Source organism: Rhodococcus sp. JS3073 (genome assembly GCF_026810085.1).
In the GTDB taxonomy this organism is placed as follows: domain Bacteria; phylum Actinomycetota; class Actinomycetes; order Mycobacteriales; family Mycobacteriaceae; genus Rhodococcus_F; species Rhodococcus_F wratislaviensis.
Genome location: NZ_CP113951.1, coordinates 4,498,469 through 4,613,811, shown reverse-complemented (window position 1 = coordinate 4,613,811; position 115,343 = coordinate 4,498,469). Strand labels below are relative to the sequence as shown.

110 protein-coding genes and 3 pseudogenes (2 of these 113 running past the window's edge) are annotated in these 115,343 nt (G+C 66.1%); 53 read left to right on the top strand and 60 right to left on the bottom strand.

The genetic code is table 11. From position 1 onward, the window contains the following. A protein-coding gene (locus OYT95_RS20885) for a mandelate racemase/muconate lactonizing enzyme family protein (protein WP_268788891.1) crosses the window boundary here: on the top strand, positions 1-519 show its end. It extends 585 nt beyond the left edge of the window; only the last 519 of its 1,104 coding nucleotides appear in the window; its start codon lies off the left edge, out of view; its stop codon occupies positions 517-519. A 141-nt stretch (positions 520-660) separates the two neighbouring features. After that, positions 661-2,034, top strand: a complete 1,374-nt coding sequence (locus OYT95_RS20880) for an MFS transporter (RefSeq protein ID WP_268788890.1) — start codon at positions 661-663, stop codon at positions 2,032-2,034. Between the two features lie 69 nt (positions 2,035-2,103). Here OYT95_RS20880 and OYT95_RS20875 read toward each other — a convergent pair whose 3' ends face one another. Then, complete coding sequence (locus OYT95_RS20875) at positions 2,104-2,472, bottom strand: cysteine hydrolase family protein (RefSeq protein ID WP_268788889.1); 369 nt, start codon at positions 2,470-2,472, stop codon at positions 2,104-2,106. Positions 2,473-2,544: 72 nt separating this feature from the next. On the opposite strand from OYT95_RS20875, the gene OYT95_RS20870 reads away from it, so the two are divergent. After that, positions 2,545-2,709 (top strand): hypothetical protein, encoded by a 165-nt coding sequence (locus OYT95_RS20870; RefSeq protein ID WP_268788888.1) that lies wholly within the window; start codon positions 2,545-2,547, stop codon positions 2,707-2,709. Between the two features lie 195 nt (positions 2,710-2,904). Here the strand turns inward: OYT95_RS20870 and OYT95_RS20865 are convergent, their stop codons facing one another. The 5 genes from OYT95_RS20865 to OYT95_RS20845 form a co-directional block, all read right to left on the bottom strand. Then, positions 2,905-3,738 carry an alpha/beta fold hydrolase gene (locus OYT95_RS20865; RefSeq protein WP_268788887.1) on the bottom strand — a complete coding sequence of 278 codons (834 nt, stop codon included), beginning with the start codon at positions 3,736-3,738 and terminating at the stop codon, positions 2,905-2,907. A gap of 75 nt (positions 3,739-3,813) precedes the next feature. After that, positions 3,814-4,728: a catechol 2,3-dioxygenase gene (locus OYT95_RS20860; protein WP_268788886.1), complete on the bottom strand. Its 915-nt coding sequence runs from the start codon at positions 4,726-4,728 to the stop codon at positions 3,814-3,816. 12 nt (positions 4,729-4,740) lie between these two features. After that, positions 4,741-5,157 carry a 2Fe-2S iron-sulfur cluster-binding protein gene (locus OYT95_RS20855; RefSeq protein ID WP_268788885.1) on the bottom strand — a complete coding sequence of 139 codons (417 nt, stop codon included), beginning with the start codon at positions 5,155-5,157 and terminating at the stop codon, positions 4,741-4,743. A gap of 54 nt (positions 5,158-5,211) precedes the next feature. Continuing rightward, the gene (locus OYT95_RS20850; RefSeq protein ID WP_268788884.1) at positions 5,212-6,831 is read right to left on the bottom strand and encodes a 4-hydroxyphenylacetate 3-hydroxylase family protein; all 1,620 of its coding nucleotides are present in this window, start codon (positions 6,829-6,831) and stop codon (positions 5,212-5,214) included. A gap of 48 nt (positions 6,832-6,879) precedes the next feature. Further along, complete coding sequence (locus OYT95_RS20845; protein ID WP_268788883.1) at positions 6,880-7,446, bottom strand: flavin reductase family protein; 567 nt, start codon at positions 7,444-7,446, stop codon at positions 6,880-6,882. A 235-nt stretch (positions 7,447-7,681) separates the two neighbouring features. Between OYT95_RS20845 and OYT95_RS20840 the strand changes: the two genes are divergently transcribed. Further along, a complete protein-coding gene (locus OYT95_RS20840) occupies positions 7,682-8,620 on the top strand; it encodes an AraC family transcriptional regulator (RefSeq protein ID WP_268788882.1) in 939 nt (312 codons plus the stop codon). A gap of 532 nt (positions 8,621-9,152) precedes the next feature. Here the strand turns inward: OYT95_RS20840 and OYT95_RS20835 are convergent. From OYT95_RS20835 to OYT95_RS20825, 3 genes are read right to left on the bottom strand one after another with little or no spacing between them, the layout of a single operon-like run. Continuing rightward, a complete protein-coding gene (locus tag OYT95_RS20835) occupies positions 9,153-9,944 on the bottom strand; it encodes a 2-keto-4-pentenoate hydratase (protein ID WP_268788881.1) in 792 nt (263 codons plus the stop codon). Further along, positions 9,944-10,561, bottom strand: coding sequence for a cysteine hydrolase (locus OYT95_RS20830; protein WP_268788880.1), 618 nt, complete (start codon positions 10,559-10,561; stop codon positions 9,944-9,946). The genes OYT95_RS20835 and OYT95_RS20830 overlap by 1 nt, the downstream gene beginning before the upstream one ends. A gap of 8 nt (positions 10,562-10,569) precedes the next feature. Next, positions 10,570-11,775 carry a luciferase domain-containing protein gene (locus tag OYT95_RS20825; protein ID WP_268788879.1) on the bottom strand — a complete coding sequence of 402 codons (1,206 nt, stop codon included), beginning with the start codon at positions 11,773-11,775 and terminating at the stop codon, positions 10,570-10,572. A gap of 234 nt (positions 11,776-12,009) precedes the next feature. Between OYT95_RS20825 and OYT95_RS20820 the strand changes: the two genes are divergently transcribed. Continuing rightward, positions 12,010-12,522 carry a MarR family winged helix-turn-helix transcriptional regulator gene (locus OYT95_RS20820; RefSeq protein WP_268788878.1) on the top strand — a complete coding sequence of 171 codons (513 nt, stop codon included), beginning with the start codon at positions 12,010-12,012 and terminating at the stop codon, positions 12,520-12,522. Between the two features lie 76 nt (positions 12,523-12,598). Here OYT95_RS20820 and OYT95_RS20815 read toward each other — a convergent pair whose 3' ends face one another. The 6 genes from OYT95_RS20815 to OYT95_RS20790 form a co-directional block, all read right to left on the bottom strand. Further along, the gene (locus OYT95_RS20815) at positions 12,599-13,525 is read right to left on the bottom strand and encodes an MBL fold metallo-hydrolase (protein WP_268788877.1); all 927 of its coding nucleotides are present in this window, start codon (positions 13,523-13,525) and stop codon (positions 12,599-12,601) included. A 360-nt stretch (positions 13,526-13,885) separates the two neighbouring features. Continuing rightward, positions 13,886-15,301 (bottom strand): MBL fold metallo-hydrolase, encoded by a 1,416-nt coding sequence (locus tag OYT95_RS20810; RefSeq protein WP_268788876.1) that lies wholly within the window; start codon positions 15,299-15,301, stop codon positions 13,886-13,888. 13 nt (positions 15,302-15,314) lie between these two features. Continuing rightward, on the bottom strand, positions 15,315-16,760 hold the full coding sequence (locus OYT95_RS20805) for an aldehyde dehydrogenase family protein (protein ID WP_268788875.1): 1,446 nt from the start codon (positions 16,758-16,760) through the stop codon (positions 15,315-15,317). Between the two features lie 56 nt (positions 16,761-16,816). Further along, a complete protein-coding gene (locus tag OYT95_RS20800; protein ID WP_268788874.1) occupies positions 16,817-17,923 on the bottom strand; it encodes an NAD(P)-dependent alcohol dehydrogenase in 1,107 nt (368 codons plus the stop codon). A 35-nt stretch (positions 17,924-17,958) separates the two neighbouring features. Beyond that, a complete protein-coding gene (locus OYT95_RS20795) occupies positions 17,959-18,690 on the bottom strand; it encodes an alpha/beta fold hydrolase (RefSeq protein WP_268788873.1) in 732 nt (243 codons plus the stop codon). A gap of 21 nt (positions 18,691-18,711) precedes the next feature. Continuing rightward, a complete protein-coding gene (locus OYT95_RS20790; RefSeq protein ID WP_268788872.1) occupies positions 18,712-20,064 on the bottom strand; it encodes an MFS transporter in 1,353 nt (450 codons plus the stop codon). Positions 20,065-20,274: 210 nt separating this feature from the next. Here OYT95_RS20790 and OYT95_RS20785 point away from each other — a divergent pair, with 210 nt between their 5' ends. From OYT95_RS20785 to OYT95_RS20755, 7 genes are all read left to right on the top strand, one after another. Further along, positions 20,275-21,072, top strand: a complete 798-nt coding sequence (locus tag OYT95_RS20785; RefSeq protein ID WP_268788871.1) for a PaaX family transcriptional regulator — start codon at positions 20,275-20,277, stop codon at positions 21,070-21,072. Positions 21,073-21,164: 92 nt separating this feature from the next. Beyond that, positions 21,165-22,871, top strand: coding sequence for an FAD-dependent monooxygenase (locus tag OYT95_RS20780; protein ID WP_268788870.1), 1,707 nt, complete (start codon positions 21,165-21,167; stop codon positions 22,869-22,871). After that, positions 22,868-24,973 carry an acetate--CoA ligase family protein gene (locus OYT95_RS20775; RefSeq protein ID WP_268788869.1) on the top strand — a complete coding sequence of 702 codons (2,106 nt, stop codon included), beginning with the start codon at positions 22,868-22,870 and terminating at the stop codon, positions 24,971-24,973. The genes OYT95_RS20780 and OYT95_RS20775 overlap by 4 nt, the downstream gene beginning before the upstream one ends. Next, on the top strand, positions 24,970-26,652 hold the full coding sequence (locus tag OYT95_RS20770) for a (2,3-dihydroxybenzoyl)adenylate synthase (RefSeq protein ID WP_268788868.1): 1,683 nt from the start codon (positions 24,970-24,972) through the stop codon (positions 26,650-26,652). Before OYT95_RS20775 ends, OYT95_RS20770 begins: the two co-directional genes overlap by 4 nt. A 71-nt stretch (positions 26,653-26,723) precedes the next feature. After that, positions 26,724-27,803: a cupin domain-containing protein gene (locus OYT95_RS20765; RefSeq protein WP_268788867.1), complete on the top strand. Its 1,080-nt coding sequence runs from the start codon at positions 26,724-26,726 to the stop codon at positions 27,801-27,803. A 7-nt stretch (positions 27,804-27,810) separates the two neighbouring features. Continuing rightward, a complete protein-coding gene (locus OYT95_RS20760) occupies positions 27,811-28,638 on the top strand; it encodes a fumarylacetoacetate hydrolase family protein (protein WP_268788866.1) in 828 nt (275 codons plus the stop codon). An 11-nt stretch (positions 28,639-28,649) separates the two neighbouring features. After that, positions 28,650-29,369 (top strand): maleylpyruvate isomerase family mycothiol-dependent enzyme, encoded by a 720-nt coding sequence (locus OYT95_RS20755; protein WP_268788865.1) that lies wholly within the window; start codon positions 28,650-28,652, stop codon positions 29,367-29,369. A gap of 98 nt (positions 29,370-29,467) precedes the next feature. On the opposite strand, the gene OYT95_RS20750 is transcribed toward OYT95_RS20755, so the two are convergent. Further along, entirely contained in the window at positions 29,468-30,334 is an 867-nt protein-coding gene (locus OYT95_RS20750; protein WP_268788864.1) for a hypothetical protein, read from the bottom strand. 173 nt (positions 30,335-30,507) lie between these two features. Between OYT95_RS20750 and OYT95_RS20745 the strand changes: the two genes are divergently transcribed. Then, positions 30,508-33,765, top strand: a complete 3,258-nt coding sequence (locus OYT95_RS20745) for a protein kinase domain-containing protein (RefSeq protein ID WP_268788863.1) — start codon at positions 30,508-30,510, stop codon at positions 33,763-33,765. Positions 33,766-33,927: 162 nt separating this feature from the next. Here the strand turns inward: OYT95_RS20745 and OYT95_RS20740 are convergent, their stop codons facing one another. Then, the gene (locus OYT95_RS20740; RefSeq protein WP_268788862.1) at positions 33,928-34,839 is read right to left on the bottom strand and encodes a TauD/TfdA dioxygenase family protein; all 912 of its coding nucleotides are present in this window, start codon (positions 34,837-34,839) and stop codon (positions 33,928-33,930) included. Positions 34,840-34,861: 22 nt separating this feature from the next. Beyond that, a complete protein-coding gene (locus OYT95_RS20735) occupies positions 34,862-36,217 on the bottom strand; it encodes an MFS transporter (protein WP_268788861.1) in 1,356 nt (451 codons plus the stop codon). 527 nt (positions 36,218-36,744) lie between these two features. Between OYT95_RS20735 and OYT95_RS20730 the strand changes: the two genes are divergently transcribed. Together OYT95_RS20730 and OYT95_RS20725 are read left to right on the top strand one after the other, a co-directional pair. Further along, on the top strand, positions 36,745-37,170 hold the full coding sequence (locus OYT95_RS20730) for a transposase (RefSeq protein ID WP_268788860.1): 426 nt from the start codon (positions 36,745-36,747) through the stop codon (positions 37,168-37,170). Between the two features lie 141 nt (positions 37,171-37,311). Then, positions 37,312-38,325, top strand: coding sequence for an Lrp/AsnC family transcriptional regulator (locus OYT95_RS20725; protein WP_037243010.1), 1,014 nt, complete (start codon positions 37,312-37,314; stop codon positions 38,323-38,325). 431 nt (positions 38,326-38,756) lie between these two features. Here OYT95_RS20725 and OYT95_RS20720 read toward each other — a convergent pair whose 3' ends face one another. Continuing rightward, complete coding sequence (locus OYT95_RS20720) at positions 38,757-39,746, bottom strand: XdhC family protein (RefSeq protein WP_268788859.1); 990 nt, start codon at positions 39,744-39,746, stop codon at positions 38,757-38,759. A gap of 184 nt (positions 39,747-39,930) precedes the next feature. Between OYT95_RS20720 and OYT95_RS20715 the strand changes: the two genes are divergently transcribed. From OYT95_RS20715 to OYT95_RS20695, 5 genes are all read left to right on the top strand, one after another. Beyond that, positions 39,931-40,479, top strand: a complete 549-nt coding sequence (locus OYT95_RS20715; protein WP_268788858.1) for a MarR family winged helix-turn-helix transcriptional regulator — start codon at positions 39,931-39,933, stop codon at positions 40,477-40,479. A gap of 299 nt (positions 40,480-40,778) precedes the next feature. Beyond that, entirely contained in the window at positions 40,779-41,207 is a 429-nt protein-coding gene (locus tag OYT95_RS20710; RefSeq protein ID WP_268788857.1) for a hypothetical protein, read from the top strand. Next, positions 41,207-42,076, top strand: a complete 870-nt coding sequence (locus OYT95_RS20705) for an FAD binding domain-containing protein (RefSeq protein ID WP_268788856.1) — start codon at positions 41,207-41,209, stop codon at positions 42,074-42,076. The genes OYT95_RS20710 and OYT95_RS20705 overlap by 1 nt, the downstream gene beginning before the upstream one ends. After that, positions 42,073-42,618, top strand: a complete 546-nt coding sequence (locus OYT95_RS20700; protein ID WP_037243015.1) for a (2Fe-2S)-binding protein — start codon at positions 42,073-42,075, stop codon at positions 42,616-42,618. Before OYT95_RS20705 ends, OYT95_RS20700 begins: the two co-directional genes overlap by 4 nt. Further along, complete coding sequence (locus tag OYT95_RS20695; protein WP_268788855.1) at positions 42,615-45,014, top strand: xanthine dehydrogenase family protein molybdopterin-binding subunit; 2,400 nt, start codon at positions 42,615-42,617, stop codon at positions 45,012-45,014. Before OYT95_RS20700 ends, OYT95_RS20695 begins: the two co-directional genes overlap by 4 nt. Here the strand turns inward: OYT95_RS20695 and OYT95_RS44695 are convergent. Then, positions 44,970-45,332, bottom strand: coding sequence for a transposase (locus tag OYT95_RS44695; protein WP_442972567.1), 363 nt, complete (start codon positions 45,330-45,332; stop codon positions 44,970-44,972). The two genes, OYT95_RS20695 and OYT95_RS44695, sit on opposite strands and share 45 nt — an antisense overlap. 526 nt (positions 45,333-45,858) lie before the next feature. On the opposite strand from OYT95_RS44695, the gene OYT95_RS20690 reads away from it, so the two are divergent. The 3 genes from OYT95_RS20690 to OYT95_RS20680 all read left to right on the top strand — a co-directional run bounded on the left by OYT95_RS20690 (position 45,859) and on the right by OYT95_RS20680 (position 46,839). Continuing rightward, positions 45,859-46,104 (top strand): hypothetical protein, encoded by a 246-nt coding sequence (locus OYT95_RS20690; protein ID WP_268788854.1) that lies wholly within the window; start codon positions 45,859-45,861, stop codon positions 46,102-46,104. Then, complete coding sequence (locus OYT95_RS20685; protein ID WP_268788853.1) at positions 46,101-46,274, top strand: carboxymuconolactone decarboxylase family protein; 174 nt, start codon at positions 46,101-46,103, stop codon at positions 46,272-46,274. The genes OYT95_RS20690 and OYT95_RS20685 overlap by 4 nt, the downstream gene beginning before the upstream one ends. 67 nt (positions 46,275-46,341) lie before the next feature. Further along, complete coding sequence (locus OYT95_RS20680; RefSeq protein WP_268788852.1) at positions 46,342-46,839, top strand: NAD-binding protein; 498 nt, start codon at positions 46,342-46,344, stop codon at positions 46,837-46,839. A 45-nt stretch (positions 46,840-46,884) separates the two neighbouring features. Here the strand turns inward: OYT95_RS20680 and OYT95_RS44690 are convergent. The 3 genes and pseudogenes from OYT95_RS44690 to OYT95_RS20670 all read right to left on the bottom strand — a co-directional run. After that, positions 46,885-47,115, bottom strand: a pseudogene (locus OYT95_RS44690) (CoA transferase); the annotation flags it as partial. Between the two features lie 75 nt (positions 47,116-47,190). Further along, positions 47,191-48,651 (bottom strand): HupE/UreJ family protein, encoded by a 1,461-nt coding sequence (locus OYT95_RS20675; protein ID WP_268788851.1) that lies wholly within the window; start codon positions 48,649-48,651, stop codon positions 47,191-47,193. Further along, entirely contained in the window at positions 48,648-49,769 is a 1,122-nt protein-coding gene (locus OYT95_RS20670; protein ID WP_268788850.1) for a DUF3500 domain-containing protein, read from the bottom strand. Before OYT95_RS20670 ends, OYT95_RS20675 begins: the two co-directional genes overlap by 4 nt. 150 nt (positions 49,770-49,919) lie before the next feature. On the opposite strand from OYT95_RS20670, the gene OYT95_RS20665 reads away from it, so the two are divergent. From OYT95_RS20665 to OYT95_RS20650, 4 genes are read left to right on the top strand one after another with little or no spacing between them, the layout of a single operon-like run. Then, positions 49,920-51,095 carry a cytochrome P450 gene (locus OYT95_RS20665; protein WP_268788849.1) on the top strand — a complete coding sequence of 392 codons (1,176 nt, stop codon included), beginning with the start codon at positions 49,920-49,922 and terminating at the stop codon, positions 51,093-51,095. Beyond that, a complete protein-coding gene (locus OYT95_RS20660; RefSeq protein ID WP_268788848.1) occupies positions 51,092-51,286 on the top strand; it encodes a ferredoxin in 195 nt (64 codons plus the stop codon). The genes OYT95_RS20665 and OYT95_RS20660 overlap by 4 nt, the downstream gene beginning before the upstream one ends. Beyond that, positions 51,283-52,413, top strand: a complete 1,131-nt coding sequence (locus OYT95_RS20655; protein ID WP_268788847.1) for an NAD(P)/FAD-dependent oxidoreductase — start codon at positions 51,283-51,285, stop codon at positions 52,411-52,413. Before OYT95_RS20660 ends, OYT95_RS20655 begins: the two co-directional genes overlap by 4 nt. Before the next feature lie 39 nt (positions 52,414-52,452). After that, positions 52,453-53,466 (top strand): LysR family transcriptional regulator, encoded by a 1,014-nt coding sequence (locus tag OYT95_RS20650; RefSeq protein WP_268788846.1) that lies wholly within the window; start codon positions 52,453-52,455, stop codon positions 53,464-53,466. Here OYT95_RS20650 and OYT95_RS20645 read toward each other — a convergent pair. Beyond that, on the bottom strand, positions 53,376-53,963 hold the full coding sequence (locus OYT95_RS20645; protein WP_268788845.1) for a TetR/AcrR family transcriptional regulator: 588 nt from the start codon (positions 53,961-53,963) through the stop codon (positions 53,376-53,378). The two genes, OYT95_RS20650 and OYT95_RS20645, sit on opposite strands and share 91 nt — an antisense overlap. 147 nt (positions 53,964-54,110) lie before the next feature. On the opposite strand from OYT95_RS20645, the gene OYT95_RS20640 reads away from it, so the two are divergent. The 8 genes from OYT95_RS20640 (at position 54,111) to OYT95_RS20605 (ending at position 61,852) form a co-directional block, all read left to right on the top strand. Next, positions 54,111-55,097, top strand: coding sequence for a phosphotriesterase (locus tag OYT95_RS20640; protein WP_268788844.1), 987 nt, complete (start codon positions 54,111-54,113; stop codon positions 55,095-55,097). Between the two features lie 49 nt (positions 55,098-55,146). Continuing rightward, complete coding sequence (locus tag OYT95_RS20635; RefSeq protein WP_268788843.1) at positions 55,147-56,100, top strand: phosphotriesterase; 954 nt, start codon at positions 55,147-55,149, stop codon at positions 56,098-56,100. Positions 56,101-56,114: 14 nt separating this feature from the next. After that, positions 56,115-57,242: an FAD-dependent monooxygenase gene (locus tag OYT95_RS20630; RefSeq protein WP_268788842.1), complete on the top strand. Its 1,128-nt coding sequence runs from the start codon at positions 56,115-56,117 to the stop codon at positions 57,240-57,242. Between the two features lie 16 nt (positions 57,243-57,258). Continuing rightward, positions 57,259-58,179: an alpha/beta hydrolase gene (locus tag OYT95_RS20625; RefSeq protein ID WP_268788840.1), complete on the top strand. Its 921-nt coding sequence runs from the start codon at positions 57,259-57,261 to the stop codon at positions 58,177-58,179. Position 58,180: 1 nt separating this feature from the next. After that, positions 58,181-59,122, top strand: coding sequence for an MBL fold metallo-hydrolase (locus tag OYT95_RS20620; RefSeq protein WP_268788839.1), 942 nt, complete (start codon positions 58,181-58,183; stop codon positions 59,120-59,122). A 23-nt stretch (positions 59,123-59,145) separates the two neighbouring features. Then, positions 59,146-60,870, top strand: coding sequence for a CocE/NonD family hydrolase (locus tag OYT95_RS20615; protein ID WP_268788838.1), 1,725 nt, complete (start codon positions 59,146-59,148; stop codon positions 60,868-60,870). A 64-nt stretch (positions 60,871-60,934) separates the two neighbouring features. Next, on the top strand, positions 60,935-61,300 hold the full coding sequence (locus OYT95_RS20610) for an HNH endonuclease (RefSeq protein ID WP_128642271.1): 366 nt from the start codon (positions 60,935-60,937) through the stop codon (positions 61,298-61,300). Positions 61,301-61,360: 60 nt separating this feature from the next. Beyond that, positions 61,361-61,852: a hypothetical protein gene (locus OYT95_RS20605; RefSeq protein WP_037243090.1), complete on the top strand. Its 492-nt coding sequence runs from the start codon at positions 61,361-61,363 to the stop codon at positions 61,850-61,852. Between the two features lie 47 nt (positions 61,853-61,899). On the opposite strand, the gene OYT95_RS20600 is transcribed toward OYT95_RS20605, so the two are convergent. Further along, on the bottom strand, positions 61,900-62,583 hold the full coding sequence (locus OYT95_RS20600; RefSeq protein ID WP_112299785.1) for a PAS and ANTAR domain-containing protein: 684 nt from the start codon (positions 62,581-62,583) through the stop codon (positions 61,900-61,902). A 142-nt stretch (positions 62,584-62,725) separates the two neighbouring features. After that, positions 62,726-63,076, bottom strand: a complete 351-nt coding sequence (locus tag OYT95_RS20595) for a YtxH domain-containing protein (protein ID WP_268788837.1) — start codon at positions 63,074-63,076, stop codon at positions 62,726-62,728. 186 nt (positions 63,077-63,262) lie between these two features. Between OYT95_RS20595 and OYT95_RS20590 the strand changes: the two genes are divergently transcribed. Further along, the gene (locus OYT95_RS20590) at positions 63,263-64,471 is read left to right on the top strand and encodes a fatty acid desaturase family protein (protein ID WP_268788836.1); all 1,209 of its coding nucleotides are present in this window, start codon (positions 63,263-63,265) and stop codon (positions 64,469-64,471) included. A 30-nt stretch (positions 64,472-64,501) separates the two neighbouring features. Here the strand turns inward: OYT95_RS20590 and OYT95_RS20585 are convergent, their stop codons facing one another. Continuing rightward, the gene (locus OYT95_RS20585; protein ID WP_037243098.1) at positions 64,502-65,182 is read right to left on the bottom strand and encodes a GAF and ANTAR domain-containing protein; all 681 of its coding nucleotides are present in this window, start codon (positions 65,180-65,182) and stop codon (positions 64,502-64,504) included. Between the two features lie 351 nt (positions 65,183-65,533). Between OYT95_RS20585 and OYT95_RS20580 the strand changes: the two genes are divergently transcribed. Beyond that, complete coding sequence (locus OYT95_RS20580; RefSeq protein ID WP_112299783.1) at positions 65,534-66,034, top strand: hemerythrin domain-containing protein; 501 nt, start codon at positions 65,534-65,536, stop codon at positions 66,032-66,034. A 65-nt stretch (positions 66,035-66,099) separates the two neighbouring features. On the opposite strand, the gene OYT95_RS20575 is transcribed toward OYT95_RS20580, so the two are convergent. The 6 genes from OYT95_RS20575 to OYT95_RS20550 all read right to left on the bottom strand — a co-directional run bounded on the left by OYT95_RS20575 (position 66,100) and on the right by OYT95_RS20550 (position 70,872). After that, a complete protein-coding gene (locus tag OYT95_RS20575) occupies positions 66,100-66,783 on the bottom strand; it encodes an IF2 family translation initiation factor (protein ID WP_268788835.1) in 684 nt (227 codons plus the stop codon). Positions 66,784-66,812: 29 nt separating this feature from the next. Then, the gene (locus OYT95_RS20570; RefSeq protein WP_268788834.1) at positions 66,813-67,370 is read right to left on the bottom strand and encodes a CsbD family protein; all 558 of its coding nucleotides are present in this window, start codon (positions 67,368-67,370) and stop codon (positions 66,813-66,815) included. A gap of 58 nt (positions 67,371-67,428) precedes the next feature. Further along, positions 67,429-67,680, bottom strand: coding sequence for a hypothetical protein (locus OYT95_RS20565; protein ID WP_037243107.1), 252 nt, complete (start codon positions 67,678-67,680; stop codon positions 67,429-67,431). Between the two features lie 14 nt (positions 67,681-67,694). Next, entirely contained in the window at positions 67,695-67,955 is a 261-nt protein-coding gene (locus OYT95_RS20560) for a hypothetical protein (RefSeq protein ID WP_146777766.1), read from the bottom strand. Between the two features lie 94 nt (positions 67,956-68,049). Then, the gene (locus tag OYT95_RS20555; protein WP_128640676.1) at positions 68,050-68,373 is read right to left on the bottom strand and encodes a hypothetical protein; all 324 of its coding nucleotides are present in this window, start codon (positions 68,371-68,373) and stop codon (positions 68,050-68,052) included. A 318-nt stretch (positions 68,374-68,691) separates the two neighbouring features. After that, complete coding sequence (locus OYT95_RS20550) at positions 68,692-70,872, bottom strand: catalase (protein ID WP_268788833.1); 2,181 nt, start codon at positions 70,870-70,872, stop codon at positions 68,692-68,694. Between the two features lie 191 nt (positions 70,873-71,063). Between OYT95_RS20550 and OYT95_RS20545 the strand changes: the two genes are divergently transcribed. After that, positions 71,064-71,513 (top strand): hypothetical protein, encoded by a 450-nt coding sequence (locus OYT95_RS20545; protein ID WP_268788832.1) that lies wholly within the window; start codon positions 71,064-71,066, stop codon positions 71,511-71,513. A 58-nt stretch (positions 71,514-71,571) separates the two neighbouring features. On the opposite strand, the gene OYT95_RS20540 is transcribed toward OYT95_RS20545, so the two are convergent. Together OYT95_RS20540 and OYT95_RS20535 are read right to left on the bottom strand one after the other, a co-directional pair. Continuing rightward, complete coding sequence (locus OYT95_RS20540; RefSeq protein WP_268788831.1) at positions 71,572-72,123, bottom strand: dihydrofolate reductase family protein; 552 nt, start codon at positions 72,121-72,123, stop codon at positions 71,572-71,574. Between the two features lie 131 nt (positions 72,124-72,254). Then, on the bottom strand, positions 72,255-72,956 hold the full coding sequence (locus OYT95_RS20535; RefSeq protein WP_268788830.1) for a transketolase-like TK C-terminal-containing protein: 702 nt from the start codon (positions 72,954-72,956) through the stop codon (positions 72,255-72,257). A 61-nt stretch (positions 72,957-73,017) separates the two neighbouring features. On the opposite strand from OYT95_RS20535, the gene OYT95_RS20530 reads away from it, so the two are divergent. Then, positions 73,018-73,188, top strand: coding sequence for a hypothetical protein (locus tag OYT95_RS20530; protein ID WP_268788829.1), 171 nt, complete (start codon positions 73,018-73,020; stop codon positions 73,186-73,188). A gap of 599 nt (positions 73,189-73,787) precedes the next feature. On the opposite strand, the gene OYT95_RS20525 is transcribed toward OYT95_RS20530, so the two are convergent. Continuing rightward, on the bottom strand, positions 73,788-74,444 hold the full coding sequence (locus OYT95_RS20525; RefSeq protein ID WP_268788828.1) for a GntR family transcriptional regulator: 657 nt from the start codon (positions 74,442-74,444) through the stop codon (positions 73,788-73,790). Between the two features lie 151 nt (positions 74,445-74,595). Then, entirely contained in the window at positions 74,596-75,990 is a 1,395-nt protein-coding gene (locus tag OYT95_RS20520) for a dicarboxylate/amino acid:cation symporter (protein WP_268788827.1), read from the bottom strand. Between the two features lie 117 nt (positions 75,991-76,107). Between OYT95_RS20520 and OYT95_RS20515 the strand changes: the two genes are divergently transcribed. Next, entirely contained in the window at positions 76,108-77,556 is a 1,449-nt protein-coding gene (locus OYT95_RS20515) for an aspartate ammonia-lyase (protein ID WP_268792256.1), read from the top strand. Positions 77,557-77,644: 88 nt separating this feature from the next. Next, complete coding sequence (locus OYT95_RS20510) at positions 77,645-78,484, top strand: HpcH/HpaI aldolase/citrate lyase family protein (protein WP_268788826.1); 840 nt, start codon at positions 77,645-77,647, stop codon at positions 78,482-78,484. Positions 78,485-78,757: 273 nt separating this feature from the next. On the opposite strand, the gene OYT95_RS20505 is transcribed toward OYT95_RS20510, so the two are convergent. Both OYT95_RS20505 and OYT95_RS20500 read right to left on the bottom strand, forming a co-directional pair. Then, positions 78,758-80,074, bottom strand: coding sequence for an HNH endonuclease signature motif containing protein (locus OYT95_RS20505; RefSeq protein ID WP_268788825.1), 1,317 nt, complete (start codon positions 80,072-80,074; stop codon positions 78,758-78,760). Between the two features lie 256 nt (positions 80,075-80,330). Beyond that, on the bottom strand, positions 80,331-80,513 hold the full coding sequence (locus OYT95_RS20500) for a hypothetical protein (protein ID WP_268788824.1): 183 nt from the start codon (positions 80,511-80,513) through the stop codon (positions 80,331-80,333). Between the two features lie 342 nt (positions 80,514-80,855). Between OYT95_RS20500 and OYT95_RS20495 the strand changes: the two are divergent. Then, positions 80,856-81,152: pseudogene (locus OYT95_RS20495) on the top strand (TOBE domain-containing protein); the annotation flags it as partial. Positions 81,153-81,180: 28 nt separating this feature from the next. Here the strand turns inward: OYT95_RS20495 and dnaB are convergent. The 5 genes from dnaB to rpsF all read right to left on the bottom strand — a co-directional run bounded on the left by dnaB (position 81,181) and on the right by rpsF (position 86,025). Continuing rightward, positions 81,181-83,823, bottom strand: coding sequence for a replicative DNA helicase (dnaB, locus tag OYT95_RS20490; protein WP_268788822.1), 2,643 nt, complete (start codon positions 83,821-83,823; stop codon positions 81,181-81,183). A 573-nt stretch (positions 83,824-84,396) separates the two neighbouring features. After that, a complete protein-coding gene (rplI, locus tag OYT95_RS20485) occupies positions 84,397-84,852 on the bottom strand; it encodes a 50S ribosomal protein L9 (RefSeq protein WP_268788821.1) in 456 nt (151 codons plus the stop codon). A 17-nt stretch (positions 84,853-84,869) separates the two neighbouring features. Next, positions 84,870-85,112 (bottom strand): 30S ribosomal protein S18, encoded by a 243-nt coding sequence (rpsR, locus tag OYT95_RS20480; RefSeq protein ID WP_005249686.1) that lies wholly within the window; start codon positions 85,110-85,112, stop codon positions 84,870-84,872. 38 nt (positions 85,113-85,150) lie between these two features. Further along, positions 85,151-85,672 carry a single-stranded DNA-binding protein gene (locus OYT95_RS20475; RefSeq protein ID WP_005249678.1) on the bottom strand — a complete coding sequence of 174 codons (522 nt, stop codon included), beginning with the start codon at positions 85,670-85,672 and terminating at the stop codon, positions 85,151-85,153. Between the two features lie 65 nt (positions 85,673-85,737). Continuing rightward, positions 85,738-86,025 (bottom strand): 30S ribosomal protein S6, encoded by a 288-nt coding sequence (rpsF, locus tag OYT95_RS20470; RefSeq protein WP_005249677.1) that lies wholly within the window; start codon positions 86,023-86,025, stop codon positions 85,738-85,740. A gap of 161 nt (positions 86,026-86,186) precedes the next feature. Here rpsF and OYT95_RS20465 point away from each other — a divergent pair, with 161 nt between their 5' ends. The 3 genes from OYT95_RS20465 to OYT95_RS20455 all read left to right on the top strand — a co-directional run bounded on the left by OYT95_RS20465 (position 86,187) and on the right by OYT95_RS20455 (position 88,412). Beyond that, entirely contained in the window at positions 86,187-86,408 is a 222-nt protein-coding gene (locus tag OYT95_RS20465; RefSeq protein WP_268792255.1) for a DUF2945 domain-containing protein, read from the top strand. A gap of 61 nt (positions 86,409-86,469) precedes the next feature. Continuing rightward, complete coding sequence (locus OYT95_RS20460; protein ID WP_268788820.1) at positions 86,470-87,831, top strand: glycosyltransferase family 87 protein; 1,362 nt, start codon at positions 86,470-86,472, stop codon at positions 87,829-87,831. Then, positions 87,828-88,412: a GNAT family N-acetyltransferase gene (locus OYT95_RS20455; protein WP_268788819.1), complete on the top strand. Its 585-nt coding sequence runs from the start codon at positions 87,828-87,830 to the stop codon at positions 88,410-88,412. Before OYT95_RS20460 ends, OYT95_RS20455 begins: the two co-directional genes overlap by 4 nt. A gap of 15 nt (positions 88,413-88,427) precedes the next feature. On the opposite strand, the gene OYT95_RS20450 is transcribed toward OYT95_RS20455, so the two are convergent. Next, positions 88,428-89,372: an alpha/beta hydrolase gene (locus OYT95_RS20450; RefSeq protein WP_268788818.1), complete on the bottom strand. Its 945-nt coding sequence runs from the start codon at positions 89,370-89,372 to the stop codon at positions 88,428-88,430. A 29-nt stretch (positions 89,373-89,401) separates the two neighbouring features. Then, positions 89,402-91,048 carry a flavin-containing monooxygenase gene (locus OYT95_RS20445; RefSeq protein ID WP_268788817.1) on the bottom strand — a complete coding sequence of 549 codons (1,647 nt, stop codon included), beginning with the start codon at positions 91,046-91,048 and terminating at the stop codon, positions 89,402-89,404. Between the two features lie 219 nt (positions 91,049-91,267). Between OYT95_RS20445 and OYT95_RS20440 the strand changes: the two genes are divergently transcribed. Beyond that, positions 91,268-93,562, top strand: coding sequence for an ATP-binding protein (locus tag OYT95_RS20440; RefSeq protein WP_268788816.1), 2,295 nt, complete (start codon positions 91,268-91,270; stop codon positions 93,560-93,562). Between the two features lie 112 nt (positions 93,563-93,674). After that, a complete protein-coding gene (locus tag OYT95_RS20435) occupies positions 93,675-93,962 on the top strand; it encodes a CD225/dispanin family protein (protein ID WP_268788815.1) in 288 nt (95 codons plus the stop codon). On the opposite strand, the gene OYT95_RS20430 is transcribed toward OYT95_RS20435, so the two are convergent. The 3 genes from OYT95_RS20430 to OYT95_RS20420 form a co-directional block, all read right to left on the bottom strand. After that, on the bottom strand, positions 93,959-95,578 hold the full coding sequence (locus OYT95_RS20430; RefSeq protein ID WP_128640657.1) for a glycosyltransferase family 87 protein: 1,620 nt from the start codon (positions 95,576-95,578) through the stop codon (positions 93,959-93,961). The two genes, OYT95_RS20435 and OYT95_RS20430, sit on opposite strands and share 4 nt — an antisense overlap. Before the next feature lie 22 nt (positions 95,579-95,600). Then, positions 95,601-97,760: a transglycosylase domain-containing protein gene (locus OYT95_RS20425; protein ID WP_081792754.1), complete on the bottom strand. Its 2,160-nt coding sequence runs from the start codon at positions 97,758-97,760 to the stop codon at positions 95,601-95,603. A gap of 516 nt (positions 97,761-98,276) precedes the next feature. Then, entirely contained in the window at positions 98,277-98,687 is a 411-nt protein-coding gene (locus tag OYT95_RS20420) for a DUF5318 domain-containing protein (RefSeq protein WP_005264437.1), read from the bottom strand. 109 nt (positions 98,688-98,796) lie between these two features. Between OYT95_RS20420 and OYT95_RS20415 the strand changes: the two genes are divergently transcribed. The 6 genes from OYT95_RS20415 to OYT95_RS20390 all read left to right on the top strand — a co-directional run bounded on the left by OYT95_RS20415 (position 98,797) and on the right by OYT95_RS20390 (position 104,589). Continuing rightward, positions 98,797-99,651 carry a DUF1707 SHOCT-like domain-containing protein gene (locus OYT95_RS20415; RefSeq protein ID WP_268788814.1) on the top strand — a complete coding sequence of 285 codons (855 nt, stop codon included), beginning with the start codon at positions 98,797-98,799 and terminating at the stop codon, positions 99,649-99,651. A gap of 24 nt (positions 99,652-99,675) precedes the next feature. After that, positions 99,676-100,500, top strand: coding sequence for a DUF1707 SHOCT-like domain-containing protein (locus tag OYT95_RS20410; RefSeq protein WP_268788813.1), 825 nt, complete (start codon positions 99,676-99,678; stop codon positions 100,498-100,500). 7 nt (positions 100,501-100,507) lie between these two features. Further along, positions 100,508-101,299 carry a DUF1707 SHOCT-like domain-containing protein gene (locus tag OYT95_RS20405; RefSeq protein ID WP_268788812.1) on the top strand — a complete coding sequence of 264 codons (792 nt, stop codon included), beginning with the start codon at positions 100,508-100,510 and terminating at the stop codon, positions 101,297-101,299. Between the two features lie 267 nt (positions 101,300-101,566). Beyond that, positions 101,567-102,124, top strand: a complete 558-nt coding sequence (locus OYT95_RS20400) for a PadR family transcriptional regulator (protein WP_037230360.1) — start codon at positions 101,567-101,569, stop codon at positions 102,122-102,124. Then, the gene (locus OYT95_RS20395) at positions 102,117-103,199 is read left to right on the top strand and encodes an inositol-3-phosphate synthase (RefSeq protein ID WP_005264442.1); all 1,083 of its coding nucleotides are present in this window, start codon (positions 102,117-102,119) and stop codon (positions 103,197-103,199) included. Before OYT95_RS20400 ends, OYT95_RS20395 begins: the two co-directional genes overlap by 8 nt. 139 nt (positions 103,200-103,338) lie before the next feature. Then, a complete protein-coding gene (locus tag OYT95_RS20390) occupies positions 103,339-104,589 on the top strand; it encodes a T3SS (YopN, CesT) and YbjN peptide-binding chaperone 1 (RefSeq protein ID WP_268788811.1) in 1,251 nt (416 codons plus the stop codon). On the opposite strand, the gene OYT95_RS20385 is transcribed toward OYT95_RS20390, so the two are convergent. The 11 genes and pseudogenes from OYT95_RS20385 to OYT95_RS20335 all read right to left on the bottom strand — a co-directional run. After that, positions 104,586-106,805: a transglycosylase domain-containing protein gene (locus OYT95_RS20385; protein WP_112302552.1), complete on the bottom strand. Its 2,220-nt coding sequence runs from the start codon at positions 106,803-106,805 to the stop codon at positions 104,586-104,588. The genes OYT95_RS20390 and OYT95_RS20385 overlap by 4 nt on opposite strands. Positions 106,806-106,937: 132 nt before the next feature. Continuing rightward, the gene (locus OYT95_RS20380; protein WP_037230114.1) at positions 106,938-107,129 is read right to left on the bottom strand and encodes a hypothetical protein; all 192 of its coding nucleotides are present in this window, start codon (positions 107,127-107,129) and stop codon (positions 106,938-106,940) included. A gap of 4 nt (positions 107,130-107,133) precedes the next feature. Then, positions 107,134-108,027, bottom strand: coding sequence for a carbohydrate ABC transporter permease (locus OYT95_RS20375; protein ID WP_037230115.1), 894 nt, complete (start codon positions 108,025-108,027; stop codon positions 107,134-107,136). Continuing rightward, a complete protein-coding gene (locus tag OYT95_RS20370; protein ID WP_037230117.1) occupies positions 108,024-109,073 on the bottom strand; it encodes a carbohydrate ABC transporter permease in 1,050 nt (349 codons plus the stop codon). The genes OYT95_RS20375 and OYT95_RS20370 overlap by 4 nt, the downstream gene beginning before the upstream one ends. Positions 109,074-109,088: 15 nt before the next feature. After that, positions 109,089-110,363, bottom strand: a complete 1,275-nt coding sequence (locus OYT95_RS20365) for an ABC transporter substrate-binding protein (RefSeq protein ID WP_005264448.1) — start codon at positions 110,361-110,363, stop codon at positions 109,089-109,091. A 159-nt stretch (positions 110,364-110,522) separates the two neighbouring features. Then, positions 110,523-111,596: an ABC transporter ATP-binding protein gene (locus OYT95_RS20360; RefSeq protein WP_112302444.1), complete on the bottom strand. Its 1,074-nt coding sequence runs from the start codon at positions 111,594-111,596 to the stop codon at positions 110,523-110,525. 99 nt (positions 111,597-111,695) lie between these two features. After that, positions 111,696-112,451, bottom strand: a complete 756-nt coding sequence (locus OYT95_RS20355) for an inositol monophosphatase family protein (protein WP_245973434.1) — start codon at positions 112,449-112,451, stop codon at positions 111,696-111,698. A gap of 75 nt (positions 112,452-112,526) precedes the next feature. Then, positions 112,527-113,165: a PhnE/PtxC family ABC transporter permease gene (locus OYT95_RS20350; RefSeq protein ID WP_268788810.1), complete on the bottom strand. Its 639-nt coding sequence runs from the start codon at positions 113,163-113,165 to the stop codon at positions 112,527-112,529. Between the two features lie 143 nt (positions 113,166-113,308). Next, positions 113,309-113,536: pseudogene (locus tag OYT95_RS20345) on the bottom strand (phosphonate C-P lyase system protein PhnG); the annotation flags it as partial. Continuing rightward, a complete protein-coding gene (locus OYT95_RS20340; protein ID WP_268788809.1) occupies positions 113,533-114,306 on the bottom strand; it encodes a GntR family transcriptional regulator in 774 nt (257 codons plus the stop codon). The pseudogene OYT95_RS20345 and the gene OYT95_RS20340, both read right to left, overlap by 4 nt. Before the next feature lie 123 nt (positions 114,307-114,429). After that, positions 114,430-115,343, bottom strand: partial view of a sucrase ferredoxin gene (locus tag OYT95_RS20335; RefSeq protein WP_268788808.1) — the 3' portion only. Its footprint extends 16 nt past the window's final position; the window shows 914 of its 930 coding nt (coding positions 17-930); the start codon falls outside the window, past its right edge; the stop codon is at positions 114,430-114,432.

Here is a 115,343-nt window from a genome sequence, read left to right as displayed (position 1 = left end):
TGGACCGCCTCCGAATCGGCGGCCGTACTCCGCCAGCTCGAAGACCTCGGTCTGTCCCGGGTCGAGGAACTGTGCCCCGCCGACGACGTCCTCGGCCGCCGCTGGCTGGTACGACAATCCCCGATTCCCTTCGTGGCCGACGAAAGCGTCCCCACCCCAGCTGATGTCACCCGGGAGATACTCGCCGGCGCAGCAACGGCTGTGAGCATCAAGACCGCGCGCACCGGGTTCTCCGACTCGCTGCGCGTCGCACACCTCGCCGAAGGTCTCGGGGTGGAGGTCGTCATCGGCAACCAGATCGACGGCCAGATCGGAACCGCCTGCTCGCTGGTGTTCGGCGCCTCCCAACGCACGACCGCCCGGCACGCGGCCGAGCTGTCGAACTTCCTGGACATGAGCGACGACCTGCTCACCGAGGACCTGTGCATCCGCGACGGAAAGATGAGCGTGCGGCCGGGCCCCGGGCTCGGCATCGAGATCGACCCGGCCAAGCTCGACCACTACCGCACCGATAACTGAAACACACTGTTCTCGTCCCCGACGGGGAACGCGGCTGGACGCATCCGCATCAGCCGCCCGCATCCCTCAAAAATATGCAGTCATCGCGACGACGACCCGGCCCCTCCGCCACGCCGTCGTGACCTCGAGGAAGCCGATCCCATGACCCATTCCGTACCCCCAGCCGACCTCGACGTCGATATGGACATCGAAGTACGCATCTACAAGAAGACGCTGTTGCGCGTCATCCCGATAATCATGCTCGGAATGTTCATTTCATACATCGATCGAGCGAACATCGGCGTCCTGGCCGGGCCGATGTCCAAGGACCTCGGGCTCACCGCGGCAACGTTCGGTCTTGCGGCCGGGCTGTTCTACATCGGCTACTGCTTCTTCGAGATTCCCTCGAACATGGCCCTGTCCAAGTATGGTGCGCGGATCTGGCTCGCCCGCATCATGGTCACCTGGGGTATCGCCACCATGTTCATGGGCCTGGTCCAGAACGAGACATCGCTGTACATCGTGCGCATCATGCTCGGTATCGCCGAAGCCGGATTCTCGCCCGGCGCACTCCTGTTCCTGGCCTTCTGGTGCACACCGCGCATGCTTCCCAAGACATACTCCATGCTGAACCTTGCCGTTCCCATCGCCCTCGCTGTCGGGTCCGTCTTGACCTCGGCGTTGTTGTCCCTGGACGGATTGCTGGGCCTCGCGGGGTGGCGGTGGGCGTTCCTGCTCGAAGGCATCCCGGCGATCCTGCTCGGCATCTACATTGTCTTCCGCCTTCCCAACGGGCCGGCGACTGCCGCGTGGCTCGACGTGTCCGAGAAGGCATACCTCGCCAAGGCCAGTGCTCAGCGACCCGACCATGCCGGTCACGAATTGGGGCAGTTGTGGGCGGTCTTGCGGCGACCGGCAGCGTGGCTGTTCTGTGTGCTGTATTTCTGTATGACGATCGGATATTGGACGATTGCGTACTTCCTGCCCACGATCGTTCGGGACCAGTTTCACCTCGGTGCTGCCGGTGCCGGATTCGTCTCGGCCATTCCGTGGCTGTTCGCCGCGATCGTCATGGTTTTCGTCTCGAAGAACGTCTCGCGCACCGGTGAACGGACCTGGCACATGACGCTGCTGCAAATTGCAGGTGCCGTGGGGCTGGCCATCGCCGCACTGAGCGGCAATCCCTACCTTGCATTGGTGGGCATCAGCCTGGCAGCGGCTGGTTTCTTCGGTTCACTTCCGACGTTCAATTCGATGCCGGCCCAACTGTTCACTGGTGGGCTCGCGGCGGTGGCACTGGCCATGATCAACGGTCTCGCCAGCCTCAGCGGCCTGGCCGGTCCCTACCTCTTCGGGCTGCTGAAGGACAACACCGGCTCGACGACGACCGGTCTGCTCATCATGGCGGGCTTCTTCATTGCCGCCGCCATCCTTGCCTTCACCATGAGCCGATGGACCGACAAGGTCACCGGAGGCCTGCTGCACTCGGAGCCGATCCGGGTTACAGACTCGGCACCCCTGACCACGAACAGTTGAAGGATCGCCGGGTGGCCGAGCAATCCCTCGGCCACCGAGCCCTGTCCGGGATCCCCACGGATCATGTAGTCACCGTGGTTCGCGTCCTGTCGCGGTGATATCGGACGTGGTGACGATATCCGCGATGTTCGTCAGGGCGTAACTGACCGCCGCCGTTTGCCAATCTGCGCTGAGGCTCGAGGTGGCGTCAGCGGCGAGGACTACACGGTACCCGTGGTCCGCGGCGTCGCGGACGGTGTGCTCGACGACCATGTTCGTCCACACTCCCGCAACGATGACGTCAGTGACCTCCAGGTTCCGCAGCAGACCGTCGAGTGGTGTTCCGTTGAAGCAGCTCATCCGGTTTCGGTGCAACACCGGCTCGTCCTCCCGGGCCTGAAGGCCGTCGAGTGACTGTGCGCCCCACGAGCCGAGGCGAAGTGAGTCCGGTCCGATCATCCGGAAGATCGGAGCGTTGTGCCCGCCGAAGGGACGACCAGGAAACGTGGCCTCACCCCATACGTATCCCAAATGCTGGTCCACGCCAGCGGTTCGGCGAGCGTCCCCGGCGTCATCGTGACCGCCGTCGCGCTGGCAGCGCTTCCCGTCCTGTGGTGCATGCCCGAGACTGCTCCCAGACGGGCGTCGCAGACCGGCGACAACTCGCACTGCGACCCACCGCAGCGGCAGTGGTAAACCAAGAACCAACGTCGGTGACACTGCATCCGAGGCGGAGACAGCGCGATGACGCCCATGACCCGCGGGACACGCGTGTGATTCCGTGTCAGAACTCCGACTCAGAGGAAGGATGGCCGCCAAAAGCGCTGCCCGGAACGATGATGCGGCTCCGAGCGCCGAGCATGTTTGACGCAGAGTGGCGCTGGTGGCTGATTATTCCGAGAGGAAGTCTGCCACCAAGCGGCTGAACCGAGCCGAGTGCTCGATCTGGACCCAGTGCCCGCAGCGACCGAACACGTGCAGTTGCGAACTCTCGATCAGTTCGAGCAGTCGAAGGGAGTTCGAGAGTGGGATCACCTGGTCGTCGCGGCCGTGCACGATCAAGGTCTCGTGTGCGAGTGCGGCGATTCGATCTTCGTCGACAGCCATCTCGTCGACACCGTTTTGGCGTGGGGCCGGGAACATCGCGCTGAACGCTTCCTGCACGCCGGGCCGCGTGGCGGCAGCGAGTCTGAGTTCGGCGAGTTCGTCGTTGACCAACGACCGGTCGTACGCGAAGATGTCGAGCAGTGACCGCATCGCGGGCAGCGAGGGTTCGAAGCCCCACACCGCGTCGAGGCCGGCGGTGATGTCGAAGGGCACCCCGACACTTCCCATCAGCACCAGCTTGTCGACGCGATCGGGGTGTTCGGTTGCGATGCGCAGAGCGAGCGAGCCGCCGAAACTGTTACCGACTATCGAGACCTTGTCGAGTCCGAGAGCGTCCAGGAAGCCGACGAGGTGCTCGGTCCACGTGGTGGAGTTGTAAGCCACGCCGTCCGGGCGTTCGGTGTATCCGAACCCGAGAATGTCCGGGGCCAGAACTCGGAAATTCTGTGCGAGAACGGGAATCGTCGTTCGCCAGTTCGCCCAGGCGGTGACACCGGGGCCGGATCCGTGGATGAGGACGACCGGGGCACCCTCGCCCTCGTCGTGATAGTTCGTGGCGATCCCGTTCACGTCGATTGTCTTCGCGATCTCGGGGCTGTGCTGAATCGATGTGGTCATATGCTTTTCTTCTTCCGTGCAACGTTGTGGTCGGGGGCGCCGGGACCACGCACAAACGACGTGGCACCGCAGTGGTCAGGTGACAACCGTGAGGAAGTCCTGGTCGAGTTCACGGTGCGTGAAGTTGATGCCCCTGGCAGCCTGATCCATTGTCCAGGTGATGGTTCGGAAATCCTTTCCGGTGCGGTATCCGCCGGAGAAGACTTCGTTGCGGTTGCCCGCGGGGTCGAAGAAGTAGATGGTTTCGCCGCGTGTGATGCCGTGACGAGCAGGACCGAAATCGATGGGCACGTCGTGCATCGAGAACACATCTCCGGCGTGCAGGAGGGCCGACCAGTCCGCGATGTGGTAGGCGAAGTGGTGGAGTTTGCCGTTCTCGCCCTGGACGAACGCGATGTCGTGAGGCTGTTCACCGCAGAACATCCAGGAGGCGACCAGTTCGGTGTTGTCTTCTCCGCCGACGAGTCGTTCGGCCGGTTGGAAGTCGAGGACCTCGGAGAAGAACCGCTCCAGGAGGGTGGGATCTTCGGTGGTGATCAGGGTGTGATCGAGGCGCGGTACTCCGATACCGCGGGTTCCGGCGCGCGGCCACGGGTCCGGATTCCACAGCCCCGTGGCGGTGCCGACGTACTCGATGTCGCTGTAGAGTTCCAGCGTGTGCTCCGACGGGAGCGTGATCCGTAGTCCGTCCCCGACGGACTGGTTGTCGCCCTTGCTCATTCGTTGGAAGGATGCGCCGAATGCTCGGACGCGGTTCTCGATCTCGGCGAGCGAGGCGTCGTCGGCTACTTTGTAGCCGAGCTTGACCAGTCCGACGCCGCCTTCGGTGAGAACGACCGAGTGGTGGTCTGCTTCGTCCCAGGATTTGAGGTACACGGTGCCGTCGTCTTCGTGGACGGCGTCCATGCCGAGCGTGTTGATGTAGTGGTTCTTCGATTCTTCGAGGTCGGTCACGTTGATGTGCACGTAGCCCAGACGCAGAACGGACATGGGGTATGTCTCCTAGGTGTTGGCGGGGGTGGACGGGGGTGCGCTCGGGGGTGCCGGTCGCGGCGTTCTCGCAATGGGGAAGACGTCGACGACGTGGTCTCGTGGGCCGAGTTCGATGGTGGAGTCACAGGTTGGTGCGGCTCGGCACGGCAGACATTTACCGGTACTGAGGGTCTCGTCGCTGCCCTCGATCACGGGGGCGCTGACGTGGGCGACATAGGTGATCTGCCCGTCGATCAGCGTGGCCCGGCAGGCGCCGCACCCACCGCGCCGGCATTTGTAGCGGGTCCGGTAACCCTGACGGCGTAGTGCGTCGACGATCGTCTCGTTCGTGCGAACCGTGATGCGAATCCGACCCGGAAGGATGGTCACCACGTACTCGCTCTCGGGGTGCGGCGCACCGGTCCCGCAGTCGACGGGGTCCTCCACTTCTCCTCCTCGAGGCGATGGGGTGGCGAGGGCGACAGGAGATCCTCCCGGCGGTTAACGGCGGCCGAAGTAGGACACGTCGTCGTTGCCGATGAGGTCCGGGACGGTCCAGCCGTCGAGGTCGTACTCGCTCATGAACTGCTCTGCTAGTCCCTTCATGCCGGACACCACGCCGGTGGCCTGCGCGCCGAACAGCAACTCCGCCTTGACGTTCTCGTGGTTTCCGGAGTAGTTGCGCTCGTACAGTTCGTGGCGCCCGCCGAACTCGCTGCCGATCGAATCCCACAGTGCCTTCATGACCTTCACGCGGTCTACCGCCGGGATTCCGTCCGAGCCGCGCACGTACTTGTCGAGGTAGGGGCGGATTTCCGTCGACTTGAAGTCGGCCGCCGAGGACGGGAGGTAGATCAGCCCGGAGGCGACGTCCTGTTCGATGATCTCCTTGATCCGGGGATAGCCCTGCATCATGAACATCCGGTAGGTCAGGCCGTATTCGAGCTTGGGAATCACGGTGTCGCCGATCCACTGCTCGGGATCGCGCGCCATCGATTCGGTCAGCGACCAGAACAGGTTCCGCCAACCGATGACCTCGCCGACCCGGGTCTGCACGCCGCGGAAGCCGCCGGCGCCGGTGCAGTCGAGGGCCTTCATCAGCAGCCCGGCGATGAAGTCGAGCTTGACCGCGAGCCGGGTGCAGCCCTGCAGCATCGCGCGCGGGAGGAAGCCAGACTGCGGGAAGAAGGTGTTGATCTTGTCGACGGCCCCGTACATGAAGACGTTCTCCCAGGGCACCAGTACCTTGTCGAAGACGAGGATGGCATCGTTCTCGTCGAACCGGCTCGACAGCGGGTAATCGAACGGGGTACCGGTGATCGCGGCGTTCTGCGCGTAGGAGGCCCGGGAGATCAGCTTCACCCCGGATGCGCCCATGGGCACCGTGCAGATCAGCGAGAATTCCTTCTTCTTGATCGGCAGCCCGTAGTGGGCGATGAAGTTGTAATTGGTGATCGCCGACCCGGTCGCGACGACCTTCGCGCCCGACACGATCAGGCCCGAGTCGGTCTCCTTCTCCACCTTCATGAACACATCGCCCACCTCATCCGGCGGGAGTTGCCGGTCGACCGGGGGGTTGACGATGGCGTGGTTCCAGTACAGGACCTTCTCCTGGGATTCGCGGTACCAGCGTTCGGCGTTGTCCTGGAACGGGGAGTACAGCTCCTTGTTGGCGTGCAGCGTCCCAAGGAACGAGGCCTTGTAATCGGGGGAGCGGCCCATCCAGCCGTAGGTCATCCGCGCCCAGGTGGCGATCGCGTCGCGGTCGGCGAGCACATCTTCGGTGGACGTGGCGGTACGGAAGAAGGGCATCGTCACCCCACCGTTGCCGGTGTCGGTCGGACAGGTGAGGGTGTCGACGTGCTCACCGGTGTGCAGGTTGTCGTACAACCGGGCGATCATGCGAACCGAGTTGCGAAATGCCGGGTGATTGGTGTGGTCCTTGACCCGCTCACCGTGCAACCAGATCTCGCGGTCGTCGGTGATCGACTCGATGTACTCGTTGCCGGTCATCGGCTTCGTGGCATAGATCTGGGGTTGGTTGACGGGTGCGTCCGCGGCTGGATTGACCTGCGTCGGGTCGGTGGAGGCCACGTCGGTGACCGGGGCAGTGGAGGTCATGGTGTTCCCTTCGATATGTCCGAGCTGTGAGGCAGAGAGTTGTGCGGATTACGCCGGTTGCCCCGCCATGAGGTGAAGTGGGGTGAAGGAGGTGGTCGCGTCGAACCAGCCGCTGTGCGGGTCGTCCATCGACCCGTTCCACGCGGAGCCCGACGAGGGGTCACCGAGATTGTGGAATTTGCTGCGGTAGAACAACAGTGGGTCGTCATTGCTGGTGGTCACGTCGACGATCTCACCGATGAAGATGATGTGGTCACCGCCGTCGTACTGGGCCCACGGTGTGCAGGACAAGGTGGTGGCCGCCCCGCAGAGCAAGGGGGCGGTCGGCCCGTCAGCCCACACCGGGCCGGGTACTTGCGGGCGTCCGGCGAAGTGCATCGCGGTGTGCACCTGATCGGCGCCGAGGATATTCACCGCGAACGGCGCGTCACTGAGGAAACCGCACGCCTTCGATTTGCGGGTGAGCGTCACCTGGCACAGCGCGGGTTCGAGCGATACCGAGGTGAACGCGGTCACCGTCGCGCCGTGGGGTTCACCGTCGGCGTTTCTGCAGGTAATGACGGTGACACCGCTGGCGAACTGCCCGAAAATGTCACGTAGGGTGCGTGCGTCCATGCGTGGCCACCTGCTTTCGTTCCGCTTTGCCGAGTCGACTTGACTTCGGGGTACGGACTCAAGGTATGACTGGGGTCACAGGGCTGGCGATCCACTCAGCGAAGGGGCTATCCACTCAACGCAACGAGAAAATCGCGGATCTGATCAGTAGTTTCTGGTGATATAACTCACTAGAAGCGACATTGTCAGGCGCGGCATCATCGAAGGACGCGCTGGAGAGGTTGGTGCGACTCTCGTGGAGAACCCAGGCGAGACCCCCCACTTCGAGGATTGGCACCACGTCCACGAAGCGGTCGCTGATGCGTACTTCCCGCACGTGATGAGGCCGCTGGCCGCCGGGGCCAAACCGCATGCGTCACTGGGAAGTGTCGATCTCGGATCATGTCGCATCACGCACATGGCGCTCGGCGGTGAGGTCACCGTGGTCTCGGAACACCCCGGCGCCTATGGCATCAACATCCCGGTCAGCGGAGAAATGAAGTCGGTGATCGAGCGCACCGAAGTGATCTCCGCGGTCGGGCAGGCCACCGCGTGCCCACCGAACGTCCGCACGGTGATCCCGCACTGGAACGCGGAATGCCGCCTGATCGGATTCAAGATCGACGAGGACTACCTGCGCCGCGAGATGGACCGCATTCTGGGCCGGCCCGGACGACAGCTACCCCTGCAACTCGATCTCCGCAGTGACACCGCACAGAGCTGGTTGAAATTCCTGCGTTCGACCTACGACCAGATCGACTCCAGCGACAACCTGCTGCGAAACGACTTGATGCTCGCCCAATTGGCCGGGGCCGTCACCACAGGGTTCGTCCTCGCCGCGGTACCCGACGAGGAACCCGGGCGGTTCACCGACCGTCCCCGCGTCGTAAAGCGTGTTCTCACAGCGATTCACGATGATCCTGCACGCGCATGGACACCGGGAGACATGGCCGAGATAGCGGGAGTCAGCGTGCGAAGGCTGCAACAGGCATTCCGCGAGTACGTCGGGATGACGCCCTTCGCCTATCTGCACGAGGTCCGGCTCGAATGCGCGCACGCGGACCTCAGGGCTGCGGCACCACCCACAACGGTTTTGGACATCATCTTCCGTTGGGGTATCACCCATTCTGGAAGATTCGCGGCCGAGTACCGCCGTAAGTACGGTGTATCTCCCTCGAAGACACTCACGAGCTGAGTCACATACAGCTGCTGCTGGCTTCGATTACGACAGAGCGCATCTCACGCTCGGTGTCATGCGCAGGTGTACGGGCGAGACAGCCGGGCCAGAGTGTTCGCCGTCCCGGCGGTCGTATCGTGAGCAACCTGATGACCACGCAACTGTCATCCAGAAGCCAACTTCCGCAGGGGCATGCACCCGGTCCACCACCGCATCACCCCCCGACGACGTCAACCGGATGGTGGTCGCGCTCGATGCCGCCGTGTCGACGGCATCGCGGTCGCCCAACCTCACCCATGCCTGTCTGGCCACACACTGCTGCTGCCCGGTATCGGCTCCATCGCGGAACTCGGACAAGCTCTGCGCGACGCCGCCGACGACCTCGTCCTGGCCGGTGCTAGACCGACCGGTCTGCGTCGACCGTCGCACTCTGCTCCTTGGGTCGGCTGCCGCGGCCTCGTCGGCGCGCAGGAAGGTCTCATCGTTGGTACTGCCCGCGATCTCCTTGCAGAAGCTTCGGCGGGCGTAGCGAGCAAAATTGTCGTTTGAGTCAGGCGCCGGTGATGGTGATTGCGCCGAGGTTGGTGAATTCGGCGACGATCTGTTGCCCGGGTTCGACGCAGACGGCGTCGGTCATTCCGCCGGTGAGGACAATCCAGCCCGCTTCGAGGGCGAGGCCGCGTTCGGCGAGAGAGTTCGCCGCGAGGGCGAGAGCGGCCGCGGGATGGCCTTGGACGGCAGCGCCGGTAGCGGTGTCGATGACGGCGCCGTCTACCGACAGAACACAAGTTTCGAGGGCTAGGTCCAGGTCGGCGGGGTGACGTTCGATTCCGCCGAGGACGAATCTCGCTGAGGATGCGTTGTCGGCAACGACGTCCGGCAGGGTGAAACGGAAGTCGGTGTAGCGGCTGTCGATCACCTCCACACCGGCGTACACGGACCGTACAGCCGCCATCGCGGACGCCGCAGTCACACCTGGACCTTCCAGCCTCTCGCCGAGGACGAAGACGATCTCGGGTTCGACACGGGGGTGGATGAGTTCGTCGGTCGGAACCGGCGCCCCCGCTTCGAGAACCATGCCATCGGTGAGCCACGCGGTGAGTGGCGAGCGGATGCCCATCCGCTGTTGCTTCGCGCGGGACGTGAGGCCGAGTTTGACGCCGACACGTTTCTCACCCAGTGCCACCTTTCGGGCGATCAGTCGGTCCTGCACCTGGTAGGCGGTCTCGAGGTCGAGCGCAGTCCAATCGTCGGTGATGGGGTGTCGATCAGTGCGAGTTGCCTCGGCCGCGAGGAGAACATCGGCTGCCGTCTCCACAGTCCAGAGAGAGTCGCGGCTCATCAGGTCTCTTCGCGTTGTTCCGCAATGACATCGGCTGTGGTGACGATCTCCGCGATGTTCGTCAGGGCGTAGCCGACCGCTGCAGCTTGCCAGTCCGCGCTCAGGCTCGACGTGGCGTCGGCAGGGAGGATTGCGCGGTAACCGTGGTCGGCTGCGTCGCGGATGGTGTGCTCGACGGCCATGTTCGTCCACACGCCCGAGACGACGACATCGGTGATGCCGAGGTTTCGCAGCAGACTGTCGAGCGGTGTCCCGTTGAAGCAGCTCATCCGGTTACGCAAAAGTACGGGCTCGTCGTCTCGAGCCTCGAGTCCGTCCAGCGCCTGGGCGCCCCACGAGCCGAGGCGGAGCGAGTCCGGACCGATCATCCGGAAGATGGGGGCGTTGCGGCCGCCGAAGGGTCGACCGGGAAAGGACACGATGTGGTTGTGAACTACGGGTACAGATTTCGTCCGAGCCCAGTCAAGCAACTCGCCGACGTGCGTGAGTAGTTGTTGTTCCTCCGCGTGTGCAGCGGCGCCGAAGGACGCGTACGCGCCGTCCCGGTGAACGTTGTCGTTTTGAAGGTCGATCAGGACGAGTGCGGTGCGGTCCGAGTCAAGCGTGAGGTTGGTCATGAGGCTCTCTATTGGATGCGGCTCGGTAAGGGGAGGTTCTCGGAGGAATGCGAGTCGATGAGCCAACCGGTCGCATAGGCATGGCTTGCCGCGACGACGTCCTGGATTGTTGCGAGCTCGTCTTCGTCGCGGGGTCCATAGACCATCACGAAGCCGGGTGAGAGCCGGGTTCCCGCCCACGGGTGCATCCGCCCCCACCCATGGGCCACGAGGTCGGCCGCCAGATCGGCAGGCAGGGTGAGGTGCAATGAGCCGTCGTACTGCGGATGCAGATGCGCGAACTCTCCTGCCGACGGAACGAGATACGCCTGCTCGTCGGGCCCTCGGTCTTCGAGACTGAAACCGACTGCTCCGGGCACTGAGATGTGTGAGGCACCGACGGTGACGCCGGCCATCTCGCGGACGTGCGCGAGCAAACGTTCCTGCAGATGGACGGGGGCATTGTCGGTCCTCTGCTGCTGGGGGATCGACCACGACACACGCGGGTGGGGGCCACGACGGTCTGGTAGCCGACCGCCCGGGACGGTCGGCCACCGGACAGCGGCTCGCGGGCCGCCGGAAGGCACGTGCTGGTGCTTCACGAAGCGCAGTCGATGCGCAATCCATTCTCCCAGAGCTGACACCACGGTCGCGGACAGCCCGTGTCCGCCGGGGTCGCGGTGCGCTTCTGTGGGTGCACCGGAATCGCTGAGTAGGTAGTTCCAGGTGCGTTCGAGCAGCTCGGCCGGGATGACATGGTCCTGGTCACCTTGGGCGACAAAGACCGGAAGGTGAGCGAGACGGGCAGGCTCCACCGAAAGGCCCGCGTCGAAGGGCAGAGTCCCGTACAGGACAGCAGCGCCGGTGAAGCGGGCAGGGTCGTCGAGGATCAGGCCGCCGGCGAACGCTGCTCCACCGCTGAAACCGACGAGAATCACCGGACGCCCGGTCGGCGCGACGGAGTCGAGCCAGCTCCGGAACCACTTCATGGACAGGGCGATAGAGGCGGCAAGGGGCCTGCCGATCCCGCGATTGGCAAACCAGGCGAACCCAGATCCCTCGGCAAGTGGGGCGCGCACCGCGGTGTAGGCGATGTCTCCCGGTAACTGGGTTGCCAGCGAAAGGATTTCGCGCTCGTTCGACCCGCGTCCGTGGAGGAGCACCACCAGGGGAGCGGTCGGGTCGGCGGAGCCGTACGTGGCGGTGACGGGTTGGCCGAAGGCCACTGCGCTCATGATTGCTCGATGTCGTCGACGGTCACTGGGTGTCCACCTTCCAGTTGGTCGTTCCGGGGCGATACCGGCGAACTGTCGTTACAGGGCGATTTTTCGCACACGGAACAGCTGTTGCCTGGTGACGGCGTTGCAGCCGACGGCGAGAAACTCCTGCCGCACACATCATGGTTGATGCTTCAAGTAAAGCCTAGTTGATTTAGTTGTCGTGTCAAGTAATGGAGGTAGGCTACTGGTGTGGAAACGAGGTGGCTGAACGCGGATGAACGGGCAACGTGGCTCCGATTGGTCGCCGTCGTCGAACTGCTACCCGGCGTCCTGGACTCGCAATTGCGACGGGACGCAGGCGTCACTCACTTCGAGTACTTCGTACCCGCCATGCTGTCCGAGGCAACCGACCACACCCTGCGGATGACTTCGCTGGCCCAACGCACCAGCGCAACTCTGCCCCGACTGTCCCATGTCATCCGGCGTTTGGAGAGGAGAGGATTCGTGGAGCGAAACCCGTGCCCCGAGGATGGCCGGGCGAGCAATGCGCGACTTACGGCGGCAGGGTGGGATGAGGTCGTCGCCGCTGCGCCCGGACACGTCCGTACCGTGCGCCGCAACGTCCTCGACCCGTTGACGCCCGCACAGCTGACCCAACTCCGCCGCATCGGTGAAGCATTGTTGACGCAACTCGATCCAGAAGGGCGGATGACCGGGCTCTACAACCCCGCGGACACCGTGGGCGATGCGCCGGCGAGGTGAAGTGCGATGTGATTCGGGCTGCGCACTCGGAAGTGGAGTCCGACCAGAGTTCGATACCGAAGCTGCGACGCCGGAATCAATTCTTCCGTGCGGCGCCGACACCGAGTTCCATCAAGTCTTCTCCGACGAGTATCTCGCCTGAGAAGTCTCTTCCAGCTTCGAGCCACCGCTCTGGCGGATTGTGCGCTGGTGCCAGATGGGTGAGCACGAGCGTCCGCACACCCGCTCGCTCAGCCACTTTCCCGACATCCTCGATCGGTGTGTGCGAGTTGACGAGGTGATCGATCTTCGCTTGCTGTGCCGGGCTGGGCGGGTCCGGAAAGAGTCCTTCCACCCACGCAATGTCGATCACCTCGTGGACGAGTATGTCCGCGCCCCTGGCAAGCTCGACAAGATTGTCACATGCGTTCGTATCTCCGGACACTACAACCGATCCGTCGGCGGTATCGAAGCGGAAGGCAAAGGCAGGAAACACCGGTGCGTGATCGACCAGCGTGGCCGTGACTCGCACCCGTTCGTCCTCGAACACAGGGAACGGTGACATGCGTGGTGCCACATCGATGTTCGGATCGACGGTGATGCCGACCGGAAGTTCGATATCGTGAACGGCGATCAGCGAGTGCGGGTCGGGCTTGAGGCTGTCTCGCATATTGTCGTTCAGATCGTTCGCGAATGCCTGGTAGAGGTATTCGGTGGTATCGCGCAGTCCCGGAGTCGGATTCGACGCATTCAGAACGGGGGGCTCCGGAGCGGACGAGATGCCGAGCGGCACGAGCGAGGGGCGGGCACCCGGGCCGAAGACCTGAAGGGGCGTTGGACGGCTCGCCAAACCGTCCGATGACCCGAAGGTGAGGATATTCGGGTAGTCGACGATGTGGTCGGAATGAAGATGGGTAACGAAGGCTGCCTCGAGCCGCTCGAGGCCGTGAAATTCCTCCTGTCTCCCCAGTCCTGCTTGTAGGTACCGCCTCGCCCATCCTTCCCCGAAGTCGACCAGGTACACCGAGTCCTCCACCACGACAGCGGTAGATATTCCCTTCCGCTCCGAGCCACCCCACCACGTCCGGCCGGCGGCTGTCCCCAGCAACACGAGGCGTGTCCGAACATCAGCTGCACTGCTCGAGGAACCGACCGGTCCCGCTTCGGCTACGTGACCGTCCTCCGTGCATCCACTGAGAGCGGTGGATGCTACGGCGGCACCGGACATAGACAGTGCCACCTGGACGAACGAGCGCCGAGAGATTCCGGCGAGAGGACGAGCGGTATCGCACATTGAATCAGTTCCAATCGATAAGCGCGTCGGACAGCGCGAATACACGGTTTCCGACAGGATCAGGGAGTACTCGGTTTCCGGCGATGGTCGTCAGCCCCCGCTTCGGGGCGCGCCCACACCGATCACATCCAGGTCCCGGCCGATGATCAGCTTTCCGTCGAAACCGTCCCTGGCCGCCTCGAACCGTTCGTCCGCGCCGTTTCCCGGGACGATGTGGGAAAGTGCCAACGTCTTCACGCTCGCCTCCTGCGCGACCCGCCCCACGTCCTCGACGAGGGTATGAGCGTTGATCAGATGCTGGAATATCGATTCCTGCTTCGCGTCCCGAGGTTCCGGGAAGAGCGATTCCGGCCAGGACTTATCGATCACCTCATGGACGAGGACGTCGGCGTTCCTGGCCAACGGCACCAGGTTGGGATTCTTTCCGGTGTCACCCGAGAAAACGATCGAGCCGTCGGGGGTGTCGAAGCGGTACGCCAGGGCGGGGAAAACCGGCGCATGGTTGACGAGTGTTGCGGACACCTTGACGTGATCATCTTCGAAGAAGACGAAGGGATCCATCTCCGGGCAGGGCTGCCCATTCGGATCGGACAGATACTGCGCGGGGACGGGGACGTCTTTCGCCTCCCACATCTGTTCCGGGCGCGGCTTGGCGTTGTCGAACAGCCTGTCATTGAAATCCGCGGCGAATGCTTGCACCAACAAGTCGGCCATCTCGCGAGTACCGGGCGTGGGATTTTCCGGGTTGACCGGAGCCGGGGGCGTACCACCGCCGAAGAACGGTGGAACCTGGCCGCGGTTTCCTGGCCCCCAGATGGGGATTCTATTCACGAACTGGAGACCGTTGTACATTCCCTCACTGAGAATGTTATTGAGGTCGACGATGTGGTCGGAATGGAGATGAGTAAGGAACACTCCCGCCAGTACATCGAGGGGACCATCGAAATCCGTGTCGTAGTTCCTACCCAGCTTGGCGTTTCGGAGCTGACGCATCACCCCGTGACCGGCGTCGATGAGATAGAACCGATCGTCGACCACAACGGCGGATGCGATACCTTCACGAGTTCCTCCCGGCCAGTACGGTGGCCCGCCCGATGTGCCGAGCAGAATGAGGCGCGTGCGCTGATTGGCATAGGGTTCGGGACCGTAGGGGCGTGCGTCGAGCGCGACGCCGCCACCACCGGTGTCTGCATCGGACGAGCATGCTGCCGCAGTGGCGGTCGCCGCAGCGCCGATCGCCAGGCTGGCGAGAATCCTCCTTCGCGAGACTCCCCTGGATTCGAGGCCTGCAACTATGTCACACAACGAAATCAGCCTTTCCTGTTGTCCATGCGGACGTTCGTGCTCGGTGAGTGGTGCATCGTGGTCCGAGTTGTCATGCCGGTGCCGGTCCCGGCCTTCGGTCCATTCGTCGCCCGTGTGCGGAACAGTGGATCGGCCACGGAATCGGCGGCGGATGCAAGAGTGCGGAGTGTGGCGGTGGCGCGATGACGAACGCACCGCCACACTCTTGCGCCGGCTACTTCACGACGCGGATCGCGTGGTCCTCGACGTACTCGCTCATGCCAGCTTCGCCGAACTCCCGTCCGATACCGCTCTGCTTGACACCGCCGAAAGGCATGCGCAGGTCGAGGGATTCGAACGCGTGCGAGTTGATGAACGTACTGCCGGCCTCGATCTGACGCGCGATCGCAAGCCCGCGATCGATATCGGTCGTCCAGACTGATGAGCCGAGCCCGTATTCGGAATCGTTCGCCCACTCCACGACCTGGGTTTCGTCGTCGTAGGCGATGAGGGGGATGACGGGGCCGAACTGCTCACAACTGCTGATCGGCGCGGAGTGTTCGACGTCACGAACCACATGCGGGAGAACGTAGTAACCGTCGACGGCCGAGTCGAGCTTCTTTCCGAGCTGGACGATGTTCGCGGAGGAGTTCTTCGTCCCCTCGATCAGATTCGTGACGCTGTCGAACTGGGCCTTGTTGTTCAGCGGTCCGAAGCTGGCGTTTTCGTCCAGCCCGTGTCCGACGGCGTACTGGTCGACTCGTTCGCAGAAGGCGTCGGCGAAGGTGCGGTACAGCGAGCGGGGCACGTAGATGCGCTTGACCGCGAAGCAGATCTGCCCGGATCGGGTGAACACACCCTTGAGCATTCGGTCGAGCGCGGCATCGATGTCGACATCGTCGAGGACGACGGCCGGGTCGTTGCCACCGAGTTCGAGGGTCAGATTCTTGATCGTGCCTGCGGCCGAGGCCATGACGTGCCGGGCGGTGGCGGTGCCGCCGGTGAACCCGACCTTGCGCACCAGCGGATGGGAGGTGAGTGCCTGCCCGACGTCCGCGTTTCCGTGAACGACGTTGACCACACCCTCGGGAAGTTGTTGCGCGATGCGTTGCAACGCCAAGGTCAGCGCGGCAGGCGCGAACGGGGACGGCTTGAGCACGATGGTGTTACCTGTGGCGAGCGCGGGCGCCAGCTTCATCATGGTCAGCACCACGGGCATGTTCCACGGCACGACCGCTGCGACGACGCCCCGGGGAACACGCTCGATGCTGATGAAGCTCTGCTCGTCGTCGTACTGGACGGGTGTGAAGAACCCGTCGACGAGACTCGCGGTGTGCTGGAGCACACCGGTGCCGAGGGCGAAGTCGGTCTGCGCTTCCCACAGCACACCGCCGTGCTCGCGGACGAGCAGCGGCGCGAGATCCTCCGCGCAGCCGGCGAGCACGTCTGCGGCGCCGAGCAACAGCTGAGCCCGCTCGGCGGGCGGGACGTTCCTCCACGACGCGAACGCGCGGTGCGCCAGTTCCACCGCCTGGTTCACATCGGCGGGGGTGCCGACTGCGACACGGGCGACGACGTCGTCGAGGCGGCCCGGGTCACGGACCTCGTCGTAGCTGTCGACGTCGGTCAGGGTGTGGCCGATGAGGTGGCCGATCGACAGGACATCGTGGGTGGTGGTCATGAAATTTGCTCCTTGGCTGGTTGCAGAGAAGATGGTTTGCCGGTGCGGAGGTGTACTCAGAACACGACAACTGGCTTGATCGTCGACCCGTCCGCGGAGTCGGCGAACGCAGTGTTGATGTCGGCGAGGGAGTAGGTGCGAATCAGCTTGTCGAACGGGAATCTGCCCTGTTTCCACAGTTCGACCAATCGGGGGATGAACACCTGGGGCACCGAACTGCCCTGGATGATCGTCTTGAACGTCCACCCCTTGACCAGCGACGCGCCGATCTCGAAGTTCACCTCGGTGCCCGGTGCGGCGGCGCCGACGAGGGCCAGTGTTCCTCGAATTCCGAGGGAATCGGCGGCTTGGCGCAGCACCGCCGGTACCGCGGTCGTGTCGATGGCGTAGTCGACGCCGTCCCCGTTCGTGATCTTCTTCAGTTCGTCGACGACATCGACGGTGCCGGCGTTGACGGTGTGCGTGGCGCCGATCTGCTGGGCGAGCTCGAGCCGGGAATCGTGGAGGTCGACGGCGATCACGGTGGTGCATCCGGCGACGCGGGCTGCCATTATCGCGGCCGAGCCGACGGCGCCGGTCCCGAACACCACGAGGGAGGTTCCCGGCTCGGGACGCAGGTCGTTGAGGACGGCGCCGGCACCGGTCTGCAGGCCACAGCCGAGCGGGGCGAGGGTGGCGAGTGGCGCTCCGGGATCGACCTTGACGACGCTGGTCTCGACGACGTTGGCGTGCGTCGCGAACGAGGACTGCCCGAAGAAGTGGGAGGAGATCGGCGCGCCGTCCACCGACAGTGCCGTCGTGCCGTCGTGTCGGCGGCCGCCGAAGTCTTCTTCGAAGAGGTTCTCGCAGTATGCCATTCGACCGGACCGGCACTGCCTGCAGTGCCCGCAGTAGGCGGCGGACAGGACGACGTGATCACCCACATCGACGGTGGTGATTTCCTCTCCGATCGCCTCGACGACGCCGGCACCCTCGTGGCCGAGGACGGCGGGGAGAGGGGTGGGGTAGATGCCGTCGCGCACGATGGCGTCGGTGTGGCAGATGCCGGTGGCGACCATCCGCACCCGCACCTCGTTCGAACGCAGCCCGTCGAGCTGCAGCTGCTCGATGGTGAGTGGTTCGCCGGTGTTGCGGGCGACGGCGGCGGTGACGGTCGTGGTCATGAACTCTCTTCTCTCGGAATGAAACGGCTATCCGGTCAGCTCGCTGCGGCCTCGACAAGGGCGGCGGCGAGCGGCTCCGGCTGGGTGAGCTGGGATTCGTGGCTGCCAGGGGTGTAGATCACGGGTGCGCCTGGAAGCCGTTCGGTGAAGCGAGGGGCCCAACCGAATTCCCCGGGCGGCAGGGCGAGGTCATCCTTGGACAGCACGTAGGTAGAGGGCAGTTGGAGTCGTTCCCACTCGTCGAGGTCCAGGGACTCGTTCATGGTGTGGAACGGTTGGCTTTCGAGCAGTGGATAGACGATGCGTTGGGTCTCGGGGGTTGCGTCCTGCATGAAGGCGGCGCAGAACACTTCGAACGGGAACGTCACCGAGTTGTCGGTGGAGGCTGCCGCGGAGGCGCGGAACATGTCGCCGTAGGCGGGCGGGCACAGATCGATCAACGACTCACCGCTGTGCGGAACGAACGCACTCCAGTAAACCAACCGGGAGATGCGTGTCGCGAGCCGTGCGGAGGCGCCGGAGACGGGGAAGCCGCCCCAGCTGTGACCGACGAGGACGATGTCCGTGAGATCTCGCTTCTCCACGTAGTCGACCAGGTATTCGATCGTATCGGCGAGGTGTATGCCGGCTTTCGTGTCTTCGGTGCCGAGTCCGGGCAGGGTCGGCATGTACACGCGATGTCCCTGAGCGCGCAGATAGCCGGCCACGGGCCGCCAGGACCAGCCGGCGTGACAAGCGCCGTGGACGAGCACGAAGGTTGTGGACATGGTGTCTCCTATCGAGGGGTGTCAGCGTCGTTCCGACGATGCCGAGGCAGTGGGCTGCGAGGTAGCGGGAACGGTGCTCGACGGGTGAGGTGTGCTTGCAGCCGATCGGCTGACCAGCGCGACCGCGAGGCAGCCGAGCGCGGCGAAGGCCGCGAACGCGTAGAAGTTCCACTCGACGCCGAGCGCGGAGGAGGCGATCCAGCCGCCGAGGATCGGCCCGACGATGGCGCCGACCCGGCCGAGTCCGAGTGAGAGGCCCAGAGCGGCGGCGCGCTCGTTCTCACCGAAATACGTGGCGACGTAGCCATTGACGAGAATCTGGGTGCCGACGGTGCCGAGCCCGGCGACGGCGACCACGGCCATGGCTGCGGACACCGGCAGTCCTGTTCCCAGGGCGAGGATGGCTACGACGGCGAGCAGGAAGGACGTGACGGTCACCGGTTTGCTGCCGAATCGGTCAGCGGCTCTCGAGGCAGCGAGTGCGCCGACGATGGCTCCGAGGTTGAGCACCAGAAGGAAACGCAGTGAGCTACCCAGCGAGTAGCCCGACTGGCGCATGATGTTCGGCAACCAGGTGTTGACCCCGTAGACCAGGAGCAGGCCGCAGAACGAGGCGACGACGAGAAGGAGCAGGGGGATCCGGCGGGGCCCGGTCACCAGCGATGCCATGCTTCCGTTCGACGTGGTGGCCGACGGTGCGGGGAGGTCGATCCCGAACTTGTCGGCGAGCGCCCGCGCTTCGATGATTCGGCCCTTGCCGGCCAGGAACGCCGCGGATTCGGGGAGGTACCGCCAGGCCAGGGGCACGATGGTGACCAGCGGCAACAGACCGAGGGCGTACATGATTCGGAAACTGTTCTCCGGGAGCAGAGCCAGCGCTGCGAGGGCGGAGAGCATGCCCCCGACGGAGTAGCCGCTGTACATGAGTGCGTTGTTGAACTGCCGGCGCGACGGCGGTGAGTACTCGACGGTCAGTGCGATGACGGTGGGGACGACACCACCGAGACCGAGACCTCCGAGGAATCGCAGCAGGCCGAACACCTCGGGGTTGGGGGCGAGCGCGGTGAGGCCCATGATCACCGAGAAGGAGATCAGCGAGCCGAGCACGATGGCGCGGGCGCCGACCCGCGAGGCCAGCCAACCCGACAACAGCGCCCCGAGCAGCATTCCGACGAGCGCGTAGCTGCCGACCGCACCGATCTGGCCCGCGGTGAGCTGCCAGGGTTCGTAGGCGAGGAGCGACGGAACGGTGGCGCCGTAGACGACCAAGTCGTATCCGTCGTAGACGATGATGACGAAGCAGAGGGCGACGATCGAGGCACTGGAACGCCGGGTGCCGGGGCCGTCCAGTGTGGATGCGGTCAGGGGGTTCAACTGTTTCCTCCGGGAGTGTGGGTATCTGGAGGTAATGCCGGGGAGTTCGTTCGCACCCGTGGGTGCGGGACCGGTGGGTGCCGGTCGGCGGTGAGCCGCGAGAATGATGTGTGAGCACTGTCACTATGTGACATGATTCGATAGTATGTCAATACTGATGACACATTTTGTTGGTCGATGGTTTCGATCACGGGCGAAGGGATGGCACTCATGCGACCACGGGCACTCGTGTTCGATCTGTACGGCGAATACTTCCGCTATACCGGCGGGGCGGCCAAGCTCGGGGCCCTGACCGAACTGATGGGAGTCTTCGGCGTCGAGCCGGCCACGGTGCGGGTGGTGATGACACGCCTACGCAAGGAAGGGTGGTTCGACTCGGCGAAGAATGGGCGCGAGGTGTCGTACCTGCTCAACGACAAGAGTTGGCACCTGCTCGACGACGGCCGCACCCGCATCTTCGAGCGACACTTCGACGAGTGGGACCGCACCTGGACGCAGGCGCTCGTCGACGACTCAGGCCTCGATCGGGAACGGCGCAAACGGATCGAAACCGCACTGACCTGGTGGGGATTCGGGCAGTACGGCGGTTCCGCGTGGTTCTCGCCGCACGATCGCGAGAAGCAGCTGCGCGAAATGCTCTCGGGTGACGACGAGCTTCATATTCAGTTCCTGCGCAGCCAGACGGCGGGCCTGCCGAGCGACCGGCTCATCGCGGAGCGTTGCTGGGATCTGCGTGAACTCGGCGCCGACTACCAGGGGTTCATCGAAGAGTTCCAGCCCAGGCTCGCGCGCTACCGCCGAGGCCTGGGCGGCCAGGCGGCCCTCGTCGAACGGATGCAGCTGATCCAGGAGTACCGGAAGTACCCCTTCCGTGACCCCGACCTGCCCGAATCGCTCCTGCCTCCGGGATGGCGCGGCCGGGTCGCGCACGAGGTCTTCACCGAGTGCCACGACACGCTGCGCGCAGATTCCGAGGAGTTCGTCGCCGAGATCGCCGCAAACATGTAACAAACCTCTTGACCTTTCGATAATTTATGTCACATAATTGGAGGAGAGTCAGCCCGAGATCCGGGCCACAGTCACATGAGGGGCCGACATTGATGTCCATCCCAGATCAGAATTCGTCGCCTGGCGCAGCACCACTGCGCGTCGCCTGCATCGGCGGTGGACCGGGCGGATTGTTCTCCGCCATCGCGTTGGCACAGACCGTGCCGGGCTCGACGATCGACGTCTTCGAACGCAACAACGAATCCGACGTCTTCGGCTTCGGGGTCGTGTTCTCCGACGCGACGCTCGACAACGTCGACCGGATCGATCCCGTACTGCGGGACGCTCTGGCCGAGCACGGCAGGCACTGGGACACCATCGAGGTGCGCAGCAAGGGTGTGACCACATCCGCCGGCGGCAACGGAATGTCCGCCGTGCACCGACGGGTGCTGCTCGGAGCACTGCAGGACCGAACGACCGAACTGGGCGCGCGCCTTCATTTTTCGACCACCGTGGATGTCGACGCGCTCGACGCCGGCGGTGAGTACGACCTGATTATCGCCGCCGACGGCGCGAACTCTGCGTCGCGGGAACGCTTCGTGGACGAGCTCGGGCATTCGGTAGACGAGGCCGCGGTCAAGTTCATCTGGTTCGGCACCACGTTCCAGTTCGACGGACTGACCTTCCTGCACAAGCAGTCCGAGCACGGCAATTTCGCCGTGCACGCATACCCGATCGGCTCCGACCTGAGCACGTTCATCGTCGAAACCGACGAGGGCACCTGGCGCCGCGCGGGCCTGGACGGCTTCGACATGTCCACCCCGCCCGGGCAGTCGGACCTGGTGTCCCAGCGCTACCTCGAGGAACTGTTCGCCGATCAGATCGACGGACACCCGTTGGTGGCGAACAACTCTCGGTGGGCGAACTTCCGCACCCGCCGCACCCGCCGCTGGCACGTCCGCGCCGCGCAGGGCACCCCCGTGGTCGTCCTCGGCGACGCCGTGCACACCGCCCACTTCTCGGTCGGCTCCGGCACCAAGATGGCCATGGAAGATGCTGCCGTCCTCGCCCAGACCGTCGCCGATCATCGCGGCGACCTCGATGCCGCCCTGGCCGCGTTCGAGGACATCCGTCGCCCGCAGGTCGCGAAGATCCAGGACTCGGCGATGCCGAGCCTGTCCTGGTGGGACCACTTCGGGGAGTACTACCGCGCACTCGAACCGTGGCAGTTCGGATTCCATTTCTTCAGCCGCGCCATCTCGGCCGAGAAGATGCGCGTGCGCGACCCCCGGTTCGTCTCCGACGCCGAGCGCGCCTGGAACACCCAGCACGGTGCCACGCCCCTGGATACCCCGCTGGCCATCGGCGCCGTCACGCTCGGGTCCCGGCTGCTACAGATCACCGAATTCTCCAACGATTCCCTGCATTTCAGCGACGGAACGACTTCGGTGGTCGCCGAAACATCCACCGGCGAACCGGACGTGGCGGCGATCTTCACCGCACCGGACGCAGACCGGACCTCGCTCGACGTCGTCACCCGCACCGAACTCGATGAGCTGTGTGCGCAGAAGCCGGTTGCTGTCGCGGTCCGCGGAGGCACTGCCCTCTCCCGCGTGCTGTGCGCCGAACACATCCGCTTCACCCATCGCATCCCGGTGATCGTCGTCGACCAGCCCACATCTCTGCGCGCCCGGCGCGCTGTCGACGAACAGGACTGCGCCGCAACATTGATCCTGTCCGGTCGCGCCGACGCCGTCGCCTTCGAACCCACCGCCGACGCGCATCCGCGTGTCCTCACCTCCGCCGAGGTCGCGAAATGACACTGACACACACTCCCGCGCCGACGAACACACGACTGAACCGACTGTTCGCCCCGACGTCGATCGCCGTCGTCGGAGCATCCGCCTCCCCCGGGAAACTGGGGTCGGTGATGCTCGACGCGATCAACCGTGGCAGCGACGGCACCGTGACCGCCTACGGGATCAACCCCAAGGGCGCGGGCGACGGATTCCACGTGTCGCTGGCCGCCGCCACCGAATCGCACGGCGCGCCGATCGACCTGGCCGTGCTCTGCATTCCGGCCGCGGCCACCCCAGCCGCGCTGCGTGAAGCCGCGGACCGCGGCGTCGGCGCCGCACTGATCTGCTCGGGCGGATTCGCCGAGGCCGGCCCCGACGGTATCGCGCTGCAGAATCAGCTCGCCGACATCACTGCCGAGACCGGGATCCGGTTGCTCGGCCCCAACACCTCCGGCTTCTTCCGCCCGGGAAACACCACCGTGAGCTTCGTGCCGACGGTCGAACACATCAGCCGCGGCACCGTCGCGGTCGTCGCGGCCAGCGGCGGCATGAATCACGCCCTGTCGTTCCTGCTCTCCGAGCAGGGGGTCGGCGTCGGACTCGGGGTCGGGCTGGGCAACAGTGTCGACGTGACCAGCGTCGACGTACTCGAATACCTGCGCGAGGACCCGGCCGTCACCGCCATCGCGCTCCACGTCGAATCCGTCGACGACGGCCAGGCCCTCCTCGCCGCGGTGCGTACGGTCACTGCCGAGAAGCCGATCGTGGCGATCGTCGTCGGGCGCAGCGACGTCTCCGCCTTCTCCGAATCGCACACCGGCGCCCTCGCGACGTCCTGGAAGACCACCCGGGCGCTGCTGGCCGAGGCAGGCGCCGTGGTCGTCGACTCCGAGCGGCAACTCGTCGATGCGCTCGCCGTGCTCAGCCGCACCCGGTTGCCCGCCGCCCCGACCCCCGGCATCGGCCTCGTCACCGCCCAGGCCGGCCCCGGTCTGATGATCCTCGACGAATTGCTCGCCCAGGACGTGCAGGTGCCCACCCTCACCGGATCGACCCAAGCGCGGTTGTCGGAACTGCTGCCGCCGTTGACGTTCCAGGCCAATCCCGTCGACACCGGTCGGCCCGGCGCCACCTTCGGCAACGTATTGGCGACCGCAGCGGCCGACCCCGGGATCGACGCCCTCGCGGTCTACGCCCTCGCCGAACCCGACGCCATCGATCTCGCCGCCGCCGTCCGCGAATCCGGAGTACACACCGACGTGCCCGTCGTACTCGGCATCGGCGGGCCCGGAGACGCCGTCGGCAAGACCTCCGCGTCGGCCGCAGAGATCGGTGTCCCGGTACTGCCGAGCCCGACCGCCCTCGCCACCGGCATCAGTGCGCTGGTACACGACGCACGAAGTCGCTACCTGCGCGCCGCCGACCCCCGGCCGACCGCTACCGCCACGGCCCCGGCACTCTCGCTACCCGCCGACGAGGCCACCGCCAAGGACCTCCTCGACGCCCTCGGAATCGCCACACCCCAGAGGCGCGTCTGCGCCGACCGCACCGCCGCACACCAGGCCCTCGCCGAACTCACGCTTCCGGTCGCGGTGAAGATCCTCGACGCCACGGTCGTGCACAAGACGGAGATCGGTGGAGTCCACCTGGGGATCCGCACCGCGGAGGACCTCGACACCGCACTCGACGCACTCGACGCCATCAACGCACCTGCGTATCTGGTCGAGAGCATGGCCACCTCCGGGGTGGACGTGTTCCTCGGCGCCCGCCGCGATCCGGTGTTCGGGCCCATCGTCGTCGCCGGTCTCGGCGGCACGGCGGCAGAAGCCATCGGCGATGTCACCATCCGCAGCCACCACCTCACCCACGCCGCGGCCGCCGCCATGCTCGACGACCTCCAGTGTGCGCCGTTGCTCGACGGCTGGCGCGGCGGCCCCGTCCTGAACCGGGACGAGTTCGCCCACCTCGCCGTCACCGTCGCCGGCTACCTGGCCACTCATCCCGAGATCAGCGACATCGAGATCAATCCACTGCGGCTGACCCCGACCGGACTGACGGCCCTCGACGCGGTCATCCTTCCGGCACCGAATCGGCCCACCGCACTCGAAGGAGAGCTGCAATGAGCACCCGCACCCCGCTGTCCATCGAGGGTGTCGTGCCCTGGCCCGACGAGGTCGTCGAACAGTACCGCAAGGCCGGGTACTGGCAGGGCACGTCGATCGGCTCCCACATCGCCGAACAGGTCGACCGCCGACCCGACGACGAAGCCCTCGTCGACGGCTCCACCCGCCTGACCTACCGGCAACTATGGGACAAGGCCGCCTCCTGTGCCCAGTACCTGCTCGACCTGTCGATCGCTGCCGGTGACCGGATCGTGCTGCAACTGCCCAACAGCTGGGAGTTCGTCGCTCTCACCCTGGCGTGCTTCCGGACCGGCGTCGTCCCCGTGATGGCGCTGCCCGCGCACCGGCGGCACGAACTCACTCACCTGGCATCGCTGTCCGAGGCCACCGCGATCGTCGTCGCCGACACCGACCGCGACACCGACCTGCGCCAGATCGCCCAGCACGTCGCCGCCGAGGTCCCCAGCATCCGGACCGTGCTCGTCCACGGAGAACTCTCGAACGACGCGACGCCGCACGCACCCGAGCGCGCATTGGCCGCCGGCATGGACACCCCCGTTCGGTTCACCGACGCCGAATACGAACCCACCGGCGCCGACGTGGCCTGCCTGCTGCTCTCCGGCGGCACCACCGGACTGCCCAAACTGATCGTCCGCACCCACGACGACTACGTCTACAACGTCCTCCGGTGCAACGATGTCACCGAATTCGACTCCGACACCGTCTATCTCGGGACCTTGCCGAGCAGTCACAACTTCCCACTGGCGTGTCCGGGCATTCTCGGTGCGCTGTTCGCCGGCGGCCGCACCGTCATGCTGCCCTCGCCGGCCCCCGAGCGAGCCCTGCGCACCATCGACGCCGAAGGCGTCACCGTCGCCACCGTCGTTCCCGCCGTCGCCCAGACCTGGATCGAGCACCAACGCGAGCACCACACCATGACCGGCCGCACGCTGCGGGTGCTCCAGGTGGGCGGATCCCGCATGCCGGACGAACTCGCCGCCCGCGTCGAACCCGTCCTCGGCGCCCGCCTGCAGCAGGTATTCGGGATGGCCGAGGGTCTGATCAACATGACGCGTCTCGACGACGACCCGGAGATCATCACCAACACCCAGGGCCGACCGGTCAGTGAGGCGGACGAGATCGCCGTCGTCGACGAGATCGGCGAACCGGTACCCGACGGCACCCCTGGCGCCCTGCTCACCCGCGGCCCCTACACACCGCGCGGCTACTTCCGGGCACCCGAGCACAACGCGAAAGCGTTCACTCCCGACGGGTGGTACGCCAGCGGCGACATCGTCGTCCGCCGCCCCGACGGAAACCTGGTGGTCGCCGGCCGCGACAAGGACATGATCAACCGCGGCGGGGAGAAGATTTCCGCCGAGGAAGTCGAGAACTTCGCGTACCAGATCGACGGCGTCGAGATGGCCGCCGCGGTCGCCATGCCCGACCCCAAACTCGGTGAAAAGCTGTGCCTGTACCTGTCGCTGACCGAAGGCCACGACATCACCCTCGACGACGTCGTCGCTATCATGAACGAGGCCGGCGTCGCCCGATTCAAACTCCCCGAGCGGCTCGTCATCGTCGATCAGATGCCCACCACCAAGGTCGGAAAGATCGACAAGAAGGCCATGCGCGAAGACATTCGCCAACGCCTCGCGCAGGAACACGCCGCGTCGTAAGACTTCCGAGGATCGGCGACGTGTATGGCGCCGTCGCCGATCCTCGGTCTCCAAATCTGAAGGAGCCCTTCATGCATACCCCCGACCCCTCGCTCGACGACGCTCCGGAGCTGAAGCAGCTCTATACCGATTTCGAGGCCGAGCACCTGAATCCGTTGTGGACCCAGCTCGGTGATCTGATGCCGATGACGCCGACGTCGCGGGCGGTGCCGTTCGTGTGGAAGTGGTCGACGTTGTATCCGTTGGCGCAGCGGGCCGGGGATCTGGTGCCGGTCGGCCGGGGCGGGGAGCGGCGGGCGATCGCCCTGGCGAACCCCGGGTTGGGTGGGGTGCCGTATGTGACGCCGACGTTGTGGGCGGCGATCCAGTATCTGGGCCCGAAGGAGGTGGCGCCCGAGCACCGGCACGCGCAGAACGCGTTCCGGTTCGTCGTCGAGGGGCAGGGGGTGTGGACGGTCGTCAACGGGGACCCGGTCGCGATGCGGCGCGGCGACTTCCTGCTGACCCCGGGCTGGCATTTCCACGGCCACCACAACGAAACCGATCAGCCGATGGCCTGGATCGACGGCCTCGACATCCCGTTCGTGCACTACACCGACACCGGGTTCTTCGAATTCGGGTCCGAGAACGTCACCGACGATTCCACCCCGGACGTGTCCCGGTCGGAACGGTTGTGGGCGCATCCGGGTCTGCGACCGCTGGTCGGGCTGGACGCGAAAACGTCCTCGCCGATCGCGGCGTACCGGTGGGAGCACACCGACGCCGCACTGCGCGAGCAACTGGCACTCGAGGACGAGGGGTTTGCGGCGACCACCGAACCCGGTCACGCCGCGGTCCGCTACACCAACCCGACCACCGGCGGCGACGTGATGCCCACGATCCGCGCCGAGTTCCACCGCCTCCGGGCGGGCGCGCGCACCCGGCCCCGCCGCGACGTCGGGTCGACCGTCTACCAGGTGTTCGACGGGACGGGGCGGTTCGTCCTCGGCGGCGAGGCCCGCACCGTGTCCACGGGGGACATGATCGTCGTCCCGTCCTGGACGGAGTGGTCGATCGAGGCCGACACCGAGTTCGACCTGTTCGCGTTCTCCGACGCCCCGATCGTCGAGCGCCTGCACTTTGACCGCACATTCATTTCCGAAGGAGCCTGACAATCTCATGAAGCTTGCCACCCTGCGCCGCGGCGGTAGTACTGTCGCCGTCCGCGTCGATTCCGACACCACCGCCACGATCATCGACGGGTATCCGGACCTGTCCGCCCTGCTGACCGACCCGGACTGGAGGTCGATCGCGGACAACGCGTCCGGTGCCACCGTCGACCTCGACGGCGCCGACTACGCCCCGGTGGTCCCGCACCCGGGCAAGATCATCTGCGTCGGCCTGAACTACGCCAACCACATCCAGGAGATGGGCCGGGAGCTGCCGCAGTATCCGACCCTGTTCGCGAAGTTCAAGGAAGCGTTGACCGGCCCGTACGACGACGTGATCGTCCCGGCGTATGCCGCCGCCCAGCTGGACTGGGAGGGGGAGTTGGCGTTCGTCGTCGGCAGGCAGGCGTACCAGGTGCCGGAGGCGGACGCCGAGTCCTACATTGCCGGGTATTCGGTGATGAACGATTACACGATGCGCGACTACCAGTACCGGACGCTGCAGTGGGATCAGGGCAAGACGTTCGAGAAGACCAGCGGTTTCGGGCCGTTCCTGACGACCACCGACTCCTACACGTTCGGCGGCACCCTGGTCACCACCCTGGAGGGGCAGGTGGTGCAGACCACCACCACCGACGATCTGGTGTTCACCCCGGCCAGGCTGGTGGAGTACATCTCGCACATCGTGACGTTGCAGCCCGGTGACGTGGTGATCACCGGCACCCCCGGCGGGGTCGGGCACGCCCGCAAGCCCGGGCTCTACATTCAGGACGGGCAGACCGTGGAGGTCACCATCGAGGGCCTGGGCACCGTCCGCAACACGACGATCGTCAAGTAGGGGTGCACCCGGTGGGTTTCCACGATCTCGATGTGTCCGAGCGGTTGCTGATCGCCCGCCGCGGCACCGCCTACTTCGCGCAGCGCCTCGCCGAGGTGTCCGATTCCGACCTCGACGGGGAGACCCTTCTGTCGGGGTGGTCGCGTCGACATCTGGTGGCGCACGTCGGGTACAACGCGGCCGCGTTGTGCCGGTTGCTGGACTGGGCGGCGTCGGGGGTGCAGACCCCGATGTATGCGTCGGCGGAGCAGCGGGGCCGGGAGATCGCCGAGGGTGCCACCCTGTCGGCGGCGGCGCTGCGGAACCTGTTCGATCACACCGTCGCCCGGCTGGACGAGAAGTGGCGAACCCTGCCCGCCTCGGCGTGGGATGCGCAGGTGCGGACCGCGCAGGGCCGGACGGTGCCGGCGTCGGAGACGGCGTGGATGCGCACCCGGGAGGTGTGGATCCATGCGGTCGACCTCGGCAACGGCGGCCGGTTCGGCGACTTCCCCGACATCGTCCTGGAGTCGTTGCTCACCGACATCGTCGGAATGTGGCAAAAGAAGGACCTCGGCGCCGGCCTGATCCTCACCGTCGACGGGGGTGAACCGGTTGCGGTGCAGACGGATTCACCACCCACCGAGAAGGTGTCCGGCCACCTCGCCGCCGTCGTGCGGTGGGCCGCCGGGCGCGGCACCGTCGGCGTAGGAATCGAAGGGGATCTGCAAGAGCCACCGCACTGGCTGTAAGCGGGCGGCCGATCCTGCGCGAGGTTGAGCGGCCAGAGTCCGGCCTGACGCATGAAGGCCGTGCGTCGCGGCACTCGTGGAAGGCCGTCCTCCTCGTTCTAGGACGGGCACGTCTGAGCAATGAAGGACGCTGGGATGGACGGCCACTCGGGCTGCCAGCGGCCGTGGCGTTGATCGTCGGCGATTTCGGTGAGAAGTCCGGTGACGGGTTCGCCGCCGTCGGCCACCAGGCGGGGCAGTCCGTATTCGGCGCAGTCGACGGCAACGGGAATGAGGACCTGTTTCGCGTCCGCGACTCTTCCCGAGGCGGCCAGGCACCGGGCGTGCAGAATCCTGGCCTCGAGGAGGGCCCGCGGTCGCCGCGCTGTGTCGAGTGTCCGTACTACCGCTTCTACACGGGCACAGGCATGGTCGTAGGCGTGGGCGGCCAGGAGCAGCCGGATCTGGGAATCTTCGTCGATTTCGGTTGTTCGTGTGCCGATCGCGGCTCGCTGGTGTTCTGACGTTGATTTCTCTGTCCGAGTGCGGAATTCGATGCCTGATTCCACTCCGCAGCGAATCCGTTCGTTGTCGATCCGCGCGGCGAGCCGCGGCAATGACAACTTCCGGGCGGTGTCGGCGCCCTCGTCCAATCGCTGCACGGCCGCGGGCATGTCCCCGCGCAAGACTTTGATCCGGGCTCCGGTGCCGTAACTGGCGAGCATGAAATCGACGACTCCGCCCTCGGCGCCGAGGCGGTAACTGGCATCCAGCAAGCGCTCGGCCTCATCGATCGTGCCCTCCTGGTACAGCAGGTCACCGAGCAGGGCACCGGACAGCTGTGCCGCGTACGAGTGGACACCGACCGAGGCAACGGCGAGGTTCCAGGCGGCGCGGAAGTGGCCCTCGGCGGCGGTGATGTCGAGGAGTTCATTGGCGGCGATGCCGGCAAAACACGCGATGGCGGAGGCGTTCAGGACTGACACGAGATCGACTAGGACGAACTCGTCAGTGTGGGTGGCAAGGTATCTGCGGATTCGCACACCGTTGCGGTCCAATTTCGCGTGTTCGGAGCGATATCCTGGTGGGACGTTTTCGTGAGGTGAGCGCCGTGCTGCATCGTCAAGGGTGTCGCGGATCGGGTGAATCGGCGTAGCCGATGGTTGAAGCCGATCCGTACCGGACGCAGCGCGAGGTTGGCGCTTCGGTCACAGCGGAGCTAGCAGCCGCCGGGTTCGAGGACGCCCAGGAAATCGGCCGCGGTGGCTTCGGCGTTGTCTACCGGTGTATCCAGACTGAGCTGGACCGAACGGTCGCGGTGAAGGTCCTCACCGCCGACATGGAAGCGGAGAACCGGGCACGGTTCTTCCGGGAACAGCAGGCGATGGGCAGGTTGACCGGTCACCCGAACATCGTCCCTGTCCTGCAAGTCGGTGCCACCGCCACCGGCCGCCCCTACATCGTCATGCCCTTTCACCCGCAGGACTCCTTGCAGGTGCGGATCCGAGACCACGGTCCCCTGCCATTGGGCGACGCGCTGCGGCTCGGAGTAAAGCTGGCTGGCGCGGTGGAGACGGCGCACCGGCTCGGCATCCTGCACCGCGACGTGAAACCGGCGAACATCCTGCTCACCGACTACGGCGAACCCGCGCTGACCGACTTCGGTATCGCGCACATCTCCGGAGGATTCGAGACGGCCACCGGCACCGTGACCGGCTCGCCGGCATTTACCGCGCCCGAAGTGATCGCGGGCGATCCGCCGACCTCCAGTTCGGATATTTACGGTCTCGGGGCGACGCTGTTCTGCGCGCTCACCGGCCACGCCGCGTTCGAACGGCGCAGCGGTGAACAGCTGGTTGCCCAGTTCCTGAGGATCACAACACAGCCGGTACCGAATTTACGTGAGCGGGGAATCTCCGCCGACGTGGCGGAAGTGATCGAGCGGGCGATGTCGGCGAATCCGCACAAGCGCCCGTCCGCCGTCCAATTCGGCGACGAACTCCGCGAGATCCAGCTCCACCGGGGATCTGCGGTCGACGCGATGGCCCTGCGAGGCGAAACGGGGTCCGCGCCCCGGAAACTGCCGGACTCTGTCGTGCAGCGCCTGACGATGGCGCGCACCGTCGGGGACGTCAAGACGAACATTCGCCTGGAACTCACCAGTTTCGTCGGCCGACGGAACGAGGTGACAGAACTCAAGAACCTGTTGTCGGTGTCCCGTTTGGTGACGCTCACCGGGATCGGTGGTGTGGGGAAGACGCGTCTGGCGTTGCAGGTCGCGACCATCACGCACCGCGATTACGCCGACGGAGTGTGGCTCGTGGAGCTGGGCGAGCTGCGTGACGAGTCGTTGCTCGTCGACATGGTCGCCGCAACTCTCGGATTGGGTGATCACTCGGCCAGGCCGTTGATCGAGGTGCTGGTGGAGTTTCTGGTGCCGCGCGAGCTGCTGCTGGTCTTCGACAACTGCGAGCACATCCTCGGCGGGGTCGCGGGGTTGGTCGAGACGCTGCTGCGGACGTGTCCGGGATTGCGAATCCTCGCCACCAGCCGCGAGCCCCTCGGTATCGGCGGGGAATCACTTCTCCGGGTGCCCCCGCTCACTGTCCCCGACCCCGACCGACCGCCCTCCCTGCAGGGCCTGCCCAGCTACGATGCGGTGACCTTGTTCGCCGATCGCGCAGCCGCAGCTGTGCCCGGATTCGAGCTCACCGAGGACAACGGTGTCGCGGTGGCCGGGATCTGCCATCGACTGGACGGATTGCCGCTGCCGATCGAACTGGCGGCGACGCGGTTGCGGGCGATGTCGCCCGAGCAGATCCTTCAGCGGCTGACCGACCGTTACACGCTGCTGACCCGCGGCAGCCGAGGCGCACCCTCTCGTCAGCAGACCCTTCGGCTGTGTATCGATTGGAGCTACGATCTGTGCACCCCGCAGGAGCAACAGTTGTGGTCTCGGCTGTCCGTGTTCGCCGGTAGCTTCGAACTCGATGCGGTGGAACAGGTCTGCGGTATGGGCCTGGCATCGTCGGATCCACTTGACGTCGTGGCCTCCCTGGTGGACAAATCGATCGCGATCCGGGTGGAATCCGGCTCGGCCGTGTGCTTTCGTCTGCTCGAGACCCTGCGAGAGTACGGGCATGAGAAGCTCCAGGCCACCGAGGAGTATGTCGAACTGCGTCGACGGCACCGGGACTGGTATGAGCAACTGACCGCCCAGGCTGAGGCCGAGTGGATCAGCTCCCGGCAACTGGACTGGATCGCACGATTCGAGCGAGAACAAGCGAATCTACGGGAGGCGATGGAGTTCTGCCTGTCCGACAGCCCCAATATCGGACTTCGCATCGCCGCGAACTTGCTCCCCTTCTGGCTCTCCCGGAGCTTGCTCAGCGAGGGGCGATACTGGCTGGGCCGCGTCCTTGCACACCTGCCAGCGGAGCCGACCCTGGAGCGGATCAAAGCGGTGTATGCCGGCAGCGTCCTGGCCGAATTGCAGGGCGACCTCCCTGCGGGGGCGGCACTGGTGAAGGAGGGCCGCGGGTTGGCCGAGCAGACTACCGACGCGGTGAGCCACGCATACATCGAGTACGCGGACGGACTTCTCTCCCTTTTCAGGGGTGATCCGACTCGCGCATGTGCGCTACTGGAAAGCGCCGGCACCGTTTTCGGCACGCGGGAGGACGCTTCACACGTCGGGGTCCTGCACCGGCTGGGGATGGCCTACGAACAACTCGGCGAATCACAACGGGCGAGTGACTGTTACGAACAGATCGTCGCGATCACTCAGGCGCACGGTGAATCGATGTACCAGTCGTTCGCCCTCTGGGCGATGGGTGACGCGGTGTGGCGCCACGGTGATACCGATCGGGCAGTTCGGCTACTCGAACAGTCACTGCAGTTGACCCGGCGGGTGAACACCCCGCGCACCGCGGTCGCGTGCCTCGAGACACTGGGCTCGATCGCCGCCGAAGCGCACGACGCGCGACGCGCGGTCGTCCTGATGGCGGCCGCCGAGGAGCTCGGGCGCACGGTGGGTAGCCCCACGGTGGGGTTCCCCAATCTGCTTGTTTCCCGTGAGGAGTCCGAGCAGAGGGCGTATGGGACGCTCGGCAAGAGCTCCGTGGAGGCGGCGCGCCGAGAGGGGCGGCGCTTGGGCTTTGACGCCGCCATTGCCTATGCCCTCGGCGAACGGCTTCCGGACGCGTCGCCTGATTCGTCGGTGAAACTGACCAAACGTGAACGGCAGGTCGCCGAACTGATCGCCGCCGAGGGCCTGACCAACAGGGCGATCGCCGCACGATTGGTGATATCGCCTCGCACTGCGCAAGGTCACGTGGAGCACCTACTCACCAAACTCGGTTTCACGTCCCGTGCGCAGATCGCAGCGTGGGTCGTCGAGCAGGACCGGCAACCATGACACAAGGAAATGGCGAATGACGTCGGGGACGGTGAATTCCCCGATTTCCCTGCCCCGGTAGATATTCTGCCAGCAGTGGATCCGTCTATTCGCGCCAAAATGAGTAGGGGTGAAGTGCTGCTGGGCGACCGGTGATCGGGTCGCCCAGCAGGCGATCAGGTGTCAGGCCGGGCGGTCACCGCTGAGGGTGACTCGGTGCATGCGCCTGTAGTGCGGGTGGTAGTCGCCGACCGCGTAGTGTTGCGTCGACCGGTTGTCCCAGATCACGAGGGAGTTAGGCTCCCAACGGAATCGGACCTGATACTCCGGGGTCTTGGCGAGGCCCGTGAGCATGTTTCGTAGCGAGTCACTCAGCTGCGGAGGAACCCCCGAGATGCGCGAGGTGAACAACTCGTTGACGTAGACAAGTCTGCGACCGGTTTCTGGATGCTTGCGCACGACGGGGTGGGTCATCGGAGGATACTTTCGGCGTGTTTCCTCGTACCGTGCTTCCCCGTCATCTCCCTGGCGGACAACGCCGGTCAGTTCCTTTTCCCAATCGTGCACGGCTTCGAGCCCGTCGATGAGATTCTTCATCGTCTCCGGTAGCGCGTCATATGCGGCAGTCATGCTCGACCACAGTGTGTCACCGCCGCAGGGTGGGATCTCCTGGGCATGGAGGCAGGTCGCGGAATTGGGAGTCGCCTGCCAGGTCAGATCGGAGTGCCAGACGTCGGTTCCGGCTGCGCGACCGCGAGATTCGAGCACCTCGATGAACGGGTTTCCCGGAAGGGAGGGAAAGAATGCACTTACTTCCTGGGGGTCGCCGAACACCTTCGCGAATCGGAGCTGATCTTCTGGCTCGAGGTGCTGATCGCGGATAAACAGGACCTCGTGTTGCAGGAAGGCTGTGCGGAGTTCAGTCTGGCACTGCGGTGTGATCTCGTCGCGAAGATCCAGGCCGTGGATAAACGCCCCGATGGTCGGTGTTGCGCGTTCGAGGGTGAATGTTTCGTAGCGGCATTCGTTGCTGCTCACAGTTCGTCCTTCCTTCAGCGTGTTATCTGTTGTTAGCGTGGGCGCATTCTGCGCCATGGGGGCACCTACATGCGGGGTATCACTCCGAGTAGGTGGGAGTGCGGAGCCCGCTCGCGTTATCGGTGCCGATTCCACTATCGGCTTGCTTGGCTTTTTTCCGGTTCGTCCGTCCGAGCACCAGCACGCAGACGAACGACATTGCTGCGGAGACGAAGACATACAGGGAAATGGAGATGGACGCATGAGTTGCGCTGAGTAGTGTGCCGGCAATGAGAGGCGCGATAGCGCTGCCCAAGAGGTTGCCGAGGGTGGTGGCCAACGACAGCCCGCTGTAGCGGACTCGCGCGTCGAACGCCTCGGAGAAGTATGCCGGCTGCAGCGCCCACGGGATGTATACGGCGATGGTCGCGGCGACGTAGCAGACAGCGATGAAGCCGTACGAGCCCGAGTCGAGCGCCCAGTAGAGCGGGAAGGCGAGAGAACCGATGAGGGCAAGGCCCAGCAGGAAGAGCCGTTGCCGGCCGAACCTGTCGGAGAGCGCACCTGCGATCGGGGTGACCACGAATCCGACCGCGGAGGTGACGATCACCAGAATCAGCATGGAGCTTTGGCTCAGGCCGCCCGCCTCTTGCGTGTAGACGAAGTTGTACACGGTCAGGAGGTAGAAGAAGATGCCCGGCGACAGGCTGGCGCCGGCGACCAGGAGCACCTGCTTCGGATGTGTGCGAAGAACTTCGATGATCGGCAGGCGCACGACCGCGTGCACATCCTTGACCCGGTCGAACTCCGGACTCTCGGCGACCTGTACCCGGATGATCAGTCCGGTGATAACCAGTACCGCACTGAGCAGGAACGGAACACGCCACCCCCACGCCATGAAGTGATCATCGGCCATTGCATCGAGGGGTAGGTACACGGTCATCGCCAGGATCAGTCCGACCGCCACCCCCGCCTGCGGCCAGCTGCCGAAGAAACCACGTCGGCTGTTGGGGGAATGCTCCGTGGCCATGAGCGCAGCGCCACCCCATTCGCCGCCGAGCGCGAAGCCTTGCGTCAGTCGCAGCAGCACCAGCAGCACCGGAGCGAAGGCGCCGATGGTGGCATAGGTCGGCAGCAGGCCGATCAGCACGGTGGCGACGCCCATGATCAAGATGGTGACGACCATCATCGATTTTCGGCCCACCCTGTCCCCGAAGTGACCGAAGACGATGGCTCCGATCGGACGGGCGACGAAGCCGGCGGCGAAGGTCGAGAAGGCCAGCAGCGTTCCGATGGCCGGGTCGAAGCTGGGGAAGAAGTGATGGTTGAAAACGAGCACCGCTGCGGTGCTGTAGATGAAGAAGTCGTACCACTCGATGGTTGTGCCGATCAGGCTCGCTAGCGCGACCTTCTTCGGCGAGCCTGCGCCCGCTGGTCGTGCGACTGCACCACCCATATTGTGCCTCCCGGCTATTTGACGAACATGCGATCACGCGGCGCGTGAACCGCGTGGCGAATCAGAGCGTTCTAGAGAGCCTCTGTTTCTGAATAACGAGCACAGTTGCAAATCTGCAAATTACTTAAGTGGTCAATATCTTAATGCTGAGGCTAGTTGTGCGCAAGCTCTCATTTTTACAGTTTGAGCCCTCAACCTGCTGTTATGCCGAACCGCGGGACCGCAAGATTCAGGCACTGAGTGACATATGAAATAAAGCGGAAAATGGATTCCCCGGCCCGAAACGCCGCTACAGACCTCGGCGGAATCAGCCACGCATGGCTCGCAGGAAGAAATAGACCGTGTGCACAGTTAACGATTTCCACTCGTGGGCGGAAAGTAAGAGAAGTCCACGCGGGATCAACTTGCGAAACATGGCCAGCGGCACGCTGGCACACCACGAACAGAAATGTCCGGAGAGATGGGGATCCTGACGGGGTTGCCCGGCACTCACCCAAGCCGCGGGTGCGATCGTGTGGGACGTCAGCGTGGATTCGACCATCGCGCAGGCTCACCAGCATGCGGCGGGCGTGCGCCGGGCTCCCGAGGCACAGTCCGTGCCGCCCGGCGAGGTCGAGATCGAGCCCGCCGACCACGCGTTGCAGCGCTCCCGAGATGGGTGGACCACCAGGACGCATCTGGCCTACCTGGCCGCAGCGGCACCTGATCACCTCGGCCGCGGCGTCAGCGTAGTCGTCCAGGTGCAACCGACGTCCGAAATCCCCGCTGCGCCCGGAACCGGGGGCGTCCCACGCGAGCAGCCTCAGGGAACTGTTGAGCTCACCGAATTGTGGTGCGAACCTGTCGGCACTACCCCCGATTCCGCGCAGCAGGAGAGCGCGACCGGTGCCAGCCCCAACTACGTCCGCCACAACGCCCGCCCGCTGGACGGCACCTTCCTCACCCCTGACTGATTGTGTCCACATGCATCGACCTCGACTTCGTGGGCCGGGAGTCCCGGTTGCGCAACTCGCGCTCAACCACTCTGAGTGGCGCACCTCACGAGACCTGGGTTTTGGCCGATATCCATAATTTTTAGGGCGATAATGTCCAATATGACGTCTCAGGCTGCAGCTGAACTGGACCTTGCAATTATCGGCGCGCTGCAGCTCAACCCACGCGCTGACTGGGCGGACTTGGCGGAGGCACTTCAGTACTCGCCGAAGACACTCGCCCGAAGATGGAAGCTGTTGTCCGAGAGCGGCTCGGCATGGATCGCGGTGGCTCCGGGCCCGACCTTCCTGCAATTCGGATGTGCCGCATGGCTTGCGATAACCTGCAGACCCCAGAGCAAGCATGACGTTGTAGAAGCCCTGATTGCCGAGCCAGCAGTCGACACGGTATCGAGCACATCCGGGACGTCGGACTTCCATGTGATCGTGTTCGTGTCCAGCATTGGCGACCTCACCCGTCTGCTCACCGACCGCATCGAGGTGATCGAAGGAATCAGATCGGTGGCAACGACGGTCGTGCTCACCAACTACACAGAAGGCGCGCGGTGGCGCGTCCAGGCGTTAGACCTGGAACAGGCCCATCTTCTCCAATTGCCCCAGGCAGCGCCCACACGCAGGAAAACGATTCCATTCCTGGACGATCTCGATCGTTCTCTGCTCGGAGCTCTGGCGAAAGATGGGCGTCAAGCATGGACCACACTCGGCGAGCAATGCGATGTGACCGGACCGACCGCGCGACGCCGCGTCGAAAGGCTGATCGACGGGGGCCGCGTGGCCCTGCGCTGCGAGGGAGCGAACACACTTGTCGGACCAGTCGTTGAGACGACTTTCATGATCACGACCGCACCGAGCGAGTTGAACACGGTCGGCAACCTATTGAGCCGAATTCCAAAATGCCGAATTGCGAACGCCACTACCGGAACCTCGACAATCGTCGCCACGATGTGGTTTCAGACGATTAGCGAGATCGCGCCATTCGCGGCTGCACTCACGCGAGAACTTCCGTCCATCACCATTTCGGACCGGTTCATCAGCCTCCACACATTCAAGAGGGCAGGACATGTCCTGGATCAGGATGGACGAACCACCGGATTGATCCCACGGGCCATCTTCTAGCGGGAACCGAGTAACCCGTAACGAGCCGACACCCGGAGCTCTTGGGGTGACCGGTCATCGATCCGCTTCCGGAAGAGCAGGTCATTGACATCGACAACCTTGTTGGCGCCCTCCTGCTCGGCGCCAACGACGCCAGCCCAAACGCCACCGCCAGCACCAGCCAGTCGCTGAAGATCTCGGGTCGGCGGCGACCCGGCTCTCCAAATTGGCAGGCATGACAGGCCGCGACGACCTGCGAGATGCGGGCGTCGCAATGACAAGGTTGGATAATCGGACAGTCCCTGTCGAGACGCCGAGAGCTACATCGCTGCCGGTGAGGGCTGGGTGGGACGGGGACGACTGAAAGAGCATCGTGACGGCATGCTCGATGCTGCCTCTCCTGCGGCCCGTGAGTTGATGCTCACGCTGCTCGGTGGTCCGCCCAGCGGGATCTATGTCGAGGGCCGCGACGATCGGCCCTGGTTGGACCCGATGATGATTTCGGCCGCAATGGAGATTGCGGTCTCGGCTGGTCCACGGTTGCCGATATCGAGGCCGATCGGGCTCGATAGGGCGGTGAGGTGTTCGGGGCGGAGACCGGCTGCGGTGAGTGCTTGTCGTCGGTTGGCGTCGGCGGTGAGTGACCCCATGGCACCGATATAGGCGAGGGGGTGTGCCCATTTGGCCTCGTCGAGGCATTCGAGGAGGACCGGGATATCGATCTTGGGGTCGTGGGTGAGGACGACAACGACTGTGCGGGAATCGAATCGGCCTTCGTTGCGTTCGCGTGCAATCCAGTCCGACGGCCATTGGCATACGACTTCGTCGACGTCGGGAAACCGCTGCGGTGTCGTGAACACGGGGCGGGCATCGCAGATGGTGACGCGGTAGCCCATTCTGGTGCCGAGTAGCCCGGTCTCGGCGGCGAAGTCGGTGGAACCAACGATCACCATCCGCGGCCGCGGTTCGAAGCGTCGTATCAGTGTTCCGGAGGGGGTCAGTCCGGTTGCAGTGTCGAGTTCGTGTGCGATGCGGTGGGTACCTGCTTCCGGTCCGGTGAGGACCGTCTCGAGGATGACGGTTTCGTCGCGCAGTGTCCGTTCCATGAGGTCGGCGAGTTGCGGCATGGTCTCGCGGTCTACGCGTTCCACGAGCACGGTCAGCGATCCGCCGCAGGTCAGTCCGGGTGCGAGGATGTCGCCGGTGGGGCCGTAGTGCTCGATTCGGGCGTGGCCGGTGGTGAAGACGTCGAGGGCGGTCTCGTAGAGGGCGCCTTCGACGCAGCCGCCGGAGATGCTGCCGACCACGGTTCCGTCCTGATGGACTGCGAGCATGGCGCCGGGGTCTCGCGGGGATGACCCGTGGGTGGCGATGACGGTGGCGACCGCGACAGCGCGGTGTGCTTCCCATTCGGTGTGGATGTCGCGCAGGACGGTGTTCACGGGTGCCTCGCAGTTCTGTTGGCATCACGGTTCCGGCGACCGGGGCTGGGGAGCCGTCGCGGGTGGTGGCGAGGATCGTACAATAGTTTTGCGCAAAGATAAGTCCTGAAATTGTCGTTGAGTCGGTCGCCGGTAGGCGAGACTGATTCGCGGCACCGTGCCCGTATCGAATCTGGAGTGTGAAGTGGCCGAATCGGATCGGGTAGATGGGGTCGGTGAGATCATCCGGCAATGGGCCCGGACGCGTCCCGAGCTGGACGTGTCGGCGCTCGAGATTTTCGGACGGCTGCATCGCAGCTTCTTGCTGTACCGGTCTCAGATCAACGAGCTGTTCGAAAGCTTCGGTACGAACGAGGCCGGGTTCGATGTTCTGGCGTGCCTTCGGCGTGCGGAACCGACGTTTCGGCGCACCGCGGGGGAACTGGCGAAGCAGACATTGATCACCACCGGTGGCCTGACGATGCGGGTGAACCGGCTCGAGGATGCAGGCCTGGTGCTGCGTGAGCGCGATGACATCGACTCACGCGTGGTGTATGTGACGCTGACAGAGGCGGGCCGAGAACTTGTCGATGCTGTCTCGGATGCGCACTTCGCGGAGTTGGCGCGGATGCAGGGTGGACTGGGTGGTGGTCAGCGCGAGCAGCTCGCCGATCTCCTGATGGTTCTCGAGGGATCCTTGCGGGCTGCCGCATCGGAGAATTCTGCAAAGTCACTCGGCGCGGAGTCTGCGTAGGGGCTCGAATCCCAGAAGAGCGACCTCGGCAGCGTGTTTCCGCGCAGACCTGCCGTGTGCCCGGGGTAGCGCCATCATGCTCGCAGATGGCGCATCGGTGGCAACGCTGGCTGTGACCTGCTCCTCTTCGGGGAGCGTGGTGATCGGGTTCGGTAAGCCCCGAAAGTATCGGTCCGGCGACTTTGGCCGAGCTATTGACCTCGGGGAAGCGAGAACGTAGAACTATCTTATAGCAAAGATACTTTGTGCTGAGTGTTCTTGCGCCGGCATCCGTAGTCCTTTCGAATGGAAAGATCCACATGAAAAAGAGCGGCTGTGCCCATGTGGCGGCGGAGGGCGGCGGCACCGTGACTGCCGTACCCGTGCGCGGTGATGCGACCCCCGAGCAGGACGCCGCAGACAGCAGGCGCGCGTCGTGTGACGGCGTGGCCACCGTCCTGTTCCTGACCGACTGGTCGGGCGCCTACGACCACGTTGATGACGGGGATCCGATCGTCGTCCGTGACCATCTTCGGGGCCGGACTCGGCGTAGGTTCGACTACACCGGATTCTGTTCGGTAGCCGTCCGCACCGCACTCGATGTCGTCTCCGTGGCCGTCGAGCGGCGCGCCCTGCCCTCGCGACGAGGGGTGAACCAGCAGATGCCCAGAACCACACGCCGCAGCACGACACCCGCGCTCGGTGGCCACGTCAGACCGCGTCTCGCACTCGTGCGGGGAGCCCGCTGATGCGCACCCAGGCCCTCGGCGCCGGGTTGGTGGCTCAGACCCAATTCGCGATGGCCCCTTTCCGGCTCCATCGCCCCACCACCATCGAGGACGCCCTGGCGATCGTGTCCGAACATCCGGATGCCGTCATCGCCGCCGGCTGCTCGGATCTGGTCGCCCAGATCCGTGAGGGCTGTGCCCCAAACACGTTGGTGTCGCTGCAGAAGGTCGATGCGCTACGCGCAATCAGACACGAGGCCGGCGTACTTCATATCGGCCCGATGGTGACCCACCACATGGGTGCGACGGACGAGATCGTCGGCACCGCGATCCCGAACCTCGCGGCGGCATGGGCATCGATCGCCACGGTCCGGATCCGCTACACCGCGACCGTCGGCGGAAACCTGATGGCGCGGCGGTACCGCTACGAGATGCCGCTGCTTCTCGGGGCGCTCGACGCGGACCTGATCTACGACGCCGGCGCGCTCTCCCGCCCGGTCGCGTCGTTGTGGGCGGACAGCGGAACCGCTCAGCGCAGCGTGTTGACCGACATAACCGTACGAACGGACGACCTCGTCTGGTTCGGATATGAGCGTTCGATGCGTCCGACGGCGACAGTGGCGCTTGCGGTGCGGCGCAGCCCCGACGGCACCCTGCAGGTGCGCGCGCAATCGGGCTCCGAGTACCGCCACGGATTCGCTCTGACGGCCGACACCGGCGCCAGCGAACTCGATCCGCTCGAGGTGAGTGCGCAGCTTGCTCAGCAGCTACCGGACGAGTGTGCCGATTACACCGGCTCGGCGGAGTACCGCCGGCACCTGGTGCGTGTGTTGACGCGCCGCCTGCTCACCGCGGCGTGTGCTCAGCTGAAGGGAAAGACAACGAGATGACCGAGTACCCCGATCGCGAGACCGATCGATCGGCTGCCGCGGACGGAGAACTCGACACCTGCATCGAGTTCGCCCTGAACGGCGTCAAGCAGACCGTGCGCGTCGCCGCCAACGCCATCCTGCTCGACGTCCTGCGCAACAACCACGGCTGCAACGGCGTTCGCGGTTCCTGTGAGCGCGGGGTCTGTGGAGCGTGCACCGTGCTCGTGGACGATCTGCCCGTCGCCTCCTGTTCGACGTTCGCGTTCAGCGTCGACGGCGCCTCGGTCGAGACAGTGGAAGGGTTGGCCGCGCCCGACGGCGCGCTGTCCCCGCAGCAACGTGCATTCTCCGAGTGCGGGGGTTTCCAGTGCGGCTTCTGCACGTCCGGGATGTTGATGCTCACCACCGGGCTGCTGCGTCAGGACCCACAACCCGATCGCGGCACCATCCGCGAATGGATCAGTTCCAACACCTGTCGCTGTACCGGATACGAGATGATCCTCGAATCGGTCGAGCGCGCTGCCGAACTGACCGGTGAGACGAACGGGGAATCCGCGTGAGAGCGACACCCGAGTCCTTCACTCACGACGTCCACTCCGACGCCGCGAGCGCCGGATACACCGTGTATTCGCTGCCGACCGCCTCTCCGGACAAGCGAGTCACCGGACGCGATCTGCCGCGCGCGGACGCCGCGGTCAAGGTGACCGGCAAAGCGGTCTACAACACCGACATCGTGCGACCGGGCATGCTGCACGCGAAGGTGCTGCGTAGTCCGCACGCGCACGCTCGAATCGTGTCCATCGACGCGAGCGCCGCCCAGGCACTGGACGGCGTCACCGCGGTGCTCACGCGCAACGAAACCGACGGCCTGGCGTGTTACGGCACCATGGTCAAGGACCAACCGGTCGTCGCGACGGACGCCGTCCGTTATGTCGGCGATATCGTCGCCGCCGTCGCTGCGGTCGATGAGCGCACGGCCCTGGCTGCACTGGACCTCATTCAGGTCGACTACGAGATCCTGCCCGCGATATTCGACGTCGACGAGGCCCTCGATCCGTCGTCGCCGACAATCCATCCGCTCGAGCCGCGCGGCGGTCTGCCCCCGTACCGGAACGGCGCGTCGGCGTCGCTGCGCAGCGACCACAACGTCAGCTACGAATTCCGATACAGCACTGGATCACCCGAGGTGTGGGAGGAGTGCGACCACATCTTCGAGGACACCTTCCTCTTCTCCCGGATGAACCACATGCATCTCGAACCGTTCGTCACGGTCGCGGAGGCAACCGACGAACAGATCGAGGTCTGGACGGCGACACAGAGCCCGTTCAACCTCCGCCAGGAACTCGGGCACGTATTCAACCTCCCCGAAAACCGGATCCGGGTGCACGTCGCCCTGCTCGGTGGAGCGTTCGGCGCGAAGAACGGCCCGAAGGCCGACCCGGTCGCCATCCGCCTGTCCCAGCTCAGCGGCGGGCGGCCGGTGCGGTTCTGCATGAGCACCGAAGAGGGCTTCCTCACCGTGTCGCAGCACGCGGCGAAGCTGATCGTCAAGGCCGGCGTCAAGGCGGACGGCACCTTCATCGCCCGCCAATCCACGGTGCTCCTCGACAGCGGAGCGTACGCCGAACACAGTCCGGCGGTGGCCGAGAAGGCCGGCTACCGGATGCCGGGCGCGTACCGCTGGCAGCACATCGACACCGTCTGCAAGGCCGTCACCACGAACACTGTGCCCGCCGGCGCCATGCGCGGCTTCGGGGCCACCCAGACCACGTGGGCCGGCGAACGTCAGATCGACCTCATCGCGCAGCGACTCGGCATCGATCCCTACGCACTGCGGTTGAAAAACCTCAAAAAGCTCGGCGAAGAATTCGTCCCCGGGGATGCGGGGATCGACTCCGACCTCGCCGAGGGAATGCGTCTGGTCGCGGACGCTATCGGCTACCACTCCAGGGATCGCAGCGGAAACCGAGGCATGGGGGTATGCGTCGGGCTCAAGGACAGCGGCGGCGGCAACAAGCCCGCGATGGCGCGGGTCAAGGTGACCGCCAACGGCGACGTCTTCCTCAATTGCGCGCTCACCGAAATGGGCCAGGGCGGGCACTCCGCGATGTCCCAGATCGTCGCCGACGTCCTGCGCACCAGCCGCGACCGCGTCGCGTACACGGGCATCGACACCGACCACACCCCCTTCGATCAGGGCACCAACGCCTCGTCCGGAGTGGTGGTGATGGGACAGGCCGTCCGCAACGCCGCGGAGAACCTGCGTAGCCAAGTGCTCGCGTGGGCCGGTGAACAATTCACCCTCGACCCGGCCACCGCTGTGCTCGACAACTGGACAGTGCGCACCCCCACGGGCGAGGTATATCCGCTGTTCGAACGGATCATGGAGTTCTTCGGCCACACCGGGTTCGAATTTTCTGCCGACGGCTACTACAAGGTCCGCAACGACGCCGACGCGCCCTTGGCCGCCCGATGTGTCTTTTACGAGATCGGGTGGGCGGCCGCCGAGGTCGAAGTCGACCCGGAGACCGGAAAGGTCACGGTCCTACAGCTCGCGGTCAGCGGTGACGCGGGCAAGGTGATCAACAAGATCGGCTGCCGCGGACAGGACGAAGGCGCCGCCGTGCTGGGACTCGCGCAAGCACTGTTCGAGGAAATGCGCTACGAGAACGGTGAACTCCTCAACGCAGAGGCACTGCTGTACCGCGTCCCACTCGCGGAGGACCTCCCCGAGCGGTTCGTCTCGATCACCCAGGAGCAGGGACACGGCGCCGGCCCCTTCGGCGCCAAAGGCATGGGGGAGGGCGGCATGCTCCCCATCGCCCCGGCAATTGCCCAGGCCATCGCCGACGCGGTCGGTGCCCAGCTTACCGAGTTGCCGATGACACCAGAGCGCGTCTTTCGTGCACTCTCAACCGGCGGCGTGCCCGGTCTCCCGCCGTTGTCGCACACCTGAATGCAACCGGACCTCAGACCACCGGTCGTCGGCACAGACGCCGACGACCGGAACGTCGACAGGAGCAGGACCCGACGGCGGCATCCTCACGTGCAACGTCGCTGTTCCTGCGTCGCAGCGACACTTCGGCGCCGCACCCACACCCCCGCCCGCCGCCAACACCGGAACAACCCGCACACCGTGCCACGGCTCGTACCGGGCCGGCACATCCCGCCACGTCGTACCCGCCCGAATCCGCCACCGGATCCCGTCGATGAGCTGCCGTTTCGTCCACTTCGGCGAACGGCCCGCCTTCCTACCCAGAGGCAGCAGCGGCACCAACCGCGCCCATTGCACGTCGGCAACATCCGCCCGCCCCTGCACCGCGACGCTGGGCACGAGGTCTCCGATATTCAGGCTTTTGCTTGGTCGCTGAACCCAGATACCGGAGACCTCACTCACTCAACGGCAGCGACACACCCACTTGACCGAAAACTCACAGCCGAACCACCTTTGAAACACGACCTGAGCCTCGGGGTCCAGCCAAGGCCGATCGTCGCGGCCCTCGACATAGGTCCCGCCGGGCGGACCGTCGAGCAGCCCCAGCAGCAACTCACGCGCCGCCCGAGCGGCACCGGCGAGTTCAGTCCGGGTGAAAACAGGTCCATCCCGATGACGAACCACGCCGCCAGCGCGGCGATCGGCGCAAACAAAGATGTTGGTACGAAACCCGCAGGGACAGAGATAGTTACACCCCATCGCCCACCGTCCTTCCGGCCCCGCACCACGCCTCGGTGAACCAACCAGGCGTGGTGCACGGCGGCTTGCGAAACGTCGCTTCCGACAAGCTGACGAGGAATACCCCATGACCACAGATCGCTATCAGGGCGGCCTCGACCGCATGCTGGAGCTCGTCTCCCCCGAGCACACCAACACCTTCGACCACGTCAAGCTCGTGGAGTCCTACCAGAGTCTGGACGCGGATCTGTCCGACTACATCGTCTCCTTCGCCTTCGGAGACATCTACTCCCGGACCGGCCTGACCCAGCAGGAGCAGACGATGGTGACCATCTCCACACACTGGTCGCCCTGGGCACCGAGCCCTAGTTGAAGTTGCACATCAACACCGGCTTCAACGTGGGCCTGACCAAGGAGAAGATCGTCGGTGCTCTGATCCACTGCATCCCCTATGTCGGGTTCCCACGCGTGCTCAACGGCCTGACCCTCGTCAAGCAGGTCATGGCAGAGCGGGGTCTCGTCCCGGAGTCCCCCACGGTCTGAGCCGAATTGCCATGCCGGTCCGGCATTCTCTTCCACACCTGCTCGCTCACACACTCGAGGAACGCTCATGCACTTGGTAATTGGACTCGGACCCATCGGCGGAAACATCGGCGCACATCTCGCCCAGCTGGGGCAGGAGGTGTACGGCTACGACTTCAACGCGGAACGCGTCCGCGAGTGGTCGGACGAGACCCAGTCACCGGCCGGAAGCGACCTCGCGGCACTCGACTGGCCGTCCATTGACAGCGTCCACGTCGCGGTGCGGCTGGCCGACCAGGTGAAGCTCCTCAACAATGCGCTGGCCACCTACAATCTGGCCGCCACCGCGCGGATGCTCACTCTCGCCGAGCATCTCGGCACGCCCGCCAAGGGCCTTTTCGACGTGATCGCCGTGTCGACCGGACAAAGCTGGATGAGTGACAACCTCGTCGACGTCCAGTACGACCTGCTGCTCGAGGACGTCGGACTGCTCCGCAGCGAAATCGGTGCACTGCCCGCCGGAGGCCTCGACGACGACGTCGAGCAGGCAATCCTTCAGGCGCGTGCGCTGCTGGGTATCGACTAGGTTGCGCACCCCGGGAAGAGATTCTTCACCGTCGCCCACCGCCACGACAGGTTCCAGCCCGACGCGCTCCGCGAATTCGATTCCGCCGCGGACATCGGTGATCGGGGCACACGGCAACCGTGCCTCGGTGAAGATGTCGAACCATTCGGACGCGGGCTGTGCGGCCAGCAGTTCCTGCAGGATGGGGCGCAGTATCGCACGGTTGTGGCTGCGGTCCGGCGGTGTCGCAAACCGGGGGTCCGTCGCCAGCTCAGGTGTATCGAGGACTTCGCACAGCGTCCGGAACTGCCGGTCGTTTCCGATGGCCAGGACCCCGTGGGCGCCGAAGCCGGATGCTCTCTGACGGTGTCGTCAGTCGCGCAGAACGTGACCGCCCCGCATGTGCGCTTCCTGCGAGTGCTCGACGAGACGCTGCCGATCCACCTGCGCATGGCGTGGCGACCGGCCTCCGACAACCCGGCCCTGCCTCCGGTCCTCGCCCTTGCGGAACGCGTCTGGCCCGGCCGTCCCGACGACGCAGCCCCGCACGAGTAGAGCAGCCACGGCGACCCCGGTAATCCACAGAGCGGCAACGATATCCGGCGTCACGTCGGCCAGGCGGTCCGCAATGTCGGCGACGATGTTGGGAAACCCAACTCGATCGAATACCCATCCGACTGCTGCTGCCGTGGCGAGTACGGCTGCGGTTACCCGGACGGGATGGTAGATGCGGGTTCGCGCGAGCACGATGAGCGGCGGCAGCACGACAGCGATGACGGCGAGTTGCATCAGCTCGATGCCGATATTGAAACCCAGCAGGCTGACTGCGAGTTGCCCACCGATGAGATCGAGTTCGGTGAGCGTCGCCGAGAACGCGAGACCGTGGACGAGACCGAACATCCCCGCTATCAACGCTTCACGACCGACGAAGATCGGCACGATTGCGTGAACGGCAGCGACGAGAATGCTGATCGCAATGAGAACCTCGACGGGCTGCTGCGGAACCGGAAAGCCGATCGTGCCCAACGCGAGGGTGACCGAGTGGCCGACGGTGAACGCCAGCGTGATCGCAGCTATCTTGCGCACCGCCACTACAGGCCGCGCTGGACCACCCCATCGCCGGGCGGCGACGAGCAACGGAGCGGGTAGCAACAACGTGAGCAGAAACAGCTGGTGATCCGTTCCCTCCCGGATATGCGTGATACCGAGCGCGACCATACTGACGAATCCCTGCCAGGCGCTTCCGTCGTCGAGGCGCACTGTCAGTGGCGTGATGTCTCCGGTGACGGAGTCCACTCCGACAGTGCCGATCTCTCGCCCGGAATCTATTGTTCCCGTGGACCAGTCGGATCGTACGGTGACCATGACGACATGGGTGACCACGCGATGGATCACCGCGTCGTAGCCGAGATCGAACGAGCGTTCATCGGCGCCGGCAGGTGGAACAAGATGCGCCGTCGTCGTGACCGTGTCATAGATTCCGGTACCGAGGTCCTCCGACGAGCCCACGGTGAGTTCGTCGAACGTGACCGCCCACGGCCGGCCATCCAGCGCAGTCGGCGCGAAATGGTCCTCCAGATAGTCCAGCAGTTCGCTCGAGTGCGCGTCGACGTCGCTCTGGCCGCCGGATCCGAGGTCGATCCCGCTTGCGGCCTCCAGGTCGCTCAGTGGAATCGTCAGTGCGGCAGCGATTTCCCCGGAACCGACGCCGAGTTCGATGGTGGTGGTCGGAAGAACGTGAGCCTGTGCGGTACCACCGATCAGCCACACTCCGATCGACGAGAGCACCACCATCAACCCCGCAACCGACTTGTGTAGCCGAGGGATGATCACTCCTGCGTTCCGCCGTAGTCCGTCGTCCGATCACGCCACACCGAGTGCGGGTGGTTCCCGGACAGCACGATGCCGTGCTGCATCGAGAACTCGATCCAGACCGACGGTCCGTCGATCCGCACGTAGTCGTTCTGCTCGGTCACGCCGGTGCTACCCGAGTACGAGACATGGGTCTGGTCCAGCTCGCGTTCATACTTCGCCAAGATGGTGGTCGCGTCCGCGTCGTCGATGTCGTCGACGTAAGTGGCGATCGCGGCCATGACGAGTTGCTTCTGTTCCGGAGTGAACGTCGAGACCTGCACGCCTTCCTTGGTCGTCGGGAATGCCCAGTCGTTACCCGGCTTGAGCACCAGGTCGCTGTACACGGAATCGAGTTTCGCTGTGGCCAACTCCTCGGTGGACAGTCCTGCGAGCAGCGCCGCAAACGAAGACTGCTCGTTGGCGAGAGGGGAATTGGACGTGCCGTTCTGCTCGAACGTGCCGAACGGTTCGACCCCGCGGAACGACGGGGTGGCACCGACGAGTGCGCCGTCGACGTAGGTGTTCGCGAACGCCAAATGGTGGCCTCCGAACTGCAATTCCCACGTCCCGGAATCGGACGGGGTGCCGAGGAAGGCGATGTAATAGTTACCACGGCCGTAGTCGGTTCCGCCGCCGCTGGCCGCGAGGTAGTCGTCCGCGTTGAGCAGCTGTTGGATCTCGTCGTACCCGTCGCCCGCCGCGGAGCCGGTGACCGCCTGCAACAGGGTGTCGAGCGCGGCGATCTGAGTGTCGTCGAGCTCGCTCAGTTGCAGGCCGATCCGCCCCTGACCGCCCCGGAGCAGTGCCTGCGGCAGATTCGACCACTTCTGCGCATTCTCGAGCGAATACTCCTGTTGCAGTGACGCTTTCTGAGCGTCGGTCAGAGTAGCCGCGAATGCCTCGGCGCCGGCGACGACGCTGCCCGCGTCGGCGGTGGCCATAGTCGCTGCGACAGAACCCGAAGCGGAGGTGGGTGCCGGGGTGGTGGTGTCGCTGTCGGTCCCGCACGCAACGAGTGAGAGTCCGAGAAGCATCGTCATCGAGGACGCGACGATCAACTTCTTCGGCGAGGTGACACGGGAGTTCTGAGTTCGCATGGAAGGAGCGTAAGTAGACAGAATCCGGTCGACCCGTGAAGTCGCTGGCACTTTCCTGTGAACCGCCGGACGTTCACATCAACTGCATGCATGTTCCTATATGAACAATATGAGTTGGATTTATGTGAGTGGAGTCACTTCACTGGGTGCATGACCAGCACACCCGCGAGTTCCGATATCGACCTCTTCGCCGACGAGATCCTGATCGACCCCTATCCGACGTACGCCGAACTCCGCGATCTCGGCGCGGTGGTGCATCTGCCCGCCAACGGCGTCTACGCTCTGACCCGGTACGACGCCATCCGCGACGCTCTGGCCGACCCACGCACGTTCTCGTCCCGGACGATCGGCTTCAACTCCATGGTCAACGAGGCACTGCAAGGCACGTCCCTGGCCTCCGACCCGCCGATCCACACCGACTTGCGCGCGACGCTCACCGAGAACCTCTCCCCACGGGCGCTGCGGGGAATCAGGGACCAGATCCAGACCAAGGCCGATGCGCTGGTCGCGGACCTGGTCGACAGGGGATCGTTCGAGGCCATCGATGCGCTGGCCCGCGCCCTTCCGCTCGAGGTTGTCGCGGACCTGATCGGATTCACCGGCGAGGTGCGCGACAACATGCTGCGCTGGGGACAGGCCGCGATGGAGGTCATCGGCCCGATGAACCAGCGGACTGCGGAGAATTTCCCGATCGCCGGCGAACTCTACGGTTGGTGCACCGGGGTCCGGGCGGAGGATCTGGCGCCGGGGTCGGTCGGTCGCGGCATCTTCGATGCCGAGAACCGGGGCGCCATTCCTCCCGGCACCGCCGGCCACATCATCCACCAGTACCTGGGCGCGGGAGTGGACACCACGATCGCCGCGCTCGGCAACATCGTCGCGCTCTTCTCGGCCTTCCCCGACCAATTCGACCTGGTCCGAAGGGATTCCGCCCTGGTGCCGGCAGCCTTCAACGAGATACTCCGATATTGGGCGCCGGTGCATGCCTGGGGGCGCCTCGTCACCCGGGACGTCATCATCGACGGCACCGTGGTGCCGGCCGGATCCCAGGTGGCGATCCTCTTCGGTGCGGGCAACCGCGACCCACGGCACTACGAGAACCCGGACGACTTTCTGGTCGAACGGAACCCGGTCGACCATCTCTCCTTCGGCTACGGCCCGCACGGCTGCGCAGGCCAGGGCCTGGCCCGCTTGGAAGCCCACGCCGTCATCGGGGCACTCGCCGTCCACGCACAGCGTCTGGTGGCCGCCGAGCCGGTTCGGTTGCCCAGCAACATCACCCGCTCCATCGACACACTCGAGATCCTGAAGGTGGTCCCGGCATGAGAATCGTGATCGACCGGCCTCGGTGTGAGGGCCACGGACTGTGCGAAGAGATCGCCCCCGACCTGATGCATCTCGACGACGAGGGCGAACTGATCCTCGACGTCGAAGAACTCCCCGAGGGGAGCCCTGAACTTGCTGACGCCGGCGCCGCTGTCCGGGTTTGCCCCGTGGCCGCCCTCAGACTCGCATGAAACTCACCGAAGCTCCCCGGCGAATTCTGGTCGTCGGCAACGGGATCGCCGGCCAGACCGCGTGTGACAGCCTCCGTGCCGCAGGTTTCGACGGCGACCTGACCATCGTGGGCGACGAACCCCGGGCGGCGTACTCGCGGCCTGCGCTTTCCAAGGCCCTTCTGGTCGACGGTGGTTCGCACGAACTGGCGCCGCCCACGCACGAGGCCACCGAAGTGCTCGGGGTGGCGGCAGTAGGGCTCGACGTCGGGGCCCGCCGCGTGTGTCTCGACGACGGTTCGGACCTGCCCTACGACGGACTGGTGATCGCCACCGGTTCCAGGGCCCGGCGTCTGGGTGGCGGCGACAGCGTTGAGCTGACCCTGCGCACCCTGGACAATGCCCTGGTTCTCCGGGAACGGCTGGCAGCCCGGCCGTCGGTGGTGGTCGTCGGAGCCGGTCCACTGGGCATGGAGATCGCATCCGCTGCGCTGTCGGCGGGATGCGAGGTCACGCTGGTGGCCGACGGCCGGCCGATGCTGTCGCATCTGGGGCCCTGCCTGTCCGACGCGTTCACCGCGGCCGCGGTCGCCCGGGGACTCACCATCGTCGTCGGCGCGGCCGCCGGGATCGACACTGCGCGTGGGCTGGTTCTGCGGGACGGATCACGGGTCGCGGCCGACCTGCTCGTCAGCGCGATCGGCGACATCCCCAACACGGAGTGGCTGGCCACCAGTGGACTGATGACCGGCGGCCGCCTCGAAGCGGACTCGCGGGGACGAATCGGGCCCGGCATCGTCGCGGCCGGGGACGTCGCGGCCGTCCCGACGCGGACGGGAGTACGCCGGATTCCGCTGTGGAGCAGCGCCATCGAACAGGCCAAGGTCGCTGCCCTCGCACTACTGACCGGCGACGAGGCGCCGGAACTCGACTTCGATCCGTACTTCTGGACCGAGCAGTTCGGGTTGAACCTCAAGGCCACCGGCCACCTGCCGGCCGCCGGTGAACCCGAGTTCCTCCTCGGGGACAGCCCGCACGGTCCGTCGGTGATGCGCTGGACTCACGACGACGGTCACGGTGTCGCGGTCGCCGTCAACCACCGGATCCCGATCCCGAGACTGCGCCGTATGGCCTCGGCCGAGGCATGACGCCGACGGTTCGGGAGGAGGACGCGTAACTTCGTGTGGATGAACCAACCCGGGGATCATTCGAGTGATCTCGGCCTGGAGCGGCTCGCCTCGGTCAACCTCAATCTGCTGGTGCCGCTGCTGGCGCTCCTCGAGGAGGGATCGGTCACCCGCGCCGCGGCCCGGGTGGGCATGTCCCAACCCGCGATGAGTCATGCCCTGGGACGGATGCGCCGAATGATCGGTGACGACCTGGTGACCCGGCAGGGCAGCGGGCTGGTGCTCACCCCGCGCGCCCTGGAACTCATCGCGCCACTGCGTGAAGTACTGCGGCAGACCGCCCAGGTGGTGAACTTTCCGGGCTTCGACCCGGCCCACGACAGCCGTACCATCACGGTGGCGATGACCACCAGCACCGCATTCGTCGTCGGGCCCGCTTTGGCGCGACTGATCGCGGAGCGGGCACCGAATGCGACCCTCCGGGTGCGCAACTTCGTCGAGCCTCAGGCAAGCGACTTCACCGACGACGGGGTGGACGTCGTACTCCTGTCCGAGGCGTTCGCGTCGCCGCACCCGCGCGAGCGGCTGTACGAGAACCGCTGGGTGGTGATCGCCCATCCGGACAGCGATCCCGAGGCGTCTGCACTGGACCTGCTCACCTCGGTGCCCCACGTCACCTACGACTCCCGGCACCGGGTGGCGCCGTATGCAGCGTTGGACGCGCACGGCGTGCAGTACCGGATCGGGCAACTCGTCGCCGACCACCTGCTCATCCCGCATCTGGTGGCGACGGCCGGTGGGGTGGCGGTGCACACCCTGCGGGTCGCTGTCGCGATGCGCGAACGGGTGGACCTCCGGATCGAGGAGTTCCCGCTGCCGATCTCGCCGTTGAGGGTCGACATGGTGTGGAACCCGCGTCTGGCAGATGCGGCGTTCATCGGCTGGTTGCGGGAGATCCTCGTCGAAGCGACGACTTTCGAGGCTCAGTTGTCCGACGCGAGCAGGTGGCACCAGGAGTCGGTGAGTTCGTCGAGGCAGACCTCGCGGGGAATCCGCCAGCCGACCGAGAAGTAGCGGCGCGAGAGGTACTCGAGCTGGCCGAAGGCGAGCACGCACCGGACCTGGCGACGGTCCGGCGGGAAGCGCTTCGCCCGGTCCAGTCCCTCGGTCATCTGACCGACCGCGTCCTCGAACCACTGCTCGGTCTTGGCTGCGACGTCCGGCTCGTGTGCGGCCTGGAAGGACGCGGTGAGGTAGGGCTTGATCTCGTCCCATTGCGAGAACTTGCGGTCCAGCCACTCCCGGATCAGGTCGCGCGAGCCGGACGCGACCACCGCGGTCAGCGTCGGGTCGTCGGCCGTGGTGAGTATCGCGTCGACCTTCGTCAGGAGCGCGCTCATCACCTCGGCCTTCGACGAGAAGTGCAGGTAGAAGGTGGTCCGGGTCGAGCCTGCGGCGGTGGCGATGTCGTCGATCGTGGTCGCGGAGTAGCCCTTCCCGCCGAACAGCTCGAGCGCCTTCGCGAGGAAGAGCTCGTAGGTCATCTGCTTCTGAGCGGCACGGAGCGACATGGCCCGGATTCTATCCGCAGTACAGCCACGAATCCCCCCGACAAGTCACCTGTCTACCAATTCACTCACTTGACAGTCTGTAATGTTAATCCCTACCGTGATGCGCAGCACGTCATGCAGACATGACGCTCACGAAAGGAAGTGCCGATGACTGGCACCCAGACCGCCGAGAACAACACCGTCAACACCGTCCTCGGCCCCGTATCCGCCGGCGATCTGGGGATCGTCTCGGTTCACGAGGCACTGCTTTCCGTGGTTCCCGGCGCGGAGCATGCGTTCGACATCGCCATGGACCGCGCCGAGATCTTCGAGATCCTGGCGGCGAAGGTGACGGATTTCCGGGACCACGGCGGACGGACGATCGTCGACAGCACCGGCATGTTCCACGGTCGCGACGTGAGGATGTACGAGGCGCTCTCCCGCTCGACCGGCGTGCACATCGTCGCGTCGACGGGCATGGGCCCCGAAGAGATGCTCGGTGGCTATTTCCTTACGCCGCAGACCAACCCGCCTACACCGTGGCCCGCAGAGAAGTTCGCCGACCTCTTCACCAAGGAGATCACCGAGGGCATGGTGATCCCGCGTGTCGAGCGACGGGGTGCCGCGGGTCTGGTGACCACCACCGCGACCCGCGAAGGCATGACACCCACCGACGAGAGCCTGTTCCGTGGCGCTGCCCGGGCCGCACTGCAGACCGGAGTCGCAGTCTCCCTCCGCTACGGGAAGGACGCGGCGGCTGACCTCGAGATCGTCGTGGACGAAAAGCTGCCGGCCCATCGCGTCGTCGTCGGCGGGCTCGACCGCAAGGATGCGGTCGCCGACGCCGCACCGCTCGAGATCGCCCGCCGCGGCGCGTACGTCGCCCTGGACCACGTGGGATCGGAAGGCGACGCCCACATCACCGACGACGAGCGCGCCGCCGTGGTGCGCGAACTGGTCGAGGCCGGCCACGGAAACCGAATCCTGCTCTCGAGCAATGCGATCGGAGTGGCCAAGGGTCAGCCCGATTGCGCCGTGCCGTTCAGCTACATCCTGTCGACGTTCGTGCCCCTCCTCACCGCGCAGGGGCTCGGCGACGCGGACGTCCAGCGCATCCTCGTGGACAACCCCCGCGAACTGCTGTCGGTGCGCTGACCGCGCGAAATCCACCATCGAAGTGTCGTCTTTCCCGAAGGGGAGTGTTGTGTCGAGAGTCAATACAGTCCTGGGGCCGATCCCGACCGAAGAGTTGGGCATCGTCGCCATCCACGAGCACATCGGGTACGGCATGCCCGGCTCCGAGCTGGACACGAGGTGGTGGAAAACCCCCGAGGAGCGGTACGCGGAGACCGTCCCGAAGCTGCGCACGTTCCACGAGTACGGGGGCGGGACCTTCGTCGACGTCACCGGAATCTGCAACGGTCGTGACGTCGACTACTACAAGTCGCTGTCCGCGAAGACCGGCGTCCACATCGTCGCCTGCACCGGATTCGTCGGCGGCGACACCGCCCTGCCGTTCTTCGAGCGGGCGAGCGTGGACTACCTGACCCGGCAGTTCGTTCACGAGATCACCGTCGGCATCGGGAACACCGGCAGCCGCGCCGGCGTCATCAAGGTCGGGGTGAGCCGCGGTGGCCGAATGACGAAGCTGGACAAGCGAATCTACCGCGCCGCGGCTCGCGCCGCCCTGAGCACCGGTGTGCCGATCCTGACCCATCTGGCGATCGACGCCGAGAACGCCATCGCCATCTTCCACGACGAGGGCCTCCCGCTGGACCGCGTGCTGTTCGGACATGTCGACGACGGCGTGAACGCCGAGAAGACGCGCGACACCTGGATCGCCGAGCAGGGCGGTCGCGTCGGCTTCGACACGTTCGGGTACGAGACCGAACTCGAGGATCCGCCGTTCTGGGCCCGCCCCCGCAAGGAGCGCCTGGACCACTTCCTCCGGTTCCTCGGCGCCGGCCACCTGGACAGGGCGCTCGCCGGCGTCGATGCCAACTGCAGTCCGCTCGGGTGGCCGGGGGTCAAGGGCCACACCGTGAACTACCTCTTCGAGGACCTCATCCCCGACCTGCGGGAGGCCGGGATCGACGAGGCCACGATCACCCAGCTGTTCGTCGAGAACCCCGCCGACTTCTTGACCATCCAGAACTGACAAGGACGAGAACCATGCAACCAACAGAGCTGAAGAACCTGAACATCGCCATCGTCGGCGCAGGGTATGCCGGCGCTGCGGCGGCCAAGGCCCTGAGCCTGCTCGGCGCCGACGCCACCGTGTACGAGCAGGCCACCGCGGTTCGGGAGGTCGGCGCCGGCATCGGTCTACGTCCGTCCACCATGGACCGCTTCCGCCGGTGGGGGATCTTCGACGCGATCGCGAACGTCAGCTCGCCGAGTGACTACTTCGAGATCCTCACCGCCACTGATGATCCGATCATGAAGGAGACGTGGCCGGGCATCGACGACTTCGCCGAGGAGACCAAGACCCACCTGATCCACCGCGGGGACTTCATCGACGCTCTCCTGGGCGTGCTCCCCGAGGGCATGGTGCACCTCGGTCACAAACTCGAGTCCGTCGAGGACCGGGGCGACCGCTCCGTCCTCACGTTCGCCAACGCCGAGACCGTCGAAGCCGATCTGGTCATCGGCGCCGACGGCATCAAATCGGTGGTGCGGCACGAGCTTTTCAGCGACAAGGGCCCGGTGTTCTCCGGGGAGCACGCCTACCGCGCGGTGATCTCCGTCGACGACGCCCACGGCATGATCGTCGACGACAACCTCCGGATGTACATCGGCAGGGGCACGAAGGTGTACCTGCTGCCGTTGCGCCACCGGGGCCAGGTGTCCTTCGACATCACCGCGCTGTGCCCGGACGGTACCTGGGCGCCGCAGATCACGAAGGACGACATCGTGGCAACCGTCGAGGGCTTCGACGAGCGGATCGTAAACATCGCCCGCGGCCTCGACCTGGACACCGTCAGCATTCGAGCGGTCTACGACATCGACCCGGTCGAGCGGTGGCACTCCGACTCGGTCGTCCTCGTCGGCGACGCAGCGCACTCGATGCTGCACCACCAGGGGCAGGGTGCGAACTCGGCGATCCTGGACGCCGGCGCGCTCGCCGACGCCCTGCAGGAGGCCGACTCCGTCAAGGAAGCTCTGGCGTCGTACCAGGCGACCCGCAAGCCGGTGACGGACGAGCTGCAGCGCATCTCGCGTCAGGGGTGGACCGAGGACGAGGTCGACGACGTCTTCCCCGGTCAGAAGCCCGCCGCTCAGCAGCCCGCCACAAAGTAGAAACCAGGTCACCGACATGCCGTTGCACCCCCAGATCGCCCAGGTGATCGCCAACCTGCCCGCCCCACCCGCGGGCCCACTCGACCCGGCGGCCATGCGCGCCGGCGAGGAAGCGCAGGTCGCGCCCGTGGAGGAGCGCCTGCCGCTCCACGCGGTCGAGGACACCACCACAGGGGACGTGCCGGTCCGGATCTACACGCCGGTCGACGCCGACTCGTACGGACTGCTGGTGTACTTCCACGGCGGGGCGTTCTTCCTCGGAAGCCTCGACACCCACGACCATGTCGCGCGGTCCCTGGCGAAGGAGACCGGGCTGAAGGTCGTCTCCGTCGGGTACCGCCGGGCGCCCGAGGCTGCGTTCCCGGCCGGCCTCCAGGATTGCCTCGGGGTGGTGCGGTGGGTCGCGGAGAACGGCGGGGCCCTGAAGTGGGACGGCTCGACGCTCGCGCTGGCCGGCGACAGTTCGGGCGGCACCTTCGTCGCCGCCGTCGCCGCGGTGGCACACGACGAGGGTTTCGATCGCATCACCCACCAGGTCCTGTTCTACCCGTCGCTGGACCTGGACTTCGACGTCGACCGCTACGCCTCGCTGCGGGAGAACGCCGAAGGGTACGGCGTGGAGACCGCGGGACTGAAGCCCTTCAATGCCTTCTATGTCGACAGCGGCGCGGATCCGGCAGACCCGCTGGTCTCCCCGATCAAGCGCGAGGATCTGACCGGACTGCCCCCGGCGCTGATCGTCACCGCCGAGTTCGACCCCATGCGCGACGAGGGCGAACTCTACGGCGCGCGGCTGAACGAGGCCGGAGTGCACGCGAAGGTCAGTCGCCATGCCGGAGCCAACCACGGGTTCGTCCAGAACTTCTCCTGGATTCCGGAGTACCAGAAAGTGTTCGAGGAGACGGCCGAGTTCCTTCATTCCGCTCCGGGGAAGTGACATGACGCAGGACGTGAAGATTCACCCACTCGTTTCGCCCTGGGGCCGATTCGGTCTCTACAGCTTCTTCATCGACGCCCCCGAGCCGGCGATCGTCGATACCGGAATCGCATCGTCGCCCGCCGTGGGAATGGCCCCCGCGCTCGAGACTCTCGGGCGCCGCATCGAGGAAGTCCGCTGGATCCTGTTGACCCACGGCCACATCGACCACCTCGGCGGGGCGCACGCCCTGTGGGAATTGACCGGAAGGCGTGCCCAGGTGGTGATCCACGAGGCCGACGCACACCTGTTGCGATCGCGGCAGGCGCACGTGGACGAATACGTGACGGTGCGTGGGCAGTATCTGAACGACCCGCAGGGCGCCGCGAAGCAGACGGCGACGGCGCAGACGGTCATCTCCGGGGAGATGGAGCCGTCCATCGTGGTCCGGGGCGGCGAGACCTTCTCCCTCGGTGGCGATGTCACCGTCGCGGTGCATTCCATCCCGGGCCACACCGCCGGATCGGTGGCCTATGTGGTGAACGGCCAGAACTCCGTGTTCGTCGGCGACGCCGTGCAGGTCCACGGCGCCGCGAACGGCTTTCCCGGTTACGAGGATCCGGTCGCCTACCGGTCGAGCGTGCAGTACCTGCGCGACGAGATCCGTCCGCAGCACCTGTATCTGGGGCATCCGTACCGCCGGGCGGACGGGGTGGCCTACGGGGTCGAACTCGACAGCGAGCAGGCTCGGCAGGCCCTCCAGGAGAGCTTGGACATCCAGTCACGGGTCAGCGACGCGGCCCATCGGTATCTGCAGGACGGCTTGCAGGAAACGGACTCGGCGTATTCGCCGTTCGCCCGGGTGGCGGAGGAACTCGGCTACGAGGGGGACCCGGCACTCGAACCGTCCCCGTTCTTCACGACGCTGCACGGCTACCGCACGCAGTTCAACCAGAAGCTCTGACAGAGAAAGAGAGTCGCGCACTCATGACGGATTTTCGAACTCTTGACGCGGGTGGGCAGAAGATCGCCGTCCGCAAGGACCTCCGGGTGCCGATGCGGGACGGTGTCACGCTCGTCGCCGACTCGTACTCCGGTGTGGAGGACAAACCCCGGCCCGCGCTGGTCGCCCTGAGCCCGTACGGCAAGGAGTTGCAGGCCCTCGCCCTCACCACGCCGCCGCAGCGGCGCCCCAGCCCGATCTGGGACGGCTGCATCGAGGCGGGCGACATCGCACGCGTCGTCGAAGAGGACTACGTCCACGTGATCGGCGACCTCCGCGGTTCCGGCGCCTCCGAGGGCGAGCACATCGGCAACTACAACGCCGGCGGTGTCTCATTGGGCCAGGACGCGTACGACTTCATCGAATGGGTTGCCGAGCAGCCGTGGTGCGACGGCAACGTCGGGATGATCGGCATCTCCTACTTCGGGTCGATGCAGGTGCTCGCCGCCGCGGAGCGCCCGCCGCATCTGAAGGCGATCTTCGTCAGCGGCGGGCACTACGACTTCTACGAGACCACCTACCACGGCGGCATCATGTGGTTCATGCCCCGTGCCGCCCGCGAGGGCCGCGGCGGCGACTCCGGCTGGGCTTTCACCGACAACGTCAAGTCCCGCATGCTCGAGACGTACTCCCCGGAGGAGATCACGAAGCGCGTCGCCGAGCGCCTCGCGGATCCGGATGTCGCCGCCTGGCCGAACCTGGTCCACGTGCTGAACTACCCGAAGCATCACGAGGCCTGGTTTGACATCGTGACGAACGACCTGGACGGGGACTGGTACGAGGAGCGCAACCCCGTCACGCTGGCTCCGAACATCGACATTCCCGTCTATCTGCAGATCGACCAGGGCCGCGGCTGGACGGTCGACGGCACGATCGAACTCTTCGACCGGCTGAGCGGCCCGAAGAAGCTGGACATCGGCCCGTACCCGCCCATGCAGTCGCGCCCCTTCATCGAGGAGCACGACAAGATGTTCCGGTGGTACGACTACTGGATCAAGGGCATCGACAACGGGATCATGGACGAGCCCGCGGTGAACGTCTTCGTCGAGGGCTCGCGTGAGCGGGTGACCGGCAGCCAGTGGCCACCGAAGGACGTGGAGTACCGGTCGCTGTACCTGCGCCCGCGCGGCACGCTGTCCACGGAGCCCGAGCGGATGGGTGCGGAATACGCCGCACCGGACGGTTTCTACCAGGCCCCGCTCACGGTCACCGACACGGTGTCGATGCTGCGCTGGAGCACCGAGCCGTTCGAGGAGCCCACGGAACTGATCGGCACCGGCGCCGCGCACATCTTCGCGGAGATCGACCAGGACGACACGAACTTCATTCTGCGTCTGTGGGATTCCGGCCCCGACGGCAGGCGCCAGCTGATCACGTCCGGGTACCTCAAGGCCTCGCACCGCGAGCTCGACGAGCGCACCACCGAGGGCAACCCGTACCACCCGCATACCCGCGCGGTGCCGGTCGAGCCCGGGACGATCGACGAGTATGTGCTGCGCCTCTACCCGTTTGCCGCGACGTTCCGGCCGGGACACCGTCTGACGGTGGAGCTCTCGAACGACGAACCGCTGGCCGACGCGCACAACGCACTGCTGCCGCCCGATGCCTTCCACCTGCCGGTCGGCCGCCCGGTCACCCACAAGATCTACCGGGACGCCGCGCACCGGTCCCGCCTCGTGCTGCCGTTCACGACCCACAAGGCGACGTAAACGTTTCGGTGGCGGCGCGGGGGTGGCACTGGCGGTCCGCCTGCGGATCGGTCACGATCGACGGGTGGACCGCACCGCCAGACTCGCCCTCGCCGTCGACCGGCAGGGCGGACGATGCCTGTGGTGCGGTCGTCGTTTCGGACCGTTGATTCCGCCGACCACCGAACACCTCGTGCCACGACTCAAGGGCGGTCCCAGCATCGCGGCCAACGAGGCCGCCGCATGCCCGCGGTGCAACGCGGACCGCGGCCACACCGGTCCGGTCGACTGGCTCGCGCAGTGCCGGAGCCGACACGGTTGGGCTCCGCAGGCGAGCCTGCTCGCGACGCTCCTGAACGCGTTGGAGGTCGAACTCGACAATGTGGGTGGACATCGCCGCGCCAAGCGGTACCTGTCCGGCCAACTGCGGCGGTGCCGGAGCGGTCACTGATCACCGTAGGAGCGTGATGGCGGCCTGTGTGGCCCCGACCGGGGCCGGGCACTCTCCAGTATGGGATCGAACGCAGGCCGCCCCACCAGCTCGACGGCCGCAGCTCTCGGCGGCCGGCTGATGCAAATGGTCGGTGACCGCGACGCCGCCCGGTTCTCGTTCGAGATATCCCGAGTGTGCGCCGAGCCGCACCCCGCCGGACAGCGGCCGGCATACGGCGATGTGCTCGCCTGGGTTGTCGATGCCATCGTCGGCGTGGTCATCGCGCGCCTCGGCGCCGCAGGCCCAGGGGAGAGGTTCATCCTCGACCTCCGCTTCACGGACGGCGGATACGTCGACGTCGACACCTTGCCCGCATCGGCGCGCTGGGTGCTGCGGACGGTGTCGGCCGTCCTCGCCGAGGATCACGCGGAAGTGGAGCGGTCGCTCACCGCCGCCGAGCGCGAGTTCGACGTGACCATGCGCGCGGAAACACTGGCCGACGCGCTCATCTGGCTCGACTTCGTTCTCGGAGTCGACCTTCCCGACCCGCCCGACGTCACCACCGAATAGCGAAATCTCGGGTCGGGGGAGGCGGTTCCCGCGGGGTCGCCCGTGAGTCAGTCCTGTGCCCCTGCCGGGGTGCCGGGCAGCTCGTGTGCGGTCAGGAGCAAGTGGTCGAACCGGGCGCGAAACGACTCGGGCAGGGTCGCCTCGGCGGCGAGGGCGGCGACGAAGCGCTCGGCGAGGGTGTGAAGTTTGGTGTTGGTCTCCTGGGAGCGCCAGGTGAGGATGCCGAAGGCGCGTTCCGAGGAGATGCCGTAGACGAGCATGAGCGCACCCTTGGCCTGCTCGATCACCGCCCGCGATTGTTCGAGTGCGGCGACGGCCTCGGTGATCGCCGCGTTGAACTCGCGGAGGTCGGTTTCCAACGTTTCGGTGACGTCGATGTAATACCCGGATGTGCCGATGACCTGGCCGTCCTCGTCGAGCATTCGATCGCCGACCACGATGACGTGGTGGATGCGGCGTTCCGTGTCGATGATGCGGTGCTTGCTGCTGAACGGCTCGGCGGCGTGGATCATCCTGTCGAAGAGCGCAGCGACCTGCGCGTGGTCGTCCGGATGCTTGTGGGAGAGTAAAAGTTCGGTGGTTGGGGTGATCTCGCCTGGTTGGTAGCCGTGCATCCGGGCGACAGGGTCGGACCATTCCCAGCGCTGGCCGTCGAGGTAGAAGCGGAAACTTCCGCCCTGTGGGGGTGCGTTCGAGCCGAGTAGCTCTTCACTGTCCACAACGACACCCACGGCCCTGCGTGCTCAACCATCCGCGCCTTGCAACCACTGCCACAGTATGCCGCGCACTCACATCGGAGTGCGCGGAAATCACGTTCATGGCATGACGGGCCACGCAGTCCGGGGCCGACGACCCCGCACTGCCTCTTTCCGGTCAGTTCGGACCTTGGCTGTGCTTGCCCTCCGTCGCCGTAGTAACGGCCGCCGGTTCCGTCGTCGTCGGAGTGCGGCCCGCAGCTTCCTCCAGTGACACTCCGTTCGTCGGGGCACTCGTGTCGGTGCTGCGGTGGGTAGCCTTCTTCGCCAGTTCCCCGACCTTGTGCTGTATCTGCGGCGCCTTGTCCTTCACGGTCTCCGTCGCCTCGCTCACCTTCTCCTGCACGGTGGGGTTGTGCCAGAGTTCGAGGGACTGATGCCTCATCTTCTCGTAGGTCTGTCGGCCCGACCGAGTGCCCAGGACGAACCCCGCGGCCGCGCCCGCTGCGAAGATCAACACTTTCTGCATGACATCTCCTGATTGTTGTGTGGCACGAGCGGCCGGCCGAATCGTCGTCCGAACGCCCTCCCTGCACAGCTTGCCCTCAGCTGCCGAGCCCAAACCACCGGTCCGGGTCGTCTGTCCCGCCCATTACTAACTCAGACCTCATCTGCACGTAACCTACGGTTGCGTAACTTGCCCTACCGTAAGGTTATGGCGATTTCGGATGTCAAGATGTACACCCACCTCACCGAGGCGGATGTCGAAGCTCTCGGGATCGAGTTCGACACGATCCGACGCGACATCGAAGCCTCTCGCGGGGAGAGCGATGCCCGGTACATCAGAAACGCGATCCGGCTGCAGCGGTCACTCGAAATCGGCGGGCGTGCACTCTTGTTCGCGAGTTTGTTCCCGCCGGCATGGCTTGCGGGCACCTCGATGCTCGGCACCGCCAAGATCATCGAGAACATGGAACTGGGCCACAACGTGTTGCATGGTCAATGGGATTGGATGAACGATCCGGAGATCCACTCGTCGTACTGGGAGTGGGACATCGCCGGCCTGTCCGAGCATTGGAAGCAGACCCACAACTACGTTCACCACAAGTACACGAATGTGCTGGGGATGGATGACGACGTGGGCTACGGCATGCTGCGGGTCACTCGCGATCAGCGGTGGACACCGTTGAGCGTCGGCAACCCTGTCTACAACCTGTTGCTGCAACTGTTCTTCGAGTACGGCGTCGCCCTCCAGCACCTCGAGCTCGGCAAGGTGGTTGCGGGCGGTGTCGATCGTGGGGAGTTCGAGCGCAGGTGCCGCGAGGTGCTCGAGAAGGTCGGCCGCCAGGTGCGCAAGGACTACGTCATCTACCCGGTGCTCACCGGTCCGGCGTTCCTGACGACCTTCACCGCGAACCTGACGGCGAACATGATCCGCAACGTGTGGACGAACGCCGTGATCTTCTGCGGTCATTTCCCCGACGGTGCCGAGAAGTTCACATCGAAGGACCTCGAAACCGAGACACGAGGCCAGTGGTACCTGCGGCAGATGCTGGGTAGCGCGAATTTCGAGGCCGGCCCGGTCATGGAGTTCATGAGTGGCAACCTCTGCTACCAGATCGAGCATCACCTGTTCCCGGACCTGCCGAGCAACCGCCTGCGCGAGATCTCCGTGCGGGTGCAGGCGCTGGCCCAGAAGTACGACCTCCCCTACACCACGGGTTCGATGCCGGTGCAGTACTTCGAGTCGTGGCGGACCATCGCCAAGCTGGCGCTGCCGAACAAGTTTCTCAGGGCAACCGCTGACGACGCGCCCGAGACGGCGTCGGAGCGCAAGTTCACCGACCCGCGGCCGCAGATCGATCCGGTAACGGGCAAGCGCCGTGGACTGCTGACAGCGCTACGCGCACGGGCGGGAATCTGATATCGCCGGAGGTGGGGCAGGTGCCGGGTCTCATCTGCGTTCGGTGATCCGCTGCGCGATCACACTCAACCGGGTGTTGGTTTCCTGAGAGAGTCGGGTGAGCAGGTCGAACGCACGGATCGCGTCGATGTCGAATCGCTCCATCAGCATTCCCTTCGCCTGCCCGATGACGTCGCGTGAGGCGACCGCTGATCGCAGCTGCTCTTCGGTGCGTGCAGCGGTGAGGGCCAACGCGGCGTGGGCGGCGAGTACCTCACCCGCCACTTCCTCGTTGGGACCGAACGCGTGCGGAGAGAACGCAAACAGGTTGAGTGCGCCCATCTTTCCTTCGGAGGTATACAGCTGAAAGGACATCGAACTGAGAAGTCCCACGTCGACAGCGGCCGCAGCGAACTGCGGCCATCGCGGTTCCGAGCGAAGGTCCTCGCTTCGCACCAGGAGATGGTTGAGCGCCGCAGCCACACACGGTCCCTGCCCGAGTTGTTGCTGAGCGTGGTCGAGCTTTCTGAGCAGCTCGGATGTCGGCGCGACGGTCTCGAATTTCTTGCCACCGGAGATGAGCAGAATGCCCGCGCACGTTTCGTGCGGCATCAGTTCGACAACTGCGGCGGTGACAGCGCGCAGACGTTCGTCGAGGGTGCGTGGGCCGGAGAGACTGCGGGCAAGTTCGGCCATGGTGCGACTGAGGTCCCCGGCGCCGGAATCGCTCATTACCGCTCCTCGGTTCGATCGAAAGGATGGCTGTAGGAGAGTGCCCAGTCGGCACCCGTCCACCTACCCCACCATAGGCACCCCGACTCCGGCTCTGAACCGAAAATGCAGGTTCTCTCCGCCGGCAGGGACGCACTGTCCCGGCGAAGGTAGTGACTGTCAGCACGGGGAACTACGCGCCCACCGCAGTGCCGGTCCACACCGCCACCTATCCGTGGGCGGTTCACGCGGGCCACCCTCGACACGGGCCGTGTTAGCGAACGGCGCGGTGGGGTACAGCGTAGGGACGACACTGCGCCCGCCGATCAGCGATGGGCGACGTGCACGTCCCGACCCAACTGTGAGGTATCCATGTCGACCGATGCGATCGTGCTGTTGAAGAACGACCACAAGGAGATCCGGAAGCTGTTCCGCGACTTCCGCGGTGCCGGGCCGAACGCCCGCGTGGAAAAGGGTCGCATCGTCGACGAGATCATCGAAGCCCTCACGGTGCACACCTACATCGAGAACGAGGGCATGTACCCGGAGGTGCGTGACCTCGCCCCCGACCTCGAGGACGACATCCTCGAATCCTACGAAGAGCACCACGTCGCGGACGTGCTGGTCGTCGAACTGGCAGCGATGAAACCCGACGACGAGCGGTTCGACGCGAAGACCACCGTGCTGATCGAGAGCGTCGAGCACCACATCGAAGAAGAAGAGCAGGAGTGGTTCCCCAAGGTCCGAGAAGAGCTGGGGCGCAAACAACTCCGGGAGATGGGTGCGCGGATGCTGGAACTGAGGGACAAGGCACCCAGATCCCCCGCCCAGCCGTCGGCCCTGAAGAAAACGGTCGACGCGGTGATCAAATAGCGACGACCGCGTCGAGGCCGCGGATCATCGGCGACCGCGGCCCCGCCCTGTAGTCGGCGATCAGATCAGCGTTGCCCGTTGGCTGCCGTCTCGTTGCGACGCTTCGCCTTTTCCGCTTCGGCCAATTTCTCCACCCGGTCGGCGCGAGCGCGTTTGCCGGCTGCCTCGTCCTGTTTGTTCGCGGCGTCCTTCAGTTGGGCCTTGGCCGGCGCTGCCGCCGCCTTCTCCGCTTCCCGGAGTCTGGTCTGCTCGGCACGGTGCTCGGCCTCCGCAGCCTGAGTGCGCTGGGCGGCAAGCTGGTCGGCGTTCTTCTTCGCGACCTGTTTGCGTTGCAGGGCGTCCCGTTCGGCGGCGTGTTTGCGCTCGTCCTCACGCCGGCGTGCCTGTTCGACGTCGCGCTGCTTCGCCTCGCGCGCTGCCGCCTGCTCGTCGTGGACCTGCTTGCGCTTGGCTTCCAGTGCGGTGTCGGCCTCGGCCTCCGTGCGTGCCGCCTCCTCTTCGAGTTGCGCCGCCCGGGCCAATGCGTCGCTGCGCTCGGTGAGTGCGTTGCCGCGTCTCTCGGTGTCACGGTCGCCGAGGGCACTACCGACGGCGCCGTCGAGCACGCCGAGGGTGCGCTCGTACATCAGCCGGGCCGGGGATTCGGTGGCCAGCCGGGACATCAGCTGGTCTTCGACGAGTTGCAGGGGAATACGCAGGATCGTGTACTGCAACCGCAAGAGCGTGATGGGGACGGTGAGGATGTTCATGGAATCTCCGATGATTCGTGGGGAGTGGATCAGGACAGGCCGGCGTCGCCAGTGAGGCCCTCGGCGGCGCGCCGCACTCGTTCTGCCTCGTCGCGGGCGGCGGTCGCGTCACGGACCGCCCGCCGGTGTTCGTCGGTGGCGTCGACGGCTTCTTCGGCGGCGGCGGCCGTCTTCGCTCGCTCGAGGGTCTCGGCCCGGGCCGCTACGTCGCGGGCGTCGGCCGCCGCGCGGGACTGCTCCTGCGCGACCTGTCGGTGCTGTTGTTGCTCCGCGGCCCGGTGCTCTGCGTCCTGACGGTTCCGGGCAGCTTCTTCGGCGGCCGCGGTTTCGGCACCGATCGCAGCACGCTCCTCGGCACTCTCGCGACGCACCTGGCCGAGTTCCGCTGCGGCCTGCGAGGTTTCCGCCCGCGCCACGGCCTCGGCATTGTTCGCCTCTTTACGTTGCTGCGCCTGCGCCTGTTGCAACTGTCCTTCGGTGGCCAGCGAGTCGTTGCCGGTCACGGCTCCGGCCACTTCCTTCACCTTGCCCTTGACCGAGTCGAGGAGACCCTTGCGCGCTTGTCCGGACGTGTTCTGATCGTTCATGAGAATGTTCTCCTGGTATTCGGGCGGGCGACGGTACCGCCACCCGCATGTTCGGTGGCTAGATGATGCCGACTACTTCCTGCGCGATGGCGGTGCGGTGTGCGCCGGCCGGACGCCTGGTGGCGTCATCGACGCCGGCCCTGCGGCGGGCGAACCGTGAGATTCCGAGCAGCCCGCGCGATGTGGTGGTCGGTTTGCCGGCGCGGCGTTCGAGGTGGTTACCGAGTCGGGACAGTACGGTGGCCACGAGGGGAAGAGCGAGAACGATCATCTTCCATCGCCGCAGCAGACGGCTGACGAGAATCAACATGGGAAGAACCTTTCTTATCGAGCAGTCAGGCTGCGACGCAGCGCAACCCGGGCACCGACCACGGTGAGCAGCCCGAGGGTCGCAACCGAGAGTGATGTCGTCGCGGCCACGGCACCCGACAACATGGTGAGCGCCGCGAGGTCGAGGACACGTCGGACGCCGGGCAGTTCGACCAGGGAGGGGTGCGCCCCGGCCGGGACGGAAGGACGGGTATCGACGCTGCTCGACAGTAGACTCGAGTGGTCAATATGGTTGAGGGAGAATGTGTCTGACAAGATTTGGCCCAACTATCGGCGACACCGACCCCGCTGATTTGGTGCGGAGGCGTGTCGCAGATTCGATCGACAAACGAACGTAACGCGGCGAGAGTTAGACGCCGGTATGCCGATCGGTGTCCGTGTAGTGCTCGCGGCTGCCGGACTTCGCAATGCCCCGGCTGACGATGTAGGCGATCGTCAGAATGACGATGTAGAACCAGGCGCGGTCCGCCCGGAAATAGTCCTCGTGCCCATCGGTCGTCTGCACCAGATACGAGGCGATGAGGACTCCGATGACTGCGGCGATGTAGACGAAGAACTCGGTGGTCTTGAACGCGGCCTTCGTCTCGGTGCTGCGGCGCGGATCGAGCTGAGCGCGCGGGCCGGAAGTGACGGCTCCGGGGGTGGTGTGGGCGGCAGGATTAGTGGAGGTCATGGATGACTCCTTCAATGGGGTGCCCGGCTTTGCAGATTCGGGTCACCACGTACGTCTCCTCGAATGAGGTGGACGTTGGTGAGCGCGACCCTCTGCTGGAGCGAACCCATACGCCGCAAGTATACCCATTAGTAACTACAGCGCAATTCTACAGCGTAGGTGCAGAGGGCCACTTTCCCCGGTTACGCTGCCTCGCTTCCGAACTCGACGATCATGACGGTGCGCAGGCGTTCCGACGAGGGCCTCGACATCACCGTCGGCGGTGTCGAGGCCCTCGTCCAGACCGTTTACTTCACAACCGGGTCACCCACGGTGACGTCACACCTGGCGCTCCCAAACCCGGTGGGACTTCATCAGTGCTGTGATGCCGTCGAACAGTGCGGACGCGTCGTCGGCGATCAGAATGCCCGGGGCCTCGGCCGGGATTCCGGCCGCTTCGAGGAGACCACGGCCGGCGGCCCATCCCCCGATCGCCTTGCAGTGCCGGAACGCTTCCGCCAGCAGTACGTGCACCCGAGGGTCCGACGCCGGCGCTGCGACGAGAATGGCGTCGAACTCCACCGACCGCATCGTGAGGAACGTCCGGGACACCGGCACGGCGCCCTTGCCCGACCCCAATTCACCGCCGTGCGGTCCGATGACGAGCGGCACCATGCCGTTCTTGCCGATCATCTCGACCGCGTCCGCCACCTCGGACAGATCCGAGTCGTCGTCGGCGACGATGCCGATGATCCGGCCGTCCAGCGGCCACTCGGCACCGACCTGCGACAGCGCGGGACTGGGTGTGGGCGCCGCGTCGTAGGCGACGGTCGGCGCGGGCGCCGGGAGGCCGAGACCCGCGGCCACCTGCTCGCACAGACCGGGGTCGATGTTCGCGACGACCTCGAGTGCGCGCTCCTTGATCACCTGCTCGTAGCACTTGCCCAGCTCGAACGTGTAGGCCTCTGCGACGTGCGCCTGCTCGACCGGGCTGAGGCTGGCGTAGAACAGTCGTGCCTGTGAGAAGTGGTCGTCGAAGCTGGCGGGGGCGGCGCGCAGTTTCGTCGACTCCGGCATCGGCACCGGCACCTCGACGAACGCCGTGTCCGCACCGGCCAGGAACGGGCAGCCGGCGTCGAGGGAATTGGGACGGTACGGCGCGACACCCGGGTGGACTCCCGTCTGGTGCATGCCGTCGCGCAGCATGTCGTTGACCTCGGCGTGGGGCCGATTGATCGGTATCTGCCCGAAGTTGGGCCCACCGAGCCGGCTGATCTGGGTGTCGAGGTAGGAGAACAACCGCGCCTGTAGAAGCGGGTCGTCGGTGACGTCGATTCCGGGAACGAGGTGCCCGGGATGGAACGCCACCTGCTCGGTCTCGGCGAAGAAGTTCGTCGGATTCGCGTCGAGCGTCATCAGCCCGATCGGCTGGACGGGGGCTAATTCCTCGGGCACCATCTTGGTCGGGTCGAGCAGGTCGATGCCCTCGAACGTCTGGTCCGGGGTGTCCGGGAACGCCTGGATGCCCAGTTCCCATTCCGGGTACGCACCGGACTCGATCGCGTCGGCGAGATCGCGGCGGTGGTAGTCGGGGTCCATGCCGTTGACGATCTGGGCTTCTTCCCACACCAGTGAGTGCACACCGAGTTTCGGCTTCCAGTGAAATTTCACAAGCGAGCTCTCGCCCGCAGCGTTCACCATTCGAAATGTGTTGACGCCGAAGCCTTCCATCATCCGGTACGAACGGGGGATGCCACGATCGGACATGTTCCACAGCGTATGTGCGGTGGCTTCGGTGTGCAGAGACACGAAGTCCCAGAACGTGTCGTGCGCGCTCTGCGCCTGCGGAATCTCGCGATCCGGGTGCGGCTTGGCGGCGTGAATGACGTCGGGAAACTTGATGCCGTCCTGGATGAAGAAGACCGGAATGTTGTTTCCCACCAGGTCGAAAGTGCCTTCGCCGGTGTAGAACTTGGTCGCGAACCCGCGGGTGTCGCGGACGGCGTCGGCCGACCCTCGGGAGCCGAGCACGGTGGAGAACCGGACGAAGACCGGTGTCTCGACATCCTTGCCGAGGAACGCCGCCTTGCTGATCGGTTCGGCGGAACCGTATCCGCGGAAGACGCCGTGGGCGGCCGCACCGCGCGCGTGCACCACCCGCTCCGGGATCCGCTCGTGATCGAAGTGCGTGATCTTCTCACGGAGATGGTGATCCTGGAGCAGTGTCGGACCCCGGGTTCCCGCCTTCAGCGAGTGATCGGTGTCGTACAGCCGCGCGCCCTGCGCCGTGGTGAGGTGCTCACCCTGCTGGCCACGGGCCGTGTCCGGACCGTCGACGGGTTGCCCGGTTGCGGTCCCCAGCGCGGGAGCCCGCTGATCGGGCTTGGGGGGCAACGGCTCGGTGGGTTCCGTGGGCTCGGAGAGCGTCGGGGTACCGGAACCGGGAGTTCCGGGAATGGGCGGGTTCTTCTTGGGCACGGCGTAGCTCCTCGCTGAAAATCCGTGGGATCGGCGCCGCATCGTTGCTGTACGGTCCGCTCTTCTCGGAGTGCCCAAACGGTCGCACAACGAATCAGGGTGGGCGCAGCACCAAAACAATGCCCCGATCGAGAGACGCGGTTTCGCATTCGCGTCCCAGGGCATAGCTACAACAGATGTCAAACACACACGAGTAGGAATCCGGCGTTCTGCTGCGTCGGGAAGGAGTGATCATGGGTATCGAGCCAGGCACGCAGTTGCATGAGGAACCACAGTCCGAGCGTGGCCCCCAGGGCTCACGAGACGCGGGCCCGGACCAGGCCGGAGCAGGCCAGACGGACCGCAAGCCGGGGTCTCTGGATGAGGAAGAAGTCACCTCCTCCGGGGAACCGGGCACGAACCCTGCGCCCGCCGGCGGCTCGCTGCCTCCCGGCGACGCGGAGCCGGCGATACCGCCATACGACGGCCGGACCACCAGCACGAAGGAAGGACGCCCGGAGCACGACGCCCACGTGGACTCCGGCGGAATGCAGTCGCCGAAACCCGGGGAGACCCCACGTGGCGCGGTGGCCTCGCCGGCCGAGGAGAAGCCCGCCGCACACGCCGCCGAGACCGAGGGAAGCGACTCCGGAGTGGGACCCGCGCATCAAGGAGGCGTCGGCAAGGCCGAAGACAAGAAGTGATTGCCGCCGGACGCAGCGACACCTCTTCTTGGTCTCTCGCGCAGGCGAACTGGTGTTCCTAGGACCTTTTCGGCTCGTACCGCATCGCCACCGCACCCGAGCTGAACTCCAACCGGCTCACGAGCTTCAAGTCGACATGCTTCGACAGCCCCGCGAACAACGTCGGCCCGTGGCCCGCGAGCCTGGGCTGCACCACGAACTCGTACTCGTCGATCAATCCCAGCTCCGTCAACGCCAGCGGGAGCTTCACACCGCCCACGAACAGTCCCTTGCCGGACTTCCGCTTGAGCTCCCGGACGGCCGTGTCCAGATCCCCGCGCACGAGTTCGGCGTTCCAATCGACCCGCTCCAGGGTGCTCGACACGACGTACTTCTTTGCCGCGTTGATCGTCTGGGCGAAGGGTTCCATCCAATCGGGTCTCGCTCCCGGCGGCGCCGGCGGCCGCCACGCCTCTTCCATCATTTCGTAAGTCACCCTGCCGAAGAGAAGCGCATCGGCCTGGGTGAGGTTCCCGACGTGGTGACGATGCAGGTCTTCGTCCGCGGGGATTGCACGATGATCGCAGCACCCGTCCAATGTGACGTTGATGGAGTACCGAAGGGGTCGCATTTGGCAAGAGTACGAGGTACACGGGTGAGGTGTCGCTCGAATAGCGGGTGACGGGACGCGACGCGGTGGTTCGGCTCCTTACCCCGGGGAGGGGGACGACACGGGGTAAGGAGCCGCGCTTCGGGGTTATCTCACAGTGAGGTGGTCACCGGTGCGCGCCTGGCCGTGGTTGTGCGGGCGAGTGTTGTTCGCGCAGCATGCACTAGGCGGTCCACTGTGAAGCCGAACCGCTCGAAGAGCTCGGGTCCGGATGCGCTTGCCCCGAAGTGTTCGAGGCTGACGATTTCGCCTGCATCGCCGACGAATTCCCGCCACGGGGTGGCGATGATGATGTGGTCGGGTTCGCCGTTCTCACCCTCGGCAAGTATGTAACCGCCACGTGCGGTGCATTCTGCGGAGCCGTGAACGGTGCGGTCCCAGGTCGGTACGTTCTGCCGGGTCAGGGCGAGGCCGGCGGGGCGATCGCTGTTCGTGAGGAGCGTTCGCCACGCGACGGCAGTTCGTTGGCGTCGGCGGGCCGGACGACGTCGAGAGGAACGACGGCTCACCGGCAGGTTGGTGTTGTTCGACTCGGCGAGATCAGCTGAGCCGAGCCATAGTTCAGGAAGTTCGGGGGCGAGCACCGAAAGCACAGTCCCGGATGCCTTGCGGGTCGCCATGCCGGTCGCATCGGCGGGGAAGGAGGGCGGTGCGTCGTCCCAGCCGGCCGGCAGCGTACGGGTGCTCAGGCGGCCGAGAAGGGCAGCCGGTGCGGCGGGCAGAGCGGCAACATTCTCTCGGTCGCTGCCGATGTTCGTGTCGTCCTCGATGGAAATATGGTTGTCGTTCCACATCCATCAGCATCGCGAGACGGTCCAGGTCAAAAGGGCGATGTTCGATGCCGCTCAGAAGCGAGTGCTGTACGCCGACCACACCAAGTTCGATCAATGCGCATTCCACGCGATGGCACCGTTGCCCGATTTCGACACGGTCATCGTCGTCGCGGCAACAAATCAAAAACACATCGATCGACTTCGTGATGCCGGCAACGACGTCGTCGTCGCGAAACCGCCTCGCCGCCACTAGCGGCCTTCACCGTCTCGCGCTGAATCGCCCTCGGCCCCGGCGACGTTGGGTGCAGGTGCCGCCCAACCAGCAGCTCGGGCGACACCTGCACTCCACCCCTCGCGTGAATCGACTCGTGTGCCCGAGACGTCCGCGTCGTCATGTGACCACCATGACGGAGCAGACGTTACCAGAAAACGGGCCAATTGGTTTGTTTAGTGTCCAAGGGCAGAAGTGCGCTGATCGATGGATCACTGGGGCACGAGATGGCACCGGACGGCGTGCACGCTGTCCTGGGCGTGTCCTGGGAACCGGACACCGGCGTGAACGACCGCCGCGGGATCGCCGAGCCACGAGCGCCGCCGCCGTCGGGCACGCGGACCAGCCCGCGACCCGATCGACAAGGACAAGCCGTTCGAGCGCAGCGGCGGGAGCGGGGGAAGGCAGGGCGAGTCATCGAAACGCCGTCATGTGGTCTTGCGCTCGCGAAGAAGGCGGTCAACCACGACCAGGCCGAAGCCCGTCGGCATGGGGCGAAGACACGTACTCAGGGGGTAAGCGACGTGTATCGCTGCGGCGCCGGCCGACGCCGGACACCGCAGCGATATCGTCGTGACTTGTTACGGCAACGTTGTGGCGCTGGTGGACTCGTCGATGTCGAAGAGTTCGCCGATCAGACCGCCGAGGAACCGCCGGTGTTGCGACGATATTTCGGCCGCCGCTGCTTCGTCCCGGGCCGCGCACAGTGTGATCAGGTTGTCGTGGTGTTCGATGGCGTCCTGCCAGCCGCGGAGGCTGGAGAACTTGCGGTAGTAGATCCGGTGGATCTGCGGGTGCACCTGGTGCATGAGCCGCTTGAGCAGCGGGTTACCGGCGGCGTCGACGATGACGCCGTGGAACGTGTCGTCCGTGGCGAGGGCGGCTCCGATGTTGTCGGTCTTGATCGCCTGCGCGAGGTCGTCGTTGGCGGTGCGCATCACGTCGATCATGTCGTCGGTGAGGTTGGGCACCCCCGTTTTCACGGCCAGTTGGTCCAAGACCTCCATCACGGCCAGCGTTGCCTCGACATCGGCCCGGTTCAGCGGGGTGATCCGGGTGAAGGCGGCGGGTTTGGCCTCGACGAGTCCGGTGTCGATCAGCCGGGTCAGAGCCTCGCGCACCGGGGTGCGGCTCAGACCGAGATGTTCGGCCAGCTCGCTGTCCTTGACCTTGGATCCGGGCGCGAGCTCACCGGTGACGATCGCGTCGCAGATCCGCTCGAACGCGACGTCGCTCATGCGGGGGCGCTCCACCGGATTATCACGCAACATACTGGATACTGTACTCTGCACGCCGCACGCTCCCGGGGTCCGCGTGTGCGAGTGCCAGGCGCCTTGTCGCGAGGATACCGAGAGCGCCTTCGTCGACCGTCCATCGTCCGGGCCTCGACTACCCATCCGCGCTGCGTCGCCCGGCGAGGACCTTGCCGCCGAGTTCGTCGCCAGGCTCGCCCCCGGCCGCAGCAGGTACGGAGCTGGGCGTTGCGGCGGATCGACCGGCCTTCGCCTCGGCTTTCTCTTCGGACTTGTCGATCACCGACGCGGCCAGGGAGTTTCCGACGACGTTGACCGCGGTGCGGGCCATGTCGGCGATGAAGTCCACCCCCAGCAGGAGTGCGACAGCTTCGGCAGGGAGGCCGATGGTGTTACCTGCGGCGATGAGCACCACGATCGAGGCGGAGGCAACGCCTGCCATGCCCTTGGACAAGATGACCAGCACGCCGACCATCAGCAGCAGGGTCGGGATCGAAGTGTCGACGCCGTAGGCGTTGGCGAGGAAGACCAGGGCCACAGCCTGGTAGAGGACGGAGCCGTCGGTGTTGAACGAGTAGCCGAGCGGCACGACGAACGAGGTCGTCGAGCGGCTGACGCCGAGCCCCTCGAGCTTGAGTAGAAGCGGTGCGAGCACTGCCTCGGAGCTGCGCGTGACGAAGGCCAGTCCGACGAGATTTCCGATTGCTTTGAGCATGGTGACGTACTCGACGCGGAAGATCGCGGCAATGATCGGAAAGATGATGCCGAGGATGATCGCCATACCGACGTAGACGACGGCGAGGAAGCCGAGCAGGCTCGACAGGTTCCCGAATCCGTAGTGCGCGACGTCGTAGCTGATGAAGCCCAGGACGCCGAGGGGGGCGAGGCGGATGACGTATCCGACCACCTTGAACATCGCGTTGGCGAGCGAGTCGAGCACGGACGTCATCGGCTTGGACTGCTCACCGATCGCGGCGAGTGCGACGCCGACGAACCCGGCGAACACGATCACTGCCAGCAGGTTCCCCTCTGCGAACGCGGCGAAGACGTTCTTCGGAACAGCATGCAGGAGCAGTTCGTGGAAGTCGATGCCCTGCTCGAGGGTCTCGACTGAGGCTCCGTCGGCGCCCGCGACGGGGGCGCCGGCACCGATGTCGAGCAACTTCGCCAGCGCGACCGCCATCAGCAGGATGATCGTGGTGACGACCTCGAAGTACAGGATCGCCTTGGCGGCCATGCGGCCGACCTTCTTCGCCGAATCCATGCGCGCGATTCCGAGCACGATGAGCGGGAAGACCAGTGGGACGACGATCATCTGAACCAGATTGAGGAACACGTCGCCGGCCAGTTTCAGTTGCTCGCCGACGGCGGGGGCGAACGTGCCGATGAGTGCGCCGACGCCGACGGCGATCAGTGATTGCACTCCGATCGGAAGCTTCCAGAATTTCCACCACTTGCGTGGTGTGCGAGACGCATCGGCGTCTTCGGGTGCTGTCGCGTCGTCGGCAGGGATGGCGGGGGATGTCGTCATTCAACAGCTCCGATATATTGGATGTGGTGTACTGTTCGACAACAGTGATCGACGTCATAGTCCCTGTCAAGTAGAACGGCGAAATAGGTGTTGGTGGAAAAGTTGAGCGGCAGCGATGTGCGGATCGAGCACGACTCGATCGGAGATCTGGCGGTACCGGCGCGGGCCTACTACGGCGTTCACACCGCCCGGGCGATCGAGAATTTCGCGATCACCGGGTCCACCATCGGTCAGTACCCGGCATTGGTCGCGGCGTTGGCGACGGTCAAACAGGCTGCCTGCCTGGCCAACCGGGACCTAGGCCTCCTCGATACGCGGCGGGCCGATGCGATTGTGGCCGCGTGCACGGAGATTCGCGCCGGGGCGCTGCTCGACCAGTTTCCGATCGATCCGATCCAGGGCGGGGCGGGCACCTCGTCGAACATGAACGCCAACGAGGTCATCGCGAACCGCGCACTCGAAATCCTGGGGTACGGGCGCGGCACCTACACCGAGCTCGACCCCCTCACCCACGTGAACCTGGGGCAATCCACCAACGATGTGTACCCGACCGCAATCAAGCTCGCGCTGGTCGAACATCTCCGACTGTTGATCGCGTCGCTCGGTCGGCTCGCGGAGTCGTTCGAGCGCAAGTCGATCGAATTCGACGACATCATCAAGATGGGTCGCACCCAGCTGCAGGACGCGGTACCGATGACACTCGGTCAGGAGTTCGCCGCCTACTCGATCATGCTCAACGAGGACTGCGCCCGGCTCTCCGAGGGAGCGCTTCTGCTGCTGGAATCCAACCTCGGCGGCACCGCCATCGGCACCGGGATCAACGGCCATCCCGAGTACTCCGCGCTCGCCTGCAACTACCTGCGCGAGCTGACCGGTGAACCGGTCGTCCCGGCCGGCAATCTGATCGAGGCAACCCAGGACTGCGGGGCATTCGTGCAGGTCTCCGGCATCCTCAAACGTGTCGCCGTGAAATTGTCCAAGACATGCAACGATCTGCGGCTCACCTCCTCCGGCCCTACCGCCGGGCTCGGTGAGATCAATCTTCCTCCGGCCCAAGCTGGTTCGTCGATCATGCCCGGCAAGGTCAACCCGGTCATCCCCGAAATGGTCAACCAGGTCGCGTTCGAGGTGATCGGCAACGATCTGACCGTCACGATGGCCGCCGAGGGCGGACAGCTCCAGCTCAACGCCTTCGAACCCGTTATCGTCTACAGTCTGCTGCGCTCGACGACACACCTCGCCGCGGCCTCGGACACCCTGGCTGTGAAGTGCATCGACGGGATCACCGCCAACCGTGACCACCTCGAGCAGGGTGTTCGGCGCTCGATCGGCATCGTCACCGCGCTCTCGCCGTTCATCGGATATACCGCCAGCGCGGATATCGCCAAGAGGGCCCTCGCAACCGGCACCTACGTCGGCGACCTCGCCGTCGAGGACGGTCTGCTCACCCGCGCGCAGGTCGACGACATCCTGTCCCCCCGTAGACTTGCCGGCCTGCTCACCGCCCCGATCGTGGACCGCGAATTCTCCGCACTCGACCATTCCACCGGTGTCGCCGCGCACTGATCGACCGCATCACATCCCGCACCTCGGATACAGGACGCCGCAGTCTTCGCCCGAAGAGAAGTACCCATCGAGAGGAAACGAGAATCGGATGACGCTCACATCGACGGCACACTCCGTCGCAGTCCCTGCGACACATGCGCGCTCCTGGCTTCTGGTCGCGGGCTCACGTCCGGACGAGTTCGCCGCCGCCACGAACTCGGCGGCAGACGCGGTGATCTTCGATCTCGAGGACGGTGTTGTTCCGTCCTCGAAAACGCAAGCCCGCGAGGACGTCGCACGTTTCCTCGCCGGTGGTGGCACCGGGTGGGTGCGCATCAACAGCGTCACCACCGCGGACTGGTCCGCTGACCTCGACGCGATTCGGGGGCTGCCGGGATTGAGTGGCGTCATGCTCGCCAAGACCGAATCCGCGGACCAGGTCGATCGCACCGCTGCCGAGCTGCCGCACACCCCGATTCTCGCCTTGGTCGAATCGGCGCGTGGCGTCGAATTCGCATTCGACATCGCCTCGGCCGACGCCACTACCCGGATCGCATTCGGCACCGGCGACTTCCGACGGGATACCGATGCGGGCGCCGAGCCCGACGCCCTGGCCTACGCACGTGGACGACTCGTGGTCGCGAGCCGAGCCGCCGGCATCCCCGGACCTGTCGACGGCCCCTGCTTGACAGGCGAACCCGAACTGTCCGAGGCCTTGGCCGTCACCAGGTCGATGGGCATGACCGGCAAGCTGTGCATGCACAGTGGTCACACAGGAATCGTCAATCGTGAACTGTCCCCGCTACACAGCGACGTGACATGGGCTGCCGAAGTCATCGCACAACTCGGCGCCAACGGCGAGAACATCGCCGACGGCAGTGATCGCCCCAAACTCGCCCGCGCCCTGCGAATCACCCACCTAGCCGACATCTTCTCGAGTTCCGCCTGATCACACAACCAACCGAATCCGTCGTTCGGACAACGGTCGGTGAGCGCACGGACAGCGACGGCGCACAAAGACTCGATTCCCACCGCTACAGACGCACCCCGGGGTCAAAATTCAGATGCCGCTGGCGGTTACACACGACGTCAGCGGCGTGGCACCAGCCCCCACCAAACAGATTCTCACTGACACCCGACGGGACTCCGGGCACGACGGCATGCCGGCTCGGCAACAGGAATCGTCCTGTTGCAGAGTCGGCATGGTGTGCGTTGCCCCGGGTCAGGATGCTCGGGGCCGGGCCCGGTTGTGCGCCGGTATCGGTTTCCGTTCCCAGTCGACCTGCCGGGGTGGGATGAACGTGGGGTGCCGGTCGGCTCCCATTTCTATTTCCCAGTCACTGTGGTGGAGCAATCGGTGATGAAATCCGCAGAGCAGCACCAGGTTGCCCATGTCGGATGGCCCACCTGCGGACCAGTGAACGATGTGGTGGCCTTCGCACCAGGACGGCGGCGCACCACACCCGGGGAACGCGCACACTCGATCTCTCGCCACCAACGCTTTTCGCTGCCGCTTGGTGACCGTTCGGGTCGATACGCCGAGGTCGAGTGGTGCACCCTTGTCGTCGAGCACGATCGGCGTGTAGATCGAGTCGCAGCTGAGGAGCCGGGCTGCTGTGAGGCTCAGCGGCCCCATCCACTCGGTCCACGCGACTCCGTCGACGGCGAAAAGCGACTCGCCAGCGGCGGAGGCATCGCGCTGTTGTCGCGCGCTGCAGTCAGTGTGGTCGGCGAGATCCTTGACGTTCACGTGGAGTGAGACGTGTGGCCGTTCGCCGCCTTCTTCGCCGGCTATCCCGGAGTCGAGGTAGCGGCGAAGGAGTTCGGTCAACCCGTCGGCCCGTCGCTGTCCGGGCGTGCGGCCGTCCTTGGTCCCGTCCTGCGCGGGTCGCGGCTTGGACAGTCCGGAGAGCGCCGAGAGCAGCATTTCGCCGGTGACGGCGTCCAGGTCGCCTTTGACGGCGACGCGTCCGTTGAGTGTCTTGGAGGCGTGGAACTCGTTGAGGTCGGTGTCTTCGCTGGGCGGCGGATCGTCGGATTCGAAGGCGCGTTCCAGTCTGGCGATGACGGCGCGCACCGCGTCCGTGTTCGCGGTGGGACCGGTTGCGGCGAACAGCAACGTATTTCGGCAGTCATCCATCGCTTCGAGCGGCATGCCCTTGGGTGGCCTCTCGCAGAACTTCATGATGAGTGCCGCATGCTCCGCCGAAATGTTGGTGTCGAAGTACTCTTCCGCGATCTCCGGCTGCTGACGCAAACCTCTGCCCAACACCACGATTCGCCCCGCCGCACCCACCTCGAGCAATGTCTTGGAGGCCAACCACATTTTCGCGTTCGGAAACCCCAGCACATCGACCTTGCAGCGATGATCGACGGCACCGACGAGCCTGACACGCAACGCCTCGAGTCGCTGAATCTCCTCTGAGATACGAACGACCGAGTCGAGCAACTCGGCCTCGGCCAGACGCCACGCATCACCTACCGCGGTCGCCAGAATCTCGTCCGACAACGCCCCCTGGATATCCTCCCCGATCCCCATACACAGATCTTAATTCGCACGCATGTTCGAGTCAATGGTCGATTCGAACCACCGTCATCGGGTTGCCGACCAGGAGGGAAGCGCAGACCGCAACATCGCAGCCAACGACCGAGTGTGCCTGCGCCACAGACTCGCCGGGGCATGGTCCATCGCGCCACGTAGGTCCACCCGGTCCCAGATCGCGCGAGCCGCACGAATTCGCAAGAGGGCGGGAAACGGTCGTCGCCTCCGCAAGGAGGCGGCGCTCCGGTTGTAGCTAGCTGCCGAACCCGCTGAAGAGGCTGAGCAGATCCTCCAGACCGAGGTTGGCGCTTCCGCCGCCGCCCGGAGCCGGAGTCCCGGTCAGGGTCACCTGCGCGAGAGGACCGAGCTTGACATACGGGTTGGTGCTCGCACCCTCCTTGCACTGCGTGATCACCGCATAGGTGCCCGCCGGCAACTCGATCGAGGTATCCGTGGCCTCACCGCCGGTGAACCGGCGTACTTGATCGCGTCGACACGGTTGGTCTTGTCGAAGACCGGCGCGCCGAAGGGGAAGATCTGCGCCTCACGATGATTGAGCGCCTCGGTGGTCGCGATTCTCAGCGGGCTCGGCACGCGGTATCCCGTATTCAGTATGCGGGTTGCGATCCGTTCGGTGGAGTCATCTGTGGCCTCTATGCTCGCGGTCATCACCAGTCGCGTCGCCGCCGCCGTATCCGATTCATCAACGAGTTGGTGGAAGTACCGGTGCTCCTGCGTTCCCGACCAAACGCCGAGGCCGTGCTACCCCTCACCGATGCGTGCCCGTTGCGCGCTCGGCGAGGTAGCCCTCGTCGGCAGCGACGTACAGGGCGCCGCCCGGATCATGCTGCGCCCGGAACAGATCGAGGCGAGCACCGACGGTGTCGGCGTCTCCGGGACGGTCGTCGACGTCGAGTATCTCGGCGCAGAGATGCTCGTGGGTATCCGCCTCGGCACCGAGGGCGGCGTAGTTCCCGAGCGAGTCACCGTACGCCGCTTCGGTGCTGGAAACCTCACACCCGGTGACCGGGTCGGCATCCGGGTCCTCGGTAGAGCAGTGGCATACGAACCATGACGTAACGCGGCACCGGCCGCAGCAGCGGCTATCCCCGCGCCATGTCGACGAACTTGGACAGGTGAAGCTGGTGCGCCACAGTGATTGTCGCGGTCGGACCGTTACGGTGCTTGCCGAGGATGAGGTCGGCCTCGCCGCCGCGGGGGTCGTCGCGTTCGGTCGCGTCGGGGCGATAGAGAAGGATCACCATGTCGGCGTCCTGCTCCAGCGATCCCGACTCGCGAAGGTCGGCGACCTGGGGGCGCTTGTCCTGCCGCTGTTCGGGACCACGGTTCAGCTGGCAGATCGCGACCACGGGAACCTCGAGTTCCTTCGCCAAAAGCTTGAGGCTACGGGAGAACTCGGAGACTTCCTGCTGACGTGACTCGACCTTCTTACCGGAGCTCATCAGCTGCAGGTAGTCGATCACGATGAGCTTGATGTCGTGTTTCTGCTTGAGCCGCCGGGCTTTTGCCCGGATCTCCATCATCGTGAGGTTGGGGGAGTCGTCGATGAACAGCGGCGCCTCACTGATCTCACTCATACGTCGAGCGAGCTTCGTCCAGTCGTCGTCGGTCATCTTGCCGGAGCGCATGTCGCCGAGCTTGATCTTCGCCTCCGCCGACAGCAGACGCATGACGATCTCGGTCTTGCTCATCTCGAGCGAGAACATGACGCTGGCCATACCGTGCTTCACGGAGCAGGAGCGCAAAAAATCCATGCCGAGGGTGGAGTTGTGGGTCGGCACCATAGAATGGCCCGCGAGGTACAAATGGTCGGCGTTGTCGACTTCGACGCACCGCACGGGGACACTCTCGACCTTGCGTACGTCGGTGATGAAACGAGAACCCGAACGAACGGTAGCGCTGCTCGCGCGACGTTCCTTGTGGAGCAGAGCCTTCCGCGGAAGTCCGAAAACCTCGTCATCGGTTGCGAACGTAAGGGTGTAGGCAGTCGACGACGCCTCCGTACGACCGTGCACCTTCTTGGTGCTCATCTGGCAGCGGTGGCCGAGGCTGACGATCAGCTCCTGCGCGTCGCGCACCAAACGCTCACTCGTAACGGAGAACTGCACGGAGCCACCAGCCGTCACAGTGCCGTCCGTGTCCAGCAAACCGGCGAGCACCCAGCGGCGCTGCAGCTCAGATCCACGCAGGTACTGGATGGGAATGTGCTTGTTACCCAACACCCCGAGGGTCCGCAGTCGCGCCTGGAGAGTGCCCACCTCGTTTCGGCACCTCTGGCAGAGCCTCATGCCGATCGAAGGCCCGCCGCAATGTGCACAGGTTGGAGCCGGCACTGGATCCGACATGAAACGCGCCTTGCCACCGCAAGACTGCCCACAGGTACGCACCTGGCTCGTGAACGGCACGAAGGATTCGCCGCACACCACGCAGCCGCGGGCAGCGATCGGAGCTTCAGGCGCCAACTGCAAGCTGTATCGCAATTTCGCAGTCGTCGACGGAACCGCAACCAAACCTTCCGCCTCGATCAGCATGATGATCTCGGGGTCGGCGCACGTGATATGAGCAGCCGCCGAAGTGCCGTCACCGAGCCACGCTCCGAGCGTGTACGGAGGCACGAGCAGGTCCTGTGCAGGCAACTCGAGCGGTTTCGCATTGGTGACCGAATGATTCACGCGCGAATCCGCGGTAGCGCAGCGAAGTGTGGCGGCGATTTCGGCTGTCGTACGCACCTCAGCGAACGTGCCCTGGTTCTTGTATCGGTTGTAGCCGGTGGCGGCCTGCTGCGCCGACCGCCGAGATGCCCGCGTCTCCGTCAACCACTGATGCTGCTCGTCGGCGACGAGGACGGTGCCGTCCGAGAATTCCACCTCGTAGCAGGGCCTGCCGACCATGACGTCGGTGGTGGCGACGATGCGGGTGGGTTTGCCGTCGGCGTCGATGAGGTGATCGCCGACCTGGACGTCACCCATAGTGGTCCAGCCGGTGGGCGTGGCGAGGGGAGTGTCGAGGGCGAGCGCCTTGCCCACACCGGGTCGGGCCGCGACGATGATCATCTGGCCCGGGTGGAGGCCATTGGTGATCTCGTCGAGTTCGACGAAGCCGGTGGGCACACCGAGGGAGATGCCGCCGCGGCTGGCGATGGAGTCGATCTCGTCCATCGTGGGCTGCAGGAGCTCTTCGAGGGGGACGAAGTCTTCGGTGGTGCGGCGTTCGGTGACCTCGAAGATCTCGGCCTGCGCACGATCGACGACCTCGGCGACGTCCTGACCGTCGGCGCCGGTGTAGCCGTACTGGACGATGCGGGTGCCGGCGTCGACGAGGCGACGCAGGATGGCCTTCTCCGCCACGATCTCGGCGTAGTAGCCGGCGTTGGCGGCGGTGGGCACGGTCTGGGTGAGCGTCACCAGATACGGCGCTCCGCCGATGCGACGGAGCTCGCCGCGACGATCCAGCTCCGCAGACACCGTCACCGGGTCGGCGGGCTCACCGCGGCTGTAGAGGTCCAGGATCACGTCGTACACCGACTGATGCGCGGGACGGTAGAAGTCGCCGGGACGGAGCACCTCGAGCACGTCCGCGATGGCGTCCTTGCTGAGGAGCATGCCGCCGAGGACCGACTGCTCCGCCGCCATGTCCTGAGGTGGCTGCCGGCCGAACTCTTCGCCGGGCTCCGCGTCAGGCGGACCCGGGTATTCGGAACGGCCCCGATCGTCTACTACAGCCACTCGACCGACCTTCCCCATCACTGTTGCGCCACCCCGGAAAATGCTTCCCGGTGTTGGTGCCCCGAACTCTTTGTACTCGCCCCTACCGACAACCTTCGCAGGCTCTTCGCGGCAGCCGGCGTCGTGATCGCGAGACACGCCGGGACGACGTTAGGGATTAGCTACCCGGTGTTCAAACCAGCCTGTGTACACAGTTGGGGACGAATTGTGGAAACTGCTGGGTACGTTTGTTAACCCCATGGGGATAACCTGAGGATAAGTGCATATCACAATCCCAAAGACCCAGATCAGAGCCGTTTTTTGGTTTCTCACCACTGTGGATGAAAACCCGTTCGGCGTGTCTTTCGCGTTGACGACTCGGGCGTGTTGAGTTGGTCGCCCCTGCGTGGCAATATGATTCACCTCACAGATCGTCGGCGGGGCGGCTAACTTCCAGACACAGCTGGAAGCCGCTCCTCCGCGTGCTTCAGACCGCTGAAAACGGGCTCGAGAGGGCGGCTGCGGGCCGGAATCGACAAGCACAGACCCCCCACACGCCGAGGCGTCCGGGGGGCCTGTGAGTAAACGAGTCGACTAGGCGCCGACGACGTTCAGGTGGAACTTCGCAACCACGTCGGGGTGCAGGTTCACGACGATGGCGTGCTTGCCGGTCGCCTTGATGTGAGCCTTCGGCAGCTCCAGGCTGCGCTTGTCGACGACGGGTCCACCGGCGGCCTTGATGGCAGCGGCGACGTCGGCGGCGGTAACCGAACCGAAGAGCTTGCCCGAGTCACCGGCGGTCTTGACCGACAGCGAGACGCTCTCGAGACCCTCGATGGCGTCCTTGAGCTCCTTGGCGTGGTCGAGTCCGCGCACGGCGCGGGCTTCCTGCGCACGACGGATGCCCTCGACCTGCTTCTCGGCGCCACGGGTGGCGACGATGGCCAGGCCGCGGGGCAGCAGGTAGTTGCGGCCGTAGCCGTCCTTGACCTCGACGGTGTCGCCAGGCGCACCGAGGTTGTCCACGTCAGCGGTGAGGATGAGCTTCATGTCTTTCCTCCCTTTCCTTAGCGAGCCACGGTGGCGTAAGGCAGCAACGCCACCTCACGTGAGTTCTTGACGGCAATGGCAACGTCGCGCTGGTGCTGGACGCAGTTGCCGGTGACACGGCGCGCGCGGATCTTGCCGCGGTCGCTGACGTACTTACGCAGAAGCGTCGTGTCCTTGTAGTTGATCTGCGTGTTCTTCTCTTTGCAGAAGATGCAGATCTTCTTCTTCATTACCTTGTCGCGCAAGGGCGGCTTCGGCATTAGTTTGCTCTTTTCTGGATGTTCCGATCAGGTACGGATCAGAACGGGGGTTCGTCGCTCCCGCCACCAGAGCCTCCGAAGGAGCCGGACGCCTGCGGCGCACTGCCCCACGGATCATCTCCGCCGGTGTTGGATTGCGGACGTCCGCCGCCCGATCCGCCGGAGGAACCGAAGCCACCGCCGCTGCCGCCACCACGGTTGGCCTTGTTGACCTTGGCCGTGGCGTACCTCAGCGAGGGGCCGATCTCGTCGACCTCGAGCTCGACGACAGTGCGCTTTTCACCTTCACGAGTTTCGTAGGAGCGCTGCTTGAGCCGGCCACTCACGATCACTCGCGAGCCACGGGTCAAGCTCTCCGCGACGTTCTCGGCTGCCTCGCGCCAGATGTTGCAACGCAGAAACAGTGCTTCGCCGTCTTTCCATTCATTGGTCTGACGGTCGAAGGTGCGGGGCGTGGACGCGACAGTGAAGTTCGCGACCGCGGCACCCGCGGGGGTGAATCGGAGCTCCGGATCAGCCGTCAAGTTTCCGATGACGGTGATGACGGTGTCGCCTGCCATATGGTTCCTCCTGCAGAATGTGGAGTTCGGTTGGGCACGAGCCTAGGGCTGGTGACCGACAGAAATCACTTGTTGTGGCGCAGAACCTTCGTACGCAGCACCGACTCGTTCAGACCGAGCTGACGGTCGAGCTCTGCGACGGTGGCGGGAGTAGCGCTGATGTCGATCACCGCGTAGATGCCTTCGCTGTGCTTCAGGATCTCGTAGGCGAGACGACGCTTACCCCAGACATCGACCTTGTCGATCTTGCCGCCGTCCTGGCGAACAACATTGAGGAACGTATCCAGCGAAGGAGCAACAGTGCGCTCGTCCAGGCTGGGGTCAAGGATGACCATCAATTCGTAATGACGCATAAGACCTCATCACCTCCTATGGACTAGTGAAAACGGCCACGGACTGTCCGTGGCAGGAGGGTCGTTGCGTCAGCAACCTTTGCAGGTTACACGACGAGCCCCTGACCAGCGAAATCAGGACAGCCGGTGTGATCCCGGGAACCGCGGGGTACGCCGACACGATGGCAGAAGAGAAGAAATTCCGACAGGGCGACGAGGTGGAGTGGAAGACCCACGGCACCACCACGTCGGGGACGGTCGAGGAGAAGATCACCGAGGACACCGAGGCGGCGGGCCGTACGGTGCGGGCCACAGAGGACGACCCGCAGTACCGCGTCGTCAGCGACAAGAGTGGGCGGGATGCCGTGCACAAACAAGACGCCCTGCGCCGGGCGAGCGACTGACCTCCGCACCCGCGGCGTTTCCGCTTCGCACGCGGAGGCCCGCGCACCCTAATGTGGATTCATGCATATCGGAGCTCGGCAGCGGTCGCCGATCACGGCGCTCGTCGTCGGGTTGGCGGGTCTCTCCATGCTCGCCGGCTACCTGCAGAAGGCGCGGTGCGCCGGGGCTCCGTTCGACGGCTCCGGGCGAAGCCTGATCTTCGACCGCATCAAGGACACGCAGGTCTGCTACTCCGACATCCAATTCCTGTGGCTCGGACGCGACGTCAACCTGCACGTCTTCCCGTACGTCACCGGGGGGATCAACGCCGACGGCATCCTCACCGGCGGCACCGTGGAGTACCCGGTGCTGAGCGGTGTGCTGATGTGGCTCGGCGGCATCGGTTCACACACCGACGCCGACTTCCTGCTGCACTCGGCGCTGATCCTCGCCCCGTTCGGACTGCTCACGGCGTGGATGCTGGGACGCCTGGCCGGCTGGTGGGCGCTGCTGTGGTCGGCCACTCCGCCGCTGGTGCTCTACGCCTTCCACAACTGGGAACTGCCGGTGGTCGCGACGTCGGTGGCCGCGATCTTCGTCATGACGCTCGAACGCATCCCCCTCCGCGCCCGGGCCGTCCTCGCTGCGGTGCTCCTCGCCGTCGGCTTCTGCCTGAAGGTGTATCCGGGAGCGTTCGTGTTGCCGCTGATCGCCTACGTCCTCACGCAGAACGGCACCGCGGGGCGGCGCTACGACGTGCGCGGCGCGGTGATGGTCGCGGTGGCCGCGATCACCACCGTCGTGGCGGTGAACCTGCCGTTCGCCCTCATCTCCTACAGCGGATGGCGGGCGTCGTTCACGTTCCAGGAGAACCGTCAGGCCGATCTCACCACCAACTCCATCTGGTACTGGGGCCTGCGACCGCTGTTCGGGCCGGTCGCCGACGACGTCCCGCTGCCCGCGTACGACCAGACGGTGAGCCTGCTGTCGCCGCTCCTCGTGTGCGCCGCGTTCGCGATCGCCCTGCGGCTCGGCTGGTCGCGGCTCCAACGCGACGGCGTCTACCCGTGGATCGCCGTCAGTGCCGCGATGCTCTGCGGATTCCTGCTGCTGCACAAGGTGCATTCGCCGCAGTACACGTTGTGGCTCATCCCGTTCTTCGTCCTGCTGCGCGTCCCGTGGGGGCTCGTCGCCGCGTACCTCGTGGCCGACCTGTCGATGGGGATCGGCGTCTTCAAATACTTCGGTGCGCTCGCCGCCCAGACGGACGCGTCGACGTTCGAGGTTCTGGTGAAGTTCGGGGTGTGGGGCCGCGCGGGTCTGCTGGTGGTGCTGTTCTTCGTGTTCCTGCGCGCCGCCCAACGGCATCCGCCCGTCCGCGGGCGTACCGGTCCCGAGTCCGGCAGGCGGCCGGTGTTGAAGTCTCCCGAGCCGGTGCGATGAGCGAATCCTGGTTCGCGCACCCCACGCTGACCGGGCGGCACGTACGACTCGAACCGATGGGCGAGGACCACGTCGACGGCCTGGTGGACGCCGTCGACGACCCCCGCATCTTCCATTGGACGTCCGCCGCGATCGCCGACCGCGACGACGCGGTGGCGTTCGTCCGCAGCGCCGACGAGGATCCGGCCCGCCTCGCGTACGCGCAGATCGACGTCACCACCGAGAGGATCGTCGGCTCGACGTCGCTGTATCTGATCGATCCGAAGAACCGCAGCCTCGCGATCGGGCACACCTGGTTGTCCCGTTCCGCGCAGGGCACGCTCATCAATCCGGAGGCGAAACTGCTGTTGCTGCGGCGGGCGTTCGAAGACCTCGGCGCGGTCCGCGTCGAATGGCACACCGACGAACGCAACGCCCACTCCCGCGGCGCCATCGCGAAGCTGGGGGCCGAGTTCGAGGGAATCCTGCGCAAGCACCGACGTCGCCGCGACGGGACCTGGCGCAACACCGCTCTGTTCTCGATGATCGACGAGGAGTGGCCGCGCATCTGCCCTCGACTCGAGGCGCGAGTCGAGGGCTGACACGGTCGGGTCACTTCACGCGACGGGAGCGGTGGCCGTCACTCTGTTCACGAACTCGATGACCGCCGAGCGCATTTCGGCGCTGCGCGGAACCGCCCCGGACATCCAGAACGCGCCGTGGATCAGACCGTCGAAGCGGATCGCCTCGGTGTCGACCCCGGCCTGCCGCAGCGACTCGGCGTACGCCTCCGCCTCGTCGCGGGCCACCTCGTTCTCGGTGGTGAGCACGAGGGCCGGCGGCAGCCCCTCGAGTGAGGCCGCGCGGCTCGGTACCGCGTGCGGGTGTTCCGCGTCCTCGGGGGAGGACAGGTAGTTGGCCCAGAACCAGTCGAGGTCCCCGGCGCCGATCACGTACCCCTCGGCGAACTCCTGCCGGGACGGGAAGTCGGCGTTCGGGTCGATCACCGGGTAGATCAGTACCTGCCCCCGCAGGCGCGGTCCGCCCTCGTCCCGGGCGCGCAGCGCGGTGACGGTGGCCAGGTTGCCGCCGGCGCTGTCGCCCATGACGACGACGTTGCCGGGGTCACCGCCGTAGCTTCCGACGTTGTCGGCCACCCACTGCAGGGCGGCGGACGTGTCGTCGGCGGCGGCCGGGAACCGGTGTTCCGGTGCGCGACGGTAGGTCGCGGCGACGACGATCGCGCCGGCGCCGTTCGCGACCGCCCGCGCGGGTTCGTCGATGACGTCGAGGTCACCGGCGACGAACCCGCCGCCGTGGAAGTACAGGACGACGGGGTGCGGCGCCCGGCCCTCCGGCACGTAGACCCGCAGCGCGATCTGTGCTCCGCCGCTCTCGTAGTGAGTCTCTTCCACCCGGGCGACGGGTTCGGGCGGCGCCTGCAGTCCGGTGAACGTCGCCACGACCGCCCGCACCTCCTCCACGGTGCTGTGTTCGAAAGCCTTCAGCCCCTGCGCCTGTAGTCCGGCGATCAGTTCTGCTGCGTGTGCGTCGAGTGCCATGTCGGTCTCCTTTGTCGCGGGGTTCGGGGTCAGGACACGGTGGAGGCCACGCGGGCATCTGCCCGGGTGAGCGCGAAACCGGAGTAGCCGCCGGCCACCACCTCGTCGCACGTCGCCCGGTAGGTGGGCGCTCCGCCGAGGTAGACCATGCAGGCGCGGGGCTTGCCGGGAATGTTCGCGCCCATGTACCACGAGTTCGTCTCCGGCAGCAGGGTCTGATTGGCGATGTCGTTGGTCAAAGCACCCCAATCGCTTTCGGCCTGCGCGGTGGGCTCGATGACGTCGAGGTCGCGGCGGTCCAGGTAGTCGATCGCGTCGGTTGCGAAGTCGACGTGGTCCTCGATGGCGAGGGGCATGTTGTAGAGCACCGACGGCGACTGCGGTCCGGTGATGAGGAACAGGTTCGGGAACTCGTTGACCATGATGCCGAGGTAGGTCTTGGGTCCGTGCTCCCACTTCTCGGCCAACGGCAGCCCACCCCGACCGCGGATGTCCATGGCCATGAGCGGACCGGTCATGGCGTCGAATCCGGTTGCGAGCACGATGGTGTCGACCTCGTAGACGCGGTCGCCGACCCGGACTCCGCTTGGCGTGATCTCGTCGATCGGCGTGGTCTTCACGTCGACGACGCTCACCGAGTCACGGTTGAACGCCTCGTAGTAGTTGGTCTCGAGCGGGGGACGCTTGGTGCCGTACGCGTAGCCCGTCGGCGCCAGCGTCGCGGCCTTCTCGGGGTCCTGCACACGCTCGTGGATCCGGTCGCGGATGTAGTCGGCGATCGTGTCGTTGGCCGCCTTGTCGAACAGGATGTCCTGGTAGGAGTCGATGAACAACCGGAACCCGCCGGCGTTCCAGCGCTCGTCGAACGTGCGGCGGCGCTCCTCGGCGTCGACGGCGAGCGCGGACGGCTGCACCTGGTCGAACGGGACGCCGAGGAAGTGGTTGCGGGCCGCGGTCCGCACGTCCGCGTAGTTGCTCTTGATGTCCGCCACTTCGTTCGGGTCGATCGGACCGTTGCCGAGGGGGGTCGCGAAGTTGGGGGTGCGCTGGAAGACCACCAGTTCGGCGGCGTCCTCGGCGATGAACGGGATGGCCTGGATGCCGCTGGCCCCGGTCCCGATCACGGCCACCCGCTTGCCGGTGAAGTCGGCGCCCTCACGCGGCCAGTTGCCGGTGAGCAGCACCTCCCCGCGGAAGTTGTCGATTCCGCCGAACTCCGGCGTCTTCGGCACGGACAGGTTGCCTGCCCCCGAGATGAAGTACCGGCTGCGCACGACGGCGCCGTCGTCGGTGCGGACCACCCACACCGAGTCCTCGTCGTCCCAGTGCACGCCGACCACCCGGGTGTCGAACGTGATGTCCTTACGCAGGTCGAAGCGGTCGGCGACATGTTCGAGGTAGCGCAGGATCTCCGGCTGTCCGGCGAACCTCTCACTCCACCGCCATTCCTGCTGCAGGTCCTCGTCGAACGAGTACGAATAGTGGACGCTCTCGATGTCGCAGCGGGCTCCCGGATAGCGATTCCAGAACCAGGTGCCGCCCACGTCCGAGCCGGCCTCGAACACCCGCGTCGACAGCTTCATCGTGTCGCGCAACTTGCGCAGCGCGTAGAGGCCGGCGAATCCGGCACCCACGACGACGACATCGACGTCGGCGGAAGAAATGGTCTTTGACATGGCGTTGAGCTCCTCGGGACGATGGGTTCCGGCTGGAGTCGAGCGGGCAACCGGGGTATGCCAATGACAATGACCCACGTCACATCACCCCCACACCGGGTAAATCACCCCCTTGGTTACCTGTGTTGTCCGTCACAACCAGTGGGGGTAGGTTCGTGCCACCTGGCCAACCGGAACGGGAGAGATCCACTGACTCGCTCGAGAGAACTCACGAGGTCGATGACCAGCTTCGTCGGCCGCCGCCGCGAGATCGAGGAAGCCCGCGCACGACTGCAACAGTCCCGGCTCGTGTCGCTGCTCGGTGCCGGCGGCGTCGGCAAGACGCGGCTGGCCGAGGAACTCGCGGTCCGCTCCGCGCGCGCCTTCCGCGACTCCGTCCGGTGGATCGACCTCGCGCCCGTCCGCGATCCCGACGCTCTGCCCTCCGCGGCCGCGGCCGCCCTCGGCGTCACCGACCAGTCGAGCCGCGCCGTGATGGACAAGGTGATCGACCACCTGCAGTCCCGGCACCTGCTGATCGTCCTCGACAACTGCGAGCACCTACTGTCCGCCGCAAGCGAATTCGTGAACACCGTCCTCGCCTCCGCGCCGGAGGTCCGGATCCTCACCACGAGTCGCGAACCGCTCGGGATCGCAGGCGAATTCACGTACCTCCTCCCGCCGCTGAGCACTCCGGGTGACATCGAGGACTGCCGCGCCGCGGACATCGCCCCGTTCGAATCGGTGTCGTTGCTCGTGGAGCGTGCGCAGGGCGTCGTCGCCGACTTCCGGCTCACCGACGCGAACGCCCCCGCCGTCGCCCAGTTGTGCAATCAGCTCGACGGGATCCCGCTCGCCATCGAACTGGCCGCGGCCCGGCTGCGGTCGCTGTCCGCGTCGCAGCTCGTCGAACGCCTCGACCAGCGTTTCGCACTCCTCACCGGCGGCGACCGGGCGGCGATGCCCCGCCAGCAGACGCTGCGCGCCCTCATCGACTGGAGTTACGAACTGTGCTCGGACACCGAGCGGCTGCTGTGGTCCCGGCTCGCCGTGTTCCCCGGAAGCTTCGATCTCGAAGCCGCGGAGGCGATCAGTGGATTCGGTGCGCTGTCGGACTCGCCGGTCGTCGACGTCCTCGATCGGCTGGTCGGAAAATGTCTTGTCACCGTGGACCGTTCGACCGAGCGACTCCGCTACTCGCAGCTGATGACGGTGCGTGAGTACGGGCACGAGCTCCTCGAGCGCAGCGGGGAGCACGACGAGCTGTACCGTCGACATCTCGAACACTATTCGGAGCGCGCCCGCCGGTCGTCGCTCGACTGGTGCGGGCCAGGACAATCCGAGATCCTCGCGGGACTGCGGATCGACCACCCCAACCTCGTTGCCGCCCTGGACTGGGCGTTGCACGACGACTCACAGCGGGCCGCGGCCGCGGAACTGGCCGTCGCCTTGCGATACCACTGGATCGCAGGCGGCAACCTGTCCGACGGACGGATCCGGCTCGAGCGGATACTGCTGCGGCTTACCGAACCCACCCGGGAGCGGGGCGACGTGCTGTGGGTGACCGCCTGGACCGCGCTGATCCAGGGCGACCGCGACGCCGCACGCGAACACCTCGACGAGTGCACGACGATCGCGACCGCGCTCGGTGACGAACGTCTGCGGGCGCACGCCGATCACTGGGCGGCGATCCACGCCGTGTTCTCCGGCCACCCCGACGACGCCATCCGGCTGTTCCGTGATGCCATCGCCGTCCACCGCGCTGTCGGCGACACGGCCTCGGTGCTGACCGCGTCGTTCGAGATGGGCATGGCGCAGACCTACGACGGCCGACTCGACGACGCCCTCGAGACGTGCCGCGACGTGATCGCGGTGGCGGACGTGCACGGCGAGAAATGGAACAAGGCCTACGCCCTGTGGGTTTCGAGCGTCGCGTACTTCCATCTGGGCCGGGGCGACGACGCCGTCGACGCCGCCCAGCAGGCGCTGCGGATCCAGCGTGACTTCAAGGACAAGATCTGCACGGCCCTGTCGATCGAGGTGCTGTCGTGGGTGGCCACGTCGAGCGGAGACGCCAACGCGGCGGCGAGACTGTGCGGCGCCGCGAAGGGCGTGTGGCATCGGCTCGGCACGTCCGTCGCGGCGTTCGGCCCGCACATCACCGACGACTCCCTGTCGTCCGAGCGCGACGCCGCCCGCATGGTCGGAGCCGACGAGTTCGCCCAGCTCGCAGCGCCCGCGGTCCGGCTCACCATCGAGGAGGCCGTCGACCTCGCACTGGGAACCCCCACCGAGCACCGGGCACCACCCCGCGCCGAGGCGTCGCCGCTCACCAAACGGGAACAGGAGATCGCCGACCTGCTCGCCCAGGGACTCAGCAATCGGCAGATAGCCGAGGCGTTGGTGATCTCGCGGCGCACCGTCGACGGACACGTCGAGCACATCTTCGACAAGCTTGCCGTCAGCTCCCGCACCCAGGTGGCGGCGTGGGTCGCAGCCCGGGCGCATCCACCCGTCGTGGAGACCGGCCGATAGCCGGACCGTAACCGCCGGCCGCGCGAAACGCACTGCACAGTCGGGAATCTCGACGGTCTATACTCCACCTCGTCGCCCACGGTCGTGGGCTCCACCAGCGGGGAGGCAACGCATGACGTCGCAGCAGCAGGACACCTCGGCGGACTACTGCGGGCCGCTGGCACCGCCGCCCGCGAGCAGTCTGCCGCTCGCCATTCTTGCGATTATCGCGTTCCTGCCGTTCGGCATCGTCGCGCTGCTGCGCTCGCTCACCGTCCACCGACTGTGGGAGCGGGGCGAGTACGACCTTTCGGTGCGCGCCGCCGCCGACGCCCGCCAGTGGTCGATCCGCGCCATCGCCCTCGGCCTGTCGATCGCGGTGTTCGCGGTCGGGGCGACGCTGGTGCTGTCGAAGAACTAACCGGTCGACGGCGAAACGCTGTGAGCGGGAGCCGCTTCTACCGGCGGCCGCGGCCGTAGCCAGGCGGGCAGCCACCGCGGCTGCGCATCGGGCGCCTGATCGAGCACGCCGCCCGCCGGATCGTCGATGAAGCCGTACCGCACCAGGTCCTCGCCGGGCCGGTAGATCTGGCGGATGATCAGCGCGCAGATGACCACGACCGCGACGTCGCGGACCACCACCGCGCCGGTGAACCACTGCTCGGGGAGCCCCTTGTTGGACACGCCGAGGTAGTAGAACATCCGCGGCACCCACACCAGCGCGTCGATCGTCATCCAGGCCAGCAGGATCCGCCGGTGCGGGAACGCGAGCACGGCCAGAGGCACCAGCCACAGCGAATACTGCGGGCTCCACACCTTGTTGGTGAGGAGGAAACCCGCGACCAGCAGGAAACACAGTTGGGTCAGCCGCGGGCGTCTCGGCGCCGTCAGCGCGATGTACCCGATCCCGACGCACACGAGGGCGAACAGCAGGAACGACACCGCGTTGAGCACGGTGGGTGCCTCACCGGCCGACAGGATGCCGTCGAATCCGGTCCAGCCGGTGAACGACGAGATGACGTTGTAGACGGAGTCCGGGTCGGCGCCGCGTTCGGAGTTGAGCCGGAAGAATTCGGCCCAGCCCCGTGGGAACAGCAGGGCGATCGGCAGATTGACCGCCAGCCACGCGCCGATACCGGTCAGCGCCGTCACCGACCACTCACGAACCCTGCCCGTGCGCAGGCACAGCACCAGCAGAGGTCCGAGGAGCAGCAGCGGATACAGCTTGGCGGCACCACCGAGGCCGAGCAGGATTCCAGCGAGCACCGGCCGTTTCCGCGACCACGCCAGCAGCCCACCCGCAGCGAAAGCCGTTGCGAGGGGATCGAAATTCGTGAACGCGTGGACGATCACCAGCGGGGACCCGGCGATCAGTGCTGCGTCCCAGACGCGGCGTCCGGCCAGAAGCGCACTCGCCCAGACGGTGACCAGCCACGCCAGCGCCAGACCGAGCGCGACGACGTTGAAATAGATCGCGACCTGCAGCGCACCGGGCAGCCAGTGCACCGCGTCCCAGGACTTCGCGATCGTCATCGCGCCGTACTGGTAGAGCCCGGAGATCACCGGGTACTCCATGTAGCGGCGCTGGAGCCGGCCGTTGCCGGCGTCCTCCTCCCACCACTTCTTGTAGGGGAACGCGCCCTCGTTCAACCGTTCCGCCCCGTACAGGGGCACTGTGTCCGAGTAGCACATGGCGACGTACTGCCGGCTGCCACTCCAGTCGAGCCCGAGCGCGCCGTTCTCGCCGACCGGCGCCTGCTGGATGCACGGCGCCTTCGCGAACCAGCCGAGCGCGAGAAACACGATCGCCAGCAACAGAATGGCGCGCATCGGCGTGAAGAACCGGCTGCGCCCGACGACGGCGTGCCGACCGACCGGACCGCCGATCACCCCGGAGAGGTCGGCGGTCAGCGGGTCGGTGCGCCCCGGAAGGTCCCGCCAGTCCGCGGAACGCCGATCCTTCGCCAGAGGCGCGGGCGAGACGAATCCCGTCTCGCCCGCGTCTCGGACGGCGTGCGCGTCAGGGTTGTCGGCCACTCCGCGAGGCTACCGTTCGCCGTTAACGGGCCGGAACCTGCTGCTGGCCGTTGCCGTTACCGGCGTTCGGCGGCGTCGTCGTCTCCGGTTCCGCCGGAACCGCCGGGGCCGCCGTCGTGGGCCTCGGTGCCAGACCCGGAATCGGAATGGTGATGCCGGGCAGGATCTCCACCGGCGACGGCGTCACGACCACCGGCGGCACGAGCTCCGTCGGCAGCTGGAACGTGCTCGTCGGAGGCGCCGACGTCTTGGTCGGGGCCGGCGCCGAATAGGCCGGGATACCCGACTGGCCACCGATCGCACCCGGCTTCGGGAACTTCTCGACGTCGGTGCCCTCGAGGGCACCGTCCATCGTGTCCTTCCAGATGTCGGACGGCAGACCGGAACCGTAGATCATGGCGCCGCTGCTGTTCTCCAGCGCCTGACCGTCCGTGGTGCCCACCCAGACCGCCGTGGACAGCGACGGGGTGTACCCGACCATCCACGCGTCCTTGTTCTTGCCGGTGTCACCGAGCTGCGCGGTACCGGTCTTGGCCGCCGACGGGCGTCCGCCCGCCAGGTTGTGGCCCCGCGAGTACCCGGCGATGGGTTCCATCGCCGACGTCACGTTGTCGGCGACGTCCTTGTCGATGCGGTCCTCACCGGTGTCACCGCCGCGGTCGAGGAGCACCGTTCCGTCCGCGCTGACGACCTTCTGCACGAAGTGCGGGGCGTGGTACGTACCCGAGGCGGCCAGCGTCGCGTACGACGACGCCATGTCGAGGACCCGCGACTGGTACTGGCCGAGCACGATGCCGTTGTTCGGACCACTACCGTCCGGCTCGGTCAGCGACGGTCCGACGCCGGGGATCTCCTTCGGGATGCCCGCCTTGTGGGCCATTTCGGCGATCGCCTGCGGTCCACCGTCGAGTTCGAGTTCCTGACGGTAGAAGCTGGTGTTCAGCGAACGCTTCAGCGCCTCGGCGATGGTGCAGGTGCCGCAGCCCTCGCCCTCGACGTTGCTGATGGTGATGCCGTTGACCGTGAGCTCCGAGCTGTCGTACATCTGCGACAGCGGGATGCCCTGGTCGAGGGCCGCGGCGAGCCCGAACACCTTGAACGACGAACCGGTCTGCAGTCCGGCGTTCGCGAAGTCGTAACCGCCACCGTCCTCGCCGCCGTAGTACGCCCGCACCGCGCCGGTCTTCGGATCGACCGACACGACACCGGTGCGCAGGTTCTCCGGCTCACCCTCCATGTTCGAGCGGGCCGAATCCACCGCCGCCGCCTGGGCGACCGGGTCGATCGTCGTGGTGATCTCGAGGCCCTCGGTGTTGAGCAGCTGCTCGCTGATTCCCGCCTCCCCCAGCTCCCGCAGAACCTGGTTCTTGATCAGGCCCTCCGGTCCGGAGTCCTGGTTGCCGTTGTCGACCTGCGCGATCGGCACGTACGGCGGGTACTGCATCACCGACCGGGCCGACTGCTCGAGCGTTCCCGCCGACACCATGCCGTCGAGCACGTAGTTCCAGCGCGCCTGCGCACCCTCCGGGTTGGTCTCCGGATCGAGCAGCGACGGCAGCTGGATCGACGACGCCAGCACCGCACTCTCCTCGACCGTCAACTGGTCGACGGGCTTGTTGAAATACGCCTTCGACGCGGCCGCGATGCCGTACGCACCACGCCCGAAGTAGATGGTGTTCAGGTACGCGGCGAGGATGTCGTCCTTGGACCACTCGCGGGCCATCTTCGACGAGATGACGAGTTCCTTCATCTTTCGCGTCAGCGAACGTTCGGAACCGACCATCGTCTTCTTCACGTACTGCTGCGTGATGGTCGAGCCACCGCCGGCGCTGTCCTTGCCCAGGACGTTGTCGCGGGCGGCGCGCGCGAATCCACCGATCGAGAAGCCGGGGTTCGAGTAGAAGTCCCGGTCCTCGGCAGCGAGCACCGCGTCACGGGTGTGCTTCGGGATCTGGTCGAGCGTCACCTCGGTGCGGTTGCCCTCCGGCGGCACGACCTTGCTGAGCACCGACGTTCCGTCGGACGCGTAGATCGTGGCCACCTGGTTGGTCTTGAGGTCGCCGGGGCGCGGGACGTCCTGGACGACGTATGCCGCCATGAACAGCAGGATCGGGATGATCATGCCCAGCGCGACGCACGCGTACGCCGTCCGGCGCACGATCTTCCACCGCGACTTCTTCACAGCCGTCTTCTTTCCACCCTTCGGCGGTTCGCCACCGCGGCCGCCGCCGGTCTTGCGACCGTTCGACGGCGGAGGTCCCGGCGGGCGCCCACCGGGACCCGACTGGTTACGCGCAACCGGGGGCGCGCCCGCGGGACGGCCGGGCGGCGGGCCCGGACGACGCGGCGGGGGACCCGGCGGACGGCCACCACCCTGCGGCGGCGGACCGGGACGACGAGGCGGCGGGCCCGGGGGACGGCCACCGCCCTGCGGGGGCGGAGGCGGCATCCGACGCGGCGGCGAGCCGCCCGATCGGCCCGGCGGGGGCCCACCCGCAGGCTGTCCGCCGCGGGGTGGTGGACCTCCGGGGCGTCCCTGTGGCGGGGGGCCACTCGGTCGTCTCGGTCCGTTCGGTCGATCACCCGGGGCGTTGCTGCGGGGGGAACTCACGTACAAATCTCCAGTGGTTGTGGACCGGCTTCAGTCCTGCGTTACGTCTGTGGGCACTCTTCTGCCCGCGTCCGTGTTCGGGCGTGTCTACTCGCTCGCGGTACGACGGCTCGGAGGCCGCGGCCGTGGCGACGAACGCCTGGGCCGTTTCGGTTCGGGCACGGTACCGAGAACATAGGACTGGACCAAATGGTTCCAGCTGCATGTCCGGCACACCTCGACCACGTGAACCGAGAATTCCTCCTGAGTGGACGCGAGACGCACCAACTCCTCGGCCGTACGAGCCGAACCCGACACCGGGCCCAACTTGTCACCGAAGACCCAGGAGACCAGAGTCAACTGCTCCTTACGGCAGATCGGGCACACCACATCACTGCCCTTGCCGTGGAACTTTGCGGCACGAAGCAGGTAGGGGCTGGCGTCACACACCTCCGTGACACCCGTCCTGCCCGAGTAGACCTCGGCCAGGAGTGACCGGCGCTGAAGCGCATAGTCCACCACCTGCCGCTGTATCCGCACGGAGACCAGAGTACGTGCGTCGCGTCCGGAGAGAAGGGGTCGGTCGAGTGACGCTGGTCAAACACGGTCGCCGCACTACGATGCCGGTGTGGCCTCAGGACCGTCCTCGCAGACTCGCGCACGCGACCTCGATCGGGTCAACGCATGCAGCCAGCTCGACGCCGCCTACGCCGACGGGCAGCTCGGCGCCGACGAGTACCACGACAGGACGGCCCAGGCCATGTCGGCGAAGACCCTCGCCGAACTGAACCTGCTGATCAGCGATCTGCAACTGCCGTCGTCGATCACCACACAGGCACCTGTCCGGACAGCGGGATCACCCCGCCGGGCGCTGCGGATCGCGGTCGCGTGCGGGACGGTGATCGCGGTCGGCGCGATCGGTCTGGCACTCACCGAGCAGGACGGCCCGGACCCCGTCACCCCACCGGTCCCGGTGCAGGTCGAGAAGCCACTGGCCCGGCCGGAGGTCGAGGTGCCCGCGGTCGAGCCGATCATCGTGGGGCAGGCGCAGCCCCTCACCCAGGATGGGATCCACGCCCTCTTCGAGCAGTACCGGCAGAAGTTCGGCGACCTCACCGTCCACGAACTGGGGTTGTACGACGAGTACGCGATCCTGTCGCGGACGTCCCCGGACGCGCCCGACAAGGTCGACCGGTACGACTTCCGCGGCGGGTTCAAGACGTCGGGCACCCGCACGCAGCGTCTCCCCGGAACCGGGGAGGTCGACCTCGCGCAGGTAAACGTGCCCGCACTGGTCGCGCTCATCGCCGACGCACCCCGGCTGGTCGGAGTCCCGGACGGCACGATCGGGCACGTTCTCCTCGCCGACGGCGGCAAGGGACCGACGATCAACGTGTACGTCTACGACAAGGAACAGACCGGCGGGGGATACCTGCGGGCGACGCTCGGCGGGGACGTGTGGCAGGTGAACCCCGCGAGGTAGGCGTCCGGGCTCTAAGATCCTCCCGTGGCCAGCCGATACCCACCGAACACGCGGGCACGCGACGTCGATCGAGCCAACACGTCCGCACTGCTCGACGCCGCGTTCGGCGACGGCCAGATCAACGAGGCGGAACATCGCGCGATGTCCGACCTCGCCGCGGAGGCTCGCACCCTCGCCGACCTCGAGGTCCTGGTCAGTGACCTGCAACGACCCGCCGACGCACCACCGGACGCACGTCCGCCGCGCGACACCGCCAAGCACTGGTTCCCGGCCGCCGTCGCCGTCGCCGCAGTGATGGCAGCCGTCGGCGCCTTCATGCTCGTCGACAGCGACGACGTTCAGGCCACCGTGACCCCCGTCGCGCAGCAGGTCGATTTCGATTCCGTCCAACCGCTGGTCGTCCCCACACCGAATCCCGTCACACCCGAGGGCATGAAGGTGTTCCTCGATCGGTACCGCGCCAAGTTCGGCGATCTGATCGTCGACGACCTCACCCTCTACGAGGGCGGCCACGCCAGCCTCGAACGCGCGCTGCCCCTCGAACCGAACCGGATGGTGAGCTACGACTACCGCGGCGGATTCACGCCGGCGAGAACCCCGACCACCCGGAAAGTCGACACACCCGTGTTCGACCTGTCGACGCTGAACCTCGACAAGATCGGCGGAACAGTCGTGGGTGCCCCGGTGAGCCTCAATGTCCCCGACGGAGAAGTCAGCCACATCTCGTTCGAGGCCGACGACGACGGCCCCACGGTGTCGATCTACGTCACCAACGAGTTCAGCGAGAGCGGACACATGGAACTCGACCCGTCCGGTGCACCACTGAGCGTCTACCCCTTCGGCCGATAGGACGCAGATGCCCAGGACCACACTCGCGGGTATCCGCGCCCGCGACTCCGACCGCGCCGACGCCTGCGGGATGCTCGACGCCGCGCTCGCCGACGGGCAACTGTCCGCGGAGGAACACACCTCCCGCACCTCCACGGCGATGCGGGCGAAGACGTTCGACGAACTCGACCGCCTCATCGGGGACCTCCAGATCCCCAGCCGGCTCTCCGCCAGCCCCGTCGTGTCCCCGCGACGCCGCCGATCGTCGCGGCGGTGGGTGTACGCCGCGGTCCTCGTCGTCGCCGCGGCCGCGGTGGGCGGTATCGCCGGAGCCGTCGCGAACAGCGACCTCGGCCCGTCGAAGTCGGTGCCGAACCTGACCACCGGCGCCGGCCTGCACTTCTTCCTCGACGAGTACCGCGCCGAGTACGGCGACACCGTCGCCGACGAACTCGGCCTCTACCCGGCCCACGCCGTCTTCGACCGGCCGTCCGCCGGCAACGCGCTGCAGGCCGACTCCTACCTCTACGACGGCGAATTCGACGACTGGGGCAGCTCGTCCACCCGCTCCGACGACGAGAAGTCCTTCGACCTCGGCACCGTCGACCAGGTCGCGATCGCGGGACTGCTCGCCGGGGCACCCGAAACCCTGCGCGTCCCCGACGGCGCGGTGGAGATCGTGTCCTTCCGGTACGAACCCGGGTCCGACGACGGACCGCCGACCATCTCCATCCACGTGAAGAACGCCGCCGGCCACACCGGACACATGGTCGTCGGATTCGACGGCGAACCGTTCGACATCTACCCCTACGAGGGCTGAAGGTCCGGGGTCGTTGCCCTGCTGGGGCCGGTAGCCGCCGTTGGGTGCCGTCGGGTGCCGTCGGCCGCCGGTTGGTCGCCCAATGTGACATTCGTTCAGTCAGACGGCACCGGTGTGACATTCGGCGACGAGGCCAGACGCCCGGCCTCGGTTAACAACCTGTGACGGCTTGTCCCATGTATCGAGCGGGCGTATCGTCCTATATATCGGTGCGATATAGTTTTGAATCGCATCACACGGTTAGGTCGGGCGACTCAGGGGGTGGACGTGCTCGAATTGGCAATTCTCGGGCTGCTCCACGAGTCACCCATGCACGGATACGAGCTCCGCAAACGGTTGACGGGACTGCTGGGTGCATTTCGCGCCTTTTCGTACGGTTCCCTCTACCCGACGCTTCGACGCATGCAGGCAGACGGTTTGATCGCCGAGGACGCAGGTCCTCCGGGGACCGTCAAGCGTCGTGCCCGCCGCGTCTATCAGCTCACGCCGATCGGCAAGGAGCGGTTCAAGGAACTGGTCGCCGACACGGGTCCGCAGAACTACACCGATGACGGATTCGGCGTTCATCTCGCCTTCTTCAGCCGCACTCCTGCCGAGGCGCGGATGCGGATTCTCGAAGGCAGACGACGCCAGGTCGAGGAGCGCCGCGAGGCGCTTCGCGACGCGATCGGAAGAGCGAGCGGCACGCTGGATCGCTACACCAAGCAACTCCACCAGCTCGGACTCGAATCCAGTGAGCGTGAAGTGCGCTGGCTCAACGAGCTGATCGCCGCCGAGCAATCGACAGCAACACCTAAGAAAAAAGGAGAACCCGACCATGGGTGAGAACAGCACCGCGGTGCGCGTGGCCATTGTGGGCGTGGGGAACTGTGCCTCGTCCTTGGTTCAGGGCGTGCAGTACTACAAGGACGCCGACGAGACGGCGACCGTTCCCGGCCTCATGCACGTCAAGTTCGGCAAGTACCACGTGCGCGACGTCCAGTTCGTCGCCGCGTTCGACGTCGACGCCAAGAAGGTCGGATTCGACCTGTCCGAGGCCATCTTCGCCAGCGAGAACAACACCATCAAGATCGCCGACGTCCCGCCGGCCGACGTTCCGGTGTTGCGCGGCCCCACCCTCGACGGCATCGGCAAGTACTACGCCGAGACCATCGAGATCTCCGAGGCCGAGCCCGTCGACGTCGTCAAGGCTCTGAAGGACGCCAAGGTCGACGTGCTGGTCTCGTACCTGCCCGTGGGTTCCGAGGACGCCGACAAGTTCTACGCCCAGTGCGCCATCGACGCGGGTGTCGCATTCGTCAACGCCCTGCCCGTGTTCATCGCTTCCGACCCGGAGTGGGCCGCGAAGTTCAAGGACGCCGGCGTCCCGATCGTCGGTGACGACATCAAGTCGCAGGTCGGCGCCACCATCACCCACCGCGTGATGGCGAAGCTCTTCGAGGACCGCGGCGTGCAGCTCGACCGCACCATGCAGCTCAACGTCGGCGGCAACATGGACTTCAAGAACATGCTCGAGCGTGATCGCCTGGAATCGAAGAAGATCTCCAAGACGCAGGCCGTGACGTCGAACCTGACCCGCGACCTCGGTCCGGGCAACGTGCACATCGGCCCGTCGGATCACGTCGGCTGGCTCGACGACCGCAAGTGGGCGTACGTCCGCCTGGAGGGTCGCGCCTTCGGTGACGTTCCGCTGAACCTCGAGTACAAGCTCGAGGTCTGGGACTCCCCGAACTCGGCCGGCATCATCATCGACGCCGTCCGCGCAGCCAAGATCGCCAAGGACCGCGGCATCGGCGGACCCGTCTACCCGGCGTCCGCGTACCTGATGAAGTCCCCGCCGGTCCAGATGGCGGACGACAAGGCTCGCACCGAGCTCGAGGCGTTCATCATCGACGCATAGTTCACCGCGCAGAAGTAGTACGGGGCGAATGCACCTTTCGTCGTCTTCACGGCGACGAAAGGTGCATTCGCCTTTGTGTTCGATTTCTTGTCAGACCCTCCCTCTACGGTGACACCCAGGATTCATCGAGGGAGGCGTGATGTCCGACAACACTTTCGATCGAGAGATCGACGACGCCTGGACCGAACTCCAGGACCGTCTGACCGGGTACGTGCACGCTATGGAGGACGACGACGAACTGGTGCTGCAGTCGCAGTACGACAGCGTCGACGACGGCCTCGTCGAGACCGCCGCGTGCGTGCGGTTCTTCGCCTGGGCCGGCGACAAGGTGCGGTGCGAGGTGCCGTCCAACCGCTTCCTGCACCCGGCGCGGGCGCTCACCGCCGAGGAGCACGAGAGGCTGATCGAGCTCGGCTGGAACCGGCCCGACCTGTGCGAGCACGTCGACGAGGGAAACGGTTCCGCGTCGTACTACCTCGACGCCGACCGAGAGGACGCCCACCTGCTGGCGTCGATGACGGTCACCGTGTTCCGGGAGATCTGGGACCTTCTACATCCCTCGTTCCTGAAGGCGATCACCGGTGGCCGGGCTGAGACCCCGGAGTTCGGTACTGCTGAAGTCCCAGCCCAGCTGCGTGACGGCGCCGGGTTGCGCGACCGTGTCGATGCCGCGGTCGAATCCATGCTCGAGCAGGCACCGGGCAAGGACGCGGACGGCGACATCCTCGTGTGGGTCGGCGACCTCCCCACGTACGTGCGGGTGATCGAGGAGGATGCCCGCGTCGAGGTGTTCGCCCGCGTGGTCCACACGATCAGCGATCGCACGCGCACCGCAGAGGCGCTCGCCGACCTCAATCGGCAGTGGCCCGACATCAAGTTCCTGCTCATCGTCGACAACGTGGTCGCCGTCATGCGCGTCGACGGGTCACCGTTCGTCGCCGATCACCTGGTGTCGGTGTTCCGGATGTTCGAGCATTTCGTGGATACCGTCGACGACGCGTTCGCCGAAAAGCTCGGCGGCAAACTCAATTCCACACCCGGTGCCACGTCCTCGTACGCCGAGCACGAATGCGAGGACGAGTTCCCCGCCGCCCTCGTGACCCTGATCCACCTCGACTCCGAGAGCGGGCTCGACCCGGACGACGTCGCGGAGATCTGCGGACGCGACCGCGACACCATCCTCGAGTTCCTCCGACTCTGCTCCGAGCAGGAGATCGAGTGGCGCCACAACGCGGAACTCGCCCGCGAGGAGGAGCCCGAAGAGGCCGACATGTGCGAGGACGAGGCGAGAGCCTGGGCCAAGACGACGGAAAGCCTCCGCGCCGCGCTGCGGGTTGTGGTGCTGCCGAACCGGACTCCGCCGCGCGGCGGGTTTCAGAACCTCGGCTAACCCGGCAGCGGGATGATGACGCCCGGGAGGATTTCGATCTGGGTCGGCGCCGGGACGGGTGCGGGCACCGGCGGGACGGGCGGGACCGGGACGGCCGGTGGCGGAACCTCGACGGGTGCGGGAGTGGGGGCACCGGGCGGCGGGACAACCCCGCTGGTGCCGGTTCCCGCTCCGTCGCCGCTGGTTTGACCGGTCCACGTGGGCACACCGGCTTGGCCGCCGATCGGGTCGGGCCACGGGAAGTCTTCCCAATCGGTGTCTTCGAGCGCGCCGTCCATCGTGTCTTTCCAGATGTCGGACGGCAGACCCGAACCGTAGATCAGGCCGCCCCAGCTGTTGTTGATGGCGGTGGCGTCGGCCTTGCCGATCCACACCGCCGTCGCCAGCGACGGCGTGTACCCGACCATCCAGGCGTCCTTGTTCTCACCGGTGTCGCCGAGCTGCGCCGTGCCGGTCTTCGCCGCGGACGGGCGTCCACCCGCCAGCGCATGGCCCCGCGAGTAGGAGGCGATCGGCATCAGTGCCTGACTGATGTTGTCGGCCACCGCGGCATCGAGCCGGCGCTCACCCGGGCTGGGCGCACGGTCCAGGAGCACGACGCCGTCGGCGGTCACGACCCGCTGCACGAAATACGGCTGGTGGTAGATGCCCGACGCCGCGAGCGTCGCGTACGCGGATGCCATGTCGATCGGCCGCGACAGGTACTGGCCGAGGACGATGCCACCCTCGGGTTCGCCGCCGTTCTCGCTGAGCGTCTTACCCTGCACCCCGGGAATGAACTCCGGGATCCCCGCCTTGTGGGCGGCGTCGGCGATGGCCTGCGGACCGTTGTCCAGCGACATCATCAGCCGGTAGAAGCTCGTGTTCAGCGACCGCTTCGTCGCCTCGGCGATGGTGCACGTGCCGCAGGACTCGCCCTCGACGTTGCCGATCTGCACGCTGCCGACGGTCAGCGGTGCACTGCTGAAGCGGGCGGAGAGCGGGATGCCCTGCTCCAGCGCCGCCGCCAGACCGAACACCTTGAACGACGACCCCGTCTGCAACGGCGCCTGCGCGTAGTCGAAGCCGGCGCCGTCCTCGCCGCCGTAATACGCGCGTACACCTCCGGTGCGGGGGTCGATGGACACGACCGCGGTCCGCAACCCGGGATCCTCACCTTCGAGGTTGTCGTGGACTGCCTCGATCGCGGACTCCTGCGCCCGCGGGTCGATCGTGGTGGTGATCTGCAGCCCCTCGGTGTTGAGGGTCTGCTCGGAGATCCCCGCATCCGACAACTCGCGCAGCACCTGGTTGCGGATGAGGCCGTCCGGGCCGGGCGCGGAGTTGGCGTCGGTGGGCCGGTTGGACGGCGCCGTGACCGGGAACTCCGCCGCACTGCGGTCCTGCTGACTGAGCACACCCATCGCGACCATGCCGTCGAGAACGTAGTTCCAGCGCGCCTGCAACTGGTCGAGGTTGGCCTCGGGGTCGAGATAGGACGGGCTCTGGATCACGGACGCGAGCACGGCGCCCTCGGCCACCGACAGGTCGCCGACCGGCTTGTCGAAGTAGGCGCGCGACGCCGCCTCGATGCCGTACGCGCCGCGGCCGAAGTAGATGGTGTTCAGGTAGGCGGCGAGGATCTCGTCCTTGGACCACTCGCGGGCCATCTTGGTGGAGATCACGAGTTCCCGCATCTTGCGGTACACGTTGCGGTCCGCGCCGACCAGCACGTTCTTGACGTACTGCTGCGTGATCGTCGACCCGCCGCCCGCGCTTTCCTTGCCGAGGACGTTGTCGCGGGCGGCACGCATGAACCCGGTGACGGAGAAGCCGGGGTTGGAGTAGAAGTTGCGGTCCTCCGCCGACAGGACGGCGTCGCGGACGTGCTGGGGGATGGCGTCGAGCGCGATCTCGGTGCGGTTGCCCTCCGGCGGGATGACCTTGGTCAGTTCGGTGGTGCCGTCGGCGGCGAAGACGGTGGCCACCTGGTTGGTCTTCATGTCCGACGGGCGCGGGACCTCGGCGCGGACGTAACTGACCAGGAACACGACGAGCGGGATGACCAGCAGCAATGCGATCACGACCAGGCTCACCCGGCGGACCGTGCGCCACCGTGTGCGCTTGTTCTTCTCGTCCGGTGATGGAGTGGGTGTGTCAGCCGAACCGTCGTCTACGGGCGGTGTGCCCCCCGATTCGGAGGCATGATTGCCCGTCGCGTCGTTGCCAGAACTCACTTCCACACTCCCGGTCAGTTATCCGGTCACGGAGGATCATCGCACCCACCCGTACGTATGTTATGTGAATGGCCTCGAGTGTGACGCGCGCCGCGCTAACGCTCAGCAAATTTCCATACCGACCGTACTGTTTCAGCGCACCCGATTCCGGGCGGCAATCGCCAGCCCCGACAGCACCAGGCAGCCGAGCAACACCAGCGCGGGAGTGACGCCGGGGTCGCCGCGGACGACCTCGACGACCGCGGCGACGAACGCCATCACCGTGAAGAACCCGAGCACGCCGATCAGTACCTCGAGCCGCTGCCGCTTCGCCACCGGATGCATGGTGCTAACTCTTCACGCCGCCGGCCGTCAGGCCCGACACGATGCGACGCTGGAACAGCAGCACCATGATCACCAGCGGAATGGTGACGATCGTGCCCGCCGCCATGATCGCCGCGTACGGCACGACGTGCGGGTCGTTGCCGGAGAACCGGGCGATCGCGACCGTGACCGGTTCGGTGGCGTCGCTGGAGAGCTGGCTGGCGAGCAGGTACTCGTTGACGGTCGCGATGAACGCGAGGATGGCGGTGGTGAACAGGGCGGGCGCCGCCAGCGGCAACATCACCAGACGGAACGCCTGACCGCGGCTGGCGCCGTCGATCCGGGCCGCCTCCTCGAGCTCCCAGGGGAGTTCCTTGAAGAACGACGTCAGCGTGTAGATGGTGAGCGGCAGCACGAACGAGATGTTCGGGATGATCATCGCCTGGTAGGTGCCGATCCAGCCGATGTTCGTGAACAGCTGGAACAGCGGGGTGACGAGGGCGACGACGGGGAACATCGACGCGCCGAGCACGATGCCGACCACCACGTACTTGAACCGGAACTCGATGCGGGCCAGCGCGTAGGCGGTGAAGATGCCCACGGCGAGGGCGACGACGGTGGTGATTCCGCCGATGATCATGCTGTTGACGACAGCCCGGGTGAAATTGTTGCCGCTGCTCGTCGACAGCGCGTTCTGGAAGTTCTCGAGTGTGAGATGCGTGGGCCAGGGTGTGGTGTCGAACGTGTAGTCGGGGTCGCGGAACGCCGTCACCATCATCCAGTAGAACGGTGCGAGCCCCCAGACGAGGATGATCGCGACACCGATGTAGATGCGGGAGTTCTTGAATGCGAACCGCTTCGGACGGTTGCGGGGAACGGGCCTGCTCGGGAGTTCGAGCTCCGGGGCGCGATGGGTCACGGCTTCGGCCCCTTTCGCTGGGCTTCCTGAGTCTCGACGGCGTTGGCGCCGAGGAATTTCACGAGGACGAATGCCACCGCGAAGATCAGCAGGAACGTGATGGTGGAGAGTGCGGACGCACTGTTGAACCCTTGCCGCACCTGGTCGACGACGAGAATCGACACCGTCGTGGTGGCCGGGTTGCCGCCGGTCAGGATGGCGGGCAGGTCGTACATGCGCAGGGCGTCCATCGTGCGGAACAGGATCGCGACCATCAGCGCCGGCTTCACCAGCGGGAGCGTGATCTGCCGGAACCGCTGCCAGGCGGAGGCGCCGTCTACCCGCGCCGCCTCGTACACGTCCTGCGGAATCATCTGCAGTCCGGCGAGGATGAGCAGGGCCATGAAGGGGGTGGTCTTCCAGACGTCCGAGATGATCACCGCGAATCGCGCGGGCCACGCGTCCGATGTCCACAGGATCTCGGTGCCGAGGAGGCGGTTGGCGATGCCGTCGTAGGCGAAGATGAAGTACCAGAGCTTGGCGGTGACCGCGGTCGGGATGGCCCACGGGATCAGGACCGCCGCACGCAGCAGGGCGCGGCCCTTGAACGTCTTGCCCATGATGATCGCCATCCACAGGCCGATCGCGACCTCGAGGCCCACCGTGACGACGGTGAAGAATGCGGTGTTCCCGACGGCCGACCAGAACTGGGAGCCGAGCGTGCCGGGCGGGCACGCCACGGCCACCCCGCTCGGGGAGGTGCACTGCTGCAGAATCCAGTGCGTGTAGTTGGTGAACCCGGCCCAGCCGCCCTCGACGAACATGCCGGTCGTCGGATCGAGTCCGGCGTCCTTCTGGAACGACATCACCACTGCCCGGATCACCGGGTAGCCGATGACGACTGCCAGCACGGCGAGCGTCGGCACGACGAACAGCCACGCGCGGCGACTGCTCAGCCCAAAGCGTCGCCCGTTCTCGCTCTTCTCACGCGAACCGCGGCCGGGGTCGGAATCCCCGGCCGCGGGACGGGCCGGCGCCCCACTGGTGGTCCCAGTCGGAACGGCCATGTTCACTCCTGTGCTCTACGAGCCTGCGGACTGGATGCCGGACTGCATGTCCGTGATCGCCTGATCCACCGACTTCTCACCCTTGATGGCAGCGTAGGCGTTGTCCTGCACGGCCTTCGACACAGCGGGGTAGAACGGCGTGACCGGACGGGGAACGGCGTTCTCGATCGACACCTTCAGCGTCGGCATGAACGGGTAGGCCGCGATGATCTCCGGGTCGTCGTACAGTGCGGCGCGGACCGGCGGCAGCGAGCCCATCGCGATGATCCGCTGCGCCTGCTCACCCTGCAGGAAGGTGAGGAAGTCGCGGGCCGTCGCCTTGTTTTCGGAGTACGCGCTGATGGCGGCGTTGTAGCCACCGAGCGTCGAGGCGCCGATGCCGTCCTTGCCGGGCAGCGGGGCGACCGCGAATTTGCCCTTGACCGCGGACGAATCCTTGTCTGCCGTGCCGTACACGTACGGCCAGTTGCGCAGGAACAGCGCCTTGCCGTCCTCGAACGCCTTCTGGCTCTCGGGCTCCTTGAACGTGGTGTCCTGGGCCGGGATGTCGCCGTTCTTGAAGTTGTCGACCAGCACCTGCAGGCCGGCGCGGGCCTCGGGGCTGTCGACGGTCGGCGTCTTGCCGTCCTCGCCGACGAACGAGCCGCCGTACGCGTTGATGACCTCGGCGGTGTTCACCGTCAGGCCCTCGTACGGTGCGAACTGACCGGCGTAGCAGTCGATGTTGTTGGTCTTCGCGACCTCGCACGCGGCGGCCAGCTCGGCCCACGTCTTCGGTGCGGCGGGCAGCAGGTCGCTGCGGTAGTACAGCAGGCCGCCGTTGGTGTTCTTCGGCGCCGCGTACTGGGTGCCGTTGTAGGTGGCGCTGTCGACCGTGGCGGGGAGAATTCCGGTGTTGTCCACCGCGAACTCGCCGGTCAGCGGCTGCAGCCAGCCCTTGGCCGCGAACTCCGCGGTCCAGGGGACGTCGAGTGCGACGACGTCGTAGTCGGACTGCTTGGCCTGCAGGTGCTGGACCAGGTCGTCGTGCGCCTGATCGGCGTCGTTCGACTGCTCCTTGAACGTCACCTGCTCGTCCGGGTGCTCGGCGTTCCACGCGTCGATGATCTGGCGGACGACCCCGGTCTCGGTGGTGTCCTTGCCCTCGACGTACGTGATGGGTCCGCGACCGTCGAGGTTCTCCGACGTGGAGTCGCTGCCGCTGTCGCTCGAGCAAGCGGTGAGCGTGACCAGCGAGGCAGCGGTGGCAAACACCGCGGCGCGCCGGACCGCTCTCGAAATCTGAACCATGGAGTCTCCCCGTAGGTAGATGTGGATGAACCCGTTACCGGCACGACGGAACTCGCGGCACCGGCGCGGTGTCGGAACATACTGTGGCATGGAACACCGCAGAAGTCCGGCATTACCCCCGACCTGAATCGGTCAGGAACCGCCCCGGCCGCCGCCGGGTCAGCTCAGCCGGTAGCCCTCGGACGCCGAGAACAGGTGCACCTGGGACGGGTCGACGTGCAGTTTCACCAGGTCACCCTTGCGGGGCGGGTTCCGCCAGTCGGCGCGGGCCACCAACTGCTGTGTCTCCCCGTTGACGGTGCTGCGGCCGTAGATGTAGGCGTCGGATCCGAGTTCCTCCACCACCGCGACCTCCATCGGGATGCCGGTCGTCGACAGTTCCAGGTGTTCGGGGCGGATCCCGACGACGACCTGACGCTCGTCGCTGTCCGCGCGCAGCTGCCGGGGCAGCGGAATGGTCGCGTCGCCGAGGACGACACCGTCGGCGGTGATCGGCAGCGTGAAGAGGTTCATCGACGGCGACCCCATGAAGCCGGCGACGAACACGTTGGCGGGCCTGTTGTAGAGGTCGCGCGGCGACGCGCACTGCTGCAGCACCCCGTCCTTCAGCACCGCCACCCGGTCGCCCATGGTCATGGCCTCGACCTGGTCGTGTGTCACGTACACCATCGTCGTCTCGAGGCGGCGCTGCAGCTGCGCGATCTGGGTGCGCGTCTGCACGCGGAGCTTGGCGTCGAGGTTGGACAGCGGCTCGTCCATCAGGAACACCTGCGGCTGCCGGACGATGGCACGACCCATCGCGACGCGCTGCCGCTGACCGCCGGACAGCGCCTTCGGCTTGCGGTCCAGATACGGCTCGAGGTCGAGGAGTTTCGCCGTCTCCTCGACGCGCGTGCGGATGTCGTCCTTCGCGGCGCCGGCGAGCTTGAGCGCGAACCCCATGTTCTCGGCCACCGACATGTGCGGGTACAGCGCATAGTTCTGGAACACCATCGCGATGTCGCGTTCCTTGGGTTCCTGGGTGGTGACGTCGCGGTCACCGATGAGGATCCGGCCGCTGTGGACGTCCTCCAGCCCGGCCAGCATCCGCAGCGACGTCGACTTGCCGCAGCCGGACGGGCCGACGAGGACCAGGAACTCACCGTCCTCGATCTTCAGGTCGAGCGTGTCGACGGCCGGTTTGTCCGAGCCGGGGAACAGGCAGGTGGCACCGTCATAGGTCACTGTGGCCATGAACGTCGAAGTCCCTTCTACCCGGCGCCGCGCACAGGTGCGAAGAATCTACCCCGTGCGCCTTTCGGTAGCCCCGCTACCAGAACGGCGCACGGGCGGCTACGGCGCCTCGGCGATGAGGGTTCGAAGCTCCTCTCCGAGTTCGGGGGTCGCCGCGACGATGCCGCTCCAGCGGCGGGTGAGGTCGGTGTCGAACTCGACGGGCCGGCCGAAGGCGTCCAGTACCACGCCACCGGACGCTCCGACGAGGACGACTGCCGCGGCGATGTCCATGAGCCGGTGGGTGTCGCTGCCGGCGTCGACGAACGCGTCGACGGCTCCCGTGGCGACCAGGACGGCGTCGAGGGTGCTGCAGCTGAGGATCCGGATGCGGGTCGCCGTCTGCGCGACGCGGGTCCACGCGTCCCAGTTGCGCTGATGCGGGCGCAGCATCGACACGGCGGCGTCGGCGACCGTGCGGCAGCCGCTGGTGGTGTACGGCGACAACTCCCGTGACGCCCACCAACGTTCATCCGTATGTAACCACGTGGTCATCGCCTCGGTGAATTCGCCGTCTATCGCGACGGCGGCACTGAAGCAGGCCAGCGGCACACCGGCGGCGGCGTTCGCCGAGCCGTCGACGGGATCGACCACCAGGGTGACGGCCGAGCCGACGTCGACCCAGCCCCGCTCCTCGGACAGCACGTTGACCCCGGCCGCGGTGGCAGCGTCGATGATGGCGTCCTCGACGATCACGTCGACGAACATGGTCGGGGTGCCGTCCGCGCCCTGCATCGCGATCGACTTCAGCTTCTCCCGCGGGTAGGTGGCGACGGCCCTCCGGTAGGCGTCCGTCGCAGCGTCGGCGGCCGCCATGAGTCCTGAATTTGCCTCGGTCCGAATCGTATTGGTCCGGTTCATCAACAGGTTCCTCCACAGGTTGGGGATGAATCAGGACATCGCCCGGCGCATCCACATCGCGATGCCCTCGACGGCCATCACGACGGCGAAGATCATGAGCACGATGGTGGTGACGACATCGAACTGCAGGACCCGGGCGGCGTTCATCAAGTAGAACCCGATGCCGCCCGCCCCGACGACGCCGAGGAGCGTTGCGGCGCGGATGTTCACGTCGAGTTGGTAGAACAGGTGCGCGACGAGAGCGGGCGCCGACTGCCGGAGTGTCGCGGCGGTGAACACCTGGGAACGGCTGGCGCCACCGGCCGACACCGCCTGCTGCACGGACACATCCGTTTCCTCGGGGGAGTCGGCGATCAGCTTGCCGAGCAACCCGACCGCCCCGACGGACAGGGCGAGCGCGCCCGCGGTGGCGCCGAGCCCGGTGACGACGATGAAGATGATCGCGAAGATCAGATCGGGGATGCCGCGGACCACCACGATGACGATGCGGAAGAACTTCGCGACACCCGGGGTGGGAGCTACATTGCGGGCGGCCAGGATTCCGATCGGCACGGCCAGGAGCAGACCCAGAAGCGTTGCCGCGAGTGCGATCTGCACCGTGACGAGCAGCTGCACGAGCAGTTCGTCCCAGATTCCGCCGGTGCCGGGTGGGAAGAACAGGTCAAGCATGCGGGGCAGGGACGTGATTCCCTCGGCCAACCGTGACAGGTCGATGTCGGAGCCCCACGTGGCGGCGGCCAGCGCCAGGACGTCGCGGCGGCGAGGGTGGCGGCCCGGTCGTCGCCCATGCGCATGGCCCAGCCCCGCACTCCGGCGAGACTCACCTCGGCACGGAAGGCGAGGACGTCGCCGAGGCAGAAGTGGTCGTACGCAATGGGTTCGCGCACCTGCGCCGCGACGGAACCGATCTCCGGCGCGGTGAGGCCCGCGAGTTCGGCGCCGTCGGACAGGCAGGCGTCGGCGAGCTCGACGAGATCGCCCGCCGATGCCGCGGCCAGCAGCTCGGCGACGCGTTCGCGACTGTAGACGTGGCAAATCATGGGGTCGAGACCTCTTTCGTGTCGTTCTCGATGTCGGTGTTGAGTGGTCGGGGTTCGTCCGGAGAGCCGATCTCCATGACGACGCGGACGGCGTCGCCGCGCATCCACGCCTTGCTGTAGGTGAGGGGTGTGCCGGTGTCGGCGTCGCGATTGACGCTCTCCACCACCCACACCGGGACCGCGGACACGAGCTGCAGCTTCTCCTGCACGTCGGCCGGCGGAATGTCCGAGGCCGTGCGGCACCAGGACCGGACCGAACGGACATGGCCCATCTGACGGAGCACCTCGTCGAGGGATTCCTCCACCCGCATGCCCTCGGCGAGGTCGGGGACGGCATCGTGGGAGATCCACTCGAATCCGAGACCCGCGACGACGTCGTTGATGTAGCTGAGCCGGACCATGTGGTGCGCCGGGGTGCCGTGCGGCACCTCCAGCCGGTCGGCGCAGTCGGCGGGCAGCGGTGCGAGCGACCGTTCGAGGATCACCGACCGCGGTACGGCCCCGGCCTCCCGGACGGTGCGGTGCCACGACGGCCGGCGGTCGCGGGAGATGACGTAGTCGATCCGTTCGGCGACGAACGTGCCCGCACCCTGGACGCGCCGCACCCGCAGTCGCCGCTCCAGCTCCTGCACCGCACCCCGCGCCGCCGCCCGGCCCACCCCGAAGCGCTTCATCAGCTCGTGTTCGCTGTCGAGTTTGGTGCCGGGCGCCAGCCGCTCGATCTCGCACTCCAGTTGGTCCGCGATGGCGCGGTACCGATGCTCCGTCATGGCGACCACTGTCACGGGCCGAGTTGTACGGACAACTGCCCTGCAGGTAACCGGGAAGGAAACGCCGCTGAACGTGTGGGCAAGTTGTCAGGCGCTTCGCACCCGTGCGCCTTTTTGGTTGTCCTAGCTACCAGAACGGCGCACGGGTGGCGGAGCCGCCTCGAACCGGTCCGGGCTGTCCACGACACCCGCGCTGCAGGCGGTCAGGCGGGGTTGGGCGCGGGTCGTGCGCACCCGGACCACGTCGGTGCCGCCCGGGTGCCGGACCAGGACGTCGGTGTCACCGTCCGGTCGCGGGACCGCCGACAACGGGATCACGTCGTCGAGTCCGAGCAGTGACCGCTCGGCCCGGACGGTGTGCTCGGCGAACTGCAGCACCGGGTCGTCGGTGCACCGACCGCGGTAGTGCTCGAGCACAACCCGTCCGCGATCGTGTTCGGCGACAATGTGTTCCGCAGCCTCCGCGGTGACCCGGCCGTAGTAGATGCCCGACGGTAGACACACCACGGTCGCGGCGAACCGGTCGCCGCCGACGTGCGTCGACTCCCAGACCCGTCCGCCGCGGTGGCCGAGGCCGGTGACGACGGGGCGTCCGAACGACGCGCAGCAGGCATCCTTCTTGCCGTGGGTGCAGACGAGGAACAGAGATTCGGCGGGGTCGAGACGTTCTCCAACTCCGGGGGGCAGGTCTAGGTCGAGATCGAGCAACTCCCGGTCCTCACGCACCAGCAGTCGCTCCGCCCAGCCGTCGGCGCGGCCCGGTCGCACGAGGTAGACGTGACGTCCGGCGGCGAGGTCGCGGCGCTGCCGGGTGCGGATCAGCACCGGACGCACCCCGGCGTCGGCGCACCGGGCGGCGAGCGCGTCGCCGAGGACCGGGTCGAGGCGGCTCTGCCGGAGCCGGTCGCGGCCCCACGGTCCGGGTTGCTCGATCAGCAGCCAGCCGCGCACCCGCGGCGCGGTGCCCCACAACGGCTCCTGGAGCGATTGGGAGAGCGCCGCGCACGCCGGTGGCGTCCACCCCTCGGGCGACGTCG

Coding starts and splice junctions, on each gene's coding strand:
- OYT95_RS20880 (WP_268788890.1), top strand. CDS start 661: ATGACCCATTCCGTACCCCCAGCCGACCTCGACGTCGATATGGACATC.
- OYT95_RS20875 (WP_268788889.1), bottom strand. CDS start 2,472: ATGATCGGACCGGACTCACTTCGCCTCGGCTCGTGGGGCGCACAGTCA.
- OYT95_RS20870 (WP_268788888.1), top strand. CDS start 2,545: ATGCTGGTCCACGCCAGCGGTTCGGCGAGCGTCCCCGGCGTCATCGTG.
- OYT95_RS20865 (WP_268788887.1), bottom strand. CDS start 3,738: ATGACCACATCGATTCAGCACAGCCCCGAGATCGCGAAGACAATCGAC.
- OYT95_RS20860 (WP_268788886.1), bottom strand. CDS start 4,728: ATGTCCGTTCTGCGTCTGGGCTACGTGCACATCAACGTGACCGACCTC.
- OYT95_RS20850 (WP_268788884.1), bottom strand. CDS start 6,831: ATGACCTCCACTGCCCCGGTCACCGACGTGGCCTCCACCGACCCGACG.
- OYT95_RS20845 (WP_268788883.1), bottom strand. CDS start 7,446: ATGGACGCACGCACCCTACGTGACATTTTCGGGCAGTTCGCCAGCGGT.
- OYT95_RS20835 (WP_268788881.1), bottom strand. CDS start 9,944: ATGAGCCGCGACTCTCTCTGGACTGTGGAGACGGCAGCCGATGTTCTC.
- OYT95_RS20830 (WP_268788880.1), bottom strand. CDS start 10,561: ATGACCAACCTCACGCTTGACTCGGACCGCACCGCACTCGTCCTGATC.
- OYT95_RS20825 (WP_268788879.1), bottom strand. CDS start 11,775: ATGAGCGCAGTGGCCTTCGGCCAACCCGTCACCGCCACGTACGGCTCC.
- OYT95_RS20805 (WP_268788875.1), bottom strand. CDS start 16,760: ATGACCACCACCCACGATGTCCTGTCGATCGGCCACCTCATCGGCCAC.
- OYT95_RS20800 (WP_268788874.1), bottom strand. CDS start 17,923: ATGACCACGACCGTCACCGCCGCCGTCGCCCGCAACACCGGCGAACCA.
- OYT95_RS20795 (WP_268788873.1), bottom strand. CDS start 18,690: ATGTCCACAACCTTCGTGCTCGTCCACGGCGCTTGTCACGCCGGCTGG.
- OYT95_RS20785 (WP_268788871.1), top strand. CDS start 20,275: ATGCGACCACGGGCACTCGTGTTCGATCTGTACGGCGAATACTTCCGC.
- OYT95_RS20780 (WP_268788870.1), top strand. CDS start 21,165: ATGTCCATCCCAGATCAGAATTCGTCGCCTGGCGCAGCACCACTGCGC.
- OYT95_RS20775 (WP_268788869.1), top strand. CDS start 22,868: ATGACACTGACACACACTCCCGCGCCGACGAACACACGACTGAACCGA.
- OYT95_RS20770 (WP_268788868.1), top strand. CDS start 24,970: ATGAGCACCCGCACCCCGCTGTCCATCGAGGGTGTCGTGCCCTGGCCC.
- OYT95_RS20765 (WP_268788867.1), top strand. CDS start 26,724: ATGCATACCCCCGACCCCTCGCTCGACGACGCTCCGGAGCTGAAGCAG.
- OYT95_RS20760 (WP_268788866.1), top strand. CDS start 27,811: ATGAAGCTTGCCACCCTGCGCCGCGGCGGTAGTACTGTCGCCGTCCGC.
- OYT95_RS20745 (WP_268788863.1), top strand. CDS start 30,508: ATGGTTGAAGCCGATCCGTACCGGACGCAGCGCGAGGTTGGCGCTTCG.
- OYT95_RS20740 (WP_268788862.1), bottom strand. CDS start 34,839: ATGGCGCAGAATGCGCCCACGCTAACAACAGATAACACGCTGAAGGAA.
- OYT95_RS20735 (WP_268788861.1), bottom strand. CDS start 36,217: ATGGGTGGTGCAGTCGCACGACCAGCGGGCGCAGGCTCGCCGAAGAAG.
- OYT95_RS20725 (WP_037243010.1), top strand. CDS start 37,312: ATGACGTCTCAGGCTGCAGCTGAACTGGACCTTGCAATTATCGGCGCG.
- OYT95_RS20710 (WP_268788857.1), top strand. CDS start 40,779: ATGAAAAAGAGCGGCTGTGCCCATGTGGCGGCGGAGGGCGGCGGCACC.
- OYT95_RS20705 (WP_268788856.1), top strand. CDS start 41,207: ATGCGCACCCAGGCCCTCGGCGCCGGGTTGGTGGCTCAGACCCAATTC.
- OYT95_RS20700 (WP_037243015.1), top strand. CDS start 42,073: ATGACCGAGTACCCCGATCGCGAGACCGATCGATCGGCTGCCGCGGAC.
- OYT95_RS20690 (WP_268788854.1), top strand. CDS start 45,859: ATGACCACAGATCGCTATCAGGGCGGCCTCGACCGCATGCTGGAGCTC.
- OYT95_RS20680 (WP_268788852.1), top strand. CDS start 46,342: ATGCACTTGGTAATTGGACTCGGACCCATCGGCGGAAACATCGGCGCA.
- OYT95_RS20670 (WP_268788850.1), bottom strand. CDS start 49,769: ATGCGAACTCAGAACTCCCGTGTCACCTCGCCGAAGAAGTTGATCGTC.
- OYT95_RS20665 (WP_268788849.1), top strand. CDS start 49,920: ATGACCAGCACACCCGCGAGTTCCGATATCGACCTCTTCGCCGACGAG.
- OYT95_RS20660 (WP_268788848.1), top strand. CDS start 51,092: ATGAGAATCGTGATCGACCGGCCTCGGTGTGAGGGCCACGGACTGTGC.
- OYT95_RS20655 (WP_268788847.1), top strand. CDS start 51,283: ATGAAACTCACCGAAGCTCCCCGGCGAATTCTGGTCGTCGGCAACGGG.
- OYT95_RS20650 (WP_268788846.1), top strand. CDS start 52,453: ATGAACCAACCCGGGGATCATTCGAGTGATCTCGGCCTGGAGCGGCTC.
- OYT95_RS20645 (WP_268788845.1), bottom strand. CDS start 53,963: ATGTCGCTCCGTGCCGCTCAGAAGCAGATGACCTACGAGCTCTTCCTC.
- OYT95_RS20640 (WP_268788844.1), top strand. CDS start 54,111: ATGACTGGCACCCAGACCGCCGAGAACAACACCGTCAACACCGTCCTC.
- OYT95_RS20630 (WP_268788842.1), top strand. CDS start 56,115: ATGCAACCAACAGAGCTGAAGAACCTGAACATCGCCATCGTCGGCGCA.
- OYT95_RS20625 (WP_268788840.1), top strand. CDS start 57,259: ATGCCGTTGCACCCCCAGATCGCCCAGGTGATCGCCAACCTGCCCGCC.
- OYT95_RS20620 (WP_268788839.1), top strand. CDS start 58,181: ATGACGCAGGACGTGAAGATTCACCCACTCGTTTCGCCCTGGGGCCGA.
- OYT95_RS20615 (WP_268788838.1), top strand. CDS start 59,146: ATGACGGATTTTCGAACTCTTGACGCGGGTGGGCAGAAGATCGCCGTC.
- OYT95_RS20605 (WP_037243090.1), top strand. CDS start 61,361: ATGGGATCGAACGCAGGCCGCCCCACCAGCTCGACGGCCGCAGCTCTC.
- OYT95_RS20595 (WP_268788837.1), bottom strand. CDS start 63,076: ATGCAGAAAGTGTTGATCTTCGCAGCGGGCGCGGCCGCGGGGTTCGTC.
- OYT95_RS20590 (WP_268788836.1), top strand. CDS start 63,263: ATGGCGATTTCGGATGTCAAGATGTACACCCACCTCACCGAGGCGGAT.
- OYT95_RS20585 (WP_037243098.1), bottom strand. CDS start 65,182: ATGAGCGATTCCGGCGCCGGGGACCTCAGTCGCACCATGGCCGAACTT.
- OYT95_RS20580 (WP_112299783.1), top strand. CDS start 65,534: ATGTCGACCGATGCGATCGTGCTGTTGAAGAACGACCACAAGGAGATC.
- OYT95_RS20575 (WP_268788835.1), bottom strand. CDS start 66,783: ATGAACATCCTCACCGTCCCCATCACGCTCTTGCGGTTGCAGTACACG.
- OYT95_RS20570 (WP_268788834.1), bottom strand. CDS start 67,370: ATGAACGATCAGAACACGTCCGGACAAGCGCGCAAGGGTCTCCTCGAC.
- OYT95_RS20565 (WP_037243107.1), bottom strand. CDS start 67,680: ATGTTGATTCTCGTCAGCCGTCTGCTGCGGCGATGGAAGATGATCGTT.
- OYT95_RS20555 (WP_128640676.1), bottom strand. CDS start 68,373: ATGACCTCCACTAATCCTGCCGCCCACACCACCCCCGGAGCCGTCACT.
- OYT95_RS20550 (WP_268788833.1), bottom strand. CDS start 70,872: ATGCGGCGCCGATCCCACGGATTTTCAGCGAGGAGCTACGCCGTGCCC.
- OYT95_RS20545 (WP_268788832.1), top strand. CDS start 71,064: ATGGGTATCGAGCCAGGCACGCAGTTGCATGAGGAACCACAGTCCGAG.
- OYT95_RS20540 (WP_268788831.1), bottom strand. CDS start 72,123: ATGCGACCCCTTCGGTACTCCATCAACGTCACATTGGACGGGTGCTGC.
- OYT95_RS20535 (WP_268788830.1), bottom strand. CDS start 72,956: ATGTGGAACGACAACCATATTTCCATCGAGGACGACACGAACATCGGC.
- OYT95_RS20525 (WP_268788828.1), bottom strand. CDS start 74,444: ATGAGCGACGTCGCGTTCGAGCGGATCTGCGACGCGATCGTCACCGGT.
- OYT95_RS20520 (WP_268788827.1), bottom strand. CDS start 75,990: ATGACGACATCCCCCGCCATCCCTGCCGACGACGCGACAGCACCCGAA.
- OYT95_RS20510 (WP_268788826.1), top strand. CDS start 77,645: ATGACGCTCACATCGACGGCACACTCCGTCGCAGTCCCTGCGACACAT.
- OYT95_RS20505 (WP_268788825.1), bottom strand. CDS start 80,074: ATGGGGATCGGGGAGGATATCCAGGGGGCGTTGTCGGACGAGATTCTG.
- rplI (WP_268788821.1), bottom strand. CDS start 84,852: ATGAAGCTCATCCTCACCGCTGACGTGGACAACCTCGGTGCGCCTGGC.
- rpsR (WP_005249686.1), bottom strand. CDS start 85,112: ATGCCGAAGCCGCCCTTGCGCGACAAGGTAATGAAGAAGAAGATCTGC.
- OYT95_RS20475 (WP_005249678.1), bottom strand. CDS start 85,672: ATGGCAGGCGACACCGTCATCACCGTCATCGGAAACTTGACGGCTGAT.
- rpsF (WP_005249677.1), bottom strand. CDS start 86,025: ATGCGTCATTACGAATTGATGGTCATCCTTGACCCCAGCCTGGACGAG.
- OYT95_RS20465 (WP_268792255.1), top strand. CDS start 86,187: ATGGCAGAAGAGAAGAAATTCCGACAGGGCGACGAGGTGGAGTGGAAG.
- OYT95_RS20460 (WP_268788820.1), top strand. CDS start 86,470: ATGCATATCGGAGCTCGGCAGCGGTCGCCGATCACGGCGCTCGTCGTC.
- OYT95_RS20455 (WP_268788819.1), top strand. CDS start 87,828: ATGAGCGAATCCTGGTTCGCGCACCCCACGCTGACCGGGCGGCACGTA.
- OYT95_RS20450 (WP_268788818.1), bottom strand. CDS start 89,372: ATGGCACTCGACGCACACGCAGCAGAACTGATCGCCGGACTACAGGCG.
- OYT95_RS20445 (WP_268788817.1), bottom strand. CDS start 91,048: ATGTCAAAGACCATTTCTTCCGCCGACGTCGATGTCGTCGTCGTGGGT.
- OYT95_RS20440 (WP_268788816.1), top strand. CDS start 91,268: ATGACCAGCTTCGTCGGCCGCCGCCGCGAGATCGAGGAAGCCCGCGCA.
- OYT95_RS20435 (WP_268788815.1), top strand. CDS start 93,675: ATGACGTCGCAGCAGCAGGACACCTCGGCGGACTACTGCGGGCCGCTG.
- OYT95_RS20405 (WP_268788812.1), top strand. CDS start 100,508: ATGCCCAGGACCACACTCGCGGGTATCCGCGCCCGCGACTCCGACCGC.
- OYT95_RS20395 (WP_005264442.1), top strand. CDS start 102,117: ATGGGTGAGAACAGCACCGCGGTGCGCGTGGCCATTGTGGGCGTGGGG.
- OYT95_RS20390 (WP_268788811.1), top strand. CDS start 103,339: ATGTCCGACAACACTTTCGATCGAGAGATCGACGACGCCTGGACCGAA.
- OYT95_RS20380 (WP_037230114.1), bottom strand. CDS start 107,129: ATGCATCCGGTGGCGAAGCGGCAGCGGCTCGAGGTACTGATCGGCGTG.
- OYT95_RS20370 (WP_037230117.1), bottom strand. CDS start 109,073: ATGGCCGTTCCGACTGGGACCACCAGTGGGGCGCCGGCCCGTCCCGCG.
- OYT95_RS20365 (WP_005264448.1), bottom strand. CDS start 110,363: ATGGTTCAGATTTCGAGAGCGGTCCGGCGCGCCGCGGTGTTTGCCACC.
- OYT95_RS20360 (WP_112302444.1), bottom strand. CDS start 111,596: ATGGCCACAGTGACCTATGACGGTGCCACCTGCCTGTTCCCCGGCTCG.
- OYT95_RS20355 (WP_245973434.1), bottom strand. CDS start 112,451: ATGGCGGCCGCCGACGCTGCGACGGACGCCTACCGGAGGGCCGTCGCC.
- OYT95_RS20350 (WP_268788810.1), bottom strand. CDS start 113,165: ATGCTTGACCTGTTCTTCCCACCCGGCACCGGCGGAATCTGGGACGAA.
- OYT95_RS20340 (WP_268788809.1), bottom strand. CDS start 114,306: ATGACGGAGCATCGGTACCGCGCCATCGCGGACCAACTGGAGTGCGAG.